Below are 115,343 nucleotides of genomic sequence, written 5' to 3' on the forward strand. Positions count from 1 at the left end.
GCGACACTGAAGCAGAGTGCGGCGGCGGCGTATGTCCCGACCTGGTAACGCATTACGGAGATGCCGGAGGCAAGCGAGCTCCTCGGGTTAGCGCCCACGGCGATGAAGCGGCGGCCGATAAGTGTGCGCGACGACAAGAACGCGGCGAAAGCGACAAACGCCAGCGACAGGAAAAGTGTGTAGGGAATCCCCAGCAAAAGTTCGTGGGAGAAGGTCTCCAGGGTTTTGGGCACTGTCATGGGACTGCCACCGGACAATGTGTGGATGGCGCCCAGGAGAAGCGAGTTTGTGGCGAGCGTCGCCACAATCGGCATGATGCTGAGGCGGGCCACGAGCAGGCCATTGATCGCACCGCAGATTGCGCAAATGACCAACGTCAGGAACGAGGCCAACAGAAGGGAGCCAGTCGAAAAGCCCAGTTGGGCGACAAGGATGCCGCCAAGACTCATCAGGCCCGCGCTCGAGAGGTCGAGGCCGCGCTGCTGGATGACGATCGTCTGGCCTACCGCAACAATTGCCAGCATTGCGGCAAACGGAAGCATGGCGATGAGGGAGGCAAGGCGGACAGTGCCTGGAGCCACTACGGCGCTGAGCAGGAAGAGGGCGGCCGTTGCAATCCAGATCCAGCCGAATTCGCCGACAGCGTACCGCGCTTGCAGTTTCACAGCCCCGCCTTTTTCAGAGAGTGGTCCGGCCACGGTGACTGACGCCTCGCTCATGCCGCCACCGCCAGCTGCCGGCTCTTCGAATAGAGCGCCACCGCGGCAATGATCATTGTGCCGAGCAGGTAAGATTGCCAGGCCTGATCAAGGCCAAGGAAGGTGGTGACGGTGTTGACCTGGATGATGAAGATCGCGCCGAGCAGCGAGCCTATGAAGGACCCACGTCCGCCAAACAGGCTCGTTCCGCCGATGACCACCGCCGCGATGCTGCCAAGCGTATAGTTTAATCCGGCGCGCGGATCGCCTATGCCGATTTGCTCCATCATGGCGACGGCGGCGATGAATGCCAAAAACGAACCCGAAAGATAGGCAAAGAACCTGATTTTTGCAGGAGAGATGCCCGCAACACGCGCCGCTTCCTGACGTGACCCAAGGGCCCGGAAGGTGAAGCCGAGGCGATGGCGAAAGAGGATGAATTCCAGGAGGCAGCCGATCAGCAGAGCCGCCACGAAGGTCAACGGCACGGCGCCCAGTCGTGAGCCGATCAGATCGAGAGTGTCGCCATCGATGGTTCCATCCGGCACCGGGCGCAGGATCAGCGACACCGCCTGAACACCCATGAAAGTCGCAAGTGTGGCGATCATCGGATGGAGTTTGAACGGTTCCACCAGGAGCCAATTCAGCGTGCCGATCGACAGGGCGACTGCGAGCATGACAACCCAGCCCAGCGCGTGCTCCCCGCCCCCGACGCCCTCAAGGAGGTAGAAGGATCCCACCACCTGAACCAGGCCCATCGTAGGCCCGACCGAAAGATCGATCCCCCCAACCAGAAGAAGGATCTGCTGGGCGTAGGCGGCGAGTGCCAGCGTTCCGATCAGGACCAGCATGCCAGACATGTTCCTGGTGGAGAGATAGAACTCATTTTGCGAGGTCGCTATTGCGGCCATGAGCAGGATCGCAAGGCCGATCATGACAAGGGGAGCCGTGTCTCCCGCGGCCCATCGCCAGAAGCCGCCCGCCATGCGTTCTGACCTTGTCCTGACAGAAGTCGATTTCAGCGCCGCACCGGTGATGGCGCTTTCGACAACTTGCTGGCCACTAAGTGTCTCAACGACGCTTGCGCGCGAGAAGACCGCTACGCGGTCGCAAAGGCCGGCAATCTCGGCGGCGTCCGAGGACAAAACTATGATAGCCATTCCCTTCCTGGCGTTCTCGCGCAGTATTTTATAGATCTCGGCACGCGCCCCAACGTCCACGCCTTGGGTAGGCTCATCGACGAGCAGGACGGTCGGATCACTGGCCAGCACGCTCGCCAGAACGAGCTTTTGCTGGTTGCCGCCGGAGAGCGAGGCAATCGGGGTTTCGGTGCTCGGCGTCTTGATCGCAAACTGGCCGATCGCCTGCCTGGTGCGGCTTGTTTCGCATGCTGTGTTCACCACCAGGGACGTGGCGTCTTTCCAGGCGCTACGCGAAGAAAAGTTTTCGCGGCATGTGAGGTCGGCGAAAATGCCTTCACGATGGCGATCGCCGGGCAGGTAGCTGATGCCGCTGTTTATGGCCGCGATCGGCGACGTCACCCGAACGGCCCGTCCAGCGATCATGATATCCCCGGACCTGATCCTGTTCAGGCCCGCCAGGGCACGAATGAATTCGTGCTGGCCGTTGTCGCTGATGCCGGCGAGGCCGAGTATCTCGCCGCGCCGCACGCTCAGCGTGACATTGTTGAAACCGTTGGCCGTCAGCCCTTTGACAGACAAAACCTCATCTTCGAAGGCGCCCTCCTTCGGGGGAAACTCGCGCTCCAGATCAGCGCCGACGATGAGATGAATGATGTCGTCCTCACTCAGTGATCCGGCGGAGTATGTGCCCTGGCTTTTGCCGTCCCGAAGCACGGTCAAACGATCGGCGACTTTTTGGACCTCCCGTATGCGATGGGAGATGTAGACCACCGCGGCCTTTCGCGTGGTCACTTCCTTGATCCGCGCAAAGAGCCGCTCAACGTCATCGGCGCCGAGATGTTCTGTCGGCTCATCGAGGATCAGGACGTTCGGATTACCGGCGAGCGCTTTGACGATCTCGACGATGAAGCGCTGTTCGGGACTGAGGGTTTCGACGCGATCGGTCGGCTTGACGGTGATGTTCTCGTTCCACCGGCAAAGAAGCCGTGCCGACCAGCGTGCGAGATCGCCGATAGCTGGCCGAGCGCCTTGGCGCACACCCAGATAGAGGTTTTCCGCGACAGTGAGATCGGGCATGAGAGATGGCTCTTGCCTGACAATGGCGATCCCGAGCGCCCTAGCCCGTTCTGGATCACCACGCATCATTTCGCCGCCGACTGTGACGGTGCCCGCGTCGGCGCAAAGCGCGCCCGAGGCCACCGCCATCAGCGTTGACTTGCCAGCTCCGTTTTCTCCAACCAGCCCATGCACTTCGCCCGCGAGGACGTCGAAGGTGACGTTGTCAAGCGCTTTGACGCCAGGAAAGGATTTCGAAATTCCCGCGACGGAAAGGAGAGTGGAGCCGGTCATCTCGAACATTGCTATTTGTTAAAAAGCGCGTGCAGCGTTGCCTCAGGCAAGCCCGAGGACAGGTCCGCATCCGGAGGAGCATCGGCATCGCATTTGGGGTCGAGCTTGGTCTCGCTGTCAGCATAGACGAACGGAACAATAGCCGACGGTTCCTTGTTCTCGACCCCCTGGAAGGCGGCGACCGCGGAGCGCACGGCAAAGCGCACAGTGTTGGTGGTCCCGTCGAGTGTTACATATTTCCAGGCCTTGCCCGCCTTCTTGGCCTCCAGATATTTGCAGTTGAGCTCATTGTTGCTGGCGAGCGTTGCCTGGGCAGGAACCGGCAGGCCAGCCTGCTCGAAGGCCTTGATGGCGGCAAGAGTCGTCACGCCATAGTCCGATGCCATCCCATCGATCTGCGGATATTTGGCGATGAGGCCGGTAACGGCCTTCTGCGCAGTGGCCGGGTTCCAGTCGGTGACGATGTAGTTTTCGTCAAGCAGCTTCATTTGCGGATATTTCTTGAGGCGTTCGGTGAAGCCTTTCATGAAGACCTGCGAGGAAGCCGCGCCGGCATTGCCGCCGAGCAGGACGACGTTGCCCTTGCCTTTCAGGGTTTTCCCGAGCCAATCGGCCCAGATCCCGCCCATGTAGAACTGATCCTGATAGGTGTTGGCGCTGTAGTCCTTACCCGGCTTGCCCGATATGTGAGAGAAGTACGGCACCATCGTCACGCCGTCCTTGAACGCCTTGCGGTATGCCGGGATAGCGGCATCGCCGAAATCGGTGAAGGCGACGATGATATCCATTCCCTGGGCGACAAAGCTGTTGATGTCACCATTGTATTTCTGCTGATCGCCGCCGGCGTCGGAATATTTTGTTTCCGTGACGTTCGAACACTTCCTGATTTCGTCCTCGAATTCGGCGCGCGCGGTCTTGCGCCATGTATCGGCCCCGTAGCCGTCGATCAGAGCGATCTTCATCGGCTTGGTGCCGCACAAGGCCCTGATGTCGGCGCCCTTGTCCATGGAGACGACGTCTTCGGCGTGGGTCCCCATTGCCAATGCGCCAAGAGCGGTTGCGGCGCAGAAAAACGTGGTCGCGCCACGACGAATTCTGCAGATGAGATTTTTGCCTGCCATTTGATCCTCCGAGGCTAGAAAACCCGACACGGCAGGCCCTAATGGTCCGCAGCTAAGCCGCCAAATGGTCGGCATCTGCAGTCGCTCAAGGCCCTGCGCAAGTTCCTGGGTTTCTGCGTCCCATGCTTAAAGTCCCCAACGACCATCAATTCACCATTAGCAAACAAGTATGTCAATGAGAAATTGTGACGTGTTGTCGACACCCCGCCTCACCCCGGGTGCTTGTCGAACGTTCCTGTGGCATACAGGACAGGATTTTCTGGGTTGGATGGGCTACGCGCATGGCTTCTGGCGGGCGAGGGATTCAGTCGATTGATGTCGGGGGCGCTATCCTGCGGGCCCTGGTGGCGGAGCAGAGACCGGTGACGCTTCGCGATCTCGCCAATGCCGCCGACATGGCTCCGGCTCAGGTCCACGCTTATTTGACCAGTTTCCGGCGCATCGATCTGGTGGAGCAGGACGCGCAAACGGGCCAGTACTCCATAGGACCGTTTGCGCTAAGGCTTGGGCTGGGTCGAATCCACGGCGATCCGATACTCAACGAAGTGAGCAAGGCACTTGCCCCGCTTTCGGCCGAGACCGGTCTGATGAGCGTCCTGTCGGTTTGGGGTCCGCAGGGGCCGACAGTTGTACAAACGCAGGATGGCAAGACATCTTTGAACGTCAACATCCGCATGGGTACATTGTTCTCGGTTGTCGGGACAGCGACTGGCTGGACCTTCGCAGCTTTCAAGAAGGGCGATCAGGGAAAGGAGCGGGTCAAATTTGAACTGAGCAGTGCCAACCGGACCCTTTTAATCGATCCATCTGAGGCCAAAGCGATTTTTGACGAAGCGGTGAAAGCAACCCGCGAGCGCGGCTACGCAAAGATAGCGGGGGGCGCGATTCCCGATGTAAACGCCGTCTCGGCGCCAGTTTTCGACGGCAGCGCGGAACTGGTCGCCGTCATAACTATGATTGGGACCGGGGAGACCATGGATCTGACAGGCGAAAATCCTGCCATAGAGCGCCTTCTCGCTGCGGCGAAGGACCTGAGTCGGTGAGTTCGCACGCATAAGCTATGTTAATTTGATGATTGTAGATGCCAGCAGGTGGGAAGATGAAGCCTGACGGACGTGGAGTCCAATCGATCGAGGTTGGTGCGCGCCTTCTCGATGCGCTCGTGAGCGAGGGCGAGTCGATGATGCTGAAGGATCTCGCCAGGCAGGCCGGAATCGCCCCCGCCCAGGCTCATGCCTATCTGGTCAGCTTTCGCAAGCAGGGGTTGGTCGAGCAGGAGGGTCAGGCAGGCCGATATCGGCTGGGGCCATTTGCACTTGAGCTCGGCATCACGCGTATGCGCAGCTTTGATCCGCTGCGCATGGCGACCGAAGGCGCAATCAATCTCGCGGCCGAAACGGCAATGACAGTCGCAGTCGTGACCTGGGGGTCCTTCGGTCCCACGGTTATCCAGGTTCATGAAAGCAGCGACCAGATCAACATGAACACCCGCGCGGGCACAGTCTATTCCCTCAGCGGCACGGCGAGCGGCAGGGCGTTTGCCGCCTTCATGCCTGAGGGGCTGATTCGCGAGTTCATCAAGACTGAACGAAGGGAGGACAATTCCGGCCAGCGGATCGGCAAGTCGCAGTTTCTTTCCAAGACCACCATTGCAGAAATACGGCGAAATGGCTTCGCCACTATCGAAGACCGCCCGGTGCCGAGCCTCGCGGCAATTTCGGCACCGGTATTTGATCACGTCGGCCAGATGCAGTTGGCGATCACCATGATCGGCCCCGAGAAGATCCTTGACACCTCGGTTGGGAGCAGATTCGTCGAGACTTTGCTGTCGGCGACCAACGCCCTGTCATATCAACTAGGCTATGAAGCCAAACACGTCAGGCCCGGCGGCGTGGGATCTATCGCCGGCGGTCACCACGATTAGTCCATTGCAAATCAATTCTCTATAAGATAATAAAGCCCTCCGTCTCGATCGTCTGGGAGTGTAAATGCTGGAGGGTAAGATCGCGCTCGTGACCGGTGCGGGCCAAGGCAATGGAGCAGCTATTGCACGTGGACTGGCCGCTCATGGGGCCAAAGTTGTGCTTACCGACATTAACGAGGTAGGCGTCCGTGCAGTCGCTGACGAGATTGAGCGCAGCGGCAGCCATTGCTGGGCGTACCGCCTCGACGTCACGGATGCCGCGGAATGCAGTAAGCTGGCCGAGACTGTCGCTCAGGAGTGCGGACAGGTCGCGATCCTCGTCAACAACGCCGGAATCTGCCCACGTAATACCGTCGACAGCCCAGAGCTGCGCCAGACCTGGGACGCGGCGATGAGCGTCAATCTCGACGGCACCTTGAACGTCAGCCTTGCCTTCCTTCCTGCCTTGCGCCTGACGAAGGGCGTCATCATCAACATGGCCTCGATCGCATCGTTCGTTGCGACCGCTACGTCTATCGCCTATTCAACATCCAAGGCCGCAATCAAGATGCTGACGCAGAACCTTGCTCAGGAACTTGCCAGAGATGGGATCCGTGTGAACGCGATTGCGCCGGGCTTATTCGTTACACCGATGACGGAGGTCACCCGGGCCGATCCAGAACGCAGAGAGCGGTTTTTAGCACGCATCCCGATGAGACGGTTCGGCGAACCGGATGAACTCGTCGGCCCGGTGGTGTTCCTTGCATCTTCGATGTCGAGCTATGTTACCGGCTCGACGCTTGTCGTTGATGGTGGGTATCTGGCAGTTTGATGCGTGAGTTCGGGTTCGCTGATATTTATTTCTTGGAACCTCCACGCGACGTCCCCTGAACGGCTTTGCCATGAGGGAGCCAATGCCTTGATGGCCGGCAGTGAAGTCCCGCTAGCAGGCGCCCGCCAATACCCTTGTTTTCACAAAAGGTTTCGGGTCGCCAGACTGTGGCGACCAGGGAGGATTAATGGCGATTGATGATCTTCACTATCTTGGGCTGAAAGAGATCGGTGACCTCATCCGGCTTCGCAGGACGACTTCGCTCGCGGTGACGGAAGCTCTACTGGAGCGGATCGCAACGCGCGCCGACCTCAATGCCTTTATCGTCCGGACGGCAGATCTGGCCCTTGAACAGGCCCATCGCGCCGATAGCGAGCTTGGCTCGGGCAAGGTGCGAGGCCTGATGCATGGTGTCCCGATTGCGCTAAAAGATATCGTGGACATGACGGGCTTTCCAACGACTGCGGGAATGCCGATCAGGCGCAACGCGGCCGCGAACAGCAATGCAACCGTCGTTCAGCGCCTTGAAGATGCAGGAGCTGTGATCCTCGGCAAGTTGAATCTGACCGAAGGCGTCTACGCCGAGCATCTGGCGCCCTATGGGCCGCCGTTGAACCCTTGGGACAGAAACCGGTGGCCGGGGGCTTCATCGAGTGGAAGCGGCGTCGCGGTAGCGGCCGGACTTTGTTATGGGGCGGTTTCCTCGGATACGGGAGGGTCAATACGACTCCCCAGCGCGGCTAACGGGGTGACGGGTCTAAAGCCGACCTGGGGCAGAGTAAGCAGACATGGCGTCTTTGAATTGGCGGCAACTCTGGACCACGTTGGCCCGATGACCCGAAACGCGGTGGATGCCGGACTGATGCTGGGAGTAATGGCCGGTTTCGACCCGTCCGATCCAACCTCGTCTTCGCTACCTGTCCCCGACTATCTGGCGACTTTGAACAACGATCTCTCTGACTTGCGCATCGGCCTCGACCGCGATTGGGTCAGCAACGGCACCGATGCGGCAACGGTTGCGGCTCTAATGCAGTTGCTGGAGATCATGCGCTTCCTTGGAGCGGAGATCGTCGAGATCGAATTTCCAGATCCCTCCCAGATTGTCTTTGATTGGTTTGGGGTGTGCGCGGCTCAGACTGCGCTGGCGCATGCCGAAACCTTCCCTTCCCGCAAGGCTGAGTACGGCCCAGCGCTCGCGGATTTGCTCGAACTTGGCAATCGCATGTCGGCCACCGAATACCAGAAGGTGATGCTCAGACGCGAAGAGTTCGCCGGGCGGGTTCAGGCGGTCTTCCGTCATGTCGATCTGATTGCCTGCCCGGTGCTTGCCTTCCCGGTTCCAACATTGGAGAGAATGTCGCAGGTCGACGACGAGATGATATCGGGGCTGCATCGGTTCACCTGCTCGTTCACCATGTCGAGGAACCCAACGATCACGCTACCCGGCGGAAAGACGGCTGACGGGATGCCCATCGCGGTTCAGTTGGTGGCGCCGCATTTCCAGGAAGCCTCCCTTGTGCGAGCGGGGCAAGCCTTCCAGTCGGCAACGAGCTGGCACCTTAAGCATCCAGCTGAGTAACTCAAAAAATTCGAGAGCCGGGTGGACGGGCCAGCCCCAACTTGCGGCCTCGGGAAGTGATGCCTCCGCCGAGGCCCTCTTCGAGGTGGAAGTGATCGTGACCTCCGAACGCGCCGGCGAGTTGGCAATCAGTGCAATTGATACTCTGACTGAAGAGCGCCAAGTCCAGTTGGCTACGATACGCGCTGGGACGATCCGTGCTCAACCACATGCCGTTCGGATGCCGCCATCGCAGCGAGGGCCCAATTGGTCCGGCAACCACTCACGGGCGCAACGGCAAACGTCGCTCGACCATCCTGGCCAAGATACTCGAACCGATCGGGAGGATGGCGTCGTCCAGGACAAACGAAGGATGATGGAGTGGTACGCCCCCCGAGTGGCCCAGCCAGCAGAAGGCCCCAGAGACCACGCGAAGCATATCGGCGAAATCTTCGCTTACCGTCACCAATTCGGTCGATTGGGAAACATTGTTCGCTCCGACGATGTCCGCGGCCGCGTCGAGATAAGCCATCGATAGATCATGTTCGTTGAGCAAAACGTCGAACACTTCCGAGAAATCAATTTCGATCCGGACGTCGTAGCTTTTTTCAAAGCCGGCACAGATATTTTCGATCCTTGCGTGGATGAGTTTTTTCACGTCATCGTCGAAATACCGGATCGTGCCGGAAACCACCGCTGTTTCAGGCATGACATTGTAGGCCGAACCAGCACAAATCTTTGTTACGGACACGACTGCCGCACTGGTCGGCTTGACGTTGCGGCTGACAATTGATTGCAGGGCTTGCACAACAGAGGTTGCGACCACGATAGCATCCTTGGCAAGGTGAGGCATGGCCGCATGGCTGCCGGCTCCCCTCACCGTAATGTCGAAAAAAGTCGCACCAGCCATTGCCACGCCCGGCTTCACTGTCACGGTGCCTGGCGCCCCTAGCGGATCATTGTGCATCCCATAGATTTCGTCACAGGGAAAACGGCTGAAGAGGCCGTCGGCCAACATCGCCCTGGCACCCCCCAATCCCTCTTCGGCGGGCTGAAAAATCAACACCGCAGTGCCCGCGAAGTTTCGGGTCTCGGCCAGATAGCGGGCTGCGCCCAACAGCATCGTCGTGTGACCATCATGGCCGCAACCATGGAAGCGGCCTGGGAAGGTCGACCGAAAGGGAAGATCGGTCGCCTCTTGCATGGGAAGCGCATCCATATCGGCACGTATTCCTACGGTTCGTCCGTCTCCCTGCCTACCGCGCAAGATGCCGACCACACCTGTCTTGCCGATGCCGGTGTGTGTTTCCAGGCCCCACGCCTTCAGAGCGTCGGCAACGATGCCGCAAGTGCGGGTCTCCTCAAAGCCGATCTCCGGATTTGCATGAAGATCGTGCCTGATCGAGACCAACTCGTCAGCGAATCCCGCGATCAATGGCAGTACTGGCATGATGCTCATCACCCCTTGTTTGGTCTGCATGCGGCAGCGGTGGCCGTCCACCGGTACAGCCCGTCAGTTGGGATCACCCCGATTGCCACGGGCCCGAACTGCGAAATATGGCGCGCCGCTCGCCTTGCACCGTCACAGCCCTAGATATGCCTGGCGAACCGAGGGATCCTGGCTGAGTGACCTGGCGCTACCCTGGGCGACGATCTTCCCTGTTTCCAAGACATAAGCTCGATGCGCGATTTCGAGCGCCATCGTCGCGTTCTGCTCAACGAGCAGGATGGTCATGCCTTCCTTGTTCAGCGCTTGGATGATCTCGAATATCTGTTCGATAATCTTAGGGGCAAGGCCGAGCGACGGCTCGTCCAGAATGAGCAAGATTGGCTTGGCCATCAGAGCCCTGCCGATCGCAAGCATTTGCTGCTCGCCACCTGAGAGGGTCCCGCCGAGCTGATTTCGCCTTTCGGCAAGCCTGGGAAATAAGCCGTAAACACGCGAGAGAGTGGCCTCCCGCTCGCGCGCCGTTCGGACGAAGCCGCCGAGGTCCAGATTTTCGAGGACCGTGAGCCGAGGAAAGATGCGTCGGCCTTCCGGCACCTGCACGACGCCAAGGCGTGCCACCTCATGGGCCGCCATGCCATGCAACGCGGTGCCGCGAAAACCGATCCTTCCGCCTGACGGTTTCAGAACACCGCTGATCGTCATCAACGTCGTCGATTTGCCGGCGCCGTTGCTGCCGATAAGGGTGACTATCTCGCGTTCTTCGACGCGAAACGCAACCTTCGAAATGGCTTGGATCCGCCCATAATGGGTCGTCAGTCCGTCAACCTGCAACATGGCCCACTCGCGGTTCGTCTAGACGGCGGCTGCCCAGATAAGCCTCAATCACCCTTGCATCCGAGGCCACCTCATCGGCAGAGCCGCAGGTCAGAAGTTCCCCGTGATCCATGACGTAGATGCGGCTGGCGATGCGCATCACCAACTTCATATCGTGCTCGATGAGGAGGATCGCCATTCCTTCGCCGCTGAGCCCCGCGAGGATTTCTGTAAGTCGGTCTGTCTCGATCCGGTTCAGGCCGGCAGCCGGTTCGTCCAGCAAGAGCAACACTGGATGACCAGCCAAGGCCCGGGCGATTTCAAGCCTCCGGCGATTTCCGTGGTCGAGATTGCCTGCCAGTTCGTATCTTTGGTCCTGCAGGCCTACACGTCGCAGATACTGTTCCGCTTGGGTCCGCAATGCCCGGTGGCGGCGCGCCCCACGGCCCAGCCGATCGACAAGTATCTCGCCCCAACCAAGTTGATGGCGATAAAGGCCGCCGAGAACCACGTTGTCCACCAGGGAGAGCGAATCGAACAATCGAACCTGCTGGAAGGTCCTTGCCACCCCAAGACGGGCGATTTCCTCCATGCTCTTGCGTTGCAGAAGGACAGGTTGCTTGGCGTCCTGCGCGGAGAGCTTTATCTCGGCTTGGTCTGGCTGGATCGCGCCGGTGATACAGTTGAACAAGGTGGTCTTCCCGGCTCCGTTCGGGCCGATCACCGCCGCGATCTCGCCTGCTTTCGCTTCAAGCGACATTTTCTGAACGGCTTTCAATCCGGCAAAGCTCTTGGAAAGGTTCTGAACCGACAGAGTGGTGCTCATGTCAGGCCCGCCACGCCAGTCTGCGGCTGATGGAGAATACGCCGCTGGGCTGGTAGAGGATCATAACGAACAGGATCACGCCGTAGGCCAGCAAGCGATAGTCGCCAAGCGTGCGAAAGAGTTCCGGGAACAGGTTGACGACGGCGGATCCGAGTAGCGCGCCGGCAGCGCTACCGAGACCACCCACCACGGCGATGAGAAGCACGGTTACGGTTTCGTGGAGCGAGGCGAGATCGGGGGTAATTGCACTGTAATAATGCGCCATGAGTGAGCCGCCCACGGCGGCAAAGATCGCGCTCAAGGTAAAGGCGGTAATCTTCAGCCGCTGCACTGCGATCCCGGATGCGCGCGCGGCCATTTCGTCATCGCGCAACGCCATCATGGATCGGCCTTTCACCGAATATGTGATGGCATCGTAGAGAATGACCGCCAGCGCGCAGAAGAATGCGCTCAGATAAAAGAATTGCAGGGGGGATTCGAACTCGAAACCGCCGATCGCGGGCGCCGGGATGGCGCGCACCCCCATCATGCCGCCGGTGAACGAATTCCAATGAGCGATCGTTATTCTGACCAGCTCGGCGAAAGCCAAAGTGACGAGCGCCAGATAGTAGCCGCGCACGCGAAATGTCATGAGGGAGATGAAAAACCCGCTTGCCGCGGCCACCGCGATCCCGACCAGCATCGCAGGCAAAAAACCGAAACCATAGTCTTTGGTTAGGATGGCCGAACTGTAGGCGCCGAGCGCAAAGAAGGCGGCATGACTGAGGCTCAATTGCCCTGAAATGCCCAGGATTAGGTTGGTGCCTAGCGCCATCATCCCGTAGACAACAATCGTGATGAGAATGCGAAGCATGTGGTCGTCCAGGAAAGGCGCATATGCCAGCGCAATGACGGATCCCAGGATGGCAGTCCATTTGGCAAGATCGGTCTTGGCCTCCAACTTCCCAAAGCAAACTCCAAATAGCCGATCAAGCAGACTTCGACTGATCTGCATGACGCTGTGGTGCTCGCCGAGATCGGCTGGTTTGCCACGACCGGTCAAACCATTGGGCAGGAACAACAGCACCGCGAAAAGCACCAGGAAGGGGACCGCGTCAGACATCCCGGAAGGCAGATACGTGGTGCCCAGACTCTCCGCAATGCCTAGCAGAAATCCTCCAAGGACCGCTCCTGGCACGCTGCCCATGCCGCCAAGGATAGCCGCTGTGAATGCCTTGACCAACGCTACAAAGCCCATGGTCGGGTAGATTGCGCCATAGTGCATGGCGACCAATATGCCGGCCACGGCGCCCAGCACGGAGCCGATGGCAAATGTGAAGCCTATGATCCGGTCGACATTTATGCCGAGCAGGCCACTTGCCGTCGTGTCCTGTGACACTGCCATGATGGCTTTTCCCCACTGGGTACGACCCAGGAAAAGCTGGACGGCGATCATCAACGACAGGCTCAAGCCGAACATGGAGATCTGGATCAACCCGATCTGTATGCCCCCCAGGGAAAAGGACACGGCCGGGATGAAGCTGTCGAAACCGAACATATATGGTCCGAACAGGAGGCGAATGGATTCCAGCACTATGGTGCTGACAGCGATGGTGCTGACCAGCGGAATGAAGTGCGGTGCATTTCGCAGTGGTTTGAAGGCCACGCGCTCGACGGCGATCGCAACGAAAAAGACAATAATGAGCGCCAGCGGCAGCGCGACCCAGGCTGGGAGACCTAGCGAGGTGAGCGCCAGATGGGCCATATAGGCGCCGAGCATGTAGAGTTCGCCATGAGCCATATTGAGCAGGCGCAGCACGCCGAAAATGAGGGTGAAGCCTATCGCCATCAGGGCGTAGACGCTCCCGAGCGCTACGCCATTGGTCAACTGCTGAAAAAAAAGCTCCACGGTCGTGTCCTTAACGGGTTGCTGATGCGGCGGCTACGAGGCCACGCTGTGTCCCAGTTGTTGCTCGGCCCGTGCCTCTTGGCGAAGGGTAGCGCGGCTCACTTTGCCGATAGGACTGAGCGGCAGCGCCTCGACAAAGACGATCTGGCGCGGCTTCTTGTAGCTCGCCAGGTTGCCGCGGCAGTGCTCTATCAGCTCTTCCACGCTCGCCTTGCCGCCGGGGCGAAGCACCACATAGGCGCGGATGATTTCTCCCCACTCGTTGTCGGGGATGCCGATGACAGCGGCGTGGGCGACGGCCGCATGGTCGTGAAGGACGTCTTCCACCTCTTTTGGATACACGTTAAGAGCCCCGGTGATGATCAGGTCTTTTTTGCGGTCGGCGAGATAGAGGTAGCCCTCCTCGTCGCGGCAGGCCATGTCACCAGTCATCACCCATCCGTGCACCAGAGTGCGGGCTGTTTCTTCAGGACGTCGCCAGTAGGTCGCCATATTGTTGAGCGAGCGCACGGCGATCTCGCCAACCTGGCCCGCAGCCACTTCATTGCCGTGCTCATCTAAAAGCCGCAGGTTCATGGTGAGCACTTCGCGGCCGCATGAGGCCAGCCGCGACCCCGCCGACGTATCGCGCTCAACATGTTCTTCAGGACGAAGTATGGTGGTGATGACCGGGGCTTCGCTGAGCGTATAGACATGCATGAAGATTTGGCCATAGCGCGTCATCGCTTGGCGAAGCAGCGGGACGGGCATCGGCGCAGACGCATAGAGGAAGATGCGCAGGCTTGAGACGTCGGCCTTGCCGTCGTCCTCACGAAGCATGCGGTGGATCATCGTCGGAACCATATAAACGAAGGTGACGTGGTGCCGTTCGATGTCCTCCAGAACCTGCTTGGGCTCAAACTTTTCCCGAAGGATCTGCGTGGCGCCGACCGCGTAGAGCGCGGCCCATTTGAAATTGTTTCCGTGCGAGAGGTGGCCGAGATGCAGCGCGATGTCTTTCGACGTGAAGCCATATTCGCGGATCACATCGAGGCTGAGCGCCAGGAAGCTCTCGACCGTATGGACAATGCCTTTCGCCCGCCCCGTGGTCCCGCCGGTATATCTTATGACGAAAGCGGCGTCCCGCTCGTAGCCGACGCTGCGAAATGGCCGCTCCCCCTTGATGGCGTCTTCGTAGGACCTCGCGCCCTCGACTGGGCCACCCACCGAAAACACAGCCTTCAACGAGCCAATGGCGGCGACCTCTTCCTTTATGTCGTTGAGCACGGCTGCTTCGCACACCAGGATGGCCGGCTCGCAATCGGCAAGCGCAAAAAGGAACTCCTTGGGATGAAACCGGATATTGAGCGGCACCTTGACCATGCCGGACTTGATCACGGCCATTTCGGCGATCACGAACGGGATGCCGTTGGGCAGGATGATCGCGACCCTGTCCGACGGCGCAGTCCCCGCATCCTGGAATGCTGCAGCCAGTGATGAGGCGATCCGGTCGGCAGCAGCGAAGGTCACGCTTTCGCTGACGTCCATCAGCGCGATTTTGTCCGGAAAGAACCGCACTGGGTAATCCAGCAACCTCTGGAAGTCGATCCCCGGAGGCGATTGGAAGGCGATCGGGTCGATCATATTCACCGTCCCTTGCCCAGCACCGTCACGCAACTGGCGCCGGACTCCAGGGTAGTCCCGCCCTGACTGTGAGCAAGCGCGATGCGGGCTCCCTCGACCTGGCGGCCGTCGGCCTCGCCGCGCAATTGCCAGGTGAGCTCGCAAATCTGTGCAACTCCGGTCGCCCCTAGCGGATGCGATTTAGAGATAAGGCCGCCTGACACATTGACCGGAATTCGCCCCCCGAGCGCCGTCGCCCCATCAAGGGCTAGACGCCCGCCCTCGCCCTTCGCGCAAAGCCCAAGCCCTTCGTAGTGGAGAAGCTCCCCGGCCGTGAAGGCGTCATGGAGTTCGACGATGTCAAGATCATCGGGACCGAGCCCGCTCGCCTCGTAGGCAGCCTTTGCCGCCGCACGAGTTGCCCCGAAATTCGTAAGATCATGCTGGGTATTGTCGAACATCCACGAGCCGAGGCCTGAGCCCAGGATCCAGATCGGCTTGGCGCCAATGCTGCGCACCTTTTCTTCAGACACCAGCACCAAAGCGGCCGCGCCCGACCCGTTGCGGCAGCATTCCAACAATGTCATCGGCTCGGCGATCGGTCTGGATGCCAAGACCTCGTCGCGAGTAACCCTATCGCGAAAGCGAGCGTTCGGGTTGAGCGAGGCATGGCGACGGCTTTTGACTGCGATTTCGGCGAACGCTGCACGCGGCGTGTCAAATTCGTGAATGTGGCGCTGGGCCGCCATCGCGTATTGAGCGGGAGCAATATTGCCGAGCGTCTGTTCGATATCCGGGTTGAGGAAATTGATTAGCCCACGGCCCATCTTTTCCGCGCCGATCACCAGGGCCGTTTCGAAGACACCGTGGGCGATCGAGAGGAATGCTTCGCGCACTGCCGTTGACCCGCCAGCGCAAGCATTCTCGATGTTGGTGATAGGTATGTCGGCGAAACCGAGACCGCGTAGAATGCGCTGCCCCAGGACTTCTCCCTGGTAGACGTGTGAGACGAACGCGCTCTCGATCTGATTGCGCGCAAAGCCGGCATCGCGCATTGCGCTGATGACTGCGGGGCGGGCGATTTCTTCGATTGTCTCATTCTCGTATTTGTCGAACGGCACCAGACCCACGCCGATTACCGCCACGCCACGCCGATTTGACTGGCTCATGATATGCTCTCCAAACCTTCTGCCTTGCGGTAGCGCGGCCCCTTCGCTGGCCGCCCCGCGCCATCTGTTCGAAGCGGGGCAAGGGTGAGGATCACCGGATCGCCGATATCGGGTGCGCCCTCGCCTGTCTGCAAATGAGCAAACACTCTGATGCCCTCGGTCACATCGACATAGCCGACCACATAGGGACCCTCGAAACCGGGCGCGGCGGCGTGGATGACAGTGCGGGTATAAACCACTCCGCGCCGACCAAGGGCTGTGGCCTTCATCGAATTCTCGGTCCAGCAATGGGGACAATGGCGCCGTACGCCTAGGGCTACAGTTCCGCAGTTGCCGCAAGTTGCGCCCTGGAGATATGGCCCGTCCCCGTCCTCGCCGTTAACAGCCGGCAGAAGGTCGTTTACAACGTCAGACATCGGTATTGCTTCCTTTAGTTGCTGAGCTTCGCCCGGCACTCTTCCCACACGCTGAATTTCTGATCTTTGACGACCAAGGGCGTGAACACCTTGCCCAGGGCCTCGCGGGTTTTCGGATCGAAGCTGATAGCGCCGCCGATGCCTTGATATGGCTTCATATCGAGGAGGGCCTGACGGATGCCGTCACGCTTGAAATCGCCAGCCTTGATGGCTTCGGCAAGGATATGCATGCCGTCATAGGCCTGCACTGAAAACAGGTTGGGATCCTGGTTGAATTTTTGCCGGAACTTTTCCATGAAACTCGTGACCTTCGGGTCGGCCGAGCTCGGGAAGAAGAGCGTGTGGAGATAAAGGCCATTGGCTGCCAGTCCGGCGACATCGATCAGGCCCGTCGAATGGGCGCCGGACGATCCGATGAGAGGTATCTTGCCAAATCCGGAACGCTGCGCCTGCTTCAATACGAGCGCCAGATCGTCATACTGGCTGCCGAACCAGATTGCGTCGGGATTGCTGCTCTTGGCCTTTGCCAGCACGGCCGTGAAATCGATGCTCCCGGAATCGTAGGATTCTTCGGCCGTTACAGCGACGCCATTGGAAGCAAGGGCCTTCTTGAATTGGGACGTCATGGCAAGCGCCCAGTCGTTGTTGAGGTGGACAATGGCTACGCTTTTGGCGCCGAGGCAGGTCGAGACAAGGCGCCCCAAGGCAGGCCCTTCCGCTTCCTGCGTGGTCGAATTGCGAAAGATGTAGTCACCCTCCTTGGTGAGGTCAGGGTGAGTGGCCAGAGTGATCAAGAACGGCAGTTTGCCGCGTTGAGCGACTGGCGCGGAGCCGAATGTGGCGGTACTCGTCGCACCACCGACCAGAGCCACCACATCGGGATCCGACACAAAGCTCTGCGCGACATTGGCTGCGTCCTTGGGACTGCCCTGGTCGTCGCCATCCACCAGCACAAGCTTGCGCCCGCCGATGCCGCCTGCGGCATTGATTTCCTCAACGGCAAGGCTGGCGCCGCTCTGAACATCCTTGCCATAGGCGGCCGCTGGCCCGCTCAGCGGCGCGACCAGGCCGACTTTCACGTCTTGCGCCTGCGCGGCGCTGGCAGCGGCCAGCAATCCGCCCAGCATTGCCAAAACTAAATGTTTTTTCATGCGTCTCGCTCCCTTTTTCCGCGCCACCCCTTGCGACCTCGCCGGGGGCTTCAGCTCTTTTGCTTTTTCCTTTGCAGAAACTGCTGCAGGCCCTTTTGCGCTTCCTCCGATTCCAGAACGAGGTTCGATAACGCCCGTTCAAGACGCAAACCTGTGTCGAGTGACCCCTGCAGCCCCAGGCGAACAGCTTCCAGCGTGAAGCGGACGGCGATGGGGGAGTGCTGCGCGATGCGCGCTGCAAGGTCCAGGGTCCGGGGCAGCAGATCTGCAGCCGGCCAGACATGATTGACCAGGCCAAGGCGATGGGCTTCCGCCGCCGGGATAGGATCGCCCGTCAGCAAGTATTCGTAGGCAATTCCCAGCTCGATCAGCCGCGGCAGCCTTTGGGTGCCACCAGCTCCAGGAAGATGGTCGAGAGCGATTTCCGGCTGCCCCAAGAGCGCCCCTTCGCATGCGGTGCGAATATGGCAGGTCATCGCGAGTTCCGTGCCGCCGCCCAGGGCAAAGCCGTTGATCGCGGCAATTACGGGTTTGGGCGAGGTCTCTATAATTCTTAGGGTGTCCTCCCAGGCAGCCATCGCGGTATCGGCCTCAAGGCCGACATGCCTTGACATCTCGGCTATGTCGCCGCCTGCCGAAAACGCGACGTCGCCGGTACCCGTGATAATGATCACGCGCCGTTCCGCGTCCGCGATCACGTCCGATATGCAGCGGCCCAATTCCCGCATGGTTGGGGTATCGAGCGCATTGCGGACCGAGGGGCGGTTCAGCTTCAAGACCGCGCTTTGTCCGACATTCTCGCGCAGGATCGCAGTCACGCTGGAGCCCCTTCGCGATGCTTGATGCCGTGGAGCACGAGATCGACAATTCCCGCCTGTACGCCTTCGACGCCGTAGCGACCGACCGACCACTGACGCAGCGGCCACACCTCGCAAAGCATCGCGAAGAAGTTGGCGTATAAAAACGGGTCGACAACGCGGAACTCCTTGCTTTCCACGCCTTGCGCAATCATCGACCTGAAAAGATCGATGTAGGCGAACATGTGCTTTTTCACCTTCTCCCGGGTCTGGGGCTGCAGCGAGCGCGTCTCCCTTGTCATCAGGCGGACCTGCGCCTGGAACCGGTCGAATTCAGCGACATTGGCGGCCAGTGCGGCCGCTAATCTGGCCGACGCGGTGGCGGCTCCCAGTGCGGAGAGCTGCACGCTGTTTTCCACTTGGCCGAGATAATCGTCGAAGATCGAGACCAGGATATCGTCCTTGCTTCGCAAGTATTGATACATTGTCGGCACCGGCATTCCGGCCTCCTGCGCGATTTCCCGCATGGCGGAATTGGCGAAGCCTTTTTTTGAGATCACCCGAAAAGCTGCCTCCAGGATCTGTGCCCGGCGACGTTCAGCACCGACGCGGCGACTGCCGCCCTGTTCGGAGCCCTTATCCGCCCCCGGCTCGGCCGGGGTCATCGCCATTTCGGAATTTGCATCTCGTGCGGGCTCTTGGCCTCTGCGGGGCAGCACCATCTGGGTCTGCGTCACGATCGCCAAAGTTGACCCCCGGTCGTCTTTGATCGTGGTCTGCCAGACCATCGTAGTCCGGCCCACATGGACGGGAATGGCTTCGGCGACCAGCCTTCCGATCTTGCCCCCTCTCAAGAAGTTGGTCTTCGATTCAATCGTGGTCGTGGTCGTGTTCTCAGGCAGGTTCAGCATTGTCCCGTGAGCGGCAACAGCATCCGCTAGCGCCATCATTAGCCCGCCATGGACGCGCTCATCGGAAGTAAGGTGGCGCTCGTCCGCATTGAGGTGGGCCACCACCTGGTCCTTTTCCGCCGAAATCAGGACCAGCCCAATATGGGCGTTGAAGCCCGAAAAAATTGTCTGCAGCATTCCCTGGAACCCGAATGAACGTTCAGTCGACGTTATCAGGAGGGAATGTGCGCAAGTCAAGCCCTATGGACTGATTATTGGACCATTATTAGACATGGATAGTTAGGGCGCGTTATCCGCCATGCCTTTTAAGTGCAGGATCACTGACGGTGGATGCTTTAGGCCAAACCCGACAAGACCGGCGGGCCGTTCAGGCGGCCATGACGCCTGTGACGCCACGGCGCCAATAGGCTGCGGCAAGGGTCTCATCGCGACCAAGCGAAAGCGTTTCGCGCCAGTGTTCGCGCACGAGGCGCGCTGCGGTCCCCTCGGCGGCGAACCATCCGAAAGTCGAGCCGGTTCGCGGCCAGGACACCGTGCGTATGGCATCCGCCAGCCGCATGTCCTCACCTGCCGGCACGCCGTTACGCGGCAGCCAGGACAATTCGATACCGGTTTTGTTGTCGATCGCGTGTCGCTCGCCATCGTCAGCAATTTCGACAAACGCAATACCCTTGGTCTCGGCGGGCAAGGTCTCCAGCAAGCGCGCCAATGCTGGCAGGCCTGTTTCGTCGGCGCCTAAGAGAAACCACGAAGCCCGTCGAACCGGGCGGCCGAGCGGCCCCATGACCCCGAGCTTCTTCCCCGGGGCTGCCCGGGCGGCCCAAGCAGAACCGACCCCTTCGCCTGGATGGATCAGGAAATCCACCTCGATCAGGTCACGTCCCAAGTCGAGTTTGCGGATGGTGTAGATGCGCGCCGTTGGGCGTTGCGCGTCGGATGGCCAGACGGGCAAGCCATTGGCGCCGAGTGAGGGCCAGATAGGATCGGGCATATCCTGGCTCGGAAACAGCATGCGCAGGTGCATGCCGCCAAATTTGCCGAAACGCGCTAGATTCTCCCCGCTGAAGCGGATCCGGCGCATGTTCGGCGTTAGCGCGTGAACGTCGACAACCTCCATTTCGCGGAATTGGGCAAGACGGGTGTCGTCAGCGAGATCGCCGCTCCAGCTGATCTCCAGGCTTTCCTCCTTGGCGTACATTTCGACGGTGGTTGCAAGCAGGTCCTTGAGGCGGGCAAGCCCGTCGCGGTCGCTGGCCCTTGCCCGCATAATGAGCTTGCTCATGTCGAATGTTGCCTCGCCAAAGGCGAAGCGAAAGTCGACCCGTCCCTCGCGTTGCGTGGCTTCGGCATCGTAGCTTTCAAGCCTTTCGCGGATACGGTCGATATAGGCAGGCAGGTTGCGGAGATTTAGCCGTGCCTCGCAGTTGAGCTCGATCGTTCCTTCGTCATTCATGTTCAGCACCTGGTTATTTCTATTTGCGAGCCCTTCGAGGCGCGCCTGTCTGCTCGCCGCTCCCGCGGTCAAATCGGAAGTTGAAGATGTTATCTACAGCCAAATCAAGCTCGGAATTTTCGTTAATGGTCCAGTTGGCGAAAATGTAGACCAATCGAGAGTCGATCTAAGCGGACTGCGCCAACTGCGACTAGGATACGGTTGAGCTACCGGTGAGCAGGTCGCCAGCCAGCGTCTTTTGTTGCCCCAATCCCCTGCCAGTTAAGCGGTTTTGGGTCCGCCGATGGGCCATGCGCAGCTGGTCTTCTCATGAATCGCCACTCGCGCGTTGGAAAACCAATACACAAGGGTCCCCGACTCGGCACACGTTCCGCGACTCTGACGCGGGGACGCCACAGCCACAAAATATTTGCCAATGCAGAACGAATTAGCTAATATCAAATAAATGGAGGCCTCCCGGTGAACGAATACAATTGCGATGTCCTGGTGGTCGGCTCAGGGGCGGGAGGCCTCGCGACGGCGGTTACGGCCGCTCATCATCGGCAAAACGTGCTGGTGGTCGAGAAGGAACCAGTGTTTGGTGGCACCACGGCCCGTTCCGGCGGCTGGATGTGGGTTCCCGGCAACGCTCCTGCCAGGCGCGCCGGCGTGCAGGACAGCGCCGAAAAAGCACGTATCTATCTGAAGCACGAAGCGGGGAGGCACTTCGACGCTGCGCGCGTCGATGCGTTCTTGAGCGAGGCGCCGAAGGCTGTGGATTTCTACGAGCAGAACACCTCGCTCCAGTTCGACCTTGGACCCACATTCGCGGACTACCACCCCGATGCTCCTGGCGGAATGCCGGGCGGGCGGTCCATCGTGGCCAAGCCCTTTGACGGACGCGAGTTGCGCGGCGAGATCAAACGCCTGCGCCCCCCACTTCAGGAAATAACCTTCCTTGGAATGATGATTGGCTCGGGCAAGGAATTGCTCCACTTCTTCAATGTCACCCGCTCGCCCGTTTCCGCTTTCTATGTCGCAAGGCTGTTCCTGAAATTCCTTCGTGACATGGCTTTCCACGGCCGTCCCATGCGGCTGATGAACGGCAATGCGCTTATAGGACGCCTTGCAAAGTCCTGCTTCGATCTGAAAGTGCCAATCTGGACCCGATCGGCGGTGCGCAAGCTCTTAAAGGATGACCGTGGTCGTATCATCGGCGCGGAGGTAGACACGCCCACGGGCGCCGTGAAGGTTCTTGCATCAAAAGGCGTGGTCCTGGCGGCCGGCGGCTTTCCGCAGGACCCTGTGCGCCGCAAGGCGCTGTTTCCGCACGCGCCCAGCGGCTATGAGCATGCCTCTCCGGCACCTCCTGGAAACACTGGCGACGGCCTGCGGCTGGCGGAGGCCGTGGGCGCAACTGTAGATGATACGCTGCCGCACGCGGCTGCGTGGGTTCCGATCTCGCGGCCGGTCAAGACCGATGGTACGCTTGGGACCTTCCCACATTTTGTTGATCGCTCAAAACCCGGTGTTATTGCCATCACCCGATCCGGCCGCCGTTTTGTGAACGAGGCCGAATCATACCATGACTTCTGCCAGGCCATGTTCAAGCGCTGCACCGAGGAAGGCAGCGAGGTTTGCGCCCACTTTATCGCCGATCATCGAACGTTCCGGAAATACGGCCTGGGCTACGCAAAGCCCGCGCCCGTTCCTTTCGGGGCGCAGATCAAGTCGGGCTACCTGATCAAGGGCGACACCATTGCCGAACTGGCCTGCAAGATCGGCGCCGATCCGGTCCGGCTCGAAAAGACAGTTCAGATGTTCAACACTTACGCTAGGAAGGGCGAGGATCCCGAGTTCGAGAAGGGGAGCACGGCTTATAACCGGTCGCTGGGCGACCCTGAGCACAAGCCAAACCCCTGCGTTGCCCCGCTCGAAAGAGGTCCGTTCTACGCGGTCAAGTTGGTGATTGGCGATCTCGGAACCTTTGCTGGAATCCGTTGCGATGAAAAGTCTCGTGTTCTGGACGAGAAGGGCAAGCCTATCGAAGGCCTGTTTGCGGCGGGCAACGATGCCGCGAGCATCATGGGCGGGAATTATCCCGGTGGCGGCATCACGCTGGGACCGGCCATAACGTTCGGCTACATCGTCGGCAAGTATCTTGCAGGCGCGAACGCATGAGAACACTCCGGGAAGGCCATCTGGTTGCCACAGAACGGGCAATTTGCGCCATGGCAGAGGAAGAGGCGTCCCTCCTTTCGGTTGACATTCGATAATCGTGACTTAGTATGCAAATAGCTAATCGTAACGGAGTGAGAATCCAATGACAGATCCTCATCACAACATGCCGGTCGCGGACGCCGAGGTCCGTGCCAGGGCGTTGCGCGAGGCCCTTGAGGATAAAGGCTTGATTTCGGCCGAGTTTATCGAGAAGTGGAAAGACACTTTCGACGGCTGGGTGCCGGAGAACGGCGCCAAGATCGTGGCTAAGGCCTGGACCGATCCGGACTATAAGGAGCGTCTCCTGAACGATGCCGCGTCAGCCGCCGGGGAGCTCGGGTTCGGCGGCGTCGAAGGCGGTTTCATCACCGCGCTCGAGAATACCAAGGATCTGCAGAATGTGATTGTGTGCTCGCTATGCTCTTGCACTGCATGGCCGATCCTTGGCCTGCCGCCGGAATGGTACAAGAGCTTTGAGTATCGTTCGCGAATTGTGCGCGAGCCGCGGCAGGTGCTGAGCGAACTGGGCTTCGATGTTCCTCAAGAAATCAAGATCCGGGTTTGGGACACAACTGCCGAGACCCGCTATATGGTGCTTCCGCTGCGTCCGGAGGGCACCGAGGATTGGACAGCCGAGCGGCTTGAGCGGATCGTCACCAAGGAAACGCTTATTGGCACCGCTAACCCGGATCCAAACAGCGCAATTGTTAGCTGACGCCAGCTGCGTCCAGAACGACGAGAGATTTCGGAGGCTAAAAATGGACGGCATCGCCGATATGGGCGGCAAGCAAGGCTATGGCCGCCTTCCCGAGCAACGCGACAACCTCCCCTTTCATCACGACTGGGAGCCGCTTGCCTACATCGTGGCGATCCTTGCTGCGGAGAAGGGCTGGTGGACCTTCGATAGCGGCCGCCACGCGATCGAGCGCATTCCGCCCAAGGACTATATGCGCGGCAGCTACTACGAGAGGACGCTGGTGGGACTGGCAGCACTTTATGTCGAGCACGGCCTGGTGTCGCACGAGGAGCTCGAAGAGCGCGCCGGCGGCAGGGGAAGTTTCCCGCTGTCGACTCCAATTGGCGTAGGCAACGCGAGCCGCCCCCATCGGCCGGATTTCAAGGTCGGTGACAAGGTCATCGTGACAGGTGTGTCCCCCACCGGTCACTGCCGCGCGCCCAAATACTGCCACGGCAAGCGCGGAGAGATTGTAGGGATCGCGCCGAAGGCACACTTCCCGGGCGAAATCGCGCACAAGATCGAAGCGGCGCACGAGCACACCTACCATGTCCGGTTCGAGGGCTCTGAACTGTGGAGCGAGGTCGAGGACGGCTCCTCGGTCGTCGTGGATCTTTTCGCCAGCTACCTCAATCCGCTGAATTGATCCCTTGCGGACGCGACCATTCGGCGGTCTTTGCCTATCAAGAGCCGCCTAATCTCTAGGATGTGGCAACGGCGATGACGAACGGTGCCGAATTTCACCGGGAAGCCGTGCTTCCTGTGACCGTGTTGTCCGGTTTTCTTGGCGCCGGCAAGAGTACTTTGCTGAACCACATCCTGCGAAATCGCGAAGGGATGAGGGTTGCCGTCGTCGTCAACGACATGAGCGAGATAAATATCGACGCATATGAGGTGAGAAGTTCGGCTGTTCTCCATCGCACGCAGGAGAAGCTGGTCGAGCTCACCAATGGCTGCATCTGCTGCACCTTGCGCGAGGACCTGCTGGAGGCTGTGGCAGACCTCGCAGGCGCGAATAGGTACGACCACCTTGTGATCGAGTCGTCGGGGATTTCCGAGCCGATCCATGTCGCCGAGACCTTCTCTTTTGTTGGGACGGCCGCTCGCCCCCTTTCTGATCTTGCTCAGATCAGCTCGATGGTCACGGTGGTCGATGCGGAGCGCTTTCTGTCCGACTATTCGGACACAAAAACCTTGCGGCAGATCGGACAGGCGCGTGACGCTGAAGACGAGCGCACGCTTGGCAAATTGCTCGCGGAACAAATCGAGTTCGCGGATCTGGTCCTAATCAACAAGTGTGACTTGGTCGACCAACACACGATAGGCGAAGTCAGGTCGGTGATCCGTGCGCTCAATGCCGGGGCTGAGATCATCGAGGGTACAAGGGGCGACATTCCCGTCGACGAGCTTTTGAGCAAACGTCGGTTCAGCCTCGAACAGGCGACGCAAGCGTCCGGCTGGATGCGGCAGATGCGGGGGCAAGAGACACCTGAGACAGAGGAATACGGAGTTTCGTCTTCCGTCTACAAAGCGCGTGTGCCGTTCCAGCCTCGCCGCTTCCTCAGCCTTCTTGAAAGGGATTGGACCAATGGACGACTGCTGCGCGCGAAGGGGTACTTCTGGCTGGCCAATGAACCGACCGATATTTACACACTCGCTCAGACCGGCGGAACGTTTTCATACGAAAAGACGGGGCGTTGGTGGAAGTTCGTTGCACCCGAGCTCTGGCCCGATGATTACCGCAAAGAACACATTCTGAGTCAGTGGGACGAAGACAGCGGCGATTGCAGGCAGGAAATCGTGTTCATTGGCCAAGGCATCGACTTCTCAGCGCTGTATTCCGAACTGGACAAGTGTCTGTTGACGACCGACGAAGTGCGATCAGGCGTCAGGGAATGGCAACGATACTGATCAGAGCTGCTGTCTTTGCATCCCGGTCGCGCCGCGGAATATGATTATGCTCGCAAACACCGACAAATCGATCACCGACGCGCCACGACATGTAGTCCTGATCATGTATGAGCAGGCGAAACTGCTCGATATCACCGGACCAATGCAGGTGTTCAAGGATGCTTGCGAAGTTGATGGCCGTCCTGCCTATTCCGTGACGCTTGCCTCACGAGAGGGTGGTCAAATTAGGACTGATGCCGGCGTGGCTCTCGCAACGGAAACCATCGAGCAGGCGATGGCCAGCGATGTTGACACCTTGCTCGTGATGGGCGGGACGCCTGCGGATTCTGCTTTAGCGACCCAGTCTTTGCGAGCGTGCCTTGCCCCCTATCTCAACATACCGCGCCGTATAGGGTCGATTTGCACCGGTGCGTTCATACTTGCCGAACTTGGCGTCCTCGATGGGCTGGAAGCCACGACACATTGGGGCAAATGCAAAAAATTTGAAGGCCTGTACCCCGAGGTCAAGCTTAGGGCCGATGCGATTTTCGTCTCGTCTGGGAGAGTTTGGACGTCAGCAGGCGTGACGGCCGGCATCGACATGGCGCTTGCGATGGTTGAACACGATCTGGGCAATGCCGTCGCTCTCAAGCTTGCACGTGATCTTGTGCTGTTCCTGAAACGACCAGGTGGGCAGTCGCAATTCAGTGTGGAACTACAGCAGCAGCTACGCGATGCCCGCGGGCGGTTCGAGGACCTGCATGGTTGGATACGCTTGAACCTGGATGGAGACCTGTCGGTCCCTGCACTGGCGGTCGCGGCCAAGATGAGCCCGAGAAATTTCGCCCGTGTTTATGCTCGCGAGACAGGTGAAAGCCCCGCGAGAGCTGTTGAGCAAATTCGCGTCGAGGCAGCGCGCAGGCTTCTGGAGACGGCTCCAGACTCCGTAAAACAAATAGCCTACCGGATCGGTTTCGGCGACGATGAACGGATGCGACGAGCGTTCCTCAAGGCGTTCGGTGTCTCACCTCACGATTATCGCAGCCGATTTGGGCGTGCGTTACACTAGTGGGTTCCCGGCGGATTGTTTCCATCGACGGCCATGGTGCCTGGGCCTTTTCCTGGGACGCAACATTGCCTCTGGGATTGTGCGAACGGACACTCTGAGCATTGCGGCTTTCGGCGGTAAATGAGGGCTGTTTGTCATTGGAGCCAACAGTGGCGCCAAATATCCTCCGGGCCAAGACACGCAGAGCGCGCCGCTTACAGATTCGGGCTGGTTTCATTGAATGCAGACGGCGCCTGGCGCTGGTTCGTGAACTTATTTGAATTTGAGAGGCCTTTTTGTCCAACCAAACTCCAGTCGCCGCGAGGCGGGACTTTTTGCGGACCATGGCTCTGTGCGCGTGCGGCTGCAGCGGGCTTCTGGACCAGACTAAGAACCTCCTGGCGGCAGATTGCGGCGACGCGGATAGAGGAGACGTAAAATTGTCCGACAAGAAAATCGGCACCCTCGCCTGGGCGAAGGAAACAGGTGGCCGCCTACATCCCACCCAGCTTGAGGCAGTGATGCGCGAGATGCTGAAAGCGCAAGCGAGAGCCCTCGCCGATGTCAGCAAACCGGCACGCGAGGCGATAGCAAAAATGGATCTGGACCTGATCCGGATTCCGGACAGCGCTTTGGCGAAGAAGGTTGAAAGCCATGTGTCCAAACTGTCCCCCGCGCCGCTGACGAACCACGTCTACCGAACCTTCTATTGGGGTGCCCTCTTGGCTCAGGCGGATGGGGTTCGCATTGAAGACGAGGAGCTCTTCTACGTGACATCATTGTTGCATGACCTCGGCGTCACCGATCAGCACAGATGCGCGCACGATCACATCGGCGACTTCTCCGTCGATAGCGGTTTTGCTGCGCATGATTTTCTGGTGGGCGAAGGTGTGGAGGAGGAGCGAGCCGAGGCAGCCGCGCAGGCCATCATCTTGCACGTGCAGATAGTGGGGGAGGAATTTGGCACGATGGCCAAGTATCTTCAGGACGGGGCCTGGACGGACCTTTCTTGCCTGCGCGCCAGCGAAATTCCAGTTGGACAGGCCAAGCGCGTCTTCAAGCAACATCCTGCTCTCAACATCCGTGAGATGTTTGGAGCATTCGCGATGGAGGAAATCACCAAGCGACCGGACACGCGGTTTGCTGTGGCAGCGCAGGCGGGGCAGCATGTCGGCGCTCCGCAGCTCTACCCGTGGCCCGATAGGCCGGAGAAGATCGGCTGACACGGCCTTTCGCGTCGCGGGACCGCAAGCAGCCTGAAGTCGCACTGATCCACTTCGGGGCACATGTCGACGTCATGGGCTTGTGGATCGATGAAATACCCCCGGCCTTATAGACGACACGCTGGCTCTCTATCCGGGCTTGGGGATGAAGGCGGCGTTCACCGAGGCGCTCGCGGAAGTTGCCAGGGCCAAATCCCATAAAGCCATAGGGTCCGGCGTCGCCGACATCGGGCACCGCCTTGTTCACGGCTTGCAGATCCCGAATGTGTGCGATCTCGTGCATGGGCTCCTTTTGACAGTTGAGGGTCTGGTCGCGGCATAGCATTGCCACGGTCCACGTTTGGCGGCCTTCAATTTGATCCACTGCGCACCTTGGTTCGGGCGCGCGGCACAAGGTGACCGGATGGACGGAAGCGTCAGTGTTAAGGTCCTTCGATCCGAGAACGCCTTAGGCCATTCTGCGATCAGGTGCCTGAGGACTGCGGTGAACTGATCCTGAATTGCAGTTGGAGCCTTCGGTATCGGGTCTGTCACCGCAACGACTGGCTGGCCATGCGGCGCCATCGAACTGTCGCGAGCGATAGACCAGGCTTTCAATTTCGGAGCCGTCTGGCGACCACCGCCTGATGTCGCTCAATGAGGCCGGCCAGCGCCGTCCTAGCACGGACACGAGCCCTCCTATTTCGCACGAACCGGCTCGCCACATGGTGAGCGAGATAGATGCCGCATATCTCCCAAACGAACTGGTCGACATCGGTGTCAGTGGACAGATCCCCTTCCGCAACCGCATCAGACACGACTTCGACCAACATCGCTCGCCATTGCGCTTCGAGTTCGCGGACATGGTCCCGAACTCGTCCGTCCAAATCATCCAATTCGAACAGCGCGGCTGACAGTGGACAACCACCGCTGAGGCCTGCTCGGGCAGGCCAGCCCAACCACAGTTCGAGTAACCTATGTAACCGAGGCAGCCCGGGCGCCGCTCGCATCGCCGGTTCGGCCACCCTGCGGCCTATCACGCTCACGAATTGATCGAGCAACTCGAGTTGCAATTCTTCCTTGGATTGAAAATGGGCGAAAAGCCCGCTTTTGGACAGCCCTGAGGCGTCGGCGAGCTGGCCAAGCGTGACGGCGGAAAGACCAAAGACACTCACTTGGTCAAGTCCGACGCGCAACAATCGTTCTTTGGTACGGCTCCCTTTCATCGCACGATGAATGGCCATCAATGCCGCTATGGTCAAGCGGAATGCGAAAAAGGATCTCTTTGACAGCTCTGTCGCCATAGAAGTAAAGCGTTGGAAACATTGGCGGCGACGCGAAGCACAACCTACTGCGGCTGCGCGATGTCGAAGCAATGAGCACGGACTCGGCGGCCAACAAAGCGAACCTCCCTCACAGACTTCAATTCGCGCCAGGCTCCTTCTCTTGGTCAGGCGCCGCAACCGCGAGTGCTTGGCGAATCACCCCGAGATCGCCAATATGATTGAACAGGGTCAGGATCAGCCTGGCGTTAAAAGCATGGCTCTGCTCGTCGGATAGCCCCTGGTGGGCTTCGATCAGCGCGGCATATGCTTCGTCAGCCTCGGTTAGATTCCGGCTCGTCTTAAGATATGACATGGCGCCCGAGGTCCTCATTGTTGGACGGGAGGCATTCTTCCCGCTGGCAGTCTGAGCCAAGAATGTCGAATGAGGCGAGATAGATCTTGAGATTGCGCTGAAGGAACGCCTCAACCGACAGCCATCAAGGAACCTAGCCTGTGATCCCGCACGCCCGATGCAATGCTGCTCGGACGGCCTGCAAATCGAACCGGCTCCATCGCCCTGCAACATGCTGGTCGGGACGAATGAGATAGACACCCTGGGTTTCCAGTCCAAGATAGCGCTCGTCGAGCTGCGGATGCCTGCCCCGTGGTACGGCGATGTGGTTCGCCCCTAGCGTTTCTGAACCCGCCGGCGCTTCGGCACCGATGTAAAGCAAGGCAAAGCCGTTCCCCAGAAGGTTGAGCAGGAATTCGCCGTCGAGCGGCGCGTCCGGGCAGACCGCGCCGGGACGGCTGCAGGCCGGTGCGTTTGGCAACTCGTCCTTGCTGCTAAGGGATGACCCGTCGAGAAAAGCTGGGATCGAAAGTCGCCCGGAATTCACAAACTGGCGGGCGAAATCGTGGCGCTGCGCCAGGTTCAAAACCGCGTTGCGAAAGACCTTGCTGACCCCGGATTTCGGCGTGATGAAATCGGTGGCGCGACTGGAATTTCGGATGTTCTCGTCTGCAGCGAAAGCGCGTTCGCTGTCATAAGAATCGAGCAGGGTCTGCGGCGAATGCCCTTCGATGACCCGGGCTAGTTTCCACCCTAGATTGTCGATGTCTTGCAAGCCGCCATTGCAACCACGCGCACCGAAGGGCGACACTTGATGGCATGAATCACCGACGAAGATGATGCGCTCGTGCCGGAAGCGTTGCATGCGACGGCACTGGAACGTGTAGATTGATGTCCAGATGATTTCGTAGCCGATCCCTATCGGCCCCAGCATGGCGTCGAGCCGCCGGCGCACATTTTGCTCCTCCAGTTCATGCTTCCGGTCGATGTTCCAGCCGATCTGAAAATCGATCCGCCACTCACCATCAGGCTGCTTATGCAGCAATGCTGAATCGCCGGCGCCCACGAACGGCGGCTCGAACCAAAAACGGCGTTCGGTGGGGAAGTCCGCATCCATGCGGACGTCGGCGATTAGGAAATTATCCTCGAACACCTCGCCGTCGAAACTGAGCCCCATGGCCTTTCGTGTGGGCGATCCGGCACCGTCTGCGACGACTGCCCAGCCAGCCTCGATCGTGTAGCTGCCGCCGGGCGTGGTGATGTCGAGTTCGACGCCATCGTCCCTTTGCCTGACCGCATCCACGCGATTGCCGCCTCGGATCTCTACCGGCGCACCCTTGTGGCGTGCCTCACAAATGCGATCGACGAGAAATTTCTCAAAATAAGGTTGCTGCAGATTGATGAAGGCCGGGAAACGGTGCCCTTCCTCGGGCAGGAGGTTGAACTCGAATACCAGCCTGTCACCGTGGAAAACCTTACCCAGATTCCATTCGACGCCCTTCGCCATCATCGGGGCTGAGACGCCAAGCCGATGCGCGATTTCCAGGCTGCGCTTGGAAAAGCAAATGGCGCGGCTGCCCTGCCCTATCCCCTCGTGGTCGTCGAGCACCACGACTTCGATGCCCTTCAGCGCGAGGTCCAGCGCCGCCGCCATGCCGACTGGACCTCCGCCAATGACGGCGACGGTATGGCGCACTGGCCGCGGCGTGTTCTGATCGGCAGAGCGCTGATACGGGTACAACCGATGGGCAATAGGATAGCGCTGTGCCAGCATCGTTGCATCTCCCCAATGCACAGCAGCCTTGCTGCGGGCCGCTCATAAAAAATTGTCCCACGGCGGCCCGACTGCAGTCAAGCGAAGCTGCGTGCCCTTCCAAAGGCGCGACGCCCTGACCGACGAGAGACGGGCTCTTATTCTGCTGCTGGCACGGGCTCGGCCGTATCCAGCGGCAAAGAGAAGTACTCCACCCGCTTCGCAGGCTTGTTGTTGAACAGCAGTCGCAGAACGTCCGGACGCGAATAGTGGCCGGCGGGGTCCGCTGCGTTCTTGGCCACGCCGATCGCGCCAAGGTCGATGGTTGCGTAGAGGAGACCCTCTTCCGCCTCGGGCAATTTCTGCGTCAATGGTGTTCCATCCGGGCCAAAGATCATGGCGTGTCCTCCGCCAGCGTGGACCAGATCTCGCTTATCGTGCGTGTCACACATCTCGTCGACCATCTCCTGGGAGATAACCGCGCAAGGCGCCAGAACGTAGCACGAGCCTTCAACCGCATAAACCTTGCTGACTGCGTTGTTGGTCTCCCAACCGAGCGCGTGGGCAAACGGCTCGTACATCGAGAAACTGGGCCAGGCTCCGATATGCACCTGTTCGTTTTGAGCATACATCGCGTATTTGGTCAGGGGCTGCAGATGCTCCCAGCAGCAAAGCCCGCCCAGGCGACCCAATTCAGACAGATCGTGAACCGCCAGATCACTCCCGTCTCCCTCGCCAAAAACTGTTCTCTCGACATGTGTAGGGCGCAGCTTACGCCGTTTGGCGATCGTCTCACCGTCGGGACCGATGAACCACTGCGCGATGTAGAGGCTGCCGCCGTCACGCTCCGAAAGCCCAAGTACGACAGTTATCTTATTGTCTCGCGCTGCCTTCGATATCTGGCGAGCCAGATCGCTGTCGTAGTGGAGCGAATTGTCGAAATAGCGCTGGACGTACCCTTTTCCGATCCCCCAGGCTGGGCTTCCCATCCAGATATGCCATGGATAGCCCGGAACCCAGGTTTCCGGGAAGGCAATAAGCTTCGCGCCCTCCTTCGCGGCTTCCTCGATAAATCCAATTGTCTTCGCGACCGTGCCTTCCAGATCCATCCAGACCGGGGCAGCTTGGACGACGGCCGCCTTATAGCTGGGATGCTTGATACCCATGGTTCGCTATCTCCTACGTTGTTGCGTCTGCGGCCTTGCGGGCTGCGCCAGCACACGCCGGCGATCTTTGAGATTGGCTGCAAAAGCTTGGCAGCGCCGAAAAACTGCCGATTAAAATGACACCTATTGGAAGTCAGTCGACTTTAAACCAATCCGCGGAATGGACTTTGCCGAGCAGGAGCCAAAACTTGGTTCAGACGGAGTCTGGCGGCACGACCGTGCCGAAATGGCCGGTTAAAATGGATGGTAGAATGATTCTTGCTTTGGCAGTTGCACGCAATAAGCTATCGTCTGGTGACGTTGTCGAAATCGAAGTCGCTGGGCGGCTTCAGTTCTGGACCGTTCCGAATGCTTGTCGGGCAGACAAGTGCCATAAACCAATCGATCTTCGCGTCAACGGCAGATATACCCGTTCGCGAGCGGTTTGCGTTTTGGCATGATGTCGTTAGCCGCAACCTTCTGGATCTTGACTATCAACTGGTGGGAAACCGTCATTTTGATGCTGCCTACCACGGCACGCCGATCAATGACCTTCACCTCTGCCGCATTCAGGCTTCCCCGCACTTGGCCGAGCGAGCCAGTCCAGGAATATCGAAATCGACGAGTTCCACACTCGTGTTCAATTTCGTGCTCTCGGGCACTTTGATTGCGGAGCAGGATGGGCGCGTTGCTCGGCTTACGGCGGGCGACGGCGCTATGTGCGATGCCGACCGGCCCTACCGCCTGCATTCAGACGAGCGCTTCGACATCGCCTGCATCAGGATGCCTAAGAATGTGCTAGCCGGTCGGATCGGCCACCTTCACCGCCTGTCGGCTCATAATCTCAGCGAGAGAAGCCAACTTGCCCCGATGGCGTTTGCCTACCTGTCGCGTCTGGTGGACCGCGCCCCCGGGCTGGGACCCAACGCGGCGGAGAAAGTCTGCCAGAATTTTACTGAGCTCCTGGTCTCCATGGTTGCGGAGTTCGCAGAATCGAGCCCCTCTCTCGTTACGGAATACAAGGGGCTCGCGTTGATGAGGGTGAAGGCGATGGTCGAGCGTTCGCTCGGCACTTCGGGCGCGAGTCCCGCGACGATCGCGGCAGAGTTGAAGCTGTCGCAGAGATATATAAATCAACTGCTCGAAAACGAAGGCACTTCGCTGTCCCGCTATATGTGGAGCAGACGCCTCGAGCGCTGTGCCGAGCAGCTGAGAAGTTCCGCTTTGCAGGGCCGCAGCGTGACACAGATTGCGATGGAAAACGGCTTCAACGACCTTAGCCATTTCAGTAAGGCATTCCGGAACCGCTATGGCGCCTCACCGCGCCAGTACCGCGACACAGCTTCCGCAGAAGCCAGAGTTAAGCCATCGACACAAGCTGGCGAGCCAAAGCACAATTCGGTGATCAGCCCATCCGGCCAACCTCCCCGCGCCGACCCTTGGGAGCGCAACTACATTTGATCGGCCTCGGAACAATACGACCGATCGTGCGTTTCTGCGCCGGACAAAGGTTTGCACGCCGCAGCAGGATGCGCGGAGCCCCCTTGGAGAGGATACAACAATGGCCAAAACAATCCTGATCACCGGCTCCTCGAGCGGCATCGGCCGAGCAACAGCCACCTTATTTCAGGAGCGGGGATGGAATGTCATCGCGACGATGCGCAGCCCCGAGAAAGAAACGCGCCTTGGCGAGCTGGAAAACGTTTTCATCACTCACCTGGATGTCACCGATGTTGCCTCAATCGAGTTGGCGGTCAAGGCTGGCATCGATCGTTTCCAAAAAATCGACGTACTGCTCAACAATGCCGGCTTTGGCGCATACGGCCCGTTGGAGGCGACGCCGCTGGAAAACATTAGGCGTGAGTTCGATACCAACGTCCTCGGTGGACTGGCAACGACCAAAGCTGTTCTCCCGCACTTTCGCGCCAACAAGCAGGGCGTAATCGTGAACATCTCCTCGATCGGTGGAAGGTTCGCCTATCCGTTCGGCGCGCTGTACCACGGCAGCAAGTTCGCCGTTGAAGGCGCCTCGGAAGCGTTGAGCTACGAAGCGTCCGCAATTGGTGTGCGCGTAAAGATAGTCGAGCCCGGCATGGTCGCGACCGGGTTTGGCGCTGCGTTGGATTTCAGCAACGACGAGAGCCTGACGGAATATCAGGATGCGATTGGAAAGCTGATGACGGGTTTCGAGAAGGCTCAGAAGAGTGCCTCTCCTCCAGAGGCTGTAGCCGAGGTGGTCTACGAAGCTGCTACCGACGGCACCGATCGGCTTCGGTATGCAGTTGGGGCTGATGCAAAGACGGTGCTTGCCGCTCGCAAGAGCCAGGACGACGCAACGTTCTTAAGGGGCATTCGCGACCAATTCCGGCTCTGATGAGCCGCAGCCCAACTCGGAGACAGTCATGTCTGATCGTTTCGCTGGGAAGACTGTGTTGGTCACCGGAGCGGCTGGCGCTCTGGGGCAAACCATAGCCGGGGAGGTGCGCAACAATTCTCTTTTTGTCGCGCTGGACGTTGCGGATGAGGCGAGCTGGGCTGCCGCAGTCGCGACTATTGAGGAGCGCGCCGGACCAATATCGGTGTTGATCAACAACGCCGCAATGATTGCCTTGGGTGGTATCGAGGACGTCAAGCTCGACGAATGGCGCAGGGTGATCGACACCAATCTGACCGGTGATCTGCTTGGCATACGGGCTGTCGCACCCTCTATGCGCAAGCTTGGTGGCGGCTCTATCGTTATGGTTTCGTCGATCGCCGGTCTTCATCCAACTCCTGGACTGGTTGCCTATGGCTGCAGCAAATGGGCGCTACGGGGCCTGGTGCGAACCGCGGCGTCCGAATTGGCTAAGGACAACATCCGTGTCAATGCGCTCCATCCTGGCATCATCGAGACGCAGCTGGCCTACGACAAAGACGGTAGGCCGCTCGTTCCTGTCGACAAATTCGCGATCCCGCGCAACGCTACGACCGACGAGATCGCAAGGTATGTCCTGTTCATCGCGTCTGAGGACGCCCTTTTTCGACGGCATCAGAGTTCGTCGCAGACGGCGGCTACGCACTTGGACCTATCCGCGGGTGATAGTGCCACAGCTCGGCTCGTCGCCGGGCGGCTGGCAGGATTCGAGGGCAATATGTCCTTTCAGTCGGGCGGGAAAACTGAGAAAATGCGCCTGCGTGCTGCACGTCCTTTGGACTGGGCCGCATGCGGTCTGCTCGCCATGTCCTTGCGAAGGCCGTTTTCCCAAACGACTCAAGAGGTAACAACATGTCTGAGAGACAGGATGTCCTTCGTGTAAATGGCGTCGAACTCAATGTTCTCGACGTCGCAGGAGGAGCCCCTACATTGGTTTTCCTTCACTACTGGGGTGGCTCCAGCCGCACGTGGAAGCCCACCATCGAGGCTTTGTCCTCTACCAACCGCTGCGTTGCCATCGACTTTCGCGGCTGGGGCGATTCGACCAAGGAAGCAACCGATTATGGATTGGAGACCCTTGCCACCGACGTAGTCGCTGTCACTGAAAAATTGGGCCTGAAGAACTACCTCATCATCGGCCATTCAATGGGTGGCAAGGTCGCCCAACTCGTCGCTGCGCGACAGCCTGCAGGATTGAAAGGCCTTATCCTATACGCCCCGGCACCGCCAAATGCGATGGACGTCCCAGCAGACGTCCGGCGGATTTATGTGGGCTTGTATCAGACGCGCGAAGGTGCCGAGACGGTCGTTAGCAACCTCACTCCGCATCCATTGTCCGACGAGTATCGCGAACAAATTATCGAAGACACTTTGCGTGGATCACCGGGCGCAAAGCATGCTTGGCCCGAGAAGGGCATGATTGAAGATATCCGTGATAAAACCTCCAAGATCAAAGTACCCGTCCATATCATCGCCGGAGGCGATGATACCGTCGAGCCTGAAGCATCCCTTCGCGACAACTTCACAAAAGTGCTGGAGGGCGTAACATTCAGCGTGATTCCGGGCGTCGGTCACATCGCGCCGCTTGAAGCGCCTCTTAAGCTGGCCAACGCAATCCTATTAGCGCAGGCCCGCCAATAGCGGGCCTGAGGTCCACAGGCTTATACCGGCTTGAGCACTTTTCTTCCCGACGTTTGGCACACCACCGGCTTTGAATGCTGAACATCATAACCAAGCTGGTAGGAAAGCGCGTGGGTGGCCATCAGCAACGCCTCGACACAAGGACTGCCAATTGAAGTGCCAAGCCATTTTCCGGGTCCGACGAGGGAAATCGCCAACCGCATCTGGCCAACATGATCAAAGACCGGTGCCGCAAGTGCCCCGAGGCTCGGTGCGGGCTGGCTTGCGATCGTGGCGAAGCCATTGCACCTAATTTCGGAGAGCGTTTCTTTGGATAAAAACTGAGGACTGCCGATCCTGCGGCTCGGATTTTCCTGCTTTCGCTCGTTCCGGATAAAGTCACGAATTAATCCTTTCGCCATGAAGGCAGCGAATACCCTCCCGCTTGCCGTACCAGTTACAGAATACACGCTGCCCAAACGGGTGTTGATGTTGAATTGGTCACGGCTTTCGTGGACCTGAATGACAGTCGGACCGAATGAACCCCACGTGAGGACTATTACCGTCATCGCCGTCGCACTGGCGAGTTTCAGTGCCTGTTCATGGGCCATGCGCGCGATGTCGAACCTGCCCATCCTGCTGATTGCAAGATCCAGTGCGAATGGTCCCAGCCGGTAACGGCCCGCCACGGCTTCCTGCTCGATCAACCCGAGCTTGCGAAAGCTGACGAGATAGGCGTGGGCTTGGGACGGTGCGATTCCTGCTTGCCTGGCGAGATCCTTAAGCATCATCGGCTCGCCCTCGACCACGAGAGCGAAGAGAAGGCGCGCTCCGATTTCGATTGAGTGGACGCCCCGCCCGTCAGGCTTCATGTCCGGACCCGCTTGGGCATGCCCGCACTTCCAACAGCGCCTGCCTGGCACCCTCGCCACTGTGCACTCATTGCAGGACACCGGAGAATTTGGCGGCCGCGCCGCACTCCCTGGTTGGTGCTCTGCGTGGAACCTTAGTGATTAACCGGCCCCGCATCTTTGAGGTGCCCATGTGCAAGGCAAAAAGCCGGTCACTGGGGCGCGCTAGGATCAGTTTCTGTGGCTTCCATTTCCAACGGACGCATATAGGACAAATCACTGCGGTCCCAACGGCCCATGATGTATCCTTTATTGAGCACCTGTCGAAAGGGCGTGCCGTCTGTGGTGAAATACCAGTCGACGATCATCCTCCGCAGCAGGATCCGCCATTCCCCATGGCGCCGCTCTAGGCGGTCCAGATAGCGCCCGCCTCCCACGCGAACCTCCGAGCTATCCTTGGTCCTCAAGCTGTAAATCACATACGTTTCTGCGTGAGCCACGTTCCCGTCAATCTCGCAGCTATGCGAGGTGATGTTATGCGTGTGGCTTGCGTAATGCGCATCGTGAACGCTGCCGAGCCACCTTAGAAATTCGTCAACGTTGCCAGTGAACGACCCATGATTGTCGATAGCCTCTGCATGGAAGACGGATCTTATCAACTCGTGGTCATGTCGATCGACGCCTCGAGCATATCGGTGCATGCAATCCAGAATTTCCTGCCGATCCAATAGATACTGCACTTTGTCAACGTTTTCGGTCACCGATCGTGCTCCCCTTCGGCTTGGTTTGTGACGGCTGGCGAAGCCGCGCGAATTCGCTTTCAATGGGTTTACCGCGTGGAATTTAATTATTGACCTAGAATACGCTTTCTGATCATGAAATCAATTGACAATAGCTTGACCTTTGGCAATTGTCTATAAACGGGTGGCGCCGGCCGAGACGGCACACATTGTGCGAAAGGTCGCTGCCCGAAGGGAGCCAAATGTCGACACGCCCGAGCGAAGCCCGAATTGGACGAAGCGTCGATCCTTCTCTGTGTGGCATGTTGCCATCCGGTGATCGTCGATGACCCGGGCCGCCAATACGTCAGCTAACGGCCTATTCTCGCCCCTGACGCTGAGGTCAGTGACATTTGCGAACCGCATCGGCGTCTCGCCGATGTGCATGTATTCGTGCGAAGATGGATTGGCTAACAATTGGCATTTGGTGCACTTGGGAAGCCGAGCCGTCGGAGGCGCGGGTCTCGTTGTTGCCGAGGCAACTGCGGTTTCACCTTGGGCCCGGATAAGTCCTTGGGATCTCGGTCTTTGGTCAGATAAGCATGTCGAGGCGCTGAGGCCTCTCGCCGCATTTATTTCTGAACAAGGTTCCGTACCCGGGATCCAGATAGCGCATGCCGGCAGGAAGGCCGGCAGATTGCCTCCTTATCAGGGAGGCCAGCCGATAAGCGGGTGGGAGACGCTAGTGGCTCCGAGTGCTGTTCCCTATCAACAAGGCTGGCCACAGCCGCGCGAATTGGATCACGAGAATCTGTTGCAAGTGACAGAAGAGTTCGCGGCCGCTTCACGTCGCGCGTTCGATGCCGGCTTCAAGGTTTTGGAAGCGCATTTCGCACATGGCTACCTCCTTCATCAGTTCCTTTCACCATTGAGCAACCGGCGAACTGACGAATTTGGCGGGAGCCTGGAGAATCGGGCGCGGTTTCCGTTGATGGTTATTCGCGCGATGCGGGCCGCTTGGCCGGCTCACTTGCCTTTGTTCGTACGCTTGTCGGTTGTCGATTGGGCGGATGGTGGCCTGGATCTGGACGAAAGTCTCACACTCGCTTCCTGGTTGAAGGAGGCGGGCGTAGACCTGGTCGACTGCTCAAGCGGATCGGTGGTGCCAAAGGAGAAAATCCCACTATCGCCTGGCTACCATGCTCCTTTTGCCCGCCAAATCCGCGAGCGCACAGGGATGGCGACCGGGGTGGTAGGGCTGATCTTCGACCCGACGCTCGCGTCTGCGCTTATACAAGACGGCTCAGCCGATTTCATTTTCCTGGCTCGTGCCATGCTGAGGGATCCGTATTGGCCCAGGACCGCCGCAGCGGTGCTGCAAGCGACAAACGACATCGACATCCCGACCCAATACCGCTGGGCGCTCGAGCGAAGTCTCTGAGCTCCATGATGTCCATTGGCGCGGCTTCTCACAACGGTAGTGCAATGACTGCGTTGGATCGACAATTGATTGAATTGAAGGGCGTCTCCAAGAGCTACGTTGGAGTGTCTGTGTTGCGTTCGGTCGATTTTTCGCTGAAGCCAGGCGAAGTGTTGATGCTTTGCGGCGAGAACGGTGCCGGGAAATCAACCATCAAAAATATCTTGTCGGGACTGATCAAACCGGATGCTGGTGAAATCAGGTTCAACGGCAAATCATTTTCTGCATTCAGCCCCGACGACGTGGAGCGCCTGGGAATTGGGACCATCCATCAAGAGCTCAGCCTATTCGCCAATCTTTCGGTCGCCGAAAATATCCACTTGCCCAGACTGCCAACGAAGCGGGCCCTAATTGATCGCAGGGCCATGCACGCCCGCTCCGAGCACCTGCTGGGTACTATTCTGGGAGCGGACATAGACCCTGCGCAAGAAGTCACATTCCTCTCGCTTGGCCAGCGGCAATTGGTGGAGATCGCGAAGGCGATCCACCGAGCTTCTTCCCTGCTCATTCTAGACGAGCCGACAACATGCCTGAGTATCCCAGAGCGCCGAAAGTTGTTTGAGGTTGTGAGGCGCCTCTGTGAAAAGGGTTATGGCATAATCTACATCACCCACTTTCTCGAAGAGGTTTACGCACTCGCAGACAGAATAGTAGTTCTGCGCGATGGAGTGGTGACGGCCTCCGGTACAGTTGGCGAAATACATTCACAGGCGTTGACGCGGGCCATGGTGGGGCGGTCGCTCGCCGAGGCACAAGTGGAGCCTAAAAAGCTGCCGGCCATAGCTCCGACCATGCTTCGCATCAAAGATGTTGGCGACGGCGTTGCGGTCAAAAACATATCCTTCGACGTCGCGCGAGGAGAAATTCTCGGGATCGCCGGCCTCATGGGGGCAGGTCGAAGCGAGCTCGTCGAAGTCTTGACCGGAATCAGGCCGGGAGAAGGCAGTGTCTGGATCGAGGGTGAGCCATTCCAGAACCGCTCCCCGCAGGCCGCGATCGATCGAGGCATGGTGCTGGTTTCGGAGGATCGGCGTAGGGACCAAGCGTTCCTGATCCGGCCCGTTCGCGAAAATCTGACCGCGTCATCGCTTAGAGAAATCGCAACAAGGTTTACCGGGTTGTTGAAGCACCAGCTTGAGCGTAAGCGGGCTGGAGATGCGATTGAAACTTATGACGTGCAACCGGCGCGCCAAGAAGCCACGATGGTCAGCCTGTCCGGAGGCAACCAGCAGCGTGCCATCGTCGGTCGCTGGCTTAGTCACAATCCCCGCATCTGCATCCTGGATGAACCAACAAAAGGCGTCGACGTTGGCGCACGGGCCACCATCCATGAGCTCATTATCAAGCTAGCTGCACAAGGCACCTCTTTCATCGTCATCAGTTCCGACATGCCCGAACTGCTGATGCTGTGCCATCGCGCCGTCGTCCTGCACAAGGGACGCTTGGTGGGCACGCTCGACCGGTGCGATTTCGAAGCTGACAAGATTCTCACGATGGCGTCGACCGGAGGACCACAATGAATTTCAGACGGGCACACTTGGGTCCAGTGGGGTCACAACAACTCTCCTTGGGTCTGGTGTTCGCCCTGGTTTGCATCGCATTCTCCAGCCAGACCGACCGGTTTTTTACTCTGCCAAACCTCACCAATATCTTGACACAATCTTCCGCAGCCGCGGTCGTGGCTCTGGGCATGACGCTCGTAATAGTCACACGCGGGATAGACTTATCAGTTGGCTCGATCGCCAACTGTGCAATCGCCACCGCGCTGCTGCTGGCCGGAACTGAAAGCGTCGCGGGCAGCGTGTCGACCTCGATTTGGGTTTACCCAATCGCGCTGGCGATCGGGTTGATGCTTGGATTGCTAAACGGTGTGCTGGTTGTCGCGTTTAAAGTGCATCCTCTTATCATCACACTTGCTACACTGTCGCTTTTCAGAGGAATTGGTCTTCATATCACCGCGGCAGAATCGATCGGCGTGAAGGGTTCATTGCTGAATTTTGCACGTTACTCGCCGGGCGGCCTTCCTCTCCCGGTAATCACCGTGATGATCGGGGCCTTCGTCGCCTGGGTGGTTCTGAAGCGCACGCTATTCGGAAGGCACCTGCTGGCTCTCGGAGGATCCCCACGTTCGGCTGCCGAAACCGGCATCAAGGTAAAGCGCCTCATCGTGTCGGTGTATGCGATCTCCGGGGTATGTGCGGCCGTAGCCGGTCTGATTGTGTCGGGACGAGTAGGGCTTGTGGACACCAGCCTCGGGCTTGAGCTCGAATTCACGGCCATTACCGCCGTCGTTCTCGGAGGCACCAGCCTGTTTGGTGGCCGGGGCACTGTCGTCGGCAGCATGTTGGGCGCGATTCTGCTGGTCACGATAGATAACGGGCTGAACTTGATCGGAGCAAACCCATTCATCTACGCAGTCGTGCGCGGGTTAATTCTAATAGTCGCTATCGCGCTAGATGCTTTTGCCGGCCGTAATCATCCGGATCGCCTAGCAAGTGACCTTTCATGATCGTGGCTTAGACCAGAAGTAAAGTGGCATTTAACAAGGAGGAGACTGGCATGAAAATAAGATTTGGTGTTCTGATTTCACTAATGATCGGCGTCGCGGCAGGAGATGTCGCCTACGGTGCCGAACCGGTAATCGGTGTTTCATTTGACTTCATTTCGCCTTTCAGAACCGCAGAGAAGACGGCGATCGAAAAGGCGATTTCAGCCGCCGGTGGCAAAATGCGGTTCTACGATGCCAACAAGGATGCACAGCGCCAAGCATCGCAGGTCGACACGATGATTGCTGACCATGTCGACGCACTTATCGTTATACCTTTTGATCTCCAGGCAGCCGGTGGTCTGGCCCAGTCAGCGATCTCGGCGGGTATCCCATTCGTATCCGCTGATTCCGCGCCTGCTGATCTGAAGTCGGTGACGTACCACGTCGGCGGTGACCCTTGCGCGGACGGGAGAGCCGCCGGCGAGTATTTCGTCAAAGTCGCCAAAGACAAGCCTTTCAAGCTTCTGGAGCTGCAAGGCGGTCTTTCCTATGACAACGGCCTGCGTCGCTCGAAATGTCTGGGAGAAGCGCTCAAGGACCACCCCAACGTAACGATAGTGGCTCAGGTACCTACCGATTGGAATCCCGAAAAAGCCTTGGCAGGGACGGAGAACACTCTTCAGGCTCATCCCGATCTCAATGGGATTTACTCGCCCTGGAACAACGGTCTGCAGGGCGTCTTCTCAGCGCTTAAGGAGAAGGGCAAGCTCGTCCCGGTTGGAAACAAGGATCATATCGTCCTGGTTAGCATCGACGGTACGCCGTTGGGTTGCCAGGCTGTGCGGGACGGATTGCTCGACTTGGATATCGCAACGCCAGTGGCGGACCTCGGAACAAAAGCGGTGCAGGCGGCGATCAAGGCCGCGGGAAAAGGGTCAATCGAACCGCAGAGCGAGTTCCTGCCTGGTCTTCCCTATGGTCCCGACAACGTCAAAGAAAAATCATCCCAGGTTTGGGGCTGCAATTGATACGGCTGGCGCCGGCAACGCGGGCGCCAATTCGCGGGGAGTAATGTATGTCTGCAAATCATGAAGATATGAGAGCGGCCGACCGCATCGTCATGCGATGCTCAAGAGAAATTCAGCGTTACGGAATTAACGCAATATCGAGGATACTGCTCGCGTCCCCTATGATCCTGGTTCTGGCTATTGTTCTAGTGGGGTTTTTGCTTCTTGCGGACAACTTCGCTACTTACTCTAATTTTTTGAACATTGGCAGGCTGTTCGCACCCCTTTTGATTGCGGCGATCGGATTGTCCTTTGTATTTCTTATCGGCGGAATCGATCTTTCGGTCGGATCAACGATCAGCCTTTCATCCGTTTTCTGCGCAATGGTAATGGCCCATAGCGGCTTTATAGCGCTCGGCGTCGCGGCAGGGATCGGCACCGGTTTGTGTATCGGACTGATCAACGGAATTGCGATTTCGTATGCGCGCTTTCCTGCGTTTGTCTATACGCTCGCAATGCTCCTAACCATCAGAGCGGTCGCGCTTTTGTGTACGGGGGGATACTCCGTAGGAGGTCTGCCGATTGGCGTGATGAGTCTCGGCAGACAGACGTTCCTCGGCGTGCCTAGCCTGCTCGGGATCGCTCTGGTGGTCTTCGCCGCTGCCCAATTTGCGCTGAGCTTTACCAGCTTCGGCCGACAACTGTACCTGGTCGGGACAAGCGAGCGCGCCGCAACGTTTAATGGACTTCCCGTCAAGAGAGTGCGTTGCATGGCCTACGTAACATGTGGTGGTCTGGCCGGGCTTGCCGGCGTCATTGTCGTTTTGCGCCTTGGCTCTGGGGGCCCGGTTGTTGGTGACAACCTGTTGCTGATGGCATGCGCAGCGGTGGTCCTAGGCGGCACCAGCATTCTGGGTGGTGATGGAAGCGTCGCGAAAACGCTTGTCGGTGCGGCTCTCATCATCTTTCTTGACAAGGGCTTGGATATGCTGGGTTTCAGCTTCTATGATCAAGCTATCGTCATGGGCGCGATCGTTATCGTCGGCAGCGCCTTCAGTACCTGGTTGCACGGCCGCCTCAGTCGGGTGTGACAGTGTGCGAGGAGGTTCTTGCGTCTGTTCCCCTAAAAATCCTGAGCAAGATCAGCATGCGCCGTTGCACGCCAAGCCGTCCGTGGGTCTGAGGGCTCCTGCGACCGTTCACCGGGCTAGCGATGGCTGCGGATCGCCAGCAGGCGACAGCGTGGCGTTTGAACATTGAATCGGTGGCAGATATCCGCCGAGACGTGCACGCTCTACGCCCGCCGTCGGCGCTGCGTCGGAGGGTTCGCGCGTACGTCTGCTGCGTCAATCCAAATCTGCTCATGGACCTGGCGAGCGTGGTAGATTTTGAGGTCCCTGACCAGCCAGCCGCCGCCCACCGATCCGTCAACCAGGCTGAACGAAGCAGAATGCCGCGAGCAGTAAAGCCTGCAGTCGCGAACCTCGCCTTTGACCAGATCCGCAAAATCGTGCGGGCAAAGACGCTGTACCGCTAGGACAGTTCCCTGGTTCCTGATGAGAAGAAGTTCGAAGCCTTCAAGCTCGATCGGACAAATTCCACCCTCTGGGATTTCGTCTACCCCGGCGACCGCGACCCAATTAGGTCCATCATCTCCGCCAGGCAGCTCTTCAGCTGCCGGCCGGATTTCCGCATTACGCCTATCCTCCAAGATAGGCCTCCCGCACGACCGGGTCCGCCATCAGTTCCCGGCCGGTCCCTTGCCGTTTGAGTTCGCCCGCTTCCAGAAGGTAGGCACGGTCGCACATTTCCAGGGCGGCGAAAGCATTCTGCTCGACCAGCAGAACCGTTATCCCTTCCTTCCGAATTTCGGCAATCAAATCGAACACCGTGTCGATAATGGTCGGGGCCAGCCCAAGGGAAGGCTCATCGAAGAGGATAATCCTAGGTCTTGACATCAGCGCGCGAGCGATGGCCAGCATCTGCTGCTCGCCACCCGACAGAGTTCCTGCCGGCTGGTGACGCCGCTCCTGCAAGATGGGGAACCGATGAAACATCCGCTTCATATCGTCCAAGATGGCGGCATTATCGCGCCGCAAGTGGGCCCCCAGCTCCAGATTTTCTTTCACGGTGAGATGGGCGAACACCCGCCGACCCTCGGGGCAGTGCGCCATACCCTTCATCAGAATCTGCCGTGGCGTGGCGCGAGTAATGTCCACTCCATCCAGAATGATGCGTCCCGTCGAAATGGGTGCGATGCCCGATAGGGCCCGCAACGTCGAAGTCTTTCCGGCCCCATTAGCCCCTATTAGAGATACAAGTTCCCCCTTTTTCACCTCGAGTGAAATGCCCTTGACGGCTGCGACCTTCCCGTAGCGGCAGGAAAAATCTTCAATGACCAGCACGGTGCCTCCCATCGCCGAGATAGGCGCGGATGACTTCAGGGTTACGCTGAATCACCGAGGGAACATCATTCGCGATGATGTGCCCCTGATAAAGAACGAGGACCCTGTCAGACACTTCCATCACCATTCGCATGTCATGCTCCACCAGAAGCACGGTGATCCCTCGCTGACGAATGCGATCCAGGATCCTCATGAAGCTCAGGGTCTCAGTGGGATTCATGCCAGAAACAGGTTCGTCCAGCAGGAGCAGTGTCGGTTCTGTCGCCAACGCCATGGCGACGCCGAGCAACCGTTGCTCTCCATAGGGGAGAGATGTTGACTTGTGATCAAGGCGGTCGGCCAGCCCCACAAAGGCGAGGATTTCACGAGCCTTGTCGCGCAGCCACTTTTCTTCCCTCCTCACGCTCGGCAGACCCAGAAGCACTGCCCAGGTCGAGCTCGATCCCTGTTTGTGAAGGGCCCGCATCACGCTCTCCAATGCACTTGCCCCCGTGAACAGGCTTGTCCGTTGAAAGGTTCGCACGAGACCTAGCGCCGCAATCTCGTGCGTCTTGAGCCCCCTTGTCGACCTGCCAGCAAACGCGACGCTACCCGCGGCCGGCGCAAGGTAACCGGACACGACGTTGAAAGCGGTCGTCTTGCCGGCACCATTGGGACCAATCAAGCTGACCAATTCGCCTTTGCGCACTTTGAATGTCATGTCGGCGATTGCGGTCAATCCGCCAAAGCGGACCGCTACATGTTCAACCGAGAGCAGTTCCTCCCATTCTTTCGGGATCATCTTCTCTCTCCGCCGGCATCAATGATCTTGCTTCCAGAGGGCGTTATTCGCCAACCGCCAACAACGCGGGAAACGGCCGGAACGATCCCCTCGGGCAAAAACATGACGACAAGAATCATGAAGGCGCCATACAGTATCCACTGCAGCTCTGGTCCCGTGACTTCCCGCAGCAGCGGCGGCACGAGACCGAAAATCATGCCGCCCACCACCGGGCCCAGCAAGGTGCCTTTGCCGCCAGTGATGATCATGATGAGTAGGGTAACGGTGTAGATGAACAGGAACACCTCTGGGTCCACGATACGCATGTAATGGGCATAGAGACTTCCAGCCGCGCCAGCTAGCGCGGCCGATACGACGGCGCCTAGTACCAGGTACTTGGTCACGTCCACGCCCACCGACAGAGCGAGCGTCTCGTTATCACGCAGTGACGTCATCGCCCGGCCGATCCTCGACAAAACGAGACGACGTATCACAAAGAACGCCACCGCCGCGACGCAGAGAACCAAGTAATAGTTGGAGAGCTTGCTGTAGAAAACGTAATGCCAACCCATCGCGCTCACGGAGAAAGGCGGAATGCCGGTCAGGGCCATCGGCCCTTGTGTCAGCGAGATCCAGTTCACGGCAACGATATGCGCCACCTCGGCAAAACTGATGGTGACTATGACAAAATATGCTCCTCGAACGCGAAAGGAAAGCTTTCCGATACACCAGCCCAGAACGCCTGTGACAAGAATGGCGTAGACGAAAGAAAGCCAGACTGGCTGCGGCCCGACCGTCCAAGCAAGATTGCTGGTGAAGCGCATCTCGAAACCAAGGGAGCACAATGCGCTGACATATGCGCCAATGCCGAAAAAACCCATGTGACCCAGGCTGGCCTGACCAAGATAGCCAAGCATAAGATTCAAGCTAATGGCTGCTATTGTGAAAATGCCGGTGATGATCAGGATGTGAAGGACGTATTGATCGCCAACGACGAACGGCAAGGCAGCGAACCCTGCGATGCAGATGAGTTTTATCAACATGCTCAGCCGATCCGATCAGCGGTTGTGAACAGCCCGGTCGGGCGCAGCGCCAGCACGAGAATGATCACCGCGAAAGCCATGACGTCGCGGTAGCCGGAAGAAATGTAGCTCGCACCGAATTCCTCGACGAATGCAAGGAGGAAACCGCCAAATGCCGCGCCCTTAAAATTACCGAGCCCGCCCAGGATGATGATTGCGAACGCCTTTAGAGTAAGAAGATTGCCCATTGTGGGAGTCACCACGAATACAGGCCCAAGCAGCGCGCCAGCGACCGATGCCAGCGCAGCCCCAAAGGCGAATGTAACCGTGTAAATCCCATTGATGTTGATCCCCATCAGTGCAGCAGCGTCCCTGTCAGCGAAGGTGGCGCGCATGGACTTCCCCAAGCGCGTGTGATGGATGAGAAAATGCGCTGCAAAGATAAAGCATACCGCCATGACAAAGACGAAGACCCGCAGCGGGTCGAGCGCAACAGGGCCTATCACGATAGGCTTGATCGGGAACGGGTTGGGGATAGACCGCGCATAGCCTCCCCACGCCCAATTCTCGCTGTTTTGCATAACAATCCAGGCGCCGATCAAGACCAGCATGGTAGAATCTATGTCGGCATCGCGCATCGGACGGACCAGCACGAACTCAATAGCGGCGCCGACAACAGCTCCAATCAGCATTGCCAAGACGAGCGCGACGAAGAAATTGCCTCCAATCAGGGACACAAATGCAAAGGCAGTGTAAGCACCCAGGGTGTAGAGCTCACCGTGGGTAAAGTTGATGATCCTCATTATACCGACAATGATGGTCAGTCCGATGCCCACCAAAGCATATATTCCGCCCAGGATGAGGGCATTCGAAATGTGCTGTACAACGGAGTCCATGGCTGCCTTGATCTTCAATCAGCAGAGATTACTTTGCCGTCCTTGATCTGGACGAAATACACCTGCGGATGATTCTGCCCGCTTTCGCTGCCGGCAGGTCCATCCTTCACAAATTGTATATCGCTGCCTGCTCCGTGGGCCTTTATTTTCCAAAAAGCGTCCCTGATCGCCTCCGGCTCGGCTTTGCCGGCCAGCCTGATTGCTTCTGCTATCGCCTGGATACCGTCATAGCCACGAAAGCCCTCCCCCAGTCCGGCGAATTTGAGATCCCGCTTCTTCCACTCCGTGATCAATGCCTTGATAACGTCTGGATTTTGAGTTGCGTCCGGGGTCCAAGGATTGAGGAAAGCGTCATAGTAGCTGCCTTCGGCAGCCGAGCCGGCCAATTCGATCAACAAATCGGGCTGAGTTGAACCTCCCGGAGCAATAATCGTCTGCTTCAGGCCGATCGTATAGGCCTGCCTCAGCACCAAGGCGATCTGTTCTGCATAGCTAAACACGACCAATGCGTCGGCGTCACTGGCCTTGATAGTGCTCAACTGGGCGCTGAGGTCTTGGGCAGCGGCATCCATGCGTTCCTCGGCGCCGATCTCGATGCCTGCCCGGCTGAGCTGCTCACGGAACTGCTTGGCTCCGTCGATACCGAAATCGTTCGTCGTGAGAAGGAAATTCACTTTCTTTATCTTGCGCTTAACAGCCTCTTTGGTGAACCCTTCGGCTTCCACGGCCAATGTCGGCGAGATCCGGAACACCCAGGGATTCCCCTGTGTCGTAACCTTGCTGGACGAGGCGGTCTCGACGAGCAAGGGGACGCTGTACTCCATCAACTTGGGCAGCACCGCCAACGTCTGGGTCGAGGTGTAGGCTCCCATCATGACGGGGACCTTGTCGCGCACCATCAGCTTTTCAGCCGCATCAGCCGCGTCTGTTGGCGTACTTTTGTTGTCTTCAATTACCAGTTCAATCTGCTTACCCAGTACCCCGCCTTTGCCGTTGATTTCGTCCGCGGCAATCTTGGCCCCATTGACGATATATTGGCCCGCTGACGCGAATATACCCGTTACCGGCTCATTGACGCCTATCTTGATCGTTTCTTGGCCAGAAGCTGATGTGGCTAAAAGGCTCACCGCCGCCAAAGCGGCTGCGGCTGTTGTTCCAATTCTCATGACAATCTCCCCTTTGTCGGGACGCCGCCGTTCTGCTGTGCGGTCCCTTGTCACAAAGCATTCAAACTCGGATGGGTTTGTCAAGCTATTTCGTATCCATCCAGTGGGTGTTCGTTCTTGAAATTGATGTCCGATCAGGAAATCAATTGACATGAGCGATCGATGAAGGCAGAAGCGACTCAAAGCTTAGCGGGATAAGTAGGGATTTCGCATGGACGTGGCTGCAAGCACGAGCAATCTTACGCCGGGCGGCATCGGCGCAAAACTTGAGCGCAAGGAGGACGACCGATTTCTGCGTGGACGAGGCCAGTTCATAGGCGACCTGCGCCGACCGCATATGAAGGAGGCGATGTTCGTCCGCAGTCCTTTGGCTCACGCGCGAATTGTGTCCATTTCGATTCCTGACGATCTGAAAGACGACGTCTTCACGGCTGCCGACCTCAAAGGGGTCAAGCCTATCAGTGCTCGTTCGTTATTGTCGGGATTTCGCAGTTCGGCCCAGACCGCACTGGCCACGGAAAAGGTCCGCTATGTGGGTGAGCCGGTTGCTCTTTGCCTGGCGAGTTCGCGTGCTGAGGCCGAGGACATGGCCTCTAGGGTGGATGTTCAATATGAGGAGTTGGCGGCGATTGTCGACTCCCTGCAGGCGAGAGACTGCCCCGAACCGCGGGTTCACGAGACGTGGACCGACAATATATACCTTGAGAGCGTCACCGAGGCCGGCCCGCCGCCTGAGAGCGTAGGGGCGACGATCAGCGTGAGACGAGAATTCCGCACGGCCCGCCAATGTATGTCTCCGTTGGAAGGCAAGGGTGCCCTCGCTTATAAAGATACACGCCTGGATCAACTGGTCTTCACCACTTCCACCCAGATGCCCCATGTCGTGCGGACTGGGCTGAGTGAATTTCTGGCGCTGGATCAAGAGCGGGTGCGCGTCATTGCGCCGGATGTCGGTGGCGGCTTTGGCTATAAGGGTGTGCTCTCGCCCGAAGAGCTTTGCGTCGCCTGGGCTGCCCTCACTTTGGAAGTCCCCATACGCTGGATTGAAGACAGACGCGAGCACCTTACCGGCAACGCCAACTGTCGAGAACAGTGGTACTCCATAACGCTTCATGCTGACGCCCGAGGCAGGCTGCTGGCAATAGACGCTGAGGCGGTGGTGAACGCGGGCGCTTATGGTGCCTATCCGTTCGGCGCGAGTGGCGAGGCCGGGCAGATTGCCAGTCTACTGCCCGGTCCTTACGATTTTCAGAGCTACCGCTGCAAGACCTGGTCGGTGGCCACTAACAAGCCACCGCTGCTGCCTTACCGTGGCGTTGCCCGGCCAGGCGTTTGCTTTGCCCTTGAATCGATGATGGATTTGGTGGCGCGGGCGGTAGGGCGAGAACCTTATGAGGTCCGCCTTGATAACTTGATTCGTCCTGACCAGATGCCCTTCGACAACATTGTCAAGAAGCACATCGATAGCGGCGACTATCCGGAATGCCTCAGACGCGCCGTCGAGGCGATCAATCTGACTTCATGGCGGGAGCGCCAGAAGAAAGGTGAGGCTGACGGACGTCATATCGGCGTTGGCCTTTGCATATTCAATGAACAGGGTGCTCACGGCATGTCCGTCTATGCTGGTTGGGGCGTCCCTGTCCTGCCGGGATACGAGCAGGCGACTGTCCGGCTGCTGCCCGATGGGGGGCTGGAGGTACGTGTAGGGATCCAGAGCCATGGTCAGGGACTTGAGACCACGCTTTCTCAAGTCGCTCACGAGATACTTGGAATCCACCACTCCAGGATAGTTGTGCTGCACGGCGATACATCAACCTCGCCATATTCCGTCGGCACCTACGCATCCAGAAGCATGGTCATGGCTGGTGGCGCCGTGGCGGCAGCCTGTCGGCAATTGCGCGATCGGGCAGTGAAGATCGGCTCTCATTTGCTGCAGGTACCTCAGACCGATGCGGATTTTGTGGCGGGCGAGGTGCGGGCAAATGCCGCCAGCATAAGTTTGCGGGAGATCGCAGAATGTTGGTACAAGCGGCCTTACGATCTTCCCAGCGATGTTGATCGGGGAGGCCTCGAGGTCACTGCCGGCTACAAGACCGAACGCGACAGCGGAACTTTCAGCTATGCGTCCCATGCCGTCGCTGTAGCCGTCGATCCCATATCAGGCGACGTTGAGCTGTTGGATTATGTCGTCGTGGAAGACGGCGGCGTTCTGGTCAATCCGATGATCGTAGACGGCCAGATTATCGGTGGCGTCGCCCAAGGGATCGGAACTGCCCTGTTTGAGGAAATGCTTTTCGACAGCACCGGCCAACCACTTGGGTCGACACTTGCAGATTACCTACTCCCTGGCGCGACAGAAATGCTTGATGTCCGCATCTTCCACATGGAGACGCCCTCGCCCTACTCCGAATTCGGGATGAAAGGGATTGGGGAGAGCGGCGCCATTGGACCCCCGGCCGCCATCCTAAATGCCATTAACGACGCTATTAGTGTCTACGGCGCCGAGGTCCATTCCATTCCAGTCACACCGCGACGCATCGTGGAGGCGATCCACGCTGCCCAAGGGGGTCACCGCGACATCGCCGGTCGACAGGATCTGCAGTGAAACCCGCCCCATTCGAATACGAACGACCCGATACCCTCAAGAAAGCGTCTCTGCTGGCGAGCGAGGCAGACCGAACGGTAAAGATTGTCGCTGGCAGTCAGTCCCTTGGACCGATGCTCAACATGCGGCTGACGAGACCGGACCGCCTTGTCGACATAACTGCTATCCCGGAACTGCGCCAGGTCTCGCAAACGCCTGGGGCGCTTACCTTGGGTGCCTGTATCACGCACGCCGATATCGAGGACGGGCGAGTGCCCGATACGACCAACGGCCTTCTTCGTTTTGTCGCGTCGAGGATAGCCTATCGGGCCGTGCGTAACAGGGGCACCATCGGCGGCAGCCTTTGTCACGCGGACCCGGCTGCCGATTGGTTGTCAGCGTTAGGACTGCTGGGCACTACGGTGCATGTTGCATCGAGCGACGCTAGACAAACAATTCCGATCGAAGAGTTCACCACCGGGCCGTTTGGGACGAAGCTCCTGACCGGGGATCTCCTTGAGACGGTCGAAATTCCCAGCCTTTCCCGTTCCGCGCGTTGGGGCTACTACAAGTTCTGCCGCAAGCCAGGTGAGTTCGCGCACGCCGTCGCGGGTGTCTTGAGAGATGAAGACAGGCAGGTATTTCGCGCCGTAATCGGTGGTTCAAAGGCGCCGCCGATCTACGTTGCCGACGCCAACAGTCTGATTGACGATCGAAACGGCTGGTCCGTCAAGAAAACCGCTGTGGTCGACCTGCTGGCCGCGCATGGCGTCAGCGAGCCCTATGACCTACAGCTCCATGTGCTCGCTTTAGAACGCGCGGTGGCCCGATCATGATATCCCGACAGATACAGCTCACCGTGAACGGGCGATCCGTTGATGCTGGCGTCGAACCGCGAATGCAGTTGGCCGACTTCTTACGCGAGCAGCTTGGCCTGACAGGAACTCACCTTGGCTGCGAGCACGGTGTTTGCGGTGCATGCACTTTGGAAGTTGACGGGGTGCCAGTCAGATCGTGCATCACGTATGCGGTTGCCTGCGACGGATCCCGCATTCGCACAATCGAGGGGCTCGATAATGACGAAATCGCGGGCCGACTGAGACGTGCCTTTTCAAGGGAACATGCGCTGCAATGCGGATTCTGTACCCCAGGAATGCTAACAACCGCACGCGACATTGTAGTGCGCCTGCCAGAAGCAGATGAAAAGCGCATCCGGATTGAGCTGAGCGGCAATCTGTGCCGCTGCACCGGTTACAACGGGATAGTTCGGGCGATCATGGCGGTGATATTGGAGATGAAGACCGAGCCCAGAGCCGACCTTCGGGGCACCTTGCTCGGGCCGGCCGGTTCCCGCGGCGTAGCGGCTTCATCGCAACCAGGCCGCGCCGGCACGAAAGCTTCGGCCAACGGGACCAGCTCCGCGGAGCCCGATGTCACGTTTTCTTCTGTCCCCGTACGCCCCGGAAAACCCACGTTCCAGGTCCAGCATTCCGTCAAAGTTTCGGTCCCGCGCGAAATTGTCTGGCGGTTTTTCGCCCGATTGGACGAGGTCGTCAAATGCATGCCCGGCGCCTCGCTGACCGAAGAGCCTACCGACGACCGGGTCAAGGGACTGATGCGGGTCCAGGCGGGGCCGATTACAGCGGAATTCCACGGCGTCGCTGAAATCACACGTGATCCCATGTCTTTCAGCGGAACAATCCAGGGCCAGGGGAAAGACCGGGGCAATAACTCGACGACTGCAGGCGAAGTCCGCTACAGACTGGTCGATGAAGATAGCGGGCGCCGGACCGCCATCGTCTTTGAGATCTCGGCTTTCATAACCGGACCCTTAGCGCAATTCAGCAGGGGCGGTTTGGTTCAGCAAATCGCCAAAACGATAGCGGAACGTTTTGCAAAAAATGTTCAGCAAAAATTGTTGAGCCCAGACGGCGACGAGCAAGTAAAGGTCACCTCTTCCTCGCTCAACATGGGAGCGATTGCATTGAAGGCGATGTGGCAATGGATGGGGGGGGCGGCGAGCAGATGGATCAGCCGGCGGTGAAAGCAGCTTACACTGGAAAAGCGAGTTCCTGAATCGCAGGGCATGCGCAATGGACATACCGAACGTGCCAAATACGACTGTCTCATACATGGAGGCAAACCTGTACGAACAGTACCGGGCACTGCTTTTGACCGTGGGCAGCAGCGACTTTATTCCTTTGCTTAGAGACACCTTGAATTCCCACTCAGGTCAGCGAGACTTTATGGTGTTTTCGTTGGGTGTGGATGGTACACCTTCACCGCTTCTGCTGTCTGAAAAACAGGCTGGCGCGCTGGTGCGAGGCGCTGCCTATCTGCGACGGTTCCACCAGTATGACCCAAGTCTGAAAGACGCTCCCAATCCCGGCCGCGTATCATTTGTTAACCACCAAACCCGCTACGAGGCAAAGTGTCCCTTTCGGCAAATCGCATTTGCCGGGCACGACGGGGGTGGCGAGCTGACCTTCTCGATGCTGTCCGATAGCTACCGAGTGGTCACGAAATTTTTTGTCTCCTCCAGTGAAAACGCTGCCGAGACCCAACTGAACTCCCGGTTGTCAGCTTTGAGTGCACTTATTCTGCCGCTGATCGACGCCCATTGCGGATCTTCCCGGTCCGAAAGCGCAAAAGGTATGCAAATCGTCGAGCAGCTCGAGGGCAGACTGGAGAGAGCCTTTCCGACGTTATCTACTCGCGAACGTGCGGTATGCGCCAGGACGATGATTGGAATGACGGCAGAGGGAATAGGACTGGCGTTGGGCATCGGACGCCCAACTGTACTGACCTATCGCAGAAGAGCCTATGAACGGCTCGCAATCGGAAATTCAAACCAGCTATGGCTTAGCCTAGCCAGGATTTGAGCGGCGCTTCACGCCTTGAGGTAACTCACGATGACATCGCGAACATGCCGCTTCCGTTGCGTTATCCACTCGTCATTCCCGAGTTCAATGTCGAGCATTTTGGAGAGGGTATAGCGGCTTGAGATGTGCACAGAGCAAAGCCCATGCAATGTAATAAACAGCTGAACGGGGTCGATCCCGCTCCTGAAAGCTCCGAGTTTGGCACCGCGGTCCAGAAGGGAGCCTATGTTCTGAATCATAGTCGCGGCCATTTTGGGGATCTCTCCTGACCGGCTGATGTATTTTCCTTTTTCACTATTTTCGCTCGCAACGATCCCGGCAAACTGAGGGTGAGAGATAAAGAAATCAAACGTGTCGTCGATCAGTTTGCGAAGGGCATCTTGAGGCTTCAGAGTTCCAAAATCCACCGCGAGCTCGGCCCTCCTGACGGAGGCATAAATGTCTTCCAGGCAAGAGATATACAAACCTTCCTTATTTCCAAAATAATGATAGATCATTCGTAAGTTTGCGTGTGCCGCAGTAGCTATATGTTGCACGCGGGCACCACGAAATCCCCTTGCCGAAAATTCGTCGATGGCAACGGAAAGTATTTTTTCCTTGGTGGAATTCATTGAGTTTACAAAGAACCAAATTAAGTCAAATCAGCTAATGACCGATGCCGGTGTATTGACCCAAACTACCTCGGCGATGTCCTTGCCAGGATTTTTGAACTCGTGTAGCAATCTTGAAGAAAAAAAGAAGCTATCGCCCGCTGAAAGATGATACGAGGTTTCGGATACTGTCAAAAGCAGCTCGCCTGACAGAACGTACCCAACCTCCTCTCCATCATGCTGACGCTTGCCAGCAACGCTTGCACCAGCGTCCACCCGGACAATGAAGGCTTGGAGAAGCGCACTCCGTCCGAGCGGTATGATCACCTCCGACCGTATCGTTGCTCTGTTTGAATCGGCGCCAGCCGCGACACCCACGGAGGGTCGAGTTCCTGCTTTGCTGACGATCCCGCCATCGGCCACAGTTTGGCTCAGAAGCTCGATAAGCGTGAGGTCGAGTGCTTTAGCTACACGCTGGAGCGTGACAAGAGATGGCGCTGTTTTCCCATTCTCAATCTTCGAAAGAAGGCTTGCGGAATAGCCAGCCTTTGCCGAGAGCTCTTGCAACTGAAGGCCTTTGACCAAGCGCGCGTGACGGATGGTCAATCCGACATTCAGATTTGGTTCTACTGCTCGATCCTTCACAGAATCGGCTTCACCGCCGGACTTAGGCTTCCTCATAATTCCTCGATTACTTCTTACTTCGCAAAGATCGACCATGTGAAGGCGTCGCGCCCAGTCACATAAGTATTAGGGAGACATAGTAGCTAAATTCTGCCTTCCAGTCTTCGGACAGCTCCGCCAATTTAAGGTATGCGCAATTTGCCCACCGGGTTAACGACAGTCTTCATCATGCTTCTACGCCCGTCCACCGATTGCGCATGGTTTGCAGTCTATAGCATACCACGCACCATTGTGAACGAGTTTGATAGCCGTTGGGTGGCTGCGCCTACTGTGGCGTTCTTGTGAACGGAATCGGCCGTTGGGGCAATCGCCGAGTGGGTCCGCGGTTGGTCGACGGTCTGCCTGACAAAGGCCGCTTGGAGCCATTGTAAGTCAGGCAGGCAGACACTGAATCTGGGCTCTACCTCGCGATTTGCAACGGTTGGGAAACGGTCTAGAGGGGGGTGCCGCCACCATCTTAAACCGGAGACAATCAGGATAGAAAAACCCCCTATAACTTGGCCCTATGGCGCGTAGTGCGTGCCGAAAAAAGTCTCGAGGGTCGATTGCACTGCTTGCGGACATTCCACCGGCAGGATATGGCCGCCATCCATCCAGACGAGTTCCGAGCCGGGGATGCGCTGCGCTATGTCGGTAGCGTTTGAAGGAGCCGCAACACGATCGGCGGCTCCATGAACGATTAAGGTCGGACATTTAATTCGGCCAATTCGTTCACTAAAATCGAAGCCATCCAAAGCCGCTATGGCTGCGGCGATGCCTTTCGCATCGGCCGCTACACGCTGATCAATGAATTCTTCGACGAATGCCTGGTTTTCGCTGAGAAATTGAGCTGAAAAGATGGAATTCGCCGTGGCCTCGGCCGCGGCCTTGGGACCCATGGACTGCGCGACCAAGGCGCGACTTTGCATCCCGGTACGCGCTTCATCACTGTAACGGCAGGCTGTAGAGAACAGAACCAGAGCGGAAAACCTCTCTGGCTCTTGAGATGCGAGCGACATAGCGATCATTCCGCCTTGGGAAAGACCGACCAGCGCGCATTTGTCAATGCCGAGAGAAGACAGTAGCGCCGACCAGTCGGCAGTCATTTGAGCCATGGTGTAGGGGCCAGCGGGCTTGCTTGACAGGCCATGGCCGCGGCTGTCGCCAGCGACGACCGTGTACTGGTCCTGAAACGTGGAAAGCTGCTGAGCCCATAGCGCATGGTTCCACCCGACCCCGTGAATGAAGACGATCGGCCGCCCCGCTCCCCTCGACACGACGTGCATCTCGACGTCATCGGGAGGCACCGTAACCAGACAGCCGGCCTGCGGCTGAAAGAACTTGCTGGTCATTCCTTCCTCTCTCTCGTTCACCGACGGGCTGGCAGCAATCTTGAGCTCAGCCAAGCCTAGGCCGCCACTGCAGCCGGCAAGATCGATGCCCGAGCAGCGAACCTTTCGCCGGCCCTCAGGCAAAAATCTGGCTGTAGCAAACTTTCCGTGGTGACCTCATTGCCTTCATTGTCGCTCAACAGAAAACGACCGCGGTTTTCACGAATGACGCTGACATCGGCGACCATACCAGGACGTAGCGCGCCAATTTCACCCTCAAGACGCAGCAGGGCGGCGGCGTTCGATGTGACCATCGGCACCACCTGGTCGAGAGACAGTCCTAGTGCCATCATCGAGCTCATGGCCTGCACGAGGCTGAATCTCGGCTGTGATTTCCATGGGTGATTTTCGTCATCGATATGCTCGCCGGGGGTCCCGGCTGGAGCTGGGATATCGATGTTGTATCCGTGGATGTCGGCTCCGAGGGTGGTTGGAATAATACCGGCGTCCAATGCCTTTCGCGCATTGCGATATGAGAAATGGCTCCCGTGGCCCACGTCAACTCGAAGACCCTTCGAAAGAGCTGCGTCAATGATCGGATGAACCTCACCCTCCAGGTTGACAAAACCGCCGGGGTGACGCGTGAAAGGGTGCGCCAGCACATCGCCTTCTCGTAGAATGGGTATGACGCGCTCTAGAATGGTGTCGACGTCCTCTCCATTGGCTCCTGACGCAGGAAGGCCCCACATTTGGCCAAAGTGGACGTAGACCGGCAGGTCGGCTTCGCGACCGATCTGGGCCGCAAGCTCGATCACGCGAATGCCCCACCGCGCAAAGCCACCGATCTCTGCGTGGGCCTTGATGCCGCGCACGAGATCTCTGTTCTCTGTCGCCGCCTTAACTGTCGCAGCAACATTAACCCCTTCCGGACTATACAGATCAGGGTAGAAATGCCCCTCCAGCCCCCCCACCAGATATGCAGACAGGTAAGCCAAAGTACGTGTCTTCGATTGCTCGGCTATGAAGTGGCGGAACCCAGGAAGGGTCATGCAGGAAGGCCCACCTTGGTCTACCAGGGTTGTCACCCCTGACTGAACTCCCACCAGGTCAGCCGGCACCCCAAAGCGACCGGTGACGTACTGGTAGATGTGGGCATGGGTATCGATCAATCCAGGCAGAACTAGGCGGTCGCGAACATCGATTACCTCTTTGGCAGCCGATGGCGGTATGCGGCCCTCGACCGCCGCAATCTTCCCGTTGGAGATGGCGACGTCCATTACCCCATCGAGACCTGAAGAGGGGCAGATGACCCGGCCGCCCGCCAAGACCTTATCGTAGAGCTGATGCTGATCCATGGTTCATGCCTTTCGAACAGCTTAGGTAAAAAGTTTTTTACTCGCGGCTAGGACACCGTGTCAAGCAAGAAGGGCGGTACTGAATCAGCTGGCTTCCGAGCTCAGGGGCTGAGTTCGTTGCTGGCTAGGCAAGCGGGATGCCCACCAGAACCAGCTTGGGCGGGGTGAGGAACAGTTCCCTCAATAAGCAGTCTCAACTCGCTGCCACAGTCATTATCGGCTGCTGCTCATATGCAATCCCGCGATGTAGCCGAATGTCAGAGCTGGACCTAGTGTGATGCCTCCCCCAGGATAGTTGCCGCCCATTATGGAGGCGGCATCGTTTCCCACGGCATAAAGTGCGAGTATCGGCTTACCGTCTGCGTCAATGACCCGAGCATACCTATCGGTCGCGAGCCCGGCAAAGGTCCCGAGGTCGCCGGGAACGACTCGAACGGCATAGAACGGACCCACTTCTACTGGCCCAACGCAGGGATTAGGACCGATACCCGCATCGCCCATATAGCGATTATAGGCAGTGGTGCCGCGGCCGTAGGACCGGTCCTCACCCAATGATCGTGCATCTCGGTTATACGTATCGATCGTGACTTGGAAAACTGTGGGGTCGATGCCGGCCTGCCGTGCCAGTTCTGCAAGCGACTTAGCGCGGATGAGGTAGCCGCTGCGGATATGATGGCCGATCGGCATCGGGGAAGGCTTCGCGATACCAAGGCCGTACTTCCGGATTGTGGCGTGGTCAGTGACGAGCCACGCCTGGCAGTTCGTGTCGTCTGCCTTGGATCTGATGAGGGCGCCAGTGAAATCATGATAGGAGTTAGCTTCGTTGACGAAACGACGGCCATCCGCGCGCACCGCGAGGACACCTGGCTTGCCGCGGTCGATCACGTGCGGAACAAGTCCCAACGTGCCGTCGCGGCGAGGTGCGAGCGACATCGGAGCCCACGCTGCGGCGTTGGGAAAATCACTGCGAAACACTCCCCCTGCCCTTAGCCCAAGTTGAAGGCCATCGCCGACATTGCCAGGCGAACTGGGCGACCAATGTGCCGATCCCGACGCAACGTGCGGATAAAGTTGAGCTTGTAGAGCTGTATTGTGCGGAAAGCCGCCAGTGGCGAGAACGACGCCTTTTCGGGCTCTAATTTCGATCACTCGCCCCTCGATCTCCGCGGTGGCACCGCATATCAGCCCGCCGGTGGAGCAGAGTTCCCGCAGGGGGGCATTTGTCCTTACATCCACTCCGACATCCAGCGCCGAGCGCAAGAGCCGGCCGACCAATGCACGTCCATTCTTCAGCTGAGTTGCTTGCCCATGCCATGCGACGTCGAACATATGCAAGGCTAGTCGACGCATCACATACAAAAAGGAATCGATGGAGCGCACGACTTGGAAGAAGTGCCGCAGCTCACCGTTCGCGGCCACCATCATGCCAAGAAATGTACTTTCAGGCAGCGGCAATGCGATCAAGGATGAATATCGGCCGAGTGACTTGGTGTTGTATTCGTCAGCATGCAACGAGCGTCCCCCGGCTAATCCCCCGGGTTGCTCTGCGTGGTAGTCCGGAAATGTCGACCCAAGGGTAAACTTTACCGCCGTGTCCCTCTCAAAAAAACGGAGCATTTCCGGCGCGTGTTCAAGAAACGCCCGGCACTTGGCTTCGTCGAAAAAAGTTCCGGCTTCATGGCGAAGATAAGTCAGAGCCGCATCTAGGCTGTCGGCCACGCCTGCAGTCCTTGCCTGGGAGCTGTTGGGGATCCACACCCAGCCCGCGGACCTGGCCGTAGTGCCGCCAATAACGGCCTCTTTTTCGAGCACGAGTATCTTCAGGCCGTGATGGCCCGCTGTGACCGCAGTCGCCAAGCCGCCGGCGCCAGATCCGGCGATCAATACATCCACGTTCAAAACGTCAGGCATTGGCGTTGTCTCCGAAACGGAGGCACAGGTGCAATAAAGCCGCTAATATCCAACAGTAAACCTTTCGCTCACGTGCTTCGGCTTTTCTGCCTCGTCGAGCACGGCGATGGCATAGTCCTCCATGGAGATCCGGCTCTGGCCATTTTCGCCGACCAGCAGATCATCCTTGCCCACGCGGTAAGCGCCAGTGCGCTCGCCGGGTACAAATATTGCGGATGGAGAAATGAAGGTCCATTCAAGCGTGGTGTCTGCTCGAAGACGTTCGAGAACCGCCTTCCCGCCAGCTGCTTCCGGCTTTGCTATTTCAGGGAACGCGGGCGTTTGGGCTAAAGGTAGTCCGCTCCCGGTCATCAAGGTGCCAGCACCTCCGACTACGATCAGCCTTCCGACACCTGATTTCTGGCTCGCCAATATGAGGTGCTCCGGATCATATTGAATGAACCTTACCGCGCTAATGATTACGTCATGCCCGGCAAGCAGCGCCGCCATTGCAGCTGGGTCCGTCATATCGGCCACAGCGACCGAGGTGCCGGCGATCTTATCGAGTTTGTCTCGATTTCTACCAATTGCGGTAACGGAGTGCCCGCGGGCCAGCGCCTCCGCGACGATCCGTGTACCCGCATTTCCAGAAGCCCCGATAATTGCCAGTCTCATGACACACCTTTCTGTTGCTACCGCCGGCGTACTGAAATACGGCGGAGCGGCACCATGGCCCAAATCCGAAAGGGAGTATGTCGTTAGCTCTAACGACGCGCGTCAGGTTTGTGAGCCCTCCGCGGCTGCCGTTGCCTCGGCGTAATCTGCCAAGCCTATGGGTTTGGCAACGGAGCGGCTGATTGGTCCGGCGCCGACGAGCTTCGTCAAACGCTCGCCATGCTGTTGCTGGAGCGCCGGGGTTCCGAGCTGACGATCTTCGAATGATCCGCCTTCACGAGAGGAATTTCGCCCTCCTGCCTAGGCCGGACCGGCATCGGTTCTGGACGCGGTCGATCGCGCTTCCGACGACGTCCATGCTGACCTCAGCGCACGTCCTGCAGCCGAGTGGGGACGTCCTGATCGACGGCCGAGAGTACAATGAGTACCAGACTTTGCTGCCGATTGAATGCAAGCGACCGCCGACGCCCGTCGCAGCGAACGTGACGAACGCGAGTATCTGATCAGTAGGGTCAGCTCGACCGGGGGCGTCCACCGGGCTCAAGGCTGGGCACCACGGTCGTGAGCACGACGGAGCAGCGATGATCGGCTATGTCCAGGGAAACGATCCCAGACGATTTGCATTATCTTGTTCGATGAGGTCGAGCTTGTCAGCCGCTGTCCAACCATCGACCGGCCCTGCAATAAGATCGTCCACCCAGGCGCAAAGCGTATCGTGCCAGTGAGCGATCATTGCGTCAAACCATTCGCGCGATGCAGGGCCCGACCCTGTTCGGATCGACCTTTTGGGGATCGAGATGTAGCTGGCCCAGGTCTATTGATCGACAGCCGTCGAAACTATGCTCCTATCTCGGATTAATTCTCCAGCTGCTGCCGGTCAAAGAAACGGTTTGGCGGCCGCCTCAGGCCAAGATTCTCACGCAGCGTCGATCCCTCGTACTCGCGCCTGAAAATGCCTCGTCGCTGCAGCTCTGGCACAATCTTCGCGACGAAGTCATCCAATCCGGCGGGAAGATAGGGGAACATCACGTTGAAACCGTCGGACCCTTCGGTGACAAGCCATTCCTCCATCTCATCGGCGATGGTTTTTGGAGTACCAACGAAAGCCAGGCCCGAATAGCCGCCAAGACGCTGGGCCAGCTGACGCACCGTGAGATCTTCCGCTCGTGCCATTTTCAGGACACTTTCCAGACTGCTTTTGCTCGCGTTTGTTTCAGAGATTTGGGGCAACGGGCTGTCGGGATCAAAAACTGAAGCATCACGGCCAAGCGCGATCGACAGCGAGGCGATACCGCTCTCGTAGTAGACCAGGCTGTCGAGCTTTGCCCGTTTGGACTGCGCTTCCTCGACACTGTCGCCGACAATGACGAAGGCCCCGGGCAGGATCTTGATGTCGTCACGGGAGCGGCCAAGCTTCTCGGCGCGTCCTTTGATGTCGGCAAAGAAGCGCCGTCCCGATGCCAGATCAGGCGGCGCGGCGAAAATCACCTCCGCCGTTTCGGCCGCCAGTTGACGCCCGGCCTCCGACGCGCCGGCCTGGACGATGACCGGCCAACCCTGCAATGGTCGGGCAATGTTGAGCGGCCCTCGCACCGATAGATGCTCGCCCTTGTGGTCGAGCACCTGCAGCCGAGACGGGTCGAAATAGAGCCCGCTCTCTGCGTCGCGGATAAAGGCATCGTCGGCGAAGCTGTCCCACAGCCCCGTCACGACATCGTAGAACTCGCGCGCCCGGTGGTAGCGCTCATCGTGTTCGACATGCTGGTCGAGGCCGAAATTCAGCGCCGCGTCGGGATTGGATGTCGTAACAATGTTCCAGCCGGCGCGGCCGCCACTGATATGGTCAAGCGAGGCGAAGCGCCGCGCGACATGATAGGGCGCGTCGAAGGTCGTAGATGCTGTCGCGACCAGGCCGATGTGATCGGTGACGGCGGCAAGCGCTGACAACAGCGTGAACGGCTCGAAGGAGGTCACAGTGTGGCTGCGCCGCAGCGCCTCAATCGGCATGTTGAGCACGGCCAGATGATCGGCCATGAAGAAGGCGTCGAACTTCGCTGCCTCCAGCGTCTGCGCGAAACGCTTCAGATGCGCGAAGTTGAAGTTGGCATCGGGGTAGGCGCCCGGATATCGCCAGGCGCCGGTGTGAAGACTGACGGGGCGCATGAAAGCGCCCAAGCGAAGCGACTTGCCAGCCATGGTTCTGATTCCAGATTTCGTTGCGCAAGAGTTGCCTTCTAGCCCAGCCAAGGGGAAGATATTTCGTTCTCCCAATAGGCTGGAGTTTAGAAACTGCCTGCTGTCGCATTGCGTGCGAATGGTCGCCTATGCCAGCCAACGAGAATGTCTGCAAAAAGCATGACCGATCGTACTGTTCCGCGTATGAAAATTTAGGCGGATTGTCGCCTAGCTGCGTTCCCTCCGAGAAATGCCCCAGTGGAATCACCCGCCCAGCCACCGGTTTTCAACCACACCAAGGACGGGGCATCGGAGGGCAACTTGTTCCGCCGCAGACAAATGGTACTGCCAGCCCTTCGGAAATCAGCACGTCACCTACGTCCTGGCCATCGGCAAACAGCGACCCGCAGCTTCGCCCATAGTTGCAGCGGGCTGTACCCTCGGTTCCTGCCGGACATGAACAGGGGGTCATCTCCAATTCGAGCTTTGCGGAAGCCACCAATTCGGTGAGCCGCGCCTTCGCTCGACGCCCAAGGTCTCCCTCAACATCGCACCTTGGCTCGATACTTTCGGGAGCATTGAAGCCGACCAATCGGGTTCCCTTTGCGCTGCCGGCGAGCCGGATGGTGTCTCCGTCCGTTACAGTGAACTGTGATCTGGCGAGCGGCACCCTGTCGTCTTCAGACGGCCTCACGAAGGATGGCGCGCTTGACCATGTGACGTGCCCGCCCGCGGCGATGAATGAGTAGATGAGCGAACCGGCTACCAGTGCCAGAGCGAAGCCAAAGGTCCTGGCGAACCTTGCGGCTAGATATCGGGCTTCGCGTTCGAGCGGGCTTCGCCAGCGGCGCGGAAGCCGGTGCGTTATCATCCTGTTCGGGGAACTTTGAGATGGTGAATACGTGCTTGGCGGTGCTGCGCCTATGATCTCATAGAGCTTTGACCACTGCTTTGCGCTCAGTCGAGTGCGCGGGCCGTACTCCACGAGCCGCTCGCGCATGTCGAGAAGGAATTGACGCTGCCATTGGCTAAGGCGGCCGCGAACAAGTGCAGCCTCTATTCGCAACTTTAGGTCGGCCTCCGGCTCCATGCCAATTTGCCTCACGCCTGCGTCACAATAGTGGGCAGCCGGCTGGGTGTGAATAGGAGCGCAAGACTCGGCTGGGTCTCGACAAGGCGCCTCGCATCAAGAGCCGCCGCCCCAATCTATGAGCGGTTACGGAAAGTCGCCGAGCTGGCGGTAAAGGTGAAAGTCCATGTGGGCTGTGGGCGGCATGTCTTCGCTCGCCGGTCTCTCGACGACGAGAACCTATCAATCGCACGCGCTGCGCTAAGCGCAAACTTTCCCCCCGTGTCTCCGAGACGGGATCGGCATCCATTGGCTGCTCCCGGGAGAAACCCGGCGCCGCCTATCAGTGAGGGGCAGGGCTTTAGCCGCTTTCAAAACTATATCGGCGCGCAATGTCACCGTAGTGCTTAAGATCCTCCACCAGTCCCCGACTTTTGATTCCGGCCGGGGCGAAGGCGCCCAGCGCTCCAAGCAGCAGGCGGGAGCTTTGCGCTGCGTTTCCGGCTTCCGCCAGTTTTTTCGTCATCAGGTGTGTGTCGACCTTTGTTTTCGATCCATCGAGGGTTTCTGCCCAGGTCTGACGTAAGCCGGGAGAGCCAGTGACAATTGCAAGCTGGGTCATGAGAGCGCGATAGCCGCCGGCCTCAAGCCGCGTAATCTCCGAAGAGTTCAGGCTTGCCTTGATTACCCGGTAGGTGTTGAGGAATCGTAGGGCCCGCCTGGGCGTTTGGCCGGTGAATGGCGCGATCGCGCCCAGGAAGCCAAGCTCCGTGTCCGTGAGTGTAAGAGCTGTCGCATCGATCGCCCCAGAGGAAGGAGTCTCAACCGGTCGCTCTTGTCCGGCTGAGACCGGACGTTCCGGCGACGAAGGTGTGGCCGACTGCGCGGTTTCGGGAGGCAGCCTTTCCCCAAGGCGGATTTCTTCCGCGACATCCTCGCCAGCCGACGTCACAGATGTTGGCGCCTTTTCTTGGGCCCCTTGTGCCGAGAGCGCCGACAACAGCGCCCGACTGCCCTCGGACGACATTCCGCGGACCCAGTAGGGCACCTGAAATATCTTTTCCAGATAGTCTCCGGCCGTGGCCCCGTCGGAACCATTCTCGGCAAGCAGCTTGTCGTAGTGCGACGCTAGCGACTTGCTGACCCATCGCGAGTCGACAGCCACCACCACGACAAACAGTGGAAATGAAAGCAGCAGATGAACTGCCTGGAGGACCTGCACAACCTTCTCGGGCGGACAGCGGTCAAGATCATCGATATAGAGGATAATTCGTTCGAAACGGCCAGGCCCCGGGGTCGTGGCCATCTTTCCGGATTCCCTCAATTTTCTCTGCTCGTCCGACGTAAAGAGCTCTGCTTTCGCAGCAGTTGTAATGAGTGTCTCAACCCGGGCGTTATAAGCTGCGACCTTACGCACCAGCTCCTGCTGCGTGGCCTCATCGGCAGCCACCATCAATCCGGACAGTTCCGTGAAGTCCTTGCGGATTGTCGCGATCAGGCCAAGGTGTTTTGCATAAGCTCCGTCGCCTGCACGGTCTCTCACAAAACGCAGGAGACGGCCGTTGCCTGTCTCGCCCTCATACTCCTTGGTGATTTGCGCCAACTGAGTCGATGTCGCCGTCAGCACGGCTTTGGACTCCGCAAGTTCGGCGGTAAGCTTGGCGAGCTGCTCTTCGGCACGCTTGACCTCATCCCCTGGTTCCTTCAGCCTCTTCTCGATCGCGGTGCTTAAGGTTTCGCGGTGCTTGTCCACCACTGTTGCCGCTTGTTTGATGCCACGGGCGACCTGGCCGATAGCGCCAGCAACGGTGATAAAGACGGCCGACGCCTGCACCACAGCAAGATGCACATGATCGAAGAGCTGGTCGAGTATTCCTCCTTTTCCAACCTGAGAGGAAAGCCAAGCTCCGAACCAATCCACGATTGGCGGAATGACCAGCAGCACTGCCAAGGCAAGCGCAAGGAACGGCCAATTCAGGAGCTGTGCGCGGGTGGCCTTGGCAATGATTTGAGCCCGCTTCGTCTCGTCCCCCAGCGAATCGAGTGCGCTTTTCAAAGCCTCACCATCGTCCTTGAGCTGATCGAAGCCCAGCTTTTCGGCGGCCTTCTTGAGATCCTTGTTGCTCGCAATCACGCTCACGAAGCTTTGGCCCACCACTTTCCAGAACAGGTGCGGAGCCGCCGCCATCCGCCCGCGCTGCACCACCAGCTCTCGCTCCGCGGAGGCTACGCGCTCCGAGGCCAATTTCTGTTGCCTGCGTTGCGAAATCAGCCGCTCCGCTGAGTCGAGGGTCAATTCACGAGCCGTCGCCAGCTGGTCCAGAAGCGTGGGCTTTGAACTTTCGGTCCCGGGTACGTTGGCCCGCAACCAGCGATCCAGCTCAACAAAGATGTTGTCGACCAGGCTTGCCCATAAATTGGTCTCGGCATAGTGCCAGGCGTTGAACCGGATTTGCACGATCTGTCGATGAAAGGCCGGGTCATCGCCCTTGCGCGCTATCGCCTCGTTAGCCAAGCTGGCGACATGGCGATAGATGAGCCTCATGAAGAACGACTTGCCCGAACCCCAGTCACCGAAAATGCCAAATGCCAACGGTGGCAACACTTGTCGCGCAGCCGCTACCCGGGCAAAAGCCCTCGCCTCATCTTCTACATTGAGCTTGTCATCAAGCGTGTCGCCCTCGCTACTGTCGTTGCGAAGGTTAGCGAAAATGATGCGGGTTGCCTCGACTCTTTCGCTTTCAGGAGGAATGGTGCCCGTTACAAGACGTGCTGGTAGTGTGGCTCCAAAAGCCATGTACCATAGACGAATCCTCGACCCGTCCAAAACTTCCAACCGCTCCAGCACCGCCATCCGCAGGTGGGACAAATCAATTGAAGCTTCCTCAAGTCGCGCCTGAAGCTTGGTTCCAGGTTGCGTGAGGAGACTGGCTACGAGTGTATCCAGCCTTAACACGCCCGCCTGGCCGAAGGCAGCCGCCATTGACACGGCCCTAAGCTGGATTTCGGTGACGTTGTCCGTGGGCTTGATCCGCCTGCCGCCGAGGCTCGGAGCAGCGGAGAATGCGTCCACGACATCGTTTATGCCCCGAAAAGGGGCGGTCCCCGCCAGTTGCGCTAATGCCGTCACGGCTGACAGTTCCGCCGAGCCCGGTTGAGTCCGCGCCAACTGCAATGCGGCAGCAAAAAGCCGGCTACTGCTGATCTCCTGGATATCGCCACCCGGTTGATTTAGCTCTGCGGCGAGGGCCAGAGTCTGGGTCGCCAGGTCGGTCGCTGAACTGAGCCCATGCTCATCCAGAAGCCGATTGAGCTCAGAGGCAGGGCCTGCGGTCGCAGGCTCGGGACCGAACAGGGAGCCAAGCGCCACTTCCCATTTCTTTTTGGTCTCATTCGGCTGCGGCGACGTCATAATCCGGTCGATTAGCGTTTCCGCCAAGTCCCTGATGTCATTGACTGTGAGATCAAGCGAAAAGAGCTGCCTGATCTGGTCCGCAATGACACCGCGAACCATCATGGCTCCAAAAAGGTGCCGAGCTTCATATTCGGGCGTCTCGATCGTCCTTTGAGCGATGCCGCTTGCTGGCTTGAGCAGACCATCTACGGAGACGGAGAGCTGAATCTTGTAGCCCTTTCCCAGCGCGCTGAAAATCAGGTCTGAGTCGGACAACTGGGCGACAACCATCTCGGACACTAGCTCGGGTTTAATCCGACGTCGCAGCCAGTCAACAAACCATGAGGCGGTGTTACCGTATCGTATGGAATCTCTGTCTTCCTGTCCCGCGGCGACCAGACCGATGAACAATGCCCTGGTATCGAAGACCAGACGTTGCGCCTCATTGTCGACATTGACGTAGCGAATGCCTCGCTCAATTGTCGTTTTGAGAGTTGGCGAGCGACCCCGGTCGAGACCAAGCATTGCGGCCACCGGCTCCGCAAGATCACCCCATCTGGGTGGCTCAGTTTGACTGGCCATACTTCCTCCCCCCACCTGCTTTTAGACCGCCAAGAAAAGCATTATTCGAGGATTCAATTAAAGGAAAACGATATTGTTAATGAGGACTGCAAATGACATTTAGTGGGCTGCACAGACGATTCCATTTGTCCTTCAAGGGCCCGTGAGATCGGGCGCGCTGGACGGCCTTCTTTGACGAGGAGACTCCGCGCTGGTCGCGTTCGTCGTTGCCGAAACGTACGGACTCGTAATACCTCAAGATCCAAGAATCACAGCCACATGCCCGCAGACCGCTAATAGCGGTCCATCAGCGGAATTGGGCGTTCCTTTACCGGAGTTTTCCAACATGCATCCGTCCTCGGTGCACCCGTCCAGCCTGTCCATGACCGTTGCGAAGGCCAGGGAACACATTGCTTCGACTTATCTGCGTGTTACCGGCCCCGAGAGGCTCCCTCTGCACGCTTGCGTTGGACGGTATCTTGCAGATGATGTTATCGCTGCCAGCAACATCCCTGCATTCGACATCGCAGCCATGGATGGATACGCGGTCCGTTCTGCAGACCTTGATATCGAAGGGCGCGCTTGTCTGCGCGTGATCAGTGAAATTGCCGCTGGTCACCCTGGCGACAAGCACGTCAACGCCGGCGAAGCGGCTCACATATTTACTGGCGCCTTGGTACCCCCGGGCGCCGATAGGGTCATCCCCCAGGAAGATTGCGTTCGACGGCCGGCAAATGTTTCCGTTGCTGGACAGGTTGGAGGCAAGCTTCATATCCGGCGGCGCGGCGAGGACATTGCCGCCGGTCAGACGGTGTTGAGAGCCGGCCGTAGGCTGAGCCCGGGTCAGATTGCTTTGCTTACCGCATTGAGTTTTGATGCCGTGGTTGTTCGGCGCAACCTCCGCGTAGCCCTATTGTCGACCGGGGACGAGTTGGCAGATGTCAGCAACTCTCCCAAGGCAGGTGGCATTGTTGATAGCAATCGTCCGATGCTCAGGGGCTGGCTTGAACAGCTGGGATGCGAGGTGGACGACCTGGGGATCATCCCGGACTCTTCCGACTTGCTTTTGCAGACCTTGATAAAAGCTGCCGCAGTATCAGACCTGATCATCACAAGTGGTGGAGCTTCGGTTGGGCCAGCCGACCACCTTGCCCGAACAATTGCCAGCCATGGCTCTGTCCAGTTCTGGAAGCTTAACATGCGTCCAGGCAAGCCGGTGGCTCTTGGCAGTATTGGCTGCTGTCCAGTTCTTGCGCTTCCCGGCAATCCCTTTGCCGCGGCCACCGCCTTCAGGCTCGTCGGCCAGTTCCTGATCGGTTGCCTGGTGGGCGACGCTGGAAGCGGCGCAGCGCCCCTCACGCTGCCATTTGGCGCACTCAGTCTCCAAAGTGGGAAACCATCTGCAGGTCCTTGCGGGCAGATTTACCACCACGCAATCGGGGCTGACGGCTGTTGAGCCGCTTGAGAAGCAAGGATCAGCGAGCTTGTTGGCGATAGCTAGCGCCGATGGCTTAATCCTTCTTCCGGAAGATAGGCATCTTTTTGCGCCCGGTGGGCTGGTGGATTTTTTCCCCTGGTGAGCGGCGCTCGATTGGTTGGGGTCAGCGGTCGGGCATCGTTGGTTGGACGCCGCACCAAACCCGCTCCAAGACATGCCCGACGCCTTTGCGGTAGCCGCCTCCTCAAGCCCCGGCTATTCTTCCTGCAGGGCTAAAGCGCGGCGATGCCGGGCTTGTTCATGCATGTTGACTGGCGTGGCGCGCAGAACTCGCGTGACCATGGCGTCAAGAAAACGTCCAGAGGATAATTCCGGCGGAATGCGCTCTTTCAGGATCGTCACCTGCGGCAAACCTTTGACGAGGTCCCGAACTGCGCCATCTGGTATGGATGTAGGAACCTCCTCGCCATCCTTGTCAGGCTCGGGTCCCGGTTCCAAAATTCCCTCAGAGGGCGGCTCCATCTCTACATCCGGCAAAACGACGTCATCCGCGTATTTCATCAAGACGAGACATGTGGCGTGGTATGCGTCGTCTTCCTGCCCCAGCTTGACAAGCAGGTCGAATAGCCAATCCGCAGTCTTCGGCTCCTTCTGCAAAATGTCGGAGCGGAGCCCAAAAACGAAGCCTAGCGCTGCAAGCGGATGCCGAAGCCGAAGGTTCTTTGCATCACCGTAGGACTCTTCAACTCTGTTCGGGGCGTTCTTGCCGTACGAAGAATCCATGCGCTTGGTTGAAACAAGCAATTCAGGGCCTGTTGCCCAGTCGGTCATGAGGACGTCGACTTGTTTCAGATAATTCTTGCCAAGAATGGCCGCAGACGATGACGTGACCCCCGGTATCGCGGACTGTTTTTGCAGGCGCTCTTCAACTTCGGCCCGAAGCTTGACGGGAAGCGACCTTATCAAGGCCGTGACCGGGGCTGGAACGACACGAGGGTTGGTTGGCCTTGGCCAGACCTGGTCTGAACTGAATCCGGCTCGGCGTAATTCGTAGCTTAGCCACACATCAAGGGCGAGAGCCGGAACGCCGGACTGCGTGCCCGCCTTGAGATGAAGCGGCACCCCAAGCAAAAGTTCAAGGGTCGGATAATCTGGCTCGAAGCGGAGTTGTTCCTCGGGGCCTTTAACCCAGGGGTTTGTGTGCATCCCACCAGGAGCAGCCTGCGCAACTATATAGTCGAATAGTCTCCATGCATCGCGTTTGGCAGATGGTCTGCTGGCCATTAGCTATTTTTCGCCACTTCTGCTGTTGAATTTCGATTGCCGATTGCTGCTATAGACAGGTCCGGCCGGTCACGGCAACCGGGCTGGCAAAGTCAGGATGCCAATCAGTCATCATAGTGGCGCCAGCGCTGGAGCAAGCTGATGGCCTCTTCCAGCTCATCCTGGCCGGCTCGGTCAAGCGCTGCAGCCGACGGAAAGACGATCCGCCCAGCCTCGCGAGGCTCTAGTTTCAACATTCCGCCCCCCAACGCGTGGCCTTCAATCTCGCAGCTCAATCTCACGAAGGGCGACGACCATTCCGGTAACAGCTTCGCTGCCAGCCTCAGATCGCGGACTCGGACAGAATGGACGCTGTTGGTGCACGACACACCAGCCGCGTTTCTGACCAGGCTCACCTTGCGCCCTGACATATAGCTCATCACGAAGTCGGGTATCTGAACGTCAGGGACCGCGTACCAAGGTGCGCGATTGCGACATTTATAGGCTTGTCTCGCCTCATGGCCGGCAACGCTGTCAAGATAGCTGCGCACCGCGCGAGGCAGTTTATCGTCGCGGGTCAGGCGCAGCAAAAGGACCGCATCGTCACGCCTTTTCCAATTCTCGACAGTCGCTTTCGTGATCTGCTTGTCCGGCATGGCCCGGGTATTGCGTAGCGACGGCTGGAGAAAGGCATCTGGAATGGACAGGCGCTTTGCCTCGGAAGGCCGCAAGTGAAAGAAATCGTTGTGCCCGCTCACATAACCAATACCAACGGCCGCGAACTCCGAGAGCCGATGCGTATCAGGATCCGCAAGCGCTCCAGCGTAGAGACCCCGCAGCGAAGGCGGCAGCAAATAAGGGCGCAAGCGGCGATTCCAGACCGTGCGCCATTCCTCAAGGTTTATCGTCATCACCGGCTTGGCCGGCATTCTTCGCGGCACAAATTCATCTATCACGGTCATGCCTATGCTATCTGCCTTCCCGCCAAAGCCCTCTGCGTAGAGAAGCCAGCAATCCTCTGACAGGGTCGGGAACAGTTTTTTGCGCACAGCAAGGACATGGACCATCGAAAACGACGCGATCAGGTACTCCAGAAGCGGCACGGCATAAGGCGCGTGACCGATCTCCGCAGGGACGACAAAAGCCATGCGGCCCCCGCGCTTCAGAAGGCCAGCGGTTGCCACGATGAAGGGAGCCCACGAGGAGGTTAACCCGCTGAATTGAGCGCCAAGATCAGAGCACATGCTCAGCGCCCGGCGTCGCACCTCTCCCTTGAAAGTCTGGTAGCGAATGAACGGCGGATTTCCCGCGGCACACTCGAACCGCTCTCGAGTTTCCAGCGCCCAGGTAAAAAACTCTCCCTCGTGCACCAGCGCGCCCGGCGCACGCTCGATTGCGCGATGCGCCGAGACCGGATTCTGCTCGATGCCGACACTGTTTGGATGAAGCGCCAGAAACTGGCCGTCGCCGCAGGCTGGATCGATCATACGGTCAGCGGGATGACGGCAAGCCCACCCCACCAAGGCCGCGCTGACATCGTCAGGCGTGAAATATGCGCCGGATCGCTTTTGCGAATATTCTGGAGATCTCGCCACCATGGCGCGCACCTTAGCCAAATCGAATCACCGTGCAACCGCATCATGAACATATTGCGAACATTCATCAGGGACAAATCTGGCTCTGACAGCTTTTGCAATGATGAGGAGAGCCGTTTCCTATCCCCATCGACAACTCAGTTGAATCGCAGCCGCCGTATGGAAGACGGCTCACCTAGGCTTGCGATATGCGCCACCAGATTACGTTCAGGGCGCTTGCGCCGGCCAAAACATTGCGGGCGTAGTACCAAATACGACACTTGGCTTCCCACTCCTCAACGAACCCGCTTGGGATCGGATGCCGGTCCCAATAGATCCTAGTGGACAAATTGTTGATCCTTTCCGCAAACTTCTGATAAGCGTCATACCTATTGCATAATGTAGCAACCTTGGCGTTGTAAGCTAGGGTCGACAACACCATGCCTGTAAACGACGCCACCGATAGGTAAGCGGGACTCAGGTAGATCATTGGATGGATTACCTCGAACACATCAGTCCGAAAAGCCGAATGGGGCAACCGTGCGCCGGTAATTATCGGCCAGGATGGTACGACCGATGGGCGGCTCCGACCGCGCAGTGCAGGCTGATCTGTGACACAGGCGACAGGATAAGCCGATCGGCGTGTACACAGGAGGGGTGTTTCGTTCGGTGTAGACCATCCGCTCGGCGTGATGAGCTTCGCAGACCAATGCAACAGCCCGTGTAGCGCGTGGGGACATATACGACCCTCCCCCCGAATTCACCGTCCGCGCGATCGAGAAAAATTTGTGACCGTCGGGAAGTTCCAACCATTGGGTTACCACCGTCCTTGGTGAGGTGAACACCTGATGCAGGTTCCAAAGAGGGCAACCTCCACCATGGCGCGCAAAGGGGAAGTTCGCGCTGTCGAGCCTCTTGGAGACGTTTCCAGCGCTATCGACGCGTATGAAAAAGAAGGGCACGCATTCCTGGCCCGGCTTTTGCAGCGTCGTAAGGCGATGCGCCGTTTGTTCGAAACTGGTGTTGAACTGTCTTGAAAGCGCTTCGACATCATATCGTCTGCTCTCGGCCGCCTTGGCAAACGGAGCGTAGGGCATCAGCAAAGCGGCGCCGAAATAGCCGATCAGGGCACGATGTGCGAGTTGCAATTCGTTATCGGAAGTAAAGCCGCCAGCCTCAACAATTTTGCTGATCTCATGGTCGACCTCCAAATAGGCCAATTGCTGAGCCAGCTGAAAGTTTTGGCTTGCAAGGTCGAGCCCGTCGTCAAGCAAAACCTCTCTGCGGTGCCGGTCAAGCCGCCTGACAGAACCCATCATAATATCCTGCGGCAGTCGTCTGACGGTAAGACCATGACGTTGCCGCAGGAAGGCCTGCAAACCGCCGAAATGATTTACTTCGGCCGCCATTGTTTCGGCCGCGGCATCCAGCTGCGGGAAGCAATTGCGGCGCGCCGCCAGGAACGCGCGAACCGTGGCGACCGGATCGGCGGCAGCATCCAGTCCCGCGGCGCCGACAGCCGACTGCTGGTCAGCCAGGGCAAACTGCTCGCTCTTATAAGCGGTGTAGAGGCGCAGCATCGCTTCCGTAAAACCGGGAAAGTTACTTAGAACGTCGGCCAAGTCGACGGGAGTGACATCGATGTCTGCGAATATCGGATCCTTCATTGCGGCCTTCATCCGATTGATCAGACTGGAGCCTTTGTCTTCTGTCAGCGCTGACAGGTCGATCGTATAAGCCTGAGCCAGGCGGATCAGAACCTCGGCGGTGACCGGGCGCTGGTTTCTCTCCATTAAGGCAATGTAGGAGGGAGAGATGCCAATGTCTGAAGCAATCGCGGCCTGGGTCAGACCCAGGTCCTTGCGAAGCCGGCGGAGTCGCGGCCCGAGGTAGACGCCATTCTTTTCCATGGGCCGCCTTACATCATTACAATTTCGGTTTGTAAAGTTTCACACCTTGACGAAATATCCCTTGCCTCGTGCGGGCCGGACTCATATAGCCGAAACTCTTTTGGGTATATCGCAACTTATTGCGTTATGGAAAATATTGGAGACCACCAGATGGATTTCGCGCTGGCATACGGCTTACGGGTTCATCCGGTCCTCCGTGACTTCGTGGCCGAAGAGGCCGCGCCCGGCACCGGCATAGATCCGGAGAAATTCTGGGAGGGCTTTTCAGCCATCGTTCACGATCTGGCGCCCAAGAACCGGGTACTGCTCGCCAAGCGCGATGCCATGCAGGAAACGCTCGACGGCTGGTACCGCGACAATGGCGCGCCAATCGACATGGACGCTTACAAGGCGTTCCTGAAGGAGATCGGCTATCTCGTTCCGGAAGGGCGGGCCTTCAGCGTGTCGACCGAAAATGTCGACCCGGAAATCGCCGTCGTCGCCGGGCCGCAGCTCGTCGTGCCGGTGATGAACGCCCGCTACGCGCTCAACGCCGCCAATGCGCGCTGGGGCTCGCTCTACGACGCGCTTTACGGCACCGACGCCATACCCGAAACCGATGGCGCGGAAAAAGGCAAGGGCTTCAACCCGGCGCGCGGCGATAGGGTGATCGCCTGGGCGAAGGCTTTCCTCGACGCGGCGGTGCCGCTCACCTCCGGCAAATGGGCTGGCGTCAACGGGCTCTCGATCGCGAATGGCGCGCTGAAGGCCAGCGAAGGCGCCGGCGCCACCACGCTCGCCGATCCAAGGCAGTTCGCCGGCTATCGCGGTGACGCGGCCAATCCGCAAGCCGTGCTGCTGGTGAAAAACGGGCTGCATGTCGAGATCCTGATCGACCGCGCCAACCAGATCGGCCGCACCGATCCGGCGGGCATTGCCGATGTCATCCTGGAATCGGCGCTGACCACCATCCAGGACTGCGAGGATTCGGTCGCGGCCGTGGATGCGCAAGACAAGGTCGTGGTCTACCGCAACTGGCTCGGCCTGATGAAGGGCGACCTCGCCGAAGAGATCAGCAAGGGCGGCAAGAGCTTTACCCGCAAGCTCAACCCCGACCGCGCCTGGACTGCCCCTGCCGGCGGCACGCTGACCGTGCCCGGCCGCTCGCTGATGCTGGTCAGGAATGTCGGCCACCTGATGACCAATCCGGCTATCCTCGACCGCGACGGCAACGAGGTTCCTGAAGGCATCATGGACGCGGCATTGACGGCGCTGATCGCGCTGCACGATGTCGGCGCCAATGGGCGGCGCATGAACTCCCGCGCGGGCTCGATGTATGTGGTGAAGCCGAAGATGCACGGACCGGAAGAGGTCGCCTTCGCCGTCGAGATATTCGACCGCGTCGAAGCGCTGCTTGGCATGGCAAAAAACACCATCAAGATGGGCATCATGGACGAGGAGCGGCGCACCACCGTCAACCTCAGGGAAGCGATCCGCGCCGCAAAAGAGCGCGTCGTCTTCATCAACACCGGTTTCCTCGACCGCACCGGCGACGAGATCCACACCTCGATGGAAGCCGGACCGATGATCCGCAAGGGCGACATGAAACAGGCCGCCTGGATTGCCGCCTACGAGGCCTGGAATGTCGACACCGGGCTGGAATGCGGGCTGGCCGGCCACGCCCAGATCGGCAAGGGCATGTGGGCGATGCCGGATTTGATGGCGGCGATGCTGGAACAGAAGATCGCGCATCCCAAGGCCGGCGCCAACACCGCCTGGGTGCCTTCGCCGACGGCGGCGACGCTGCACGCCACGCATTATCACAAGGTCGATGTGCATGTCGTCCAGGCGGCGCTGAAAAACCGGACGAAGGCGAAACTCGACGATATCCTGTCGGTGCCGGTGGCCGTGCGGCCGAACTGGACGCCGGATGAAATCCAGCGCGAGCTCGACAACAATGCGCAAGGCATTCTGGGCTATGTCGTGCGCTGGATCGACCAGGGCGTCGGCTGCTCCAAAGTGCCCGACATCAACGATGTCGGTCTGATGGAAGACCGCGCCACGCTGCGCATCTCCTCGCAGCACATCGCCAACTGGCTGCGCCACAAAGTATGCACGGAAATCCAGGTGCGGGATTCGCTGCAACGCATGGCGGCGATCGTCGATCTGCAAAATGTCGGCGACCCGCTCTATCAGCCCATGGCCGCCGACTTCGACAGCTCGATCGCCTTCCAGGCCGCTTGCGACCTGGTGTTCAAAGGGGCGAGCCAGCCGAATGGCTACACCGAGCCGGTGCTGCATGCACGGCGGCTGGAAATGAAGGCACGCGAATCCGTCTCTCCGGAGTTCGTCCTTTAGGTGCGGCCTTTACATACATTACATGATGACACGTTTCGTCTGTAAAGTTTCACAGACTGACAATTTTCCCGCTCGGTCCGCTCTCATTCCCGTTCTAGTGGGAAGGTCACGTCAACGTGCCGAGGGTAATCAAAATGACATACAAGATCGCCATCAAAGAGGCCGCCGCCACAATCAGCGGCAACAAGAATTGGCAAGGGATTTCGGAAGAAGCCGTCGCGCGGATGCGGCTGCAGAACCGGTTCCGGACGGGGCTGGATATTGCCCGCTACACCGCGGACATCATGCGCAAGGACATGGCTGCGTATGACCAGGATCCTGCAAAATACACTCAATCCCTGGGCTGTTGGCACGGGTTTATCGGACAGCAGAAGATCATCTCGATAAAGAAACATTTTGGCGGGACCGATCGTCGCTATCTCTATCTGTCGGGCTGGATGGTGGCAGCCCTTCGCTCGCAGTTCGGTCCTCTGCCCGACCAGTCCATGCACGAGAAGACGAGCGTACCGGCTTTGATCGAGGAGCTTTATACCTTTTTGCGGCAGGCTGATGCGCGCGAGCTCGGTATGGTCTTTCGAGCGCTGGACAAGGCACGGGAGGCAGGCGATGCGCCCTTGCAACGGGAGTTGCTCGCTTCGATCGACAAATATCAAACTCATGTCGTTCCGGTCATTGCCGATATCGATGCGGGCTTCGGGAACGCCGAAGCGACGTATCTGCTTGCCAGGAAAATGATCGAGGCCGGGGCATGTGCGCTCCAGATTGAAAATCAGGTTTCGGATGAGAAACAGTGCGGTCACCAGGACGGCAAGGTCACAGTCCCGCATGAAGATTTCGTGGCTAAGATCCGGGCCTGCCGGTACGCCTTCCTGGAACTCGGGGTTGACAACGGCATCATCGTCGCGCGCACCGATTCTCTGGGTGCGGGCCTGACCAAGCAGATCGCCTTCAGCGCTGCGGAAGGCGACATCGGCGACCAGTACAACTCCTTCCTCGACTGCGACGAAATTTCAAAGGACGAAATCTCGAACGGTGACGTGCTGATTACCCGCGGGTCGAAGGTTCTGCGGCCAAAGCGGCTTCGCTCTAACCTGTTCCAGTTCCGTGCGGGCACGGGCGAGGACAGATGCGTTCTTGACGGCGTCAACGCGCTGCAGAACGGTGCCGATTTGCTTTGGATCGAAACCGAAAAGCCTCACATCGAGCAGATCGCAGGCATGGTCGACCGTATCCGTGAGGTCATGCCCAATGCGAAGCTCGTCTACAACAACTCGCCGTCCTTCAACTGGACGCTGAATTTCCGGCAGCAGGTCTTTGACACTTGGCTGTCGCAGGACATGGACGTCACGAGCTACAACCGGGCAAAGCTGATGAGCGCGGAATATGACAACACGGAACTGGCGCTCGAGGCTGATGAGAGGATCAGGACATTTCAGCGCGATGCAGCCGCACGCGCCGGCATTTTCCACCACCTCATCACTTTGCCGACTTACCACACGGTCGCCTTGTCGACCGACAATCTAGCCAAGGAATATTTTGGCGAACAAGGCATGCTTGGGTACGTCGCCAACGTCCAGCGCCGCGAAATCCGCCAAGGCATTGCCTGTGTGAAGCATCAGAACATGGCGGGATCCGACTTGGGCGACGATCACAAGGAATATTTTGCCGGTGAGGCAGCGCTCAAAGCCGGTGGCGCTCACAACACGATGAATCAATTCGCGGCCTGACCGCGACGGAAATCGACCGATGCGGCGTGTCGCCGTATCGGCCGGCGTCGGATTGACGCCAATCAGGCATGGCTTGCGCAGAAGGCGCGAGAGGACATTTCGATGGACGCAGCGAGCACGGTCCTGGAATTGGATGGGCGAAGGCACATTCTGAATATTCAGGTAGGGACAATCGGCCCGAACGTCATAGATATCGGGAAGCTTTATGGCGCCACCGGCGCTTTCACTTATGATCCGGGCTTCACCTCGACTGCCAGCTGCGAGTCCAAAATCACCTATATCGACGGTGACGCCGGCATCCTCCTGCATCGCGGCTACCCGATCGACCAATTGGCCGAACACGGCGACTTCCTCGAGGTCTGTTATCTCCTTCTCTACGGCGAATTGCCGACCGCGGCCCAAAAAAACGATTTCAACAACCAGGTGACGCGTCACACATTGGTGCATGAACAGCTGTCGCGCTTCTTCACCGGCTTCCGCCGCGATGCGCACCCGATGGCGGTGATGTGCGGCGTGGTCGGCGCGCTGTCGGCATTCTATCACGATTCCACCGATATCTCCGACCCTTACCAGCGCATGGTCGCCTCGATGCGGCTGATCGCCAAGATGCCGACGATCGCGGCGATGGCCTACAAATACCACATCGGCCAGCCCTTCAATTACCCCAAGAACGAGCTGAACTTCGCCGCCAACTTCCTGCATATGTGCTTTGCCGTGCCGTGCGAGGAATACAAGATCAACCCGGTGCTGGCGCGCGCCATGGAGCGCATCTTCATCCTCCACGCCGATCACGAGCAGAACGCCTCGACCTCGACCGTTCGCCTTGCCGGCTCTTCGGGCGCCAATCCGTTTGCCTGCATCGCCGCCGGCATTGCCTGCCTTTGGGGTCCGGCGCATGGCGGCGCCAATGAAGCCGCGCTCAACATGCTGGGCGAGATCGGCCATGTCGACCACATCCCGGAATTCATCGCCCGGGCCAAGGACAAGAACGATCCGTTCCGGCTGATGGGCTTTGGCCACCGCGTCTACAAGAACTACGATCCGCGTGCAAAAATCATGCAGAAGACGGCGCACGAGGTCCTGGGCGAGCTCGGCATCAAGGACGATCCGTTGCTCGACATCGCCATGGAGCTGGAAAAGATCGCGCTGACCGATGCCTATTTCATCGAGAAGAAGCTCTATCCGAACGTCGACTTCTATTCCGGCATCACGCTGAAGGCGCTGGGTTTCCCCACCACCATGTTCACTGTGCTGTTCGCGGTCGCCCGCACCGTCGGCTGGATCGCGCAGTGGAAGGAAATGATCGAGGATCCGCACCAGAAGATCGGCCGCCCGCGCCAGCTCTACACCGGCGCCACCGAACGCGATTACGTGCCGATCGCGCACAGGTAGGTTTTACAAGCCCTTGGCCGGGCAGCGATCGAGCCTTTTGGCCCACGAGTTCACCAGCTCGCGACGCCCTTACCATGTCACCTTTCGGGGACCCGACCGCCGGGCCGGGCAGCTTCGCGAGAAGTCGCTACTCCTCAACGAACTTCCTGAGCACGTTGTTGACCAGTCGCGCTACGTTGTTATCGAAGCCGTTCCACGCGATCGCGCCAGCAAAAGCGATCGAGCCTACTGAGAAAACGCCTCCACCACCTCCGATCGGAATATAGACCATGTCGGAGCGTACCCTGTCTGGCCTTGTGCTGCCGTCCTGTTTGGGCATTGGAATGCAGACGTCTTCGTTCACAATCTGGTATTCCGCTCCGAATCCCGTTGCCGAAGCCATTATCTGCGATTGCGGAGGCGAGCCGAGTTGCAAGTCAAATCGGTCGAGTTCATCGCCAGCGGCGCCGTTGAGGACATAGCCGAAATCACCGATGACGTCGTCTTCAATCCCCTCAAAGAAAGAACTCAACGGCGCTTGGTAGCTTTCGGCGGAGCGCTTGTAGCCTTGAGCCTTGGACCAGCCCTCGGCCGCGAACGCCACGCCGCAAATTTTGTTTGGGCCTCGACCGCGGTAACGCCACAATCCCCCCGGCTCGCCGGTATGGATGTGGGTACGTTCTCCGGGTGGAGGATCCCACGATCTCAAGCCGCCATTGTCCCGGCGAATTTCGACGATCCATGGGCGATCCGGGTCGTGGGTGGTCACCCAGTAAAACCCATTCCCTCCCAGATACATCAACCGACCGCCAGCTCGAAGGTAATTCTCAAGGCCGGTAAGCCCCTTGTTCGACCAATATTCAGGGTGCGAACCCGTCACCACGACCTTGTAGCGGGACAGCAAGTCCTTCCCACCGAAATGCACATCCTCGTCTGTCACGACGTGATAGGAGTATGCTGACCGTTCAAGCCACTCGACGACGAACAGATCCACGGCAAAATGCCGGAAGCTTCCGGTAAGCCAGTTGGGGTAGTGCGGCCGCACGTTGACCAAGGGGCGGCGCCGGCTGCTGAAGCGGACCGGACTTCCGTCAGCGTGGACGTCGTAGGCCGAAACACCAAACTCGGGGTGCGCGTTCAGGTACTTTTCGTCCTCGGAGACGAGTTTTTCATGCATCATACTGGCCGACAGGTCAGCGCCAGCAAAGTGGTCATTTCCGTAGGCGAGATAAGTGTTGGTCGGGACGATGAAGAGCACGTCCGCTCTATCGCTTTTGCGTCCTCGCACGAAGAGAGGATATCGATCCTCGTGGCCGCCTACCTGGAGGCGCACTGCATAGATGCCGCTTTCGAGGGCAGCGGGCAACTCAAACTCCAAATTGTAGCTCCAATTGGAGTCTACCATCTCATCGGAATGGAAGTAGATCGCGCCATACTGCCCAGGCGCTTCAACGAAAGAGTCGCTCGCGCCAGTCCAGTTATGCCCAGTGACGCCACGCTCTGCGCCATTATGAATGCTCCCGGCAGGCGCTCGACCTGCCTTCTCCCTGATCTCCAGCGAGCTGAAGTGCTCGGCGAAGTTCCAATGCAAGTCAGGGTTCGATGTGGCGGCGGCGCCCGAAACATGAAGCGCGGCCCTTTCGGAACTGCCCAACAGCCGGCCGAAAAAGGAAGGCGAGCCAATTTTTCCGTTAAATCCGCTGACGGCAGACCCGATCATGTCGACAGCAGCGGCGGCCAGCAAAAGATTGTCGATGGTGGCAAGAGCGCCTGTGAGGTTGATCGTTTCGACAGAATGAGGTTTCGCACCAGGCAACCCGCTCACCTGGGCGACATCGAGCGTCACCTTTGTTACGTTGGAGCCGTGTTCAACGCACAGGATCAACGAGTACCAAATGCGCGCGTCGATCTCCAAGCTGGACGCCGCGTCCCTGCCATTAAGCGAGACGATCAGTTTTTTGTTTCGGATCAGGAGCGCAAGTCCATCCTCCTCAGCGTTGCTGCCGCACGAAAGGATTGCCTGGTCGTCCTTCCAATCAGGAACGCTGGCCCAAAACCAGAGATGCAGGCTGAAACCACTTTTGTGGCGCGTGACTCCAAGAGGCAACTCTACAAACGAACCCATGGCAGTTTCCTGCTTGGTGCCTGGAATGGTAATGTCGATCCCAGGCACTTGCTCGCCGAATGGCTGGTGAGCCCCGGCCGCGTCCTGCGCGGTAGGACCGCGGGTAATTCGTTCCAGCGTGGCCTGTACCTGCGGGTGCTTCGTGCTGATGGCCATGCGCACTGTCTCGCCAGGCAACAGAGACCATTCTTCGAAATATGCCGACACTTCCATCTTTTCGCCCTATCTCGTCTAATTGATCACAGCCGCCTGCGCAGCGATGCGTTATGGTCGTATGATCGCCTGGTCGCCTGGTTGACAGGCGGCTAAGGCATCTTTCAAGCTATTGGTCTGGATATCAGACCAATAGCTTGACGGTGTCAACATACCATCCACAAATTTGCGACCGGGGCAACAGCGGCAGCCCGCAGGACGAGAGGCTCGATCAATATGACTTTTGACGACATCGCTGATTCGAAGCGCTACTGGCAGATGCTGGGCCGGCGCCCGACAGCGGTCCCGGTGATCACGTCACGCGACGAGGGCGGCCCCGCCGGGTTTTTGGCATTGTCAGTTGCGCATGTCACATCTTCGCCGCCTTCAATGTCGGTTGCTGTCGCAAAGAGCACCAGCGCATTGGCCACGATCCGTAACTCAGGCTTGTTCGCGATAAACTATCTGCCATCCCATGCCGCCGGTACAGCCGACATTTTCGGTGGCAGGTCCGGGCTCAATGGGGCCGAACGATTTGCCGCGAACGACTGGGACCTGATCGGCTCGGGTCCACCGAAATTCCGTTACGCGCTTCTCATCATAAACTGCACGGTCGACAAGATCTTCACCTACCACGAGACCGAAATCGTCATCGGCCGGCTTGTCGACTGCGTTGCCGAGGAGGATGCCACGCCATTGCTGTCCTTCCGGGGCAAGTATGTCGGATGGAGCGGTTCAGCCGATCAAGGGGAGATGAATACCATTAGCCCGCTTGCGGGATAGAATAGCGGCGGGCAATTGCGATGACTCGCACGTTGTCGATCATCGTAAGGCGCCAAAGTGCCTTATGTGGCAATTGTGACCTGAACACTTTCCACCTCTGACCCAAGGTCGGGTTCGGCGAAGAGCCCCCCCCCACCACCGCGGTCGCTTGGGAGGTCGATGACCGCAGGCATGAGGATATACCGGCTATCAGCCGTATTTTTCCGAATAGCGATGCGCGGCTTCCTGGAAACATTCGATGGGCGCGCTGACGATACCGGCACCGATCTGACCCCCGCCGCTGCCGGCTATGCCGATGTCCATAACCGGAAGGACCTTGGTCTGGAGCACCTGGAACACGTCGATGCCGGTTGGCGTTCCCCGGTATCCGAGGGCGGCGATCTTGTAATCCGGGTTCTCGCCAAAAGTGATGCCGTAGAGCGAGACATTCCGCTTCATCATCTCCTCATAGGAACCACCTTGATAAGCTTGGAGCGTGGGCGCGCCTGCCTGAGCGAACCCGCCAAGCCCGATCGTCTCGGTGATCGGACTTTCGCCCCCCATCCAGGTGATCTCGGACGCATCATGCCCTTCAAAGAGCTTCGCCTGCACAGCCGCATGGGGGCCTCGGATCCAATCATCCAGTCCCGAAACCCGAATGCCGAACTCCTTGCAGCTGAAGGCCATCGCGGTGACTAGACTGGAGCCCTCAACGCCATGGGCGTAGTCCGCCGTGGCCTTTGCGGCAGCCATCGACAGCCGCAGGAAGAAGTAGTGGTCCTCCGTAAGGATCTCGAGCGTCTTTTCCAGGTTGGCGCCGAGCTTGGCATAGAGCTTCAAAAACTGGGGAAAAAGCTCGCGAGCAAACAGGAGCGAGGCGGCGGTGTTTCTGCTGTGCAGCTCGTCGCCCATATTAAGCGCCCTGATCATGATCGGCTTCAGGGGAATGCCGCCCGCGGAGCGCACCGCCTCTCCAATTACAGGCGCAACCACCTGCTCAATGAGTTTCAGCTGGTTGCGCACCGTTTCGTCATATGTGCCGTAGTTCAGGCGCTTTCGCGACTTTCCCTCATACATGTTGCAAAAGGCGCGAGAGCCGCCTTTCGCATTCTCCACGACGAACACCGGCATTGATGAGGTGTAGATGCCGGCCAGGGAACCGACGCAGCCAAAGTCCTGACAGGCACCGACCTCGATCTCTCCAGCATCGAGTTTGGCAACGGCATCCTCATGTGAACTGGCCAGCTCCTCGTAAAGGGCGCCACCAATAATGCCTTCGCGTTGCCCCCCGACATATTCGTTCCACGGCAACCCGGGCCCCGAGGTGAGGATCAGGTTGGCCTTCATTCCGGGGACAATGTCCAAGGCAGGCTTCACGTCAATCAGGATAGGCTCGGCCGTCGTCATACGACGGAAGGCTTCCGCGTTCGCGGACGAGCGCAAACTCGTGTTTGGGGATGTCATCGCGCGGTCACCCCGCCGTCTACCATCAAGGTGGTGCCAGTCACGTATGAGGAACGATCGGAGACCAGAAACTCAACCGCGTCAGCGATTTCCTCGCAGGTGCCGAAGCGGCTCAACGGAATTTCCTGCTCCAGACGAGCAATGACTTGTTCCTCCGTGCCGCCCCATCCGATAGCCCTCATCGAGGGACTGAGCGGCAAGGCCAAAATGAAGCCCGGCGCAACGGCGTTTACGCGAATGCCTTTGGGCGCCACCTCGCAGGCGAGATAGCGGGTGAAGGCCTCAAGCGCGGCCTTGCTTGCCCCGTACATCGAAGCACCCGGCAAGCGGCCGAGCGAGGCTGTGACGCTGCTGATATTGACGATCGAAGCACCGTCTCGAAGGTGGGCGACCGAGGCCTTGCAGACCCGCGCCGAGCCGGCGACGTTGATGTCCCAAACGGCCTGCATGGCTTCGTCATCGACTTTCTCGATGGGCGTATAGCGAACAATGCCGTGGCAATTGACAACGCCCGCCAGCTGCCCCCCGGCGATTTTGACGGCAGCCGCAACGCAAGCCTCAATGCTCTCGTTGTCGGTCACCTGGATGTTGTGGACATAGACCTCGGCGGCACCCACCTTTTTGCGACTGCCGTTCGATGCTGCGTCCACGCTCATGTCGGCGGCGACCACCTGAAAGCCGCTCTGTGTCAGGCGCTCTCCGATAGCGGTGCCGATCCCGCCGACCCCGCCAGTCACGAGAATTGTCTTTTTATCCGTCATCGCATTTATCCCGTCTGTTCTCTGGTCTAATACATAGACCTTTATGTGAGGTCAAAATTTTTTAGACACGCTCGAAATAGCGCATCAGCTCCCAGTCCGTCACGGTTTCCTGCTCGAACGCATTGAGTTCTTCCTTGGCAAAATTCAACAGGTGCGCATGCACCTGTTGGCCGAGCGCCTCGCGAGCCTTGGTGCTGGCAGAAAACAGCGTAACCGATTCATTCATTGTGGCCGGCACGCGCGGGAAAGAGGCATTCTCATAAGCGTTTTCTTCGCACAAGGGCGGCGTCGGCGAGTCCGACGCAACCCCGTCGAGGCCACTTGCGATCAGTCCGGCCAAGGCCAGGTAGGGGTTCGTATCTGCCCCCGGAACGCGTGATTCTACCCGGAAACTCTTCTCATGGCCGACCAGACGGAAGCCGCAAGTGCGGTTGTCCTGGCCCACGACGAGATATACGGGCGCGAACGACGCCTTCCTGAAGCGTTTATATGAGTTGACGGATGGCGCAAACAACAAGCAGTAGTCTCTACCCCCGTCGATCATACCCGCGATGAAGGATCCGAAGCGGGTGGACATATGCCCCGGCTTCGAGGCATCAAAACCCAACGGCTTCCTGCCCTGCTCGTCCCAGATGCTTATGTGTATGTGGCACGAAGAGCCGACTTCATCGATAAAGGGCTTGGCCATGAATGTGGCGGAGAGGCCACGCAAGGCCAGAAGTTCCTTCACCCAGGACTTGTAAAGGACGTGAGTGTCGGCCATCTCCAAGGGATCGGTATAACGAAGGGCGATCTCCTGCTGGCCCAAGCCCCATTCCGTCTTTGAGTTTTCGACCTCGATCCCGGCAGCCTCCATGGCGTCGCGGATTTCACCGATCACCTCCTCATCCCGGGCGGACTGCAAAATGTGATAGTCGGCCCGGTAATGCGAAGTGGGGGTCAGGTCGCGATAGCGCTTCTGCCAAGCCGCGTCATAGCTGTCGCGAAACATGAAGAACTCGAGCTCGGTCGCGCATTTGAACCCCAAGCCAAGTTCCGCTGCTCGCTGGATCTGGCGCTTGAGAATGGACCTTGGAGCAATCGGCAGCATCTCCCCGGTGGCTTCGTCAATGGCGTCACACAAGACGAAGGCTGTTCCAGGCGACCAGGGCAGTAACCTTATGGTCGACAGGTCCGGCTTCATGATGAAGTCCTGGAAGCCCTTTTCCCAGCCCGTCAGGGCAAAGCCGGGCCTCGGGTCCATGTCCATATCGGCACAGAAAAGATAGACTGACGCATGCAGCCCTTCCGACCCAAGAGCGCAGTCCAGGAAATTCTTGGCCGTGAGCCTTTTCCCGACCAGTCGTCCCCACAGGTCCGGCATGCCGCATACGACCGTTTTGATCGCACCGCTTTCAATACTGCTCTTAAGCTCCTCGAACGACGTGGTCTTCCGCACCAAATGCCTCCCGGTACTTTCAATTGGGCGCGCCGCCCAGCAACAAAGCTGAGGCTCCATGCGTTTCACCGCCCGCGTAGGAACACCACCCGTCATGCGCCGCTTGAGTGCGCCCGGGCGGTTGGATTTGGCACACAGAATAGACCATTGACCCAACACGTCAAGAGCCGCAGACGGAAAACTCGGAAATGGTGCGCGCGCTGAAGCAAATTGGACAGCCAGCAGCGCAGACTTTTTCACAAGGCGGTCTCTCTATTTCCGGAGCCGGGCCCGGCAAATCCGGTCGGCCAGATTCATCAACCCCCTTGTAGAGCATTGAAGTCATCGGTCCAATTCGAAAAAAGGCGGTTGACTCGTCTGTCTATTGGACTGAAATACAAACCATTGGACTCTTCGAGATGAGATGCCCGAAGCGGCCTAGAACCCTACCCTTCAGAAGCCCAAGGAGCGATCTGGTGATCCAACTTCATCCTGCCATCAAGAAGATTCTTGAGCAGCCTGAAAATCCAAGCGCCGTCCCGGTCGAAAAGCAAGCTCCGGAAGAGGCACGCACGGAGTGGAAGGCTGATATGTTGGCCGTGGACGCTCCGGCCCCGGCGTTGGCCCGTGTTTGGGACTTCTCTGTGCCCGGGCCAACCGGCGAAATACCGTGCCGCGGATATCGGATGACGGAGAATTCGGTCAACGAGCCCCTGTTGATATATTTTCATGGTGGCGGTTTCATTCGCGGCGACCTCGACACGCACGATTCGATCTGTCGCGTCCTTGCGAAAGAGACGCCATGCGTGGTGATTTCGGCGGACTACCGTCTCGCCCCCGAGCATCGCTTTCCAGCAGGCGTTGAGGATGCGTTTGCCGTGTTGAAATACGCGGCTGCAAACAGCGATGCGCTTGGCATCGACTCTGCTCGCATCGCGGTTGGCGGCGATAGCGCGGGCGGCAATCTGGCTGCGGCCTGCTCGATCCTGGCGCGTGGCCGGCATGAGCCTCCGATCTGCTTCCAGTTGCTCATCTATCCAGTTACCGATCTGGTCAACATCAGCGAATCGAAGCGCCTGTTCTCCAAAGGCTATCTTCTCAACAGCATGCCTTTCTATATCGATAGCTATCTCGGCCCGAAAGGCGACGGAGAAAGCCAGTTCGCCTCGCCCCTGCTCTCGCCGGACCTAACGAACCTTCCTCCCGCGTTCGTGCTCACGGCGGGGTACGACCCACTTCGAGATGAAGGCAAGGCCTATGCCCGGAGGCTCGCTGAATCCGGCGTTGCCGTTGAAGAGGAGTGTTATGACGATATGATCCATGGTTTCGTATCGTTGAGAGGGCTTTTGAAGGAGGCTGATGGAGCACTCGCCCTTTGTGCAAGGCGACTTAGATCCGCCTTCGCGAACTGAACAGCTGTTGCGAGGATTGTAAGGCGCCTGCCAGAAGCCAGACCGCACCACATTTTGTGCGGTCTGATGCGCGGTGGTTTGGGACGGTGCGAGGAATTGCCGGCCAGTAGAGCAACTGGTGGCGAACCTCGCGTTCATCCAGTCTCACCTGATAGCCGGTTGCCGATGATGTGTTTGGACAAACCGGTCTATTCCCGGTGCCGTAAGGAGACCGCTTCCTCGCCAGCTTGGCGCAGCCTCAGGAGCCGGCAGGTTTCGGAAGTGCTGCCGAGAGCGCCATCCTTACGAAAATCCGCAGCGCTGGCTCCCGGACGCCTGCACGGGACTGCAAAGCGACGCTGGTCAGGATGGCTGTCAGCAACTTTGTCAGCGCCGCCGGATCATCCACAATGTGAGAGCCCGTGGCTGCCGCAGCGTGCTTCACACAATCTCCGAGCTTGGCCTCGATCTGCGACAGGACGGCCGCCAGCGCTTCTCTTATGTCCTCGTCGCTTGATGCCTCGGCCGGCGCCGTACAGAGCACCAGGCACCCCCGCGCCCCGCCTTTACAATAGAAGCGGATGGCGGCGTCGAAGAAAGCTCCTAGAACGTCCGACAACTCGCCGCACTGTTGCAAAGCCGGCTCAACGGCCTCGATCATGGCGCTCTGGAATCTCTTCAGCGCCTCAAGATACATGGCCTTCTTGTTTCCGAATGCGGCGAACAGGCTCGGCCGGTTCATTCCTGTTGCCGAAGCGATGTCGTCAAGTGATGTGCCGGCAAAGCCACGCGAGCGGAATGTCTCCGTTACCGCCCGTAGCGCCTCGGCGCGATCATATTCGGGCGGTCTTCCTCGACGAGCTGTCATTTCTATTGTGTACCATCTTGCATAGAATTCCAATCGAGGTATTTTATGCGAAGCTGTACAAAACGGCAAGGGAGCGAATTTTGTGACTGAAGCGAAGTTGCGGAAAGCCGCCCCCATGGGAAACCTTTTGTGGGGCGAAGGAAGCGCTGGAGAACTCAACACGATGGAAAAGGTTCGCGTTGTCAGCAACATTGCCTATCTGCAGGTCCGCGAAGCTTGCGACGCAATAAGGCAGCGTACAGGCTTTCTGCAACCCCGGCCCGTCGCGCTTGACGACTTGGAGCCGCCCCGAGACGCACTTGTGGAGGATGCGCTGGGACTGGCGGTGCAAACACACCAAGAGGCTCTGCTCTTCCACAGCTGGCGGGTGTATTTCTTCGGCTCCCTGCTGGCGGCCCATGAACGGATCAGGTTTGACCGCTCTCTTTTCTTTGCCTCCGCGATACTGCACGACTTGGGGCTGACCCAAGGCCACTCTCCAGACCTATGCGACTGTTGTTTCGCATTGAGTGGCGGAAGGCGTGCTCGAGACTATTTGCGCGCCAAAGGTCACCCGGCCGAAGTTGGCAAACGGGTGGGAGATGCCATCGCGCTTCACCTGAATGCATGGGTTTCGAAAAAGCAGTATGGCGCAGAAGCCCACCTCGTGTCCCGGGGGGCGGTCTGCGACCTATTCGGTGCCGGCAGGAGGCGGCTGGCTTCGGAAACGGTGGCAAAACTCCTTGAGCGTTTCCCGCGCGAAGGCGCGATCGAAGCGCTTCGCTACGAGACTGCCAAGCACAAGAGCGGCACCCGTCCTGCGCTCATGACCGCTCTGACCGGAGGTAAGGCTCCGCCCGATCCGTTTGCTCACATCTGGTCCAGCCAAGTGGCTAGGAACTGAGCTGTGGCTATGCCGGGACGGAGATTTGCTTTTTCCTTGTTCGTCTGGATTTTGGCAGGAGGTTGTGGAGGGAAGCGCGGGTTGCTTCGATGTGCAATCGCATGGTCTGGGCGGCGAGTTCTGGGTTGCGGTCCTTGATGGCCTGGTAGATTGCTTCGTGATGATCATTGGCGTTGTCTTCCAGTCGGGTGAAGACCTTGCCGATGGGCAAGAACATGGCGGCGCGGGACTCCTCGATCGCGGCCATGAGGAACTTGTTGGACGAGGCCTCGGCGATCGCCAGATGGAATTCGGAGTCGCGTGACAAGAACATCGCGATGTTTTCGGTGACGGCGCGGGTTTGGGGGGTGGAACAAAGGTCGGCCATGATCTGCAGGGCCTTTGACATCCGGTCGAGATGCTTCTTGGTTCGGCGCGTTGCGGCTAGTGAGGCTGCCAGGCACTCATTGGCCACGCGGAATTCGAACACGCTGTCGATCAGCTCGTGCTGCGATTCCAGATAGACCTCGATCTCGGCCGGCCTGAGGCGGCCCTGGCCAAGGACGGTGAGGCCGCCGGCCGCGCCGCGCTTGACCGTGATCAGCCCCTCGCCTTCCAATACCCTGAGCGCCTCGCGGATGGTGGTGCGCGAGACCAGCATCTGGCTTGCAAGCTCCCGCTCCGGAGGCAGCTTGTCGCCGGGGATGAAGCGGCCAAGGAAGATGGCGCGCCGCAACTGCTCGACGACCAGATCGTATGTGGCGCTGGCACGGATCGAGTTGATCAGGGGTTCGGAGGGATCACCGAAAAACAGAGACTTCACGTTGGTTCCTGTCGCCATTGCTCGAATCACCAGGCCGACGGGCGGTCCGACCAATGGTCAGACAAATATACTCTGCAAACCCCGGACAAATAAAGCCCCATGCGGGCGCCGGCGCGGGCGCGAATCGGGCGGCCTAAAAAAGCTGCACGGCGATAGACTTCCGGCTGTCATTGTCCTATGGTCTATAAATTATACCTTAGACCGAGGAGAAAGCGGTGACATCTGGGGCTTACGCAAAACTCGACACCGATGCTCGCATCGCCATCATCGGGTCCGGTTTTAGCGGCCTGGCCGCGGCAATTGCCCTCAAGAAGAAGGGCATCAACAACTTTGTCATCTTCGAGCAAGAGGCCGGTTTGGGCGGCACCTGGTGGAATAACCGCTACCCAGGCGCCGAGGTCGACCTGGAATCACACATCTATTCCTTCTCCTTCGAGCGCTACGACTGGACCAGGACCCACGCCAGCTGGGCCGAGCTTTTGACCTACCTCAACCACGTGGCGCGCAAATGGGGTCTGATCAGCCATTTGAGGTTCAACGAGAAGGTCGAGGCCGTCACTTGGTCTGACGAGCGCAAGGAATATGCGATCGCCACCTCATCCAAGGCTGACCATGGCGCCTTTCGCGCCGTCATCAGCGCGGTCGGCTTCCTGAACATCCCCCTGCTGCCGCCATTTGCCAGGAGAGAGAGCGACTTCAAGGGCGTGCAATGCCACACGTCGCGATGGCCAAAGGGGCTGTCGATGGCGGGCAAGCGGGTTGGCATTCTGGGCACAGGCTCTTCGGCCGTCCAGGTCATCCACGAGGCCGCGCTCGAGGCGGCCTCCGTCAAGATCTTCCAGAAGGAAGCCAACTGGATCCTGCCCAAGGACAGCAGGGATTTTACCGCCAGCGAGCGCTTCATGCACAAGTTCGCGCCCATCTACTGGTGGAAGCGCTTCTGGCTCTATTATGGCTATGACACGCGCCAGTTCCGCGCCAGCCATGCCCGCAAAGACGGCCGCGTCAACAAGCGGCGGGCTGCGGCATCGCTCGCCTATCTGCAGAACTCGCTTGCCGACCGGCCAGATCTCCTCAAGCTCGCGACCCCTGACTTCCCCTTCGAGGCCCGCCGCACGGTCATCAGCGACACCTATTACGATGATCTGAAGAACCCGAAGGTCGAGCTGGTGCCCTACGGCGCGGCCAAGCTCAGTGCCGCCGGCATCATCGACGAGGGCGGCCATGAGCACCCCCTCGACATAATCATCTATGCCACCGGCTTTGACGCGGCCAACTATCTGGCCGGCATGAAGGTCGCCGGCGAGCACGGCATCGACCTGCATGAAAAATGGGCCGGCGAGCCCGAAGCGCTGCTCGGCCTCATGGTGCCGGGCTTCCCCAACTTCTTCATGATGTATGGACCCAATACCAACGCCATTCCCCTGGTCACCTTCTACCAGGCCCAAGCGAACTTCTGCGCCTCGCTCATCTCAACCATGCTCAAGACCAGGCGCCGCACCATCAAGGTCGACGCCGCCGCCTTCCGCCGCTTCAACCAGAAGATCCAGGCCGCTCTCGCAAAAACCGTCTGGGGCTCGACAACCAGCTACTTCCAGGCAAGCACCGGAAAAATCGTCGCCCAGTGGCCCCACAGCGCAACCGAATACATCCTCGCTACCAAGGCCGCCAGGAAAAACGCCGTCAAAATCGAATGAGGCGCCAGCGATGAACTGCCGATGGCCGCGGCGACACGTCTTGTCGGTCCGGCTTTCACTGCGGCCGTCGCCCGAGTCGCAGTCCTGCCTACACCTGCTTGCGCTCGTCAAGGAACTCCATCATGGCGCGGCGCGTGCCCTCGACATGCTCAATCATTCTCGCACGCGCACGCGACCCGTCACGGTCTGCGATCGCATCAAAGATCGGTTCGTGGATTTCATTGGCGTCTTTGCGCAGCTTGATGAAAACGCCGCCGATGGGGACAAACATCGCCCGGCGGATACTCTCGACACTGGCCAGTAAATGCTTGTTTTGAGAAGCCCTGGCTATTTCCAGGTGAAAGCCGGTGTCCGCAGCGTTGAAAACCGACACAGGATCTGGATCGTCGTGCTCCAGGGAAGCCTGGATGGCTATCGTCATCTCATCAAGCTTCTGGCGCATCCGCTGAAGGTGGTCTGAGCCTCGCCGCTGGGCCGCAAGTTCGGCGGTAGCGCCTTCAACGACCACGCGGAAATCAAAAACGTCATTGAACTCGGAGCGCCTCTGTCTGATGAAACTGCGCAATTCTTCAGCGTCATCACCGTGCAGCTGGTTGACGATGAGACCGCCGCTAGCGCCACGCTTGACCGAAAGTGCCCCCTCCGAAACGAGGATACGGACGGCTTCACGGACCGTCGTGCGCGAGACTGAAAGTTGATCCGCCAGATCACGCTCGGGGGGAAGCTTGTGACCAGGCAAAAACAAACCTAGCTGCATGGAGCGTCGAATTTGCTCAACCACGAGTTCATGCGCCGGGGCAAGACGGATTGGGCCAATAATCGGCTGGGTCAGATCATCTTCTCTTAATGCCATCTTTTCGTTACGATTATCGAGTGCGTTCAATTTCACCGCGATTCATCCTGCTCAAAGAACTTAATCTAATTTTTGTCGAGGCGTTTCTCTGACACCAATATACGAAGCTGCGACGGTACCCATCGCGATAGCGGGTACAAATATCATACCATTTCCACGCCGGGCTGCCTACCGTAAACGCCGATGTTTTGCGCCTTCGATGATCGAAAGCAAGCCCTATAAGATGCTCGAAGTCGCCAGATAAGGCATTCGGCCTTCCCAAATGCAATCACGGCGGCCGAAAAAAGTGTTGCCGCCGCTCACTGAAAGGCGTGCCGTTTGGCGCGATATTTGGGCCATTCAAGCGGTGTTCACCTCGAACTTGTATCGCCCGCAGGCTGGCTATCGATGGTCCAGAAAGAACCGCTAACATGGTATCGAACGCAGCCTCTCTCGGATTAAAAGAGTCATGTTCACACACCGACGTCCAGCACAAGTCTTGTGGAGATGCGATTGACCGCACAACCACGAAAAGCTGAATCCCGATTTCTCATCGATACGGACGCCATTGCTGATTCGCAGACCTTTGCTGCCAAATCGGACCTAGGCGACCGCCCGGCCATACCGGCGTATGTCGATCGCAGCTTAGGTTGCAGACCTGCCTGCCTCGCTGGTGGCGGTCGTTGAAACGGGCGCAGTCAGGCGAACTCCCAACGACAACGCACCTGACAGTTCATCGGTGAGCGCTGAGCCAGGGCGTAAGCCGCCTCTGGCGGGAGGATCGACATGGCTGTCAGGCTGGTTTTGCTCGCCAAGTCGAGTGCCCTCCTATCGATCGCATTCTAATCGTTGTTGACATTGCCAGTTGTATTGGTATGAAATTCGGACCAAATAAAACGACGGGCTATTGACGACTTCTGGTTCTCTGGTCGTGTCTCAGGGATTTCTCCGTCATTGCAACGAGTTTAACGCTGATGTCAGATGATGATCAACGTCCCGTGCTGTGGCGCGACGAAGATTTGGGCCTCACGCTACGGCGTGGCGACGAAGTGACCCTGTCAAAGTCAACCTATGACACTGCCATCGAGGCTCTCAAGGCGCGCGAATTCGAGCAAGCAGCTCGGCTCATCGAATACACATTTGAAGAGGCCCAGGAGCCGCAGGATGTCTATGCCAGCTGGTCAAAGCTGGTGCCTCAATTTCTTCTCGACAATGGCGTTGATCCAGCGATCATTGCCGGCGAGGAGCAACGTATTGCAACTCTCATCCGCCATCGAGATGGAAGACCGTTTGATTTCGAATCTGGATGGGAGCGACACCGGGCTCTCATTGCCGAAGCTGCCGCGTGCTGCAGGGCCGAAGAAAGCGATGCTGCGATAGTCGCCATAGAGAACGCGCGCACCTACTGGCAGGACGACCACGATCGTAAATGCGACTGGGTCTGCGAGATACTGGCCGCAATTCCTCGGCATCTTGGCGAAGAACGCGTCGTCGATTTCTGGGATCTCGGAATGTCGGTCTGGTATCCCAATTACAGGCGCTTCAGGCTCGAAAATCAGGACTGGAATTTGTCGAGCCGGCAGCTTGTGGATATGGGCATCCTGGCTCTGCGCGGACATTTGACCGGCCCAGGACGGCGCGGAGATATCGCAATCCGTGACGAGGGCGATTGCATCGCATTGGAGTTCGCGCCCTGCGGTTCGGGGGGCAGAACATTCAACACCGCGAGCGATGGAACGTCACCGCGATTGGAACCGCCATACAATCACGCGGTTGTTCAAGGTAACCACGACTGGGCATGGAACAAAGCGGGGGTCTGCCTTTACTGCACCCACTGCTGCCGCCTGGGGCAGCAGAAGTCTGCAGAAATGCTGGGATTTCCTGCCCGTGTGATATCGCCTCCGATCTGGCCGCAAGCCAGAGACAAGGCCGTTTGCACTTGGCGCATTTACAAGGATCCTTCGCTGGTGCCCGAGGAAGCTTATACACAGATAGGCAAGTCGCCTCCTGCTGTGGCAGCGGTTAGCACATCGCCACGCCAAACTTCCGGGCATCGCTCGGGCAAGTAGCGGACTGCAGGCAAGGTGGCGTCTCCTTGCACCACGACGCGAAGAAGAGAAATAGCCAGGCGTCGGTTTCCTCATCAGCGAGCCGGTCCTGTCGGTAGGCTGCAGCTAAGCCGCTTCGCCGCCTGCTGATCCTACCTCAACTTCGGCTCCCGCCTTCTCGGACAGCTTACGCCAGTCGACCTTTCTGTCGTCGCTGGGCAACACTGTCGACTGCACCGCCAGTGGCATCATCATTGCTCTTGGAAGATTGGCAAGTCGCATCGCTCAATGAGCGACCCGTGGACCTTATACCTTCGCACCATCTTGACCCGGCCGATAGCGACCACTGGGCAAGACGAGTGTCCCTCGGTCTTGTGGGTCTGAAAAAATCGAGTTCGATGACTTCCCTTCCACGTTGACTTATGGTCTTCTTAACAGACCAATAGTCCATAGGAATTGATTATGTCCGAGCTCTTCAAGCCCGTCGAAGTTGGCCCAATCGCGCTTGCCCATCGCGTCGTAATGGCACCGCTAACGCGGATGCGTTCCGAGCAGCCGAGCGACACCCCTGGCGATCTCATGGTCGAATGTTATACACAACGCGCATCAGAAGGCGGCCTTATCATTGCTGAAGCAACACCAGTCGCGCTGACCGGTCGCGGCTACCTTGGGGCGCCCGGTATTTATCGCGAGGAACACGTCGCCGGCTGGAAAAAGGTCACTGACGCTGTGCACGCCAAAGGCAGCAAGATATTTCTGCAGCTATGGCATGTCGGCCGAACGGCGCATCTGGAATTGACAGGCGGCGCGACCCCGGTCTCCGCCTCTGTCACACCTTACGAGGGGGTCGCCTGTACAACCGAAGGATGGGTGCCGGTTTCACCCAATCGAGCCCTCGATATAGATGAGATCCCGGGCGTGATCGAGCAGTGGCGCGAGAGCGCCAAACGTGCCAAAGCGGCGGGTTTCGACGGTGTGGAGATACATGCGGGCAACGGTTACCTGCTCGATCAGTTTCTGGCTGACGGCAGCAACAAGCGCATCGATAGATATGGGGGATCCCCCGAGAATCGCGCCAGGCTGCTGTTGGAAATCCTGCATGCTGTAGCCACTGTCTGGGGTTACGACCGCGTCGGCGCGCGGATTACCCCTGCGGGCAAATGGAACGGCATGTCAGACGGCAATCCTGGCGCGACGTTTGGTTATGTCGCTCAGGCGCTCGCTCCTTTTGGCCTCGCCTATTTGCACATTGTCGAGCCCCGCATAGTGGGCAACCAGGAAGAAACCGACGGATTGCCAGCTGTCGCGGCGGCAGATCTGCGCAAATTCTTCAAAGGTACAATTATTGCTGCCGGCGGCTTTAATGGCAAAAGCGCTGAAGAGATCATAGCCAGGGGTGATGCCGACTTGGTCGCCTTCGGGCGACATTTCGTCGCCAACCCTGATCTTCCAAAACGCCTCAGGCTTGGGCTGCCCCTTAACCCTTATGACCGTGACACCTTCTATGGTGGCACCGAGAAGGGATACACGGATTATCCCTTCTATGAAGAGACCCAGTTGCAGGCCCAGGCATAGGCGTGGCGTTTCAGTGGTGCGCGCGCCATTCGGGCGCGCATACCAGCTAGGACTGCAGCGTCCAAGCCGGCTAGAGCGGTTCGCCGTTAGAGCGGCGAACCGCTCTATGCTCTCCCGAAATGTCGCCGGGTTACCCTGACGCTTGAACGCGAGCCTTCAGAAAGGCACAGGTGGGGCGGATAAATCGCACAAGCCGGTCTGGTCCAGGTCGATCTCCCGTTGCCAGGCGGGTGGATGGTTCTGGCAGTCCGCCCTCGGTGCTTCATTTGCAGCGCCGCCGTGGTACTGCGGAGCCAGGTGGCGGAAAACTATTGTGCTTCCACTGGTGGATCTCGTGACAGACCGGCACAGCGTCACACTTGCGGCGCCGGCGTGCGATCGTCCAGAAACTCCATCATGGCACGCCGCGTGCTCTCAACATGCTCGACCATTCGAAGTCTCGCCCGCGGACCGTCGCGGTCCGAAATGGCGTCCAGGATCGGTTCGTGGATCTGGTTCGCATCCTTGCGAAGTTTGATAAAAACGCCGCCAACTGGAATAAACATTGCTCGGCGGATGCTCTCGACGCTTGCCTGTAAATGCTTGTTCTGAGAGGCCCTGGCGATCTCAAGGTGAAAACTTGTGTCGGCAGCGTGAAAGACGGCAACCGGATCCGGATTTTCGTGTCCCAGAGATGCGTCGATCGCCGTGGTCATCTCCTCCAGCTTCTGGCGCATCCGCTGAAGATGGTCCATGCCGCGCCTCTGAGCAGCCAATTCGGCGGTGGCACCTTCAACGACCGCCCGAAAATCGAATATGTCATTGAATTCGGACCGTCGCTGCCTGATGAAACTTCTCAGCTCGTCGGCATCGGCAACATGAAGCTGGTTGACAATTAGACCGCCGCTTGCACCACGCCTGACTGAAAGCGCGCCTTCCGCAACCAGAATTCGTACGGCTTCTCTCACCGTGGTGCGCGAAACCGAAAGTTGATCTGCCAGATCTCGCTCGGCCGGAAGCTTATGGCCAGGCAGAAACCGGCCGAGCTGAATTGAGCGCCGTATCTGCTCGATCACGAGTTCGTGGGCCGGCGCGAGATGGATTGGGCCAATGATCGGCTGCGTCGGGTCATCGTCTCGCAGCGCCATCTGTTCGTGGTGTTTGTCGAGTAGGTTCGCTTTCACCGAATTATCCTGCCAAACGCTATAACGCTTCCACCGCCTGAGTGCGTTCGGGACCTTATATCATGGTGAGCTATCTCGACCTACCCGGGAGAGGGTCGGCGGGAACAGGCCGACTGGCGCTTCTGGCTGCTACCTTTGGACGCTAGCGGTGTCGGACATGTAAAATGGATAGTCTCTCTCGCTGGCATCTTGGCATGCGAGTGGAGGAAATTCCATGGCTAGCCGTTGCGCGACAAACAGTGGCGCGGTCTTTCGTTCGCTGATCGGGGGCCGATGGTGATGCCGCCATGACAGGCCGCGGTCGCATGTACCCTGTATGATCAAGGCGCACAACGTAGAGAGCAGTCTCGTTGGCTGGGCCTCTTATGGTCATTCAGTTTCGGCTGGATTGCGCTGGACACTTTTGCAACGGCGCCGACCGGCTCCCGAAAAGCGTGACTTCTAAGCGAGCCCGCGGACGCATTACGTCGAGCGCGATGCATAGAGCTTGTCGGCGCGGGTCGACGCTCGCAAAAACCCCGCCGACTACTAACAATCCGGAGTAGTGACCTTCAGGCCGCGGCTGCAACTGTGCGGCCCAAGCCATTGTGCAGGTCAAGACAGCGCTCGAACCACTGCGCGACTACATCGGAGTCCTCAAGCAAGCGATATGACGAAGAGATGCGCGCCCATTGCAGTGCACCGAAGACGATGTAGTCAACGAATAAGGGCGACTGCCCGCCGATGAAGGGCTGACAGGCCAGCAAGGAACGCAGCGGCTGTAGGGAGGCTCGGAAACTGCTCAGTCCCTCGTCGCGAGCGCTGATAACGTCTTCCAGTCGTTTGCCCAAGCTTCTCTCGCGGCTCCGTCGAAAATAGGCAGCGTTTTCAGGATCCTGCATGGCAAGGAGATCCATTGCCGCGACCGTAGTTATGTAAGGAAAAAACGTCTCGTCAGCCCAGAGTTCGAAAAACCGCGCGATGCCAACGCCACCGTCGGCGCCGAAGAGCCTGGGTCGGTCGGGATAGGCTTCGTCGAGATAGAGACCAATCGAAAAGGAATCAACGACGACTTTCTCCCCATCCTTGATCACTGGAACACGTCTCGAGCCACCTTCGACTTGTGGCACTTCTAGGAAGCGCGTGGGTACGCTGGATTTGTCGAGGCCCTTATGGGCAAGCGCCATGGTCACCTTCCAGCAATGAGGGCTGAACGGACGGGCAGCATCGTGTCCGACTAGATCGTATAGCAAGATGGTCATTGGCGGTGATCTCTCATAATCAGGCAGACACGCTGTCGAGAGCCTGAACGGTGTCGCTCAAACATATATTCGCGGACGCTCCGCTTCTTGGCCCGCAAATTGACGATATGACCCCAAGTTGGAATCTTGGTGGGGATTCACCTTATCGCCCAGCGGCACCCGCCGCAGCGGTAAGATAATAGGTGTGATTAAAATACCTTTGCGTAGGGTTGTCAACGACCGTCATCCCGACGTGCCGCTCCAGGCGGCCGGCCCTCTAAAGTGAGGCTCCGGGCGTCCAGCATTGGTTTCTTCTTATACCATTATCGTTTTGGAAACAGACTGTCGCCATTTGAATGCATCCGGCGTTTGCGTTGCTTTTTCAGTGGATTTCCGGCGTGTGACAAGGGGCCGAACGCTGAAACGGGAAGCTGCATTGTCGAGCAGGCATCGACGGGCGGGTTGACAGATCGCGCCACAATGGCATTAAAAGAAGACCATTCGCCGCTCCCGCCGGGGGCCCACTGAGCTTGCAAACCAACCGGGGCTGAACAGATGCGTTTTGAGGGTCGTATTGCCATCGTCACCGGAGGCGGCGGCGGGATAGGTCTTGCCACAGCACTGAAGCTACTCGCCGAGGGGGCCTCGGTAGGAGTGATCGACGTGAAGCCCCGTCCTGCAGCGTACGAACAGTACGGAGATAAAGCGCACTACATGGTGGGAGATCTTTCGGACGAGACCGTCATCAAACAGTTCGTGGATGACATTGCCGCCCGGTTCGGGCCACCAAATTATCTCGCCAACATTGCCGGAATAGCAATGTTTGGAAAAGACGGCTCCGTCGTCGACATGGAGCTTGAACATTACCGCAAAACGATCGCCATCAACCTTGATGGCGTCATTCACATGATCCGGGCGGTGGTGCCCTATATGCGACAGACCAAGCCTTCCTCAATGGTACATGTGGCAAGCGTCGTGGGAACGCGTACAATGGACAACGCTATGAAGGACGGGCCTTTGGATGGCTATCAACTCTCCAAGGCCGGCGTTATCGCTTTGTCGCGCAGCTTGGCAATCGATCTGGGCAAGCATGGGATCCGGTCCAACACGGTCTCGCCGGGCGCAATTTGGACGCCGCTGACCGACGCTATCTATGCAGATCCCGCAAGGGTCGAGGCCATGGCCAACCGCACCCCTCTCCATCGGGTCGGCACTCCCGATGATGTTGCATCGGCATGTTTGTACCTGCTCTCCGACGATGCCGATTTTGTCACCGGTGTCGACCTTCCGGTCGACGGCGGATTGCTTGCAAAACTCGTCTGAGACCGGGCCTGGTTTTATCGGGCTAGCGATACGCTTCGGGTCGGTCGCGCAAAGCATCGGACCCGAGTTTGCAGGTCGATTCATGGAGAAGCGCATCTGAGTTGCCGATCTCCCGATCGGCCGCCTTATCCCATATGGCGGTTACAAGCTCGAAGACGCGAGCAGTGCGGAGGAGCGCGTGTTGCCTCGATCGTGAACCCGGTGTCCCGCCGAAGTTTGGAAGGGCGGCATTGCTTTTATTTTTCCTCGTCGAAACCCCAGACTGGGATAAACTTGTCAAGTGCGTCTATGTAGATCGCGCCGGCCGTTTCTGGCTGAACGCGGCGACCCGGAGGCGAATGCCCTCAATGGGTCGGCACCCTAAAGCCAGGAAGCGCGGATGCTGGCCTGCAACGACCGCAGCCTCAGCCAGCGTCAGCCAGCGCGAGCATACGCTCCCGCTGGCCTACCTTAGGCACTGCGCCCGATTTCCGACCTCAGCGCAGGCGAGCGATCAGTAGGGCGGCAAAACACAATCGGGGGATTCAGGAAGGGTCTGACCTCCATCGACGACAAGTCCCTGCCCGGTGATGAAACTGCTCTTCTCCGACGCAAAGAACAAAGCCGCTTCCGCAATATCTTCGGGGGTGCCGAGGCGGTGCATCGGGACCAATTGCTTCGAGCTTTCGATGAAGGCTTCCCCCAGGCCCTTGAGTGCTTCGGTTTCAATGACCCCGGGCAAAACCGCGTTCACGGTAATGCCATCCCGAGCCAGTTCGACGGCTGCGGCGCGCATGAAACCAAGCATCGCAGCTTTGCTGGCGCTGTAGTGGGTAAGCCCGGGAAAGCCCGTCACCGGCCCGGTAATGGATGACGTCAGAATGATCCTTCCGGCCTTACTGGCCTTCAAATACGGCAGCAGCGCCTTCACGCAAAGGAATGCTCCCTTGCTGTTGGTATTGTTCACCAGGTCCCAGTCTTCCGGCGTCAGGTCCTGGATGTTTGCAGACGGGTAGATACCGGCATTGCAGCAAAGGATGTCGCAACCACCAAAGACTTTAACGACGGCCGCAGCCATGTCCTGAACTGAAGCCGGATCCGAGACATCGGCGGAGACCGCGATGGCATCTGCGCCTTCCGAGCGCAGCGACGAAACCACCCTTTCAAGCCGATCTGCGCTTCGCGCGACCATTGCCAGCTTTGCACCTTCGGCCGCGAAGCGGCGGCTGAGCCCGAGACCGATGCCGGTGCTGGCACCGGTGACGATCACAGTCTTGCCTTTCAGCGTATTTCCCATTGTTCTATTCCTCCTCAAATTCGCATCGTTGAAAGCAGCCCAGCGCCCTGAAGGGGCTTCTTGCTGGTTCTCCAATTTGCCATTAGACGGTGTCAAAATACCGCTCCAATTCGAAGCGACTAATGTTCGCCTTTTGCCAGGCGCACCAATGTTCCCATTCGACATCGCGCGACCTGGCGTAGTGATCAACAAATTCCTCTCCCATATATTCACGGCAAAAGGCCGAGTTCCGAAACCGTTCGGTTGCGTCCGGGAGGGTGTCGGGCAGACGCTCTGATGCCGTATCGGCGCTGGGGTTGCCCACACTCGCCGGCATCGGTTTCAATTTTTTCTCGATCCCATAATGACCACCGGCCAGCATGGCGGCGATGGCAAGGTAGGTACTCGCATCGGCTCCAGGGATGCGATGTTCGACCCGGCAGGCACTTTCGGAAGGATACCTGATGACCCTTAGCGCCGCGCAGCGATTGTCGTAGCCCCACGAAACGTTCTCAGGCGCCCAAGCCTTGTGATCGATCCGACGGTAGGAGTTGATGACCGGGCGAAAGAGCGCGATGCAGTCGCCCATCGTGGTCAACATGCCGGCCATGTATTGCCTGGCAATTTCTGAGATATCCCCAGACCGGGGGTCGTAGAAAAGGTTCTTGCCTTCGCGCCAGAGGCTTTGATGGACATGACCGCCGCTTCCAGACTGTTTGGCGTCCCACTTCGCCATGAATGTGACGACCAGACCGCGTTCCTTGCAGAGTTCCCGCAGATAGGTTTTCGCGCGCAACGCATTGTCTGCCGCCCGCAGCGCACTTTCGGGCGCCAACGCGAACTCCACGGCGCCGTTTCCAAGTTCGGTATGAAAAACCTCGATGATGATGCCCACGCCTTTCATGCGGCGGATAAACTCCGCGGCCAGGTCGCGAAGCTCATTGGCCTCGGTCAGGCGATAGGCATGATGCATGCGGCCGAGCGGCGCCATCTTGTGATGAGCGCCCTGTGCAATCAGCTCAACGTCGGCATGTAGGATAAAGCATTCGAACTCCACGCCGAACTTGGCTTCGTATCCGGCGCTGGCGACGCGTTTTTCAATGGCCCTCAAAACACTGCGTGGAGAGAGGGGATACGGTCTGCCGTCAAGGTGCTCCACATCGTAAAGCACCGCCGCCTGTTTGGTCCGCCAAGGCAACACTATCGCGGTATCTGGGTCTGGAACCCCGATGACATCGGGGAATCCGTTTTCATAAGACGAATATTCGGACATCCAGACATCGTCGGCGGGCGTGAACTGATACACGATTGTACACACACCGCCCTTCGACGTGGGTTTGATCTTCTCAGCCGCGTAGAACTTCCCCCGAAGGCCACCGTTCAGGTCAGGCAGTTCCATTTGTACAATGTCTACGCCCTGCTTCACCAGCGCCGATAGCTTGTCCTGTTGATCCGCTGCGTTCATTCCTGTCCTCCGTCACAGCCCAGCGAGAGCGATGGAACTTAGCCCCCTACCATCACTGGCTTTTTCCCATGCTTCCAAGCAGCGCTCGAACCCGAACGTTTTTCCCGACGCGCGCTATGGTGGCGCCTTTCGATGATCAGCAATTGGCCCTTACCCGGTCTGGCCGGGGATCGCGTTCGCACGGGCTCGCTCCTCCAGGCCCAGTCAAGCGGGCGCAGACGGTTGGCGCGCTATGTCCGCCGGGCCAGGTTGTTAGATCATCGACATTGCGATCGACCAATCGCCTGATCTCGCTTAGCCCTTGGCGGCGGGCGTAGCGCCGATATTTCCCCACTGGCCGGCTCACCTTGTCATTTCGTTATCTGGCTTATATTGGCTCAGTGTTTAGACCATTGTGTCGCATGTCAAGTCCAATTTCAAAAACGCCCTTTGCCTTGTCACAGCAAGGCTACGCTATGAGCGGATCCCTTATTTGGATGGCGCGGCCAAAGATTCACGCACCTTGATCCCCAGGTCAGACGGTGTAACGCCAGAGAGCCCCGAGGGCTCAGGTCGAGCACCGAAACCGTGAACAGTCTGTCGCCGCTGCGGCATGAGGAGCATACCGCCTCCCGCTACTCATTTGTTTTCCTTAGCGTTTTTGCAATTTCAGCCGGCACGAGCGGGGCTGGTCATTCACCTGCCGCCAAAATAAACGAGTTGACGAGGACCGGTCTATTGGCTTGATATTTAGACCATTATCGCGGCCGACAGGCGAGTACACTGACGGCGCCTTGGGCAGGGCACGCCTGGATTTCGTTGCAAGAAATCGACTTGCGGCGGTCAGGCAACCTTGCCGCACCAACCTTGCTGCCGGGCAGATCATAGGAGCCGATCATGCATCGATGAAGGTACAGCGGGCCGCCGATCCACAAGGCTCGCAGCCTGGTGACGTCGCAGCCAACTCGGCCCGGGTAGGAACTGACGTCACAATGCGCAGGATGCAGCAGCCCATCTGGCTGCGCCTGAGTGCCGACAGGTTGATGGCGACCTGCACAGATTTGGAGTGCTCAGCCACGAGACAACCCGCAATGCCGCTGTGTGCCTTCAACGAGGAGACATGCGTGAAGGCCCTGCTCAGCCCCGCCGATTCCCGCGTCCTCGGCACCCTCGTCATCTAAGCGGGTCGGCGCCCCAACATCCAGAGACTTTGAATCGCCGTATCCAAAGGCCCCGAGCGGGGCTCGTATCCGCGGTAATGCCATTCCAGCCAGGAGCCTTTGACATGACCGATGCCCAGACGCCTTACAAGCCGCCGAAGGTCTGGAAATGGGACAAGGGCAACGGTGGTGAATTTGCTTCGGTCAATCGGCCGATTGCCGGCGCTACCCATGACCGAGACTTGCCGATCGGCAAGCATCCGTTCCAACTCTATTCGCTCGCAACGCCCAATGGCCAAAAGGTGACGATCATGCTCGAGGAGCTGCTCGCCCTGGGCCATGCCGGCGCCGAGTACGATGCTTGGCTGATTAAGATCCTGGAAGGCGATCAATTCGGATCTGGCTTCGTTGAGGTGAACCCGAACTCGAAGATCCCAGCGCTGATGGATCGCAGCGGGCCGACGCCAATTCGCATCTTCGAGTCGGGCTCGATCCTGCTCCATCTGGCCGAGAAGTTCAGTGCCTTCATTCCAACGACGCGGGAAGGCCGCGCCGAGTGCCTTTCCTGGCTGTTCTGGCAGATGGGGAGCGTGCCCTTTGTCGGCGGTGGCTTTGGTCATTTCTATTTCTACGCACCAGTGAAGCTCGAATACGCCATCGATCGGTTTTCCATGGAGACCAAGCGTCAGATGGACGTGCTCGATCGCCGCCTCAGGGACAACGAATTCCTTGCCGGCAAGGATTACACCATCGCCGATATTGCCGCCTGGCCGTGGTATGGCGGACTGATGAACGGGCTGTTCTATGACGATGCGGCGACCTTTCTTGGGCTGGAAAGCTACAAGAATGTGCGACGGTGGGTGGACGCGGTCGGCGCGCGCCCCGCAGTCAAGCGCGGCCGCATCGTCAACCGCATCAGCGGGGAACCGGCCGACCAGCTTCACGAGCGCCACGACGCGGCCGATTTCTCTTCGAAAACGCAAGATGAGTTGCAGGCAAAAATCATTGCGACCTGAACTCATCAGCTCGCCGCGCATCCGATCGCGGCCGAAGAGCTGGTGATGATGTACGATCCTAGCCTCCGGCATGTCGCGAAAAAATTCTCGCGTATACTGAGTTTTTGGTTGCCCACGACCTATGGTCTGTTAATCCTACCATAGGCATCGAGGACGAGAGTGCCCTCGAGCCGTTCATGATTGGAATGGGCGCTCTCCCTTACCCAACAATGCGGTGCGCTTACCAATTGTGCGGGGGCGCATCCGTGCCATGAACTGACAACCAATCCCTTTTAAGAAGGAGGAATGCCAATGGCCATTTCGTCTCAAGCTTATAATCGCCGGGCGCTAGAAAAGCCGGTTGCCTTCTCGCAGGCTGTTCGCGCAGGCGATTTTCTGTTCATATCGGGCTGCGTGAGCTGGGACATGGAGGGTAACGTGCTGCACCCGCACGATTTCCCGAAGCAGGTCGAGACAGTCTATGCCGACATCGATGCCACGCTGAAGGCCAATGGCATGGATGCGAGCCATATCGTCAAGGAAACCGTCTACACACGCGACATGGACGGAATGGTCGCGGCCAACCCGAAGCGGGTGGAATACTACAAGGACGTCACGCCGCCGGCGTCAACATGGATTGAGATCAAGAGGCTTGTGCATCCGGACATGTTCCTGGAAGTCGAAATCACCGCTTACAAGGGAAGCTGAGGCAGCTGCCGGCTGCCCGCTTCGTCAGGACAGCCGGCCCAACTCAGAACAGCTGGCTCGGTCCCCCCGAAGAATTTTGGCCCGCGTGGTCGCGCTCACTGCCTGACCCCGGACCAGCCCCTTATTGAGAAGCAGACGCCTTGCGGCGCGCGCTCTTCTTGGCCGGGACGGAGATTTGCTTTTTCCTTGTTCGTCTGGATTTTGGCAGGAGGTTGTGGAGGGAAGCGCGGGTTGCTTCGATGTGCAATCGCATGGTCTGGGCGGCGAGTTCTGGGTTGCGGTCCTTGATGGCCTGGTAGATTGCTTCGTGATGATCATTGGCGTTGTCTTCCAGTCGGGTGAAGACCTTGCCGATGGGCAAGAACATGGCGGCGCGGGACTCCTCGATCGCGGCCATGAGGAACTTGTTGGACGAGGCCTCGGCGATCGCCAGATGGAATTCGGAGTCGCGTGACAAGAACATCGCGATGTTTTCGGTGACGGCGCGGGTTTGGGGGGTGGAACAAAGGTCGGCCATGATCTGCAGGGCCTTTGACATCCGGTCGAGATGCTTCTTGGTTCGGCGCGTTGCGGCTAGTGAGGCTGCCAGGCACTCATTGGCCACGCGGAATTCGAACACGCTGTCGATCAGCTCGTGCTGCGATTCCAGATAGACCTCGATCTCGGCCGGCCTGAGGCGGCCCTGGCCAAGGACGGTGAGGCCGCCGGCCGCGCCGCGCTTGACCGTGATCAGCCCCTCGCCTTCCAATACCCTGAGCGCCTCGCGGATGGTGGTGCGCGAGACCAGCATCTGGCTTGCAAGCTCCCGCTCCGGAGGCAGCTTGTCGCCGGGGATGAAGCGGCCAAGGAAGATGGCGCGCCGCAACTGCTCGACGACCAGATCGTATGTGGCGCTGGCACGGATCGAGTTGATCAGGGGTTCGGAGGGATCACCGAAAAACAGAGACTTCACGTTGGTTCCTGTCGCCATTGCTCGAATCACCAGGCCGACGGGCGGTCCGACCAATGGTCAGACAAATATACTCTGCAAACCCCGGACAAATAAAGCCCCATGCGGGCGCCGGCGCGGGCGCGAATCGGGCGGCCTAAAAAAGCTGCACGGCGATAGACTTCCGGCTGTCATTGTCCTATGGTCTATAAATTATACCTTAGACCGAGGAGAAAGCGGTGACATCTGGGGCTTACGCAAAACTCGACACCGATGCTCGCATCGCCATCATCGGGTCCGGTTTTAGCGGCCTGGCCGCGGCAATTGCCCTCAAGAAGAAGGGCATCAACAACTTTGTCATCTTCGAGCAAGAGGCCGGTTTGGGCGGCACCTGGTGGAATAACCGCTACCCAGGCGCCGAGGTCGACCTGGAATCACACATCTATTCCTTCTCCTTCGAGCGCTACGACTGGACCAGGACCCACGCCAGCTGGGCCGAGCTTTTGACCTACCTCAACCACGTGGCGCGCAAATGGGGTCTGATCAGCCATTTGAGGTTCAACGAGAAGGTCGAGGCCGTCACTTGGTCTGACGAGCGCAAGGAATATGCGATCGCCACCTCATCCAAGGCTGACCATGGCGCCTTTCGCGCCGTCATCAGCGCGGTCGGCTTCCTGAACATCCCCCTGCTGCCGCCATTTGCCAGGAGAGAGAGCGACTTCAAGGGCGTGCAATGCCACACGTCGCGATGGCCAAAGGGGCTGTCGATGGCGGGCAAGCGGGTTGGCATTCTGGGCACAGGCTCTTCGGCCGTCCAGGTCATCCACGAGGCCGCGCTCGAGGCGGCCTCCGTCAAGATCTTCCAGAAGGAAGCCAACTGGATCCTGCCCAAGGACAGCAGGGATTTTACCGCCAGCGAGCGCTTCATGCACAAGTTCGCGCCCATCTACTGGTGGAAGCGCTTCTGGCTCTATTATGGCTATGACACGCGCCAGTTCCGCGCCAGCCATGCCCGCAAAGACGGCCGCGTCAACAAGCGGCGGGCTGCGGCATCGCTCGCCTATCTGCAGAACTCGCTTGCCGACCGGCCAGATCTCCTCAAGCTCGCGACCCCTGACTTCCCCTTCGAGGCCCGCCGCACGGTCATCAGCGACACCTATTACGATGATCTGAAGAACCCGAAGGTCGAGCTGGTGCCCTACGGCGCGGCCAAGCTCAGTGCCGCCGGCATCATCGACGAGGGCGGCCATGAGCACCCCCTCGACATAATCATCTATGCCACCGGCTTTGACGCGGCCAACTATCTGGCCGGCATGAAGGTCGCCGGCGAGCACGGCATCGACCTGCATGAAAAATGGGCCGGCGAGCCCGAAGCGCTGCTCGGCCTCATGGTGCCGGGCTTCCCCAACTTCTTCATGATGTATGGACCCAATACCAACGCCATTCCCCTGGTCACCTTCTACCAGGCCCAAGCGAACTTCTGCGCCTCGCTCATCTCAACCATGCTCAAGACCAGGCGCCGCACCATCAAGGTCGACGCCGCCGCCTTCCGCCGCTTCAACCAGAAGATCCAGGCCGCTCTCGCAAAAACCGTCTGGGGCTCGACAACCAGCTACTTCCAGGCAAGCACCGGAAAAATCGTCGCCCAGTGGCCCCACAGCGCAACCGAATACATCCTCGCTACCAAGGCCGCCAGGAAAAACGCCGTCAAAATCGAATGAGGCGCCAAGAGCCCAGCTTGAAACAAAGCACAAAGCATCCAAGCCATGGCGGGAATGGAACGCGACGGTGGCATCTCGCAAGCCGCGGTGGAACGGGGTAAGGCGTCTGCGCTCTCGTCGGCCGAGTGATCGCTAGCTGAACGCGCGCAATCACTGGGTCAAGGACAGGCATGCGCTGGAAGCTGGATAGCCGCGCACGTTCAGGCACCTGCGCCGTCCAATCGCGCGAAATTCCACTCAATGTAACGGTTTTCGCCGAAAATAATTGTTGACGAACCGCGATTCATTGGCATGATGTTTAGACCATTAAGACTACCGGCAAGCGAGCTTCTGCAACCGGCGCCTCTACGCGTGGTGTGGGATTGGGAAGTTTGTCGCGAGTGATCCGACCCTCGCTATCGGGTAGTCTTGTGGCCCGGCATTTCGTGCCGTCAGATCACAGGGAGCCGATGATGTCGCCGATACCCAAGGATCGCGAAACTCGCGAAAGACTGATCCGCATGCATGCCGAATGCGTCGCTTCGATGAAGGGGGTAGCCGGCTGCGCCATTGTCAAGGCCGGAAAGCCTGGCGACGTCACCGAGATCTCGGGCGGCATGCTCAACGACGACCTGTTGCGCCGGGTCCTGATCTATATGTGGTCCCAGCCGGCGCCAGACAAGCTCGTCGTCATCTGTACAAAGACCGAGAAGGAGTGGCGGATTGCCCGCCTTCCTCATGTAAAGGGCCAGCCTCCGCGTTTCATCGATGACCGCGTATTCAGCGATGAACATACCCCCCAGCACGAGATCTTCGTGATGCGCATCAACGAAATGGCCGCAGCCAACGCTGCGGCAGCATGAGCCCCGAGAAGACGAAGCCTCGGCCGAAACCGAGCTTGGGAACACAAAGGCTGCGCTGTCAGCCGTAGAGTTGGGATTTGATCATGAAACTTTGTGGTTATGCGGACAAGTTCGGCGTCAGCCCGGGGGAGGCGATCCAGTTTTACGTCAATTGCGACGGGCCCAGGCAGTATCGCGCCGAGATTGTGGAGATGGTCCACGGAGACACCAACCCGCGAGGTCCTGGCGTCATCGAGCGCCCGCTTTCGAGCGATATCGAGGGCACATATGCTGGTCGCTCGCAGGCGGTCCATAGCGGCTCCTATTGCGTCATTCCCTACTTCCCCGCCATGGATGTCGGCAGCTTCACCTTGCAGTGCTGGATCTGGCCGACGATCCCGGTGACCGATGCCAGTTACTGGCGCCATGGCGAGCAGACCATCATCGCCCGCTATGGCGCGGGCAAGGGCTTTGGCCTTTTCATTGACGCGTCGGGGCGCCTGGCGCTCAAGGTCAATGGCGAGGTGCTGACTGCCCCCCATCCGATCCGCGATCACGCCTGGCACTTCGTTGCCGCAAGCTTCGATGCCCAAACGGGCGAGGCCACCCTCTACCATGAGCCGGAGCTTCGCTATGCGCTTGATCCGGCGCCAGCCCAAAACGGCACGACCTTCAAGACGCGCCCCGATGCTAGCAGGCTTCCATTGATGTTCGGTGCGCACGCGGCCTCCGACGCTTCCGGCGTCATTGCCGATGAGCGTTTTCCTTACGGTGTGCGCGGCGCGGGGCTGTTCAACGGCAAGATCGAGCGGCCGATGCTTTCCAGTCGAGCGCTCTCGCGCTTCGAGATCGAGCAGATGAAGGTTGGAGCCTCGGGGGCAAGCAGCGAGCGCCGCTTTGCCGGCCCTTCCGGCAACCTGTCGGATGCTCTGGTTGGCTGCTGGAATTTCGCGCGCGAGATCTCATCCCACACGATCATCGACGAGGGTCCTTTCCGCCTCGACGGTGTGACCGTCAATGGCCCCGCCCGGGCGCTGACCGGCCACAACTGGACAGGCACGGTCTTCGACTGGACCAAGGCCCCCGAGCAGTACGGAGCTATCCATTTCCACGATGATGACCTAGACGACGCCCGCTGGACGGTTGACTTCGCCTGGAGGGTGCCGCCCGAAACCAAGAGCCGGTCCTATGCGGTGAAGTTGACCACCAAGGATGGCGATGAAGATTATATTCCGTTCTGGGTGGTGCCGCATCTGGAAGACGTCAAGGCCAAGATCGGGGTGCTCATCCCGACGACCTCCTATATGGCCTACGCCAACGAGCATCTGGCCACCAACGCAGGTGGCGCCGAATTGCTGATCTACCGCACACCCATCCTGCAGGAAGGCAACATCTTCCTGAGCCAGCATCGTGAGTATGGCGGCTCGCAATATGATACCCACACCGACGGCAGCGGCATGTCGCTGTCGACACGCTTGCGCCCCATTCTCAACATGCGGCCCAAGTTCAAATCCTTCACGGCGCAAGGGCCTTGGTGCTACAACGCCGACCTGCATCTGATCTACTGGCTCGACCGCATGGGCTATGACTATGAGGTCTTCACGGACGAGGACCTCACTTACGACGGGCTCAAGCGGCTTTGGCGCTATAATGTCGTGCTCACCGGCTCTCACCCCGAACATGTAGGCGGCACGCTTCTCGACGCCTTGAACAGCTACACCGAACGCGGCGGCCGGCTCATGTATTTTGGTGCTGACGGCTGGTACTGGGTCCAGACCTTCCTGCCGGGCTATGAGGACAAGGGCCGCGGCGTCGTAGCCGAACTGCGGCGCTGCGAATCCGGCATTCGCACGTGGAAGGCCGATCCTGGTGAATATTACCACCAAAGCACTGGCGAGCTCGGTGGCATGTGGCGCTTTCGCGGCCGCTTCCTGCACACCGTCGCCGGCACCGGTATGTCGGCGCAGGGCTTCGACATCTCGACCTACTTCACCCGCACGCCCGACAGTCTCGATCCTCGTGTGGCCTGGGCGTTCGAGGGCATTGCCTATGATGAGAAGATCGGGAATTTCGGCCTGGAAGGCGGCGGCGCGGCAGGGCTCGAAGTCGATATCGTTGACACCATGCTCGGCTCGCCGCCACACATCCTGACTGTCGCCACCTCGGCAGGTCGGCACACCGACTCCTATCTCCTGGTGATGGAAGATTATGGCACCAGCCAGCAGGGCATTGACGGCACTCAGCACCCGCGTGTGCGCGCCGACATGGCCTACCATGAGACGCCCAATGGTGGTGCCTGCTTCGCCTTCAGCTCGATCGCCTATATTGGCGCCCTGCCCTGGAACGAGGGCGATAACAATGTCTCGCGCCTTACCAAGAACGTGCTCGATCGGTTCGCCAAGGACGGTCCGCTGCCGCCTCCGCCCGAGAGCGCTATTGTCCTAAGAGGTCGGGCCGACTACGCGGTAAGCCAAAGCGTGCCTGACTAAATGCCACTGAGGGCCGGCTCGCCATGCCAAGTCTGAAGCTCGATTCCGTGGCCATCTCGAGAGCCGAAGCGCGTCTGCTTTGGCCTCATCGCTGGGTTTATGTCGCGCTTTCGACGGAGCTTGCCGAGCCTGGCCAGATCCTGCCGTTCACCTTGCCGGACGTCGGCGTCCATCTTGAGCGGATGGCTGATGGGACAGTGGAAGCGCGTCTCAACCGCGCGCAACAGGGCGGCTGCTCAGTCATCCCCCAGCAATGCCATGGCGGCGCGCAGGTTCGTTGTCCGCAAATGGCCTGCGCTTTCAGCCGTGATAGCCTGCCCGTCATCACCGCGACGACGCCGGGTCTGGAAAGATTGCATTTCCAGTTCAAGGGCGATCGGCCCGAGCTTCTTCCTTTGATTGACGTGCGTGAGCAAGGCGGAGTGATCGCCGTGCGTGTGCTTCCCACCGGTCCCGGCGCCGACGGCGATCAGAGGGAGCTGCGGCCGGACCTACTCGATTTCGCCAGCGAGCGGAGTTCGTGGTGGCACGAGATCCCCGAAAACTGGAAGGTTGTCGCACACCATCTGAATGCCGCGACCGAATGCGTTTCGGAATCGATGGTTGTCGTCGGACCTGCCTTGTTCCACTCCCCAAACGCAATCACCCTTCGGGGCGACGGCTGGGGCGGCTTTGTCATTCTCCAGCCGCTCGCACACAAGCTGACACGCTGCCGCATCTCACTGCTTGCGGCGCCGGCGGCCGCGGCCGAGGCTCACCGGCTGGTACTGGTTTCGATCGTCAGCAAAGCCCAACGCGCAGCGCTCTTGGATGGGATCCGTCTTTCCCATGCGGGCCTGGACGACGTCGATGAGCCGGCGTGTCTCATGCGTGAACCGGGCCGGTCTCTGTTTGGAACGAGTTCTGAGTTGGGCGGGGCTTTAGCGATGATCGGCCACAATGGCTATCGTCTCAATCCGCGGTTCGGTTTCGCAGGAGGCTGAATTTTGTACAGCGTCCAGCAATTGCTTTTTGACTGCATGGGCTATCTCAAGGAATTCTCGGCTGAGAAAGCCGTATGGCAAATTGGTGCGATAGGTCCGGACAATCCTGCCCATGACCAGAATAGAAGCCGCTATGATGTTTGGCTCCATCGCCCGGCTTTAAGCCCCAAGGCAGCACAGAACGTCGAGCGCCGTCTGGTCGCCCGTTTCGGCCTGTCGCCTATCGAGCCTAAGATGCCTTTGGGACGTTATGTCTTCCTGGGTCGGCTTGCCGACAAACCGCCGCAATGAATGTCCCTCCGCGTGGGGGAAAGGTTGGCAGTTGGCTGCGTAATCTATCACGTTGACTTGGTGGTCCATTGGTCTGACTATAAAACCATAACGTCAATCAACCGCCTGCGGGGATGCAGTGCGGATCGTCATGGCTTGGCCCCGATGTATGGAACCACGCCAGGCCGAAGAGTCGGCTCTTGTCGAAGGTAGAAGATTGGGATGGACCAGATGTTCACGTCGATTGCTGGAAAGACCGTTATTGTCACGGGTGCCTCCAAGGGTATCGGGAGGGGGATCGCGAAGGTTTTTGGGCGCGCTGGCGCCAACGTCGCGCTTGTCTCGCGCGACGAAGGCGCTGCTTCCAGCGCTGTGAAAGAGATCACTGATTCCGGGGCAAAGGCTGAATGGTTCGGCGCCGACGTCGCTGACTGGGATTCCGTCAAAGACATGGTTGCGCGCGTCGCTGCAAGTTTCGGTCATGTCGATATCCTTTGCGCCAACGCCGGTATTTTCCCGCAAAAAAAGATCGTCGACATGGAGCCATCAGACTGGGACCATGTCCTTTCCACGAATTTGAAGAGCACCTTCCTTTGTGTGAAGGCTTGCATCCCTTGTTTCGAGGAGGCCGGGCAAGGCCGCGTGGTCGTGACGTCGTCCATAACCGGGCCGATCACCGGATTCCCCGGATGGGCCCACTATGGCGCCTCAAAGTCGGGCCAGCTCGGCTTCCTCAAGACCGCTGCCATGGAGCTTGTAAAATACAATACCACCATCAATGCGGTGATGCCCGGGAACATCCTGACGGAGGGCCTGCAGGATCTCGGCCAGTCTTTCATCGACACGATGGCGGCTTCAATCCCGCTGCGTCGGTTGGGCTCGGTGGAAGATATCGGCAATGCGGCATTGTTTTTCGCCACCAATGAAGCTGCCTATATAACCGGCCAACAGATCGTCATCGACGGCGGGCAGATTCTTCCCGAATCGATCGACGCGATTGCCGCGATAGATTAGATCAACCAACACTAGCGGCCCGATCCGCAGGGTTTCGTTGCAATCCTCTTCGAGGCGGCTCCTTGCAGTCTCGCTGGCCGCTTCCATACTTGTCTAGGCTAGGGAACGGGGCTTCGGCTTCGATGGGCCGAACCGATCGGCATATTCCTGTGGGCCAACACCGATGGTGCGCAAAAATGCCCGGCGCATCGTTTCCTTGCTGGCGAAGCCGCATTTCACGAAAGACAATGAGGGTGAGCGTCCCTGCTCAAGCAATCGGCGTGCCGCCTCGACGCGGAGCTCTTCGACCGCGCGCGCAGGTGTGCGGCCACTTGCGGCCTTATAGCGGCGGCTCAAGGTTCGCGAACTCATTCCCATAAGATCAGCGAGATCGATCAGTGACAATTCCTTGTCCAGGTTCTCGTTTATCCAGATATGAAGCCGGTCGAATTCCGCCTCGCCTTGAAGCGACAATGTGGTGCTGAACTGTGATTGACCACCTGGCCGCTTCAGAAACATCACCAGATACTGCGCGACGGACAAAGCGAGCTTGCGCCCAAAATCCTCCTCAACAAGGGCCAGGCACAAATCGATGCCAGCCGTCACGCCCGCCGAAGTCCACACCTTGTCGTCGCGGACAAACAAGCGATCGGCATCGACCTTGATGGTTGGGAAGCGTTCCTTGAATTCCGCGCAAAATTTCCAGTGAGTGACCGCCGCCTTGCCATCGAGCAGATGTGCTTGAGCAAGCAGGAAGGCGCCGGTAC

Annotated in this window: 94 protein-coding genes (2 of these 94 running past the window's edge); 43 read left to right on the forward strand and 51 right to left on the reverse strand. The window is 58.7% G+C overall.

The window, feature by feature from the left end; genetic code table 11:
* The 3 genes in view from LB558_RS07525 to LB558_RS07535 are tightly spaced (at most 11 nt apart) and all read right to left on the reverse strand, a layout consistent with a single transcriptional unit that may run on beyond the window.
* Nucleotides 1–719, reverse strand: partial view of an ABC transporter permease gene (locus LB558_RS07525; RefSeq protein ID WP_224696954.1) — the 5' portion only. It extends 283 nt beyond the left edge of the window; the window shows 719 of its 1,002 coding nt (coding positions 1–719); the start codon lies at nucleotides 717–719; its stop codon lies beyond the left edge, outside the window.
* Nucleotides 716–3,190 carry an ATP-binding cassette domain-containing protein gene (locus LB558_RS07530; protein WP_224696955.1) on the reverse strand — a complete coding sequence of 825 codons (2,475 nt, stop codon included), beginning with the start codon at nucleotides 3,188–3,190 and terminating at the stop codon, nucleotides 716–718. Before LB558_RS07530 ends, LB558_RS07525 begins: the two co-directional genes overlap by 4 nt.
* A gap of 11 nt (nucleotides 3,191–3,201) precedes the next feature.
* Complete coding sequence (locus tag LB558_RS07535) at nucleotides 3,202–4,311, reverse strand: substrate-binding domain-containing protein (protein WP_224696956.1); 1,110 nt, start codon at nucleotides 4,309–4,311, stop codon at nucleotides 3,202–3,204.
* 281 nt (nucleotides 4,312–4,592) lie between these two features.
* On the opposite strand from LB558_RS07535, the gene LB558_RS07540 reads away from it, so the two are divergent.
* From LB558_RS07540 to LB558_RS07555, 4 genes are all read left to right on the forward strand, one after another.
* The gene (locus LB558_RS07540) at nucleotides 4,593–5,354 is read left to right on the forward strand and encodes an IclR family transcriptional regulator (protein ID WP_224696957.1); all 762 of its coding nucleotides are present in this window, start codon (nucleotides 4,593–4,595) and stop codon (nucleotides 5,352–5,354) included.
* 56 nt (nucleotides 5,355–5,410) lie between these two features.
* The gene (locus LB558_RS07545) at nucleotides 5,411–6,235 is read left to right on the forward strand and encodes an IclR family transcriptional regulator (RefSeq protein WP_224696958.1); all 825 of its coding nucleotides are present in this window, start codon (nucleotides 5,411–5,413) and stop codon (nucleotides 6,233–6,235) included.
* A gap of 64 nt (nucleotides 6,236–6,299) precedes the next feature.
* The gene (locus LB558_RS07550) at nucleotides 6,300–7,046 is read left to right on the forward strand and encodes an SDR family NAD(P)-dependent oxidoreductase (protein ID WP_224696959.1); all 747 of its coding nucleotides are present in this window, start codon (nucleotides 6,300–6,302) and stop codon (nucleotides 7,044–7,046) included.
* A gap of 187 nt (nucleotides 7,047–7,233) precedes the next feature.
* Complete coding sequence (locus LB558_RS07555) at nucleotides 7,234–8,625, forward strand: amidase (protein ID WP_224696960.1); 1,392 nt, start codon at nucleotides 7,234–7,236, stop codon at nucleotides 8,623–8,625.
* A gap of 262 nt (nucleotides 8,626–8,887) precedes the next feature.
* Here the strand turns inward: LB558_RS07555 and LB558_RS07560 are convergent, their stop codons facing one another.
* The 11 genes from LB558_RS07560 to LB558_RS07610 form a co-directional block, all read right to left on the reverse strand.
* Nucleotides 8,888–10,054 (reverse strand): M20 aminoacylase family protein, encoded by a 1,167-nt coding sequence (locus LB558_RS07560; RefSeq protein ID WP_224697208.1) that lies wholly within the window; start codon nucleotides 10,052–10,054, stop codon nucleotides 8,888–8,890.
* Between the two features lie 132 nt (nucleotides 10,055–10,186).
* Nucleotides 10,187–10,888, reverse strand: coding sequence for an ABC transporter ATP-binding protein (locus LB558_RS07565; protein WP_224696961.1), 702 nt, complete (start codon nucleotides 10,886–10,888; stop codon nucleotides 10,187–10,189).
* Nucleotides 10,875–11,693: an ABC transporter ATP-binding protein gene (locus LB558_RS07570; RefSeq protein WP_224696962.1), complete on the reverse strand. Its 819-nt coding sequence runs from the start codon at nucleotides 11,691–11,693 to the stop codon at nucleotides 10,875–10,877. The genes LB558_RS07565 and LB558_RS07570 overlap by 14 nt, the downstream gene beginning before the upstream one ends.
* Nucleotide 11,694: 1 nt before the next feature.
* Nucleotides 11,695–13,581 carry an ABC transporter permease gene (locus LB558_RS07575; protein WP_224696963.1) on the reverse strand — a complete coding sequence of 629 codons (1,887 nt, stop codon included), beginning with the start codon at nucleotides 13,579–13,581 and terminating at the stop codon, nucleotides 11,695–11,697.
* Nucleotides 13,582–13,614: 33 nt separating this feature from the next.
* Nucleotides 13,615–15,204 carry a class I adenylate-forming enzyme family protein gene (locus LB558_RS07580; protein WP_224696964.1) on the reverse strand — a complete coding sequence of 530 codons (1,590 nt, stop codon included), beginning with the start codon at nucleotides 15,202–15,204 and terminating at the stop codon, nucleotides 13,615–13,617.
* 2 nt (nucleotides 15,205–15,206) lie between these two features.
* On the reverse strand, nucleotides 15,207–16,352 hold the full coding sequence (locus LB558_RS07585; protein WP_224696965.1) for a thiolase family protein: 1,146 nt from the start codon (nucleotides 16,350–16,352) through the stop codon (nucleotides 15,207–15,209).
* Complete coding sequence (locus LB558_RS07590) at nucleotides 16,349–16,621, reverse strand: Zn-ribbon domain-containing OB-fold protein (protein ID WP_224696966.1); 273 nt, start codon at nucleotides 16,619–16,621, stop codon at nucleotides 16,349–16,351. The genes LB558_RS07585 and LB558_RS07590 overlap by 4 nt, the downstream gene beginning before the upstream one ends.
* Nucleotides 16,622–16,782: 161 nt before the next feature.
* Nucleotides 16,783–17,919 (reverse strand): ABC transporter substrate-binding protein, encoded by a 1,137-nt coding sequence (locus tag LB558_RS07595; RefSeq protein WP_224696967.1) that lies wholly within the window; start codon nucleotides 17,917–17,919, stop codon nucleotides 16,783–16,785.
* A 50-nt stretch (nucleotides 17,920–17,969) separates the two neighbouring features.
* Nucleotides 17,970–18,737: an enoyl-CoA hydratase/isomerase family protein gene (locus LB558_RS07600; protein ID WP_224696968.1), complete on the reverse strand. Its 768-nt coding sequence runs from the start codon at nucleotides 18,735–18,737 to the stop codon at nucleotides 17,970–17,972.
* Nucleotides 18,734–19,804, reverse strand: a complete 1,071-nt coding sequence (locus LB558_RS07605; RefSeq protein WP_224696969.1) for a hotdog fold thioesterase — start codon at nucleotides 19,802–19,804, stop codon at nucleotides 18,734–18,736. Before LB558_RS07605 ends, LB558_RS07600 begins: the two co-directional genes overlap by 4 nt.
* 190 nt (nucleotides 19,805–19,994) lie before the next feature.
* Complete coding sequence (locus LB558_RS07610) at nucleotides 19,995–21,080, reverse strand: siderophore-interacting protein (RefSeq protein ID WP_224696970.1); 1,086 nt, start codon at nucleotides 21,078–21,080, stop codon at nucleotides 19,995–19,997.
* Between the two features lie 459 nt (nucleotides 21,081–21,539).
* Between LB558_RS07610 and LB558_RS07615 the strand changes: the two genes are divergently transcribed.
* The 5 genes from LB558_RS07615 to LB558_RS07635 all read left to right on the forward strand — a co-directional run bounded on the left by LB558_RS07615 (nucleotide 21,540) and on the right by LB558_RS07635 (nucleotide 26,974).
* The gene (locus LB558_RS07615; RefSeq protein WP_224696971.1) at nucleotides 21,540–23,240 is read left to right on the forward strand and encodes an FAD-dependent oxidoreductase; all 1,701 of its coding nucleotides are present in this window, start codon (nucleotides 21,540–21,542) and stop codon (nucleotides 23,238–23,240) included.
* Nucleotides 23,241–23,382: 142 nt separating this feature from the next.
* Nucleotides 23,383–23,994: a nitrile hydratase subunit alpha gene (nthA, locus tag LB558_RS07620; RefSeq protein WP_224696972.1), complete on the forward strand. Its 612-nt coding sequence runs from the start codon at nucleotides 23,383–23,385 to the stop codon at nucleotides 23,992–23,994.
* Between the two features lie 43 nt (nucleotides 23,995–24,037).
* The gene (gene nthB / locus LB558_RS07625; protein ID WP_224696973.1) at nucleotides 24,038–24,661 is read left to right on the forward strand and encodes a nitrile hydratase subunit beta; all 624 of its coding nucleotides are present in this window, start codon (nucleotides 24,038–24,040) and stop codon (nucleotides 24,659–24,661) included.
* A gap of 74 nt (nucleotides 24,662–24,735) precedes the next feature.
* On the forward strand, nucleotides 24,736–25,926 hold the full coding sequence (locus tag LB558_RS07630) for a GTP-binding protein (protein WP_224696974.1): 1,191 nt from the start codon (nucleotides 24,736–24,738) through the stop codon (nucleotides 25,924–25,926).
* A 46-nt stretch (nucleotides 25,927–25,972) separates the two neighbouring features.
* Nucleotides 25,973–26,974, forward strand: a complete 1,002-nt coding sequence (locus LB558_RS07635) for a GlxA family transcriptional regulator (RefSeq protein WP_224696975.1) — start codon at nucleotides 25,973–25,975, stop codon at nucleotides 26,972–26,974.
* Here LB558_RS07635 and LB558_RS33170 read toward each other — a convergent pair.
* Nucleotides 26,971–27,096 (reverse strand): hypothetical protein, encoded by a 126-nt coding sequence (locus tag LB558_RS33170; RefSeq protein ID WP_412033451.1) that lies wholly within the window; start codon nucleotides 27,094–27,096, stop codon nucleotides 26,971–26,973. The two genes, LB558_RS07635 and LB558_RS33170, sit on opposite strands and share 4 nt — an antisense overlap.
* 297 nt (nucleotides 27,097–27,393) lie before the next feature.
* Here LB558_RS33170 and LB558_RS07640 point away from each other — a divergent pair, with 297 nt between their 5' ends.
* The gene (locus tag LB558_RS07640; RefSeq protein WP_224696976.1) at nucleotides 27,394–28,176 is read left to right on the forward strand and encodes a hypothetical protein; all 783 of its coding nucleotides are present in this window, start codon (nucleotides 27,394–27,396) and stop codon (nucleotides 28,174–28,176) included.
* Between the two features lie 593 nt (nucleotides 28,177–28,769).
* On the opposite strand, the gene LB558_RS07645 is transcribed toward LB558_RS07640, so the two are convergent.
* From LB558_RS07645 to LB558_RS07660, 4 genes are all read right to left on the reverse strand, one after another.
* Nucleotides 28,770–29,417, reverse strand: coding sequence for a TetR/AcrR family transcriptional regulator (locus LB558_RS07645; RefSeq protein ID WP_224696977.1), 648 nt, complete (start codon nucleotides 29,415–29,417; stop codon nucleotides 28,770–28,772).
* A 160-nt stretch (nucleotides 29,418–29,577) separates the two neighbouring features.
* Nucleotides 29,578–29,793, reverse strand: a complete 216-nt coding sequence (locus LB558_RS07650; protein WP_224696978.1) for a DUF2783 domain-containing protein — start codon at nucleotides 29,791–29,793, stop codon at nucleotides 29,578–29,580.
* A 133-nt stretch (nucleotides 29,794–29,926) separates the two neighbouring features.
* Nucleotides 29,927–31,546: an FAD-dependent oxidoreductase gene (locus tag LB558_RS07655; RefSeq protein WP_224696979.1), complete on the reverse strand. Its 1,620-nt coding sequence runs from the start codon at nucleotides 31,544–31,546 to the stop codon at nucleotides 29,927–29,929.
* Nucleotides 31,547–31,683: 137 nt separating this feature from the next.
* Nucleotides 31,684–32,691 (reverse strand): carbon-nitrogen hydrolase family protein, encoded by a 1,008-nt coding sequence (locus LB558_RS07660; protein ID WP_224696980.1) that lies wholly within the window; start codon nucleotides 32,689–32,691, stop codon nucleotides 31,684–31,686.
* Nucleotides 32,692–32,949: 258 nt separating this feature from the next.
* Here LB558_RS07660 and LB558_RS07665 point away from each other — a divergent pair, with 258 nt between their 5' ends.
* The 4 genes from LB558_RS07665 to LB558_RS07680 all read left to right on the forward strand — a co-directional run bounded on the left by LB558_RS07665 (nucleotide 32,950) and on the right by LB558_RS07680 (nucleotide 36,724).
* On the forward strand, nucleotides 32,950–34,131 hold the full coding sequence (locus tag LB558_RS07665; RefSeq protein ID WP_224696981.1) for a helix-turn-helix domain-containing protein: 1,182 nt from the start codon (nucleotides 32,950–32,952) through the stop codon (nucleotides 34,129–34,131).
* A gap of 100 nt (nucleotides 34,132–34,231) precedes the next feature.
* Nucleotides 34,232–35,044: an SDR family oxidoreductase gene (locus LB558_RS07670; RefSeq protein ID WP_224696982.1), complete on the forward strand. Its 813-nt coding sequence runs from the start codon at nucleotides 34,232–34,234 to the stop codon at nucleotides 35,042–35,044.
* Between the two features lie 28 nt (nucleotides 35,045–35,072).
* On the forward strand, nucleotides 35,073–35,966 hold the full coding sequence (locus tag LB558_RS07675; protein ID WP_224696983.1) for an SDR family NAD(P)-dependent oxidoreductase: 894 nt from the start codon (nucleotides 35,073–35,075) through the stop codon (nucleotides 35,964–35,966).
* Nucleotides 35,936–36,724: an alpha/beta fold hydrolase gene (locus LB558_RS07680; RefSeq protein WP_224696984.1), complete on the forward strand. Its 789-nt coding sequence runs from the start codon at nucleotides 35,936–35,938 to the stop codon at nucleotides 36,722–36,724. The genes LB558_RS07675 and LB558_RS07680 overlap by 31 nt, the downstream gene beginning before the upstream one ends.
* 20 nt (nucleotides 36,725–36,744) lie before the next feature.
* Here the strand turns inward: LB558_RS07680 and LB558_RS07685 are convergent, their stop codons facing one another.
* A complete protein-coding gene (locus LB558_RS07685) occupies nucleotides 36,745–37,575 on the reverse strand; it encodes an IclR family transcriptional regulator (RefSeq protein WP_224696985.1) in 831 nt (276 codons plus the stop codon).
* Between the two features lie 191 nt (nucleotides 37,576–37,766).
* Nucleotides 37,767–38,315 carry a nuclear transport factor 2 family protein gene (locus LB558_RS07690; protein ID WP_224696986.1) on the reverse strand — a complete coding sequence of 183 codons (549 nt, stop codon included), beginning with the start codon at nucleotides 38,313–38,315 and terminating at the stop codon, nucleotides 37,767–37,769.
* Between the two features lie 304 nt (nucleotides 38,316–38,619).
* On the opposite strand from LB558_RS07690, the gene LB558_RS07695 reads away from it, so the two are divergent.
* The 5 genes from LB558_RS07695 to LB558_RS07715 are packed head-to-tail and all read left to right on the forward strand — an operon-like array spanning nucleotide 38,620 to nucleotide 44,339.
* Nucleotides 38,620–39,714 carry an NADH:flavin oxidoreductase/NADH oxidase gene (locus tag LB558_RS07695; RefSeq protein ID WP_224696987.1) on the forward strand — a complete coding sequence of 365 codons (1,095 nt, stop codon included), beginning with the start codon at nucleotides 38,620–38,622 and terminating at the stop codon, nucleotides 39,712–39,714.
* Nucleotides 39,715–39,719: 5 nt separating this feature from the next.
* On the forward strand, nucleotides 39,720–41,273 hold the full coding sequence (locus tag LB558_RS07700) for a sugar ABC transporter ATP-binding protein (RefSeq protein ID WP_224696988.1): 1,554 nt from the start codon (nucleotides 39,720–39,722) through the stop codon (nucleotides 41,271–41,273).
* Nucleotides 41,270–42,262 carry an ABC transporter permease gene (locus LB558_RS07705; RefSeq protein WP_224696989.1) on the forward strand — a complete coding sequence of 331 codons (993 nt, stop codon included), beginning with the start codon at nucleotides 41,270–41,272 and terminating at the stop codon, nucleotides 42,260–42,262. The genes LB558_RS07700 and LB558_RS07705 overlap by 4 nt, the downstream gene beginning before the upstream one ends.
* Nucleotides 42,263–42,312: 50 nt before the next feature.
* A complete protein-coding gene (locus LB558_RS07710; protein WP_224696990.1) occupies nucleotides 42,313–43,269 on the forward strand; it encodes a sugar ABC transporter substrate-binding protein in 957 nt (318 codons plus the stop codon).
* Between the two features lie 47 nt (nucleotides 43,270–43,316).
* Nucleotides 43,317–44,339 carry an ABC transporter permease gene (locus LB558_RS07715; protein ID WP_224696991.1) on the forward strand — a complete coding sequence of 341 codons (1,023 nt, stop codon included), beginning with the start codon at nucleotides 43,317–43,319 and terminating at the stop codon, nucleotides 44,337–44,339.
* A gap of 203 nt (nucleotides 44,340–44,542) precedes the next feature.
* On the opposite strand, the gene LB558_RS33175 is transcribed toward LB558_RS07715, so the two are convergent.
* Genes LB558_RS33175 through LB558_RS07745 form a run of 6 tightly spaced genes read right to left on the reverse strand, consistent with a single transcriptional unit; the run spans nucleotide 44,543 to nucleotide 49,497 of the window.
* Nucleotides 44,543–44,959, reverse strand: coding sequence for a Rieske 2Fe-2S domain-containing protein (locus LB558_RS33175; RefSeq protein WP_224696992.1), 417 nt, complete (start codon nucleotides 44,957–44,959; stop codon nucleotides 44,543–44,545).
* Nucleotides 44,949–45,653, reverse strand: coding sequence for an ABC transporter ATP-binding protein (locus tag LB558_RS07725; protein ID WP_224696993.1), 705 nt, complete (start codon nucleotides 45,651–45,653; stop codon nucleotides 44,949–44,951). The genes LB558_RS33175 and LB558_RS07725 overlap by 11 nt, the downstream gene beginning before the upstream one ends.
* On the reverse strand, nucleotides 45,640–46,434 hold the full coding sequence (locus tag LB558_RS07730; RefSeq protein ID WP_224696994.1) for an ABC transporter ATP-binding protein: 795 nt from the start codon (nucleotides 46,432–46,434) through the stop codon (nucleotides 45,640–45,642). The genes LB558_RS07725 and LB558_RS07730 overlap by 14 nt, the downstream gene beginning before the upstream one ends.
* On the reverse strand, nucleotides 46,431–47,456 hold the full coding sequence (locus LB558_RS07735) for a branched-chain amino acid ABC transporter permease (RefSeq protein ID WP_224696995.1): 1,026 nt from the start codon (nucleotides 47,454–47,456) through the stop codon (nucleotides 46,431–46,433). Before LB558_RS07735 ends, LB558_RS07730 begins: the two co-directional genes overlap by 4 nt.
* 2 nt (nucleotides 47,457–47,458) lie before the next feature.
* Entirely contained in the window at nucleotides 47,459–48,331 is an 873-nt protein-coding gene (locus LB558_RS07740) for a branched-chain amino acid ABC transporter permease (protein WP_224697209.1), read from the reverse strand.
* A 14-nt stretch (nucleotides 48,332–48,345) separates the two neighbouring features.
* Nucleotides 48,346–49,497: an ABC transporter substrate-binding protein gene (locus LB558_RS07745; protein ID WP_224696996.1), complete on the reverse strand. Its 1,152-nt coding sequence runs from the start codon at nucleotides 49,495–49,497 to the stop codon at nucleotides 48,346–48,348.
* Nucleotides 49,498–49,708: 211 nt separating this feature from the next.
* On the opposite strand from LB558_RS07745, the gene LB558_RS07750 reads away from it, so the two are divergent.
* The 4 genes from LB558_RS07750 to LB558_RS07765 are packed head-to-tail and all read left to right on the forward strand — an operon-like array spanning nucleotide 49,709 to nucleotide 54,963.
* On the forward strand, nucleotides 49,709–52,102 hold the full coding sequence (locus LB558_RS07750) for a xanthine dehydrogenase family protein molybdopterin-binding subunit (protein ID WP_224696997.1): 2,394 nt from the start codon (nucleotides 49,709–49,711) through the stop codon (nucleotides 52,100–52,102).
* Nucleotides 52,099–52,917 (forward strand): FAD binding domain-containing protein, encoded by an 819-nt coding sequence (locus LB558_RS07755; protein WP_224696998.1) that lies wholly within the window; start codon nucleotides 52,099–52,101, stop codon nucleotides 52,915–52,917. Before LB558_RS07750 ends, LB558_RS07755 begins: the two co-directional genes overlap by 4 nt.
* Entirely contained in the window at nucleotides 52,914–54,125 is a 1,212-nt protein-coding gene (locus tag LB558_RS07760) for a xanthine dehydrogenase family Fe-S subunit (protein ID WP_224696999.1), read from the forward strand. The genes LB558_RS07755 and LB558_RS07760 overlap by 4 nt, the downstream gene beginning before the upstream one ends.
* Before the next feature lie 49 nt (nucleotides 54,126–54,174).
* A complete protein-coding gene (locus tag LB558_RS07765; protein ID WP_224697000.1) occupies nucleotides 54,175–54,963 on the forward strand; it encodes a helix-turn-helix transcriptional regulator in 789 nt (262 codons plus the stop codon).
* Nucleotides 54,964–54,971: 8 nt separating this feature from the next.
* Here the strand turns inward: LB558_RS07765 and LB558_RS07770 are convergent, their stop codons facing one another.
* The 8 genes from LB558_RS07770 to LB558_RS07805 all read right to left on the reverse strand — a co-directional run bounded on the left by LB558_RS07770 (nucleotide 54,972) and on the right by LB558_RS07805 (nucleotide 68,630).
* On the reverse strand, nucleotides 54,972–55,574 hold the full coding sequence (locus LB558_RS07770) for a TetR/AcrR family transcriptional regulator (RefSeq protein ID WP_224697001.1): 603 nt from the start codon (nucleotides 55,572–55,574) through the stop codon (nucleotides 54,972–54,974).
* A gap of 30 nt (nucleotides 55,575–55,604) precedes the next feature.
* Complete coding sequence (locus LB558_RS07775; RefSeq protein ID WP_224697002.1) at nucleotides 55,605–56,273, reverse strand: cupin domain-containing protein; 669 nt, start codon at nucleotides 56,271–56,273, stop codon at nucleotides 55,605–55,607.
* A gap of 467 nt (nucleotides 56,274–56,740) precedes the next feature.
* Nucleotides 56,741–57,622, reverse strand: coding sequence for an alpha/beta fold hydrolase (locus tag LB558_RS07780; RefSeq protein ID WP_224697003.1), 882 nt, complete (start codon nucleotides 57,620–57,622; stop codon nucleotides 56,741–56,743).
* 2 nt (nucleotides 57,623–57,624) lie between these two features.
* Nucleotides 57,625–58,902: an amidohydrolase/deacetylase family metallohydrolase gene (locus LB558_RS07785; protein WP_224697004.1), complete on the reverse strand. Its 1,278-nt coding sequence runs from the start codon at nucleotides 58,900–58,902 to the stop codon at nucleotides 57,625–57,627.
* A gap of 213 nt (nucleotides 58,903–59,115) precedes the next feature.
* Entirely contained in the window at nucleotides 59,116–60,813 is a 1,698-nt protein-coding gene (locus LB558_RS07790; RefSeq protein WP_224697005.1) for an FAD-dependent oxidoreductase, read from the reverse strand.
* A gap of 42 nt (nucleotides 60,814–60,855) precedes the next feature.
* Nucleotides 60,856–61,467 carry an NAD(P)-dependent oxidoreductase gene (locus LB558_RS07795; protein WP_224697006.1) on the reverse strand — a complete coding sequence of 204 codons (612 nt, stop codon included), beginning with the start codon at nucleotides 61,465–61,467 and terminating at the stop codon, nucleotides 60,856–60,858.
* Between the two features lie 855 nt (nucleotides 61,468–62,322).
* The gene (locus tag LB558_RS07800; protein ID WP_224697007.1) at nucleotides 62,323–63,663 is read right to left on the reverse strand and encodes an LLM class flavin-dependent oxidoreductase; all 1,341 of its coding nucleotides are present in this window, start codon (nucleotides 63,661–63,663) and stop codon (nucleotides 62,323–62,325) included.
* A 1,409-nt stretch (nucleotides 63,664–65,072) separates the two neighbouring features.
* Complete coding sequence (locus LB558_RS07805) at nucleotides 65,073–68,630, reverse strand: P-loop NTPase fold protein (protein ID WP_224697008.1); 3,558 nt, start codon at nucleotides 68,628–68,630, stop codon at nucleotides 65,073–65,075.
* A 418-nt stretch (nucleotides 68,631–69,048) separates the two neighbouring features.
* On the opposite strand from LB558_RS07805, the gene glp reads away from it, so the two are divergent.
* Complete coding sequence (gene glp / locus LB558_RS07810; protein WP_224697009.1) at nucleotides 69,049–70,122, forward strand: gephyrin-like molybdotransferase Glp; 1,074 nt, start codon at nucleotides 69,049–69,051, stop codon at nucleotides 70,120–70,122.
* Nucleotides 70,055–70,246: a hypothetical protein gene (locus LB558_RS33180; protein WP_412033442.1), complete on the forward strand. Its 192-nt coding sequence runs from the start codon at nucleotides 70,055–70,057 to the stop codon at nucleotides 70,244–70,246. The genes glp and LB558_RS33180 overlap by 68 nt, the downstream gene beginning before the upstream one ends.
* A 113-nt stretch (nucleotides 70,247–70,359) precedes the next feature.
* Here the strand turns inward: LB558_RS33180 and LB558_RS07820 are convergent, their stop codons facing one another.
* The 3 genes from LB558_RS07820 to LB558_RS07830 all read right to left on the reverse strand — a co-directional run bounded on the left by LB558_RS07820 (nucleotide 70,360) and on the right by LB558_RS07830 (nucleotide 74,851).
* On the reverse strand, nucleotides 70,360–71,388 hold the full coding sequence (locus LB558_RS07820; RefSeq protein WP_224697011.1) for a hypothetical protein: 1,029 nt from the start codon (nucleotides 71,386–71,388) through the stop codon (nucleotides 70,360–70,362).
* 104 nt (nucleotides 71,389–71,492) lie between these two features.
* Entirely contained in the window at nucleotides 71,493–72,974 is a 1,482-nt protein-coding gene (locus tag LB558_RS07825) for an Eco57I restriction-modification methylase domain-containing protein (RefSeq protein WP_224697210.1), read from the reverse strand.
* 479 nt (nucleotides 72,975–73,453) lie between these two features.
* The gene (locus LB558_RS07830; RefSeq protein WP_224697012.1) at nucleotides 73,454–74,851 is read right to left on the reverse strand and encodes a helix-turn-helix domain-containing protein; all 1,398 of its coding nucleotides are present in this window, start codon (nucleotides 74,849–74,851) and stop codon (nucleotides 73,454–73,456) included.
* A gap of 150 nt (nucleotides 74,852–75,001) precedes the next feature.
* On the opposite strand from LB558_RS07830, the gene LB558_RS07835 reads away from it, so the two are divergent.
* From LB558_RS07835 to gltA, 3 genes are all read left to right on the forward strand, one after another.
* Nucleotides 75,002–77,188, forward strand: a complete 2,187-nt coding sequence (locus tag LB558_RS07835) for a malate synthase G (RefSeq protein WP_224697013.1) — start codon at nucleotides 75,002–75,004, stop codon at nucleotides 77,186–77,188.
* Nucleotides 77,189–77,322: 134 nt separating this feature from the next.
* Entirely contained in the window at nucleotides 77,323–78,915 is a 1,593-nt protein-coding gene (locus LB558_RS07840; RefSeq protein ID WP_224697014.1) for an isocitrate lyase, read from the forward strand.
* A gap of 102 nt (nucleotides 78,916–79,017) precedes the next feature.
* The gene (gltA, locus tag LB558_RS07845; protein WP_224697015.1) at nucleotides 79,018–80,307 is read left to right on the forward strand and encodes a citrate synthase; all 1,290 of its coding nucleotides are present in this window, start codon (nucleotides 79,018–79,020) and stop codon (nucleotides 80,305–80,307) included.
* Between the two features lie 127 nt (nucleotides 80,308–80,434).
* Here the strand turns inward: gltA and LB558_RS07850 are convergent, their stop codons facing one another.
* Nucleotides 80,435–82,567, reverse strand: coding sequence for a N,N-dimethylformamidase beta subunit family domain-containing protein (locus LB558_RS07850; RefSeq protein ID WP_224697016.1), 2,133 nt, complete (start codon nucleotides 82,565–82,567; stop codon nucleotides 80,435–80,437).
* Nucleotides 82,568–82,840: 273 nt separating this feature from the next.
* Between LB558_RS07850 and LB558_RS07855 the strand changes: the two genes are divergently transcribed.
* Nucleotides 82,841–83,386, forward strand: coding sequence for a flavin reductase family protein (locus LB558_RS07855; protein ID WP_224697017.1), 546 nt, complete (start codon nucleotides 82,841–82,843; stop codon nucleotides 83,384–83,386).
* A 189-nt stretch (nucleotides 83,387–83,575) separates the two neighbouring features.
* On the opposite strand, the gene LB558_RS07860 is transcribed toward LB558_RS07855, so the two are convergent.
* From LB558_RS07860 to LB558_RS07870, 3 genes are all read right to left on the reverse strand, one after another.
* Entirely contained in the window at nucleotides 83,576–84,772 is a 1,197-nt protein-coding gene (locus LB558_RS07860; protein ID WP_224697018.1) for a DUF1116 domain-containing protein, read from the reverse strand.
* 53 nt (nucleotides 84,773–84,825) lie between these two features.
* Nucleotides 84,826–85,590 (reverse strand): SDR family NAD(P)-dependent oxidoreductase, encoded by a 765-nt coding sequence (locus LB558_RS07865; protein ID WP_224697019.1) that lies wholly within the window; start codon nucleotides 85,588–85,590, stop codon nucleotides 84,826–84,828.
* Nucleotides 85,591–85,651: 61 nt separating this feature from the next.
* A complete protein-coding gene (locus LB558_RS07870) occupies nucleotides 85,652–87,028 on the reverse strand; it encodes a glutamine synthetase family protein (protein ID WP_224697020.1) in 1,377 nt (458 codons plus the stop codon).
* A 455-nt stretch (nucleotides 87,029–87,483) separates the two neighbouring features.
* Here LB558_RS07870 and LB558_RS07875 point away from each other — a divergent pair, with 455 nt between their 5' ends.
* Nucleotides 87,484–88,419, forward strand: a complete 936-nt coding sequence (locus LB558_RS07875; protein WP_224697021.1) for an alpha/beta hydrolase — start codon at nucleotides 87,484–87,486, stop codon at nucleotides 88,417–88,419.
* 238 nt (nucleotides 88,420–88,657) lie between these two features.
* Here the strand turns inward: LB558_RS07875 and LB558_RS07880 are convergent, their stop codons facing one another.
* Entirely contained in the window at nucleotides 88,658–89,458 is an 801-nt protein-coding gene (locus LB558_RS07880; protein ID WP_318011621.1) for a TetR/AcrR family transcriptional regulator, read from the reverse strand.
* On the opposite strand from LB558_RS07880, the gene LB558_RS07885 reads away from it, so the two are divergent.
* On the forward strand, nucleotides 89,349–90,149 hold the full coding sequence (locus tag LB558_RS07885; RefSeq protein ID WP_224697022.1) for an HD domain-containing protein: 801 nt from the start codon (nucleotides 89,349–89,351) through the stop codon (nucleotides 90,147–90,149). The genes LB558_RS07880 and LB558_RS07885 overlap by 110 nt on opposite strands.
* Nucleotides 90,150–90,156: 7 nt before the next feature.
* Here the strand turns inward: LB558_RS07885 and LB558_RS07890 are convergent, their stop codons facing one another.
* The gene (locus LB558_RS07890) at nucleotides 90,157–90,951 is read right to left on the reverse strand and encodes a FadR/GntR family transcriptional regulator (protein ID WP_224697023.1); all 795 of its coding nucleotides are present in this window, start codon (nucleotides 90,949–90,951) and stop codon (nucleotides 90,157–90,159) included.
* A gap of 215 nt (nucleotides 90,952–91,166) precedes the next feature.
* Here LB558_RS07890 and LB558_RS07895 point away from each other — a divergent pair, with 215 nt between their 5' ends.
* On the forward strand, nucleotides 91,167–92,648 hold the full coding sequence (locus tag LB558_RS07895; protein WP_224697024.1) for a flavin-containing monooxygenase: 1,482 nt from the start codon (nucleotides 91,167–91,169) through the stop codon (nucleotides 92,646–92,648).
* A gap of 88 nt (nucleotides 92,649–92,736) precedes the next feature.
* Here the strand turns inward: LB558_RS07895 and LB558_RS07900 are convergent, their stop codons facing one another.
* Nucleotides 92,737–93,537: a FadR/GntR family transcriptional regulator gene (locus LB558_RS07900; RefSeq protein WP_224697025.1), complete on the reverse strand. Its 801-nt coding sequence runs from the start codon at nucleotides 93,535–93,537 to the stop codon at nucleotides 92,737–92,739.
* Nucleotides 93,538–94,454: 917 nt separating this feature from the next.
* Between LB558_RS07900 and LB558_RS07905 the strand changes: the two genes are divergently transcribed.
* Both LB558_RS07905 and LB558_RS07910 read left to right on the forward strand, forming a co-directional pair.
* Nucleotides 94,455–95,549, forward strand: a complete 1,095-nt coding sequence (locus LB558_RS07905) for a hypothetical protein (protein ID WP_224697026.1) — start codon at nucleotides 94,455–94,457, stop codon at nucleotides 95,547–95,549.
* Between the two features lie 441 nt (nucleotides 95,550–95,990).
* Nucleotides 95,991–97,103 carry an alkene reductase gene (locus LB558_RS07910; RefSeq protein WP_224697027.1) on the forward strand — a complete coding sequence of 371 codons (1,113 nt, stop codon included), beginning with the start codon at nucleotides 95,991–95,993 and terminating at the stop codon, nucleotides 97,101–97,103.
* Nucleotides 97,104–97,456: 353 nt separating this feature from the next.
* Here LB558_RS07910 and LB558_RS07915 read toward each other — a convergent pair whose 3' ends face one another.
* Nucleotides 97,457–98,266 (reverse strand): FadR/GntR family transcriptional regulator, encoded by an 810-nt coding sequence (locus tag LB558_RS07915; RefSeq protein ID WP_224697028.1) that lies wholly within the window; start codon nucleotides 98,264–98,266, stop codon nucleotides 97,457–97,459.
* 551 nt (nucleotides 98,267–98,817) lie between these two features.
* Complete coding sequence (locus LB558_RS07920; RefSeq protein ID WP_224697029.1) at nucleotides 98,818–99,507, reverse strand: glutathione S-transferase family protein; 690 nt, start codon at nucleotides 99,505–99,507, stop codon at nucleotides 98,818–98,820.
* A gap of 534 nt (nucleotides 99,508–100,041) precedes the next feature.
* Here LB558_RS07920 and LB558_RS07925 point away from each other — a divergent pair.
* On the forward strand, nucleotides 100,042–100,809 hold the full coding sequence (locus LB558_RS07925; RefSeq protein ID WP_224697030.1) for an SDR family NAD(P)-dependent oxidoreductase: 768 nt from the start codon (nucleotides 100,042–100,044) through the stop codon (nucleotides 100,807–100,809).
* Nucleotides 100,810–101,302: 493 nt separating this feature from the next.
* Here the strand turns inward: LB558_RS07925 and fabG (LB558_RS07930) are convergent, their stop codons facing one another.
* Complete coding sequence (gene fabG, locus LB558_RS07930; protein ID WP_224697031.1) at nucleotides 101,303–102,085, reverse strand: 3-oxoacyl-ACP reductase FabG; 783 nt, start codon at nucleotides 102,083–102,085, stop codon at nucleotides 101,303–101,305.
* Between the two features lie 82 nt (nucleotides 102,086–102,167).
* A complete protein-coding gene (locus tag LB558_RS07935) occupies nucleotides 102,168–103,529 on the reverse strand; it encodes a glutamine synthetase family protein (protein WP_224697032.1) in 1,362 nt (453 codons plus the stop codon).
* Between the two features lie 1,264 nt (nucleotides 103,530–104,793).
* Here LB558_RS07935 and yghU point away from each other — a divergent pair.
* Both yghU and LB558_RS07945 read left to right on the forward strand, forming a co-directional pair.
* Nucleotides 104,794–105,684 carry a glutathione-dependent disulfide-bond oxidoreductase gene (gene yghU, locus LB558_RS07940; protein ID WP_224697212.1) on the forward strand — a complete coding sequence of 297 codons (891 nt, stop codon included), beginning with the start codon at nucleotides 104,794–104,796 and terminating at the stop codon, nucleotides 105,682–105,684.
* 291 nt (nucleotides 105,685–105,975) lie between these two features.
* On the forward strand, nucleotides 105,976–106,371 hold the full coding sequence (locus LB558_RS07945; protein ID WP_224697033.1) for a RidA family protein: 396 nt from the start codon (nucleotides 105,976–105,978) through the stop codon (nucleotides 106,369–106,371).
* 121 nt (nucleotides 106,372–106,492) lie between these two features.
* Here LB558_RS07945 and LB558_RS07950 read toward each other — a convergent pair whose 3' ends face one another.
* On the reverse strand, nucleotides 106,493–107,323 hold the full coding sequence (locus tag LB558_RS07950; protein WP_224697034.1) for a FadR/GntR family transcriptional regulator: 831 nt from the start codon (nucleotides 107,321–107,323) through the stop codon (nucleotides 106,493–106,495).
* A gap of 215 nt (nucleotides 107,324–107,538) precedes the next feature.
* Here LB558_RS07950 and LB558_RS07955 point away from each other — a divergent pair, with 215 nt between their 5' ends.
* The 6 genes from LB558_RS07955 to fabG (LB558_RS07980) all read left to right on the forward strand — a co-directional run bounded on the left by LB558_RS07955 (nucleotide 107,539) and on the right by fabG (LB558_RS07980) (nucleotide 114,597).
* Complete coding sequence (locus LB558_RS07955; protein WP_224697024.1) at nucleotides 107,539–109,020, forward strand: flavin-containing monooxygenase; 1,482 nt, start codon at nucleotides 107,539–107,541, stop codon at nucleotides 109,018–109,020.
* 452 nt (nucleotides 109,021–109,472) lie between these two features.
* Nucleotides 109,473–109,862: a N,N-dimethylformamidase, small subunit gene (locus LB558_RS07960; protein ID WP_224697035.1), complete on the forward strand. Its 390-nt coding sequence runs from the start codon at nucleotides 109,473–109,475 to the stop codon at nucleotides 109,860–109,862.
* An 83-nt stretch (nucleotides 109,863–109,945) separates the two neighbouring features.
* The gene (locus LB558_RS07965) at nucleotides 109,946–112,330 is read left to right on the forward strand and encodes a LamG domain-containing protein (protein ID WP_224697036.1); all 2,385 of its coding nucleotides are present in this window, start codon (nucleotides 109,946–109,948) and stop codon (nucleotides 112,328–112,330) included.
* Nucleotides 112,331–112,353: 23 nt separating this feature from the next.
* Nucleotides 112,354–113,313: a hypothetical protein gene (locus tag LB558_RS07970; RefSeq protein ID WP_224697037.1), complete on the forward strand. Its 960-nt coding sequence runs from the start codon at nucleotides 112,354–112,356 to the stop codon at nucleotides 113,311–113,313.
* Nucleotides 113,314–113,316: 3 nt separating this feature from the next.
* Nucleotides 113,317–113,604: a hypothetical protein gene (locus tag LB558_RS07975; RefSeq protein ID WP_224697038.1), complete on the forward strand. Its 288-nt coding sequence runs from the start codon at nucleotides 113,317–113,319 to the stop codon at nucleotides 113,602–113,604.
* A gap of 210 nt (nucleotides 113,605–113,814) precedes the next feature.
* Nucleotides 113,815–114,597: a 3-oxoacyl-ACP reductase FabG gene (gene fabG, locus LB558_RS07980; RefSeq protein ID WP_224697213.1), complete on the forward strand. Its 783-nt coding sequence runs from the start codon at nucleotides 113,815–113,817 to the stop codon at nucleotides 114,595–114,597.
* A 93-nt stretch (nucleotides 114,598–114,690) separates the two neighbouring features.
* Here the strand turns inward: fabG (LB558_RS07980) and LB558_RS07985 are convergent, their stop codons facing one another.
* On the reverse strand, nucleotides 114,691–115,343 hold the 3' portion of the coding sequence (locus LB558_RS07985; protein ID WP_224697039.1) for a GlxA family transcriptional regulator. It continues 358 nt past the right edge of the window; only the last 653 of its 1,011 coding nucleotides appear in the window; its start codon lies off the right edge, out of view; the stop codon is at nucleotides 114,691–114,693.

The organism is Mesorhizobium sp. CO1-1-8, assembly GCF_020164875.1.
GTDB lineage: Bacteria > Pseudomonadota > Alphaproteobacteria > Rhizobiales > Rhizobiaceae > Mesorhizobium.

Coding starts and splice junctions, on each gene's coding strand:
- LB558_RS07530 (WP_224696955.1), bottom strand. CDS start 3,190: ATGACCGGCTCCACTCTCCTTTCCGTCGCGGGAATTTCGAAATCCTTT.
- LB558_RS07535 (WP_224696956.1), bottom strand. CDS start 4,311: ATGGCAGGCAAAAATCTCATCTGCAGAATTCGTCGTGGCGCGACCACG.
- LB558_RS07540 (WP_224696957.1), top strand. CDS start 4,593: ATGGCTTCTGGCGGGCGAGGGATTCAGTCGATTGATGTCGGGGGCGCT.
- LB558_RS07545 (WP_224696958.1), top strand. CDS start 5,411: ATGAAGCCTGACGGACGTGGAGTCCAATCGATCGAGGTTGGTGCGCGC.
- LB558_RS07550 (WP_224696959.1), top strand. CDS start 6,300: ATGCTGGAGGGTAAGATCGCGCTCGTGACCGGTGCGGGCCAAGGCAAT.
- LB558_RS07555 (WP_224696960.1), top strand. CDS start 7,234: ATGGCGATTGATGATCTTCACTATCTTGGGCTGAAAGAGATCGGTGAC.
- LB558_RS07560 (WP_224697208.1), bottom strand. CDS start 10,054: ATGCCAGTACTGCCATTGATCGCGGGATTCGCTGACGAGTTGGTCTCG.
- LB558_RS07565 (WP_224696961.1), bottom strand. CDS start 10,888: ATGTTGCAGGTTGACGGACTGACGACCCATTATGGGCGGATCCAAGCC.
- LB558_RS07570 (WP_224696962.1), bottom strand. CDS start 11,693: ATGAGCACCACTCTGTCGGTTCAGAACCTTTCCAAGAGCTTTGCCGGA.
- LB558_RS07580 (WP_224696964.1), bottom strand. CDS start 15,204: ATGATCGACCCGATCGCCTTCCAATCGCCTCCGGGGATCGACTTCCAG.
- LB558_RS07585 (WP_224696965.1), bottom strand. CDS start 16,352: ATGAGCCAGTCAAATCGGCGTGGCGTGGCGGTAATCGGCGTGGGTCTG.
- LB558_RS07590 (WP_224696966.1), bottom strand. CDS start 16,621: ATGAAGGCCACAGCCCTTGGTCGGCGCGGAGTGGTTTATACCCGCACT.
- LB558_RS07595 (WP_224696967.1), bottom strand. CDS start 17,919: ATGAAAAAACATTTAGTTTTGGCAATGCTGGGCGGATTGCTGGCCGCT.
- LB558_RS07605 (WP_224696969.1), bottom strand. CDS start 19,804: ATGCTGCAGACAATTTTTTCGGGCTTCAACGCCCATATTGGGCTGGTC.
- LB558_RS07610 (WP_224696970.1), bottom strand. CDS start 21,080: ATGAATGACGAAGGAACGATCGAGCTCAACTGCGAGGCACGGCTAAAT.
- nthA (WP_224696972.1), top strand. CDS start 23,383: ATGACAGATCCTCATCACAACATGCCGGTCGCGGACGCCGAGGTCCGT.
- nthB (WP_224696973.1), top strand. CDS start 24,038: ATGGACGGCATCGCCGATATGGGCGGCAAGCAAGGCTATGGCCGCCTT.
- LB558_RS07630 (WP_224696974.1), top strand. CDS start 24,736: ATGACGAACGGTGCCGAATTTCACCGGGAAGCCGTGCTTCCTGTGACC.
- LB558_RS07635 (WP_224696975.1), top strand. CDS start 25,973: ATGCTCGCAAACACCGACAAATCGATCACCGACGCGCCACGACATGTA.
- LB558_RS07650 (WP_224696978.1), bottom strand. CDS start 29,793: ATGTCATATCTTAAGACGAGCCGGAATCTAACCGAGGCTGACGAAGCA.
- LB558_RS07655 (WP_224696979.1), bottom strand. CDS start 31,546: ATGCTGGCACAGCGCTATCCTATTGCCCATCGGTTGTACCCGTATCAG.
- LB558_RS07660 (WP_224696980.1), bottom strand. CDS start 32,691: ATGGGTATCAAGCATCCCAGCTATAAGGCGGCCGTCGTCCAAGCTGCC.
- LB558_RS07670 (WP_224696982.1), top strand. CDS start 34,232: ATGGCCAAAACAATCCTGATCACCGGCTCCTCGAGCGGCATCGGCCGA.
- LB558_RS07675 (WP_224696983.1), top strand. CDS start 35,073: ATGTCTGATCGTTTCGCTGGGAAGACTGTGTTGGTCACCGGAGCGGCT.
- LB558_RS07680 (WP_224696984.1), top strand. CDS start 35,936: ATGTCTGAGAGACAGGATGTCCTTCGTGTAAATGGCGTCGAACTCAAT.
- LB558_RS07685 (WP_224696985.1), bottom strand. CDS start 37,575: ATGAAGCCTGACGGGCGGGGCGTCCACTCAATCGAAATCGGAGCGCGC.
- LB558_RS07695 (WP_224696987.1), top strand. CDS start 38,620: ATGACCCGGGCCGCCAATACGTCAGCTAACGGCCTATTCTCGCCCCTG.
- LB558_RS07700 (WP_224696988.1), top strand. CDS start 39,720: ATGATGTCCATTGGCGCGGCTTCTCACAACGGTAGTGCAATGACTGCG.
- LB558_RS07705 (WP_224696989.1), top strand. CDS start 41,270: ATGAATTTCAGACGGGCACACTTGGGTCCAGTGGGGTCACAACAACTC.
- LB558_RS07710 (WP_224696990.1), top strand. CDS start 42,313: ATGAAAATAAGATTTGGTGTTCTGATTTCACTAATGATCGGCGTCGCG.
- LB558_RS07715 (WP_224696991.1), top strand. CDS start 43,317: ATGTCTGCAAATCATGAAGATATGAGAGCGGCCGACCGCATCGTCATG.
- LB558_RS07730 (WP_224696994.1), bottom strand. CDS start 46,434: ATGATCCCGAAAGAATGGGAGGAACTGCTCTCGGTTGAACATGTAGCG.
- LB558_RS07735 (WP_224696995.1), bottom strand. CDS start 47,456: ATGTTGATAAAACTCATCTGCATCGCAGGGTTCGCTGCCTTGCCGTTC.
- LB558_RS07740 (WP_224697209.1), bottom strand. CDS start 48,331: ATGGACTCCGTTGTACAGCACATTTCGAATGCCCTCATCCTGGGCGGA.
- LB558_RS07745 (WP_224696996.1), bottom strand. CDS start 49,497: ATGAGAATTGGAACAACAGCCGCAGCCGCTTTGGCGGCGGTGAGCCTT.
- LB558_RS07750 (WP_224696997.1), top strand. CDS start 49,709: ATGGACGTGGCTGCAAGCACGAGCAATCTTACGCCGGGCGGCATCGGC.
- LB558_RS07760 (WP_224696999.1), top strand. CDS start 52,914: ATGATATCCCGACAGATACAGCTCACCGTGAACGGGCGATCCGTTGAT.
- LB558_RS07765 (WP_224697000.1), top strand. CDS start 54,175: ATGGACATACCGAACGTGCCAAATACGACTGTCTCATACATGGAGGCA.
- LB558_RS07770 (WP_224697001.1), bottom strand. CDS start 55,574: ATGAATTCCACCAAGGAAAAAATACTTTCCGTTGCCATCGACGAATTT.
- LB558_RS07775 (WP_224697002.1), bottom strand. CDS start 56,273: ATGGTCGATCTTTGCGAAGTAAGAAGTAATCGAGGAATTATGAGGAAG.
- LB558_RS07785 (WP_224697004.1), bottom strand. CDS start 58,902: ATGGATCAGCATCAGCTCTACGATAAGGTCTTGGCGGGCGGCCGGGTC.
- LB558_RS07790 (WP_224697005.1), bottom strand. CDS start 60,813: ATGCCTGACGTTTTGAACGTGGATGTATTGATCGCCGGATCTGGCGCC.
- LB558_RS07795 (WP_224697006.1), bottom strand. CDS start 61,467: ATGAGACTGGCAATTATCGGGGCTTCTGGAAATGCGGGTACACGGATC.
- LB558_RS07800 (WP_224697007.1), bottom strand. CDS start 63,663: ATGGCTGGCAAGTCGCTTCGCTTGGGCGCTTTCATGCGCCCCGTCAGT.
- LB558_RS07805 (WP_224697008.1), bottom strand. CDS start 68,630: ATGCTTGGTCTCGACCGGGGTCGCTCGCCAACTCTCAAAACGACAATT.
- glp (WP_224697009.1), top strand. CDS start 69,049: ATGACCGTTGCGAAGGCCAGGGAACACATTGCTTCGACTTATCTGCGT.
- LB558_RS07820 (WP_224697011.1), bottom strand. CDS start 71,388: ATGGCCAGCAGACCATCTGCCAAACGCGATGCATGGAGACTATTCGAC.
- LB558_RS07830 (WP_224697012.1), bottom strand. CDS start 74,851: ATGGAAAAGAATGGCGTCTACCTCGGGCCGCGACTCCGCCGGCTTCGC.
- LB558_RS07835 (WP_224697013.1), top strand. CDS start 75,002: ATGGATTTCGCGCTGGCATACGGCTTACGGGTTCATCCGGTCCTCCGT.
- LB558_RS07840 (WP_224697014.1), top strand. CDS start 77,323: ATGACATACAAGATCGCCATCAAAGAGGCCGCCGCCACAATCAGCGGC.
- gltA (WP_224697015.1), top strand. CDS start 79,018: ATGGACGCAGCGAGCACGGTCCTGGAATTGGATGGGCGAAGGCACATT.
- LB558_RS07850 (WP_224697016.1), bottom strand. CDS start 82,567: ATGGCCATCAGCACGAAGCACCCGCAGGTACAGGCCACGCTGGAACGA.
- LB558_RS07855 (WP_224697017.1), top strand. CDS start 82,841: ATGACTTTTGACGACATCGCTGATTCGAAGCGCTACTGGCAGATGCTG.
- LB558_RS07860 (WP_224697018.1), bottom strand. CDS start 84,772: ATGACGACGGCCGAGCCTATCCTGATTGACGTGAAGCCTGCCTTGGAC.
- LB558_RS07865 (WP_224697019.1), bottom strand. CDS start 85,590: ATGACGGATAAAAAGACAATTCTCGTGACTGGCGGGGTCGGCGGGATC.
- LB558_RS07880 (WP_318011621.1), bottom strand. CDS start 89,458: ATGTTGCTGACAACGCGAACCTTTTCCATCGTGTTGAGTTCTCCAGCG.
- LB558_RS07905 (WP_224697026.1), top strand. CDS start 94,455: ATGTCAGATGATGATCAACGTCCCGTGCTGTGGCGCGACGAAGATTTG.
- LB558_RS07910 (WP_224697027.1), top strand. CDS start 95,991: ATGTCCGAGCTCTTCAAGCCCGTCGAAGTTGGCCCAATCGCGCTTGCC.
- LB558_RS07920 (WP_224697029.1), bottom strand. CDS start 99,507: ATGACCATCTTGCTATACGATCTAGTCGGACACGATGCTGCCCGTCCG.
- LB558_RS07925 (WP_224697030.1), top strand. CDS start 100,042: ATGCGTTTTGAGGGTCGTATTGCCATCGTCACCGGAGGCGGCGGCGGG.
- fabG (WP_224697031.1), bottom strand. CDS start 102,085: ATGGGAAATACGCTGAAAGGCAAGACTGTGATCGTCACCGGTGCCAGC.
- LB558_RS07935 (WP_224697032.1), bottom strand. CDS start 103,529: ATGAACGCAGCGGATCAACAGGACAAGCTATCGGCGCTGGTGAAGCAG.
- yghU (WP_224697212.1), top strand. CDS start 104,794: ATGACCGATGCCCAGACGCCTTACAAGCCGCCGAAGGTCTGGAAATGG.
- LB558_RS07945 (WP_224697033.1), top strand. CDS start 105,976: ATGGCCATTTCGTCTCAAGCTTATAATCGCCGGGCGCTAGAAAAGCCG.
- LB558_RS07960 (WP_224697035.1), top strand. CDS start 109,473: ATGTCGCCGATACCCAAGGATCGCGAAACTCGCGAAAGACTGATCCGC.
- LB558_RS07965 (WP_224697036.1), top strand. CDS start 109,946: ATGAAACTTTGTGGTTATGCGGACAAGTTCGGCGTCAGCCCGGGGGAG.
- LB558_RS07970 (WP_224697037.1), top strand. CDS start 112,354: ATGCCAAGTCTGAAGCTCGATTCCGTGGCCATCTCGAGAGCCGAAGCG.
- fabG (WP_224697213.1), top strand. CDS start 113,815: ATGTTCACGTCGATTGCTGGAAAGACCGTTATTGTCACGGGTGCCTCC.